This window comes from Streptomyces sp. NPDC008313, assembly GCF_042956125.1.
Lineage (GTDB): Bacteria > Actinomycetota > Actinomycetes > Streptomycetales > Streptomycetaceae > Streptomyces.
The window spans coordinates 1-98,879 of the sequence record NZ_JBIBFR010000029.1; the positions used below are offsets into that span (position 1 = coordinate 1).

The window sequence follows — 98,879 nt, forward strand, 5'->3', positions numbered from 1 at the left end:
CGCGCGACGGCGCAGCTCAAGCGGGTAACGGGACGGTCGTGCCATGACTCGATCCTTTCATGAAATCGAGTCTCCATTCGACACGGGGCGGTTCACGCTCGGCAAGCGCATCGTCGGCCTGGTCGACGACGTCATCGACAACTTCAAGGCCTGGCGCAAGTTCGAGAAGGGAGCGGACAAACTCGAGAGCATCGCGAAGAAGGCAGACCCCGACGAAGGCGTCAGCTGCCTCGCCAACAGCTTCACGCCAGACACCCGCGTCCTGATGGCCGACGGAAGCACGAAGGCCATCAAGGACGTACGGATCGGCGACAAGGTGAAGGCCACCGACCCGGAAACCGGTGAATCCACCATCAAGACGGTGACCGCCGAAATCAAGGGTCAGGGCGTCAAACACCTGGTCCAGATCACCATGAACGTCGGCGGCAAGAAGGCGGCGAAGCAGGCGGCGCCGATGAACACGTCCTCGGTCACCGCGACCGACGGCCACCCCTTCTGGGTCCCGGAACTCAACGACTGGATCGACGCCACCGACCTGCACGCCGGCCAATGGCTCCGCACCAGCACCGGCACTCACATCCAGATCACCGCGGTAAAACGCTGGACGGCCGCTCAGGCCACCGTCCACAACCTCACCATCGCTGACCTTCACACGTACTATGTGCTGGCGGGGGCCACCCCGGTCCTGGTTCACAATTGCGGAACGGGTCCCCGAGATGGTGCGGGTCTGGGCCCAGATGAGCTCATGTCGAAGGCGGAAGGGCTTCGAGATGAGTACGCCGGAGAAATGGCCCAGCTCTCCAATCGGAAGAGGCCGGCTACTGTCACAGCTGGCTACAATACGGAGACCGGGCAGTACGCCGCAGGTGCATCGTCTAAGGGTGTCTGCGCAGAGACTTGCGTTGTCAATCAGCTCGGCGGCGATCCGTCGAAAATTGTATTCACTGCTGCCGTAAGGCCTCGAACTGGGGCGCCGATCAATATCTGCGTCTCATGTGAAGGCCAGTTCGGTCGTGGTGGGTTCAAGGGGGCGGGTACAGTGTTCGATTCGGACGTATTGAGACTCTTCGATGAATAACGCTTAAGGGTGGTTGGGGCCGATATGGACCTTGAACTGAGACGGCATTCCTGGGGATCGCTCCAAGGGGTCTCTGGTGATGCTCGTGCACTCGGGGACGCCCTCCGGGACCTCGCCCATGCTGGCGGCCGGGAGGTTGCAGTGGGCGCTGCGCACCGGGTAGAGCAGGTCGTATTCGCGCAAGGACTTCTATGTGAAGCCTCAACCGCCTTGGCGTCTGGTCTCGTTCATTGCCTATGGCGCTGCTCGGACTATTCTGAAGATCTAATTCTAGGGCTCCTCTCGGATATTTCGGCCGCCGTGGTCAGCGAGGAGGATCCGGGCGTATACGGTCCAGCATCCGAAGCGGAGTGCATGAAAGAGATCAGCCTAGGGTACCCGGCCTACGTTGAGATTCTTGAAACGAGTACAACGCTTGATTCTCGTACGGCTTGTATCGACCTAATTCTCATGTGTGGGCTATTTAATAGCGAGCTTAGGTCTCGATCCGTATATTTCCTGGAGAGCGCTCAGGGGCTAGCCGGGCTAGAGGGGAATCTTGGCCTAATTTCTGCCTCGATTGAAGAATTGCGAGACGCTGGCTGATTTTCTCGGAATATCCGAGACATCTCCGATGGTGAAGACGATGTCGACGTTCAGGGATGAGCAGGCTAATCTCCGTCGGATTTGATTTCGTCGAGGATTTACCGAAGGCCCGCCGGAATGCTTCCGGCGGGCCTTCGGGCCTTCGGGGCTTTGACGGCAACGGTGACGGCAACGTCAGCGGACGACGGTTGCGGCCGGTGGGTCGTCGGGGGCGTTGCCGGTGGGGATGAGGGCGTTGCCGAGGGTGTTGATGGCCTGGCGCTGGAGGCGGAGTCGGACGTGGGCGTAGACGCCGGCGGTGACGCCGATGTGGGCGTGACCCAACAACTCCTTGATCACGACGAGGTCGACGCCCTGTTCCAGGAGCAGGGTGGCGGTCGAGTGCCGCAGGTCGTGAAACCGGATGCGTCGAAGTCCCGCGCTCTTGAGGAGTCGGCTGAAGCTGCGGGTGAGGTTGGCGGGTTCGAGAGGGCCGCCGGTGAGGGTGGTGAACACGAGGCCGTTGTCCAACCAGCCCGTCCCCGCGGCCCGGCGTGCTTCCTCCTGCTGTTCTCGTTGAGCCTTCAGGGAGTTGATGCATTCGGTGGGGAGGGCGATGCGGCGTTCGGATGCGCGGGTCTTGGTGTGCAGGGTGGTCAGGCCGCCGGTGCGGGTGCGCTGGAGGGAACGGTGGATGGCGGCGGTTCCCGTGTTGAGGTCGAGGTCGTCCCAATGCAGCCCGAGGAGATCGCCCTTGCGGAGTCCGGTGCGCAGGGCGAGTTCGTACAGGGCTTGGTGCCGGTCGCTGCTGGCCGCGTGAAGGAACTGCCGGGCCTCACTCGCGGTGAAGGGCTTGAAGCGGCGGGGGCGGGGTGCGGGATCCCGCTGGACCACCGCACCCGCGACCGTGCCCACCACCGTGACGAGATCCGTCGCCTCAAGGTCGCCGCCTTCCGGCATCTCGACTATCCCGGTGCCTGCCAGGCCGTCCAGATCGTCCGGTGGCGACGGGAGTTGAGCACGGGCAAGCTGACGATCGAGCGGGTCTACGTGATCACGAGCCTGGACGTCTTCGACGCCACCCCGGCCGAACTCGCCTCCTGGATCAGAGGTCACTGGGGCATCGAGAATCTCCTGCACCACGTCCGTGACCGGACCTTCCGCGAGGACGACTCCAAGGTCCGCACCGGACACCTGCCCCGCACCATGGCCAGCCTTCGCAACCTCGCCATCAGCATCTTCCGGCAGAACGGTGATACCAACATCGCCGCCGCCCTCCGTCACACCGGCCGCGACTACCGGCGGCCTCTGGCAGCTCTCGGTCTTACGTGATCAACCCGGACAGATCGCGATCACGCAATGGCCTTGGGAACCCGGGCGTCAGCCCCCGCCCCTACACGGGTATCCAGTACGTGGACATCCCCGAGTTCGCTGATCTCGGCGACAAGGTCTCCCAGGAGATCAGCTCGGCCATCGCCGGAAGGCAATCGGTGGACACCGCCCTGCAGAAATCCCAGGACCTCGCCCAGGCGACGGCGGCGAAGTACCGCACCAGCTGAATCCAGATGAACGGTGCGGCCTCGGCCACCGGCCCGCACCCCGTAGCCAAAACGTCTCCGGCGTCGATCGTGGCGGCCGAGCGGTGGCTGTCTCGCGCGTGGGCCCAGTGATCCCGGAACCGGAACACGACCAGCTCATGGAGTCTCCCTCCCCGCGGCTCGGGCGATCCAGGACCCTGACTCGGGGCGATTGTCCTCCGGACGGCGGACGCCGTCCCCTCCAAATCGCCTGCGGCCGGTGCAGTCCCGCCGCCCGCCCCGTCTCCGCGTCGCGGGTGGCCGACGGGATCCGGTCCCTGGCCCGGTAGCCGGCCGCCCGGACCCGGCCCGCTCTCGTACGCTGACCCGGTGACCGAGCGCGCCCAGCCTCAGATCCCCGCGACCGAGCCCTGGGACCCGGCGGCCCCCGGCGTTCTGCGCCTCCCGTCCGGCAGGCTGGTCCGGGGCCGCGCCCTGCGCCGCCCGCTGCCGCCGGGCCCGGCGCCCACGTACGCGGTGTACCTGCTCGGCCGCACGCCTCCCGAGGTCCCCTGGGAGTCCCGCTGGCTGCGCTGGCCGGACTTCCGCCTCCCCGGCGACCGCGCCCTTGCCCACCGCCTGTTCACCGACGCCCTGGCCCGCGCCGCCACCGACCGCGTCGAACTGGCCTGCGGCGGCGGTCGGGGCCGCACCGGCACGGCCCTGGCCTGCCTGGCCGTGCTCGACGGCGTCCCTCCGGACGAAGCGGTCGCCTACGTCCGCCGCCACTACGACCGCCGTGCGGTCGAGACACCTTGGCAGCGGCGGTATGTGCGGGGATTCACCGGCTGAGCAGCGGGGAGCCCCTCCTCGCGAGCCGGGTGCACCTCGGACGAGACCCGTACGGGTGAAGACGCTGTATGTGTGCACACGCCTGCGGTCTACGCGAGTTTAGTGAATACTAAACTCGCGAAGGGAACGAAGGTGGAAGAGCAATGGGACGTCTACCTGACCAACGAAGTGGATCAGTGGCTTCATGAGCTCGAGAAGGCCGACCCGACTTCGTACGGGCTGGTGAACCAGGCCATCTGGATCCTGGCCTGCCGTGGCCCCGCAGAGGGGCGGCCCCTGGTCGACCGGATCAAGGGGTCGGCCCTGCACAACCTCAAGGAGCTGCGCCCCGGCTCGGCGGGACGGAGTGAGGTGCGTGTCTTGTTCATGTTCGATCCATGGCGCTCCGCGATCCTGCTGGTAGCGGGTGACAAGGCAGCGCGCTGGGCTGATTGGTACGCAGAGGCGATTCCCCTCGCTGAGCGCAGGTACGCGCAGTATGTGGCTGATCGGGAGAAGGAGGCCAAGAAGTGACTGGATACGTCAAGTGGTCGACCAGTGGGCATCGGGAGCGAGCGGAGGAGCTGGCCGGCGGCCCGGACGGCTTCCTCGAAGGGGCCCAGCGCATGCTCGCGGAGGCGCAGGCGTGGCGGCTCGTCGACATGCGGCAGGAGCGCGGGTACACCCAGGCGCAGGTGGCGGCCCGTATGGGCGTGAGCAAGGGCCGGGTCTCACAGATCGAGAGCGGCCAGGTCTCCACGACGGAGGTCGTGGCCCGTTACGTGGAGGCGCTCGGTGGCAATCTGGTGATGGTCGCGGTCTTCGGCGACGGTGAGCTGCGGAAGGTCGGTTGACCGGCAGCCATAGCCCGTGAGCGCGACACCGGTCGGTGGAAGTCGCCGACCTCGCCGAAATGGTGGTCATGCCGCTGCCTCCCGGGCCGTGAGGCAGCGGCGCGGTTCGGGCGGTCACTTGACGGCGGGCTGCGGGCTCAACTCGGTTACGGCGCCGATGAATTCCGTCCAGGCGGACGGGCTGACGAGGAGAACCGCGCCCCGCGGAACCTTGCTGTCCCGGACGGGCACGACACCGGCGACTCCGTCGGCGACTTCGAGGCAGGACTCGCCGCCGTCGCCACCGCTGTAGGTGCTCTTGCGCCAGCGGGCGGCATCTACGAAGTCGTGCGTGACCTCGACGCAGCTGCCGCCGTTGCCGTCGCTGTAGGTGCTCTTGCGCCAGTGGGCGTGGCTCAGGTCGTACGTGCGCATCGTCTGTGGTCCTCCGCCGCCGACTCGATCAGGGCAAGGGATGCCTCCGGTGACAGGGAAGCGGCCCTCAACAGATCGTAATGCGCTTGGATGCGCTTCACTACGGCTGGTTCGTCCAGCAGATTCCCCGAAAGCACGGCCTCTGTATAGGCCGTTGGCGGGGCATCCGCGAACTCCATGAGCGTCATCATCTTGCCCATCGCCGGGTGGGCCCCGGCTGCGAACGGGAGTACTTGCACGAGTCCCCGCCGCTGACGAGCGATGGCGGCCAGGTGGTCCAGTTGTTCAGCCATCGTGCGGGGGTTGCCGACCGGCGTGCGCAGCAGGGCCTCGTGCAGAACGGCCCAGTACACCGGTCTTGCCGCATCGGCGAGGATCCCGGCGCGATCCAAGCGGGCTCTGACCATTTCCTCGATGTAGTCGTCAGTGGCGAGTGGGTTGCTCGCGAGGTAGATCGCCCGGGCGTAGTCAGCGGTCTGTAGCAGGCCAGGCACCACCATGGGCGCGTACTCGCAGATGTCCGTCGCCAGACTCTCGAGTTCCACCACGTGCGCGAAGTACTCGGTGTACGGCTGATCCTCGATCAGCTTCCGCCACGTCCGTTCGAACAAACCCCCCGTCGCCAGGATCTCGTCGATCCGTTGGGCCACGTCCAACTGAGGCTTTCTGATTGCCTGTTCGAACTGGCCGATGTATCCGCCGGAAACGAAAACTCTTGCGCCCAGTTCGACCTGGGTGAAACCGGCGTCTTCCCTGAGTCGTTTCAGTTCCGTTCCGAAGAACTCCCAGGCCGCCTGACGGGAACCCTTGGCCATGGCGAAACCCCCTTCCGCTGCCCCGCAGTTGTAGCGGACAGACTCCTGTCGAGTGTAGGCGCGGAGAGTGACCATGGAGACTCGAAGAGTGAAACGCGACTGGTCAGGGGAACAGTGTGAAGGCTGAACACGTACCACTCGGGGGACGACACTCGGCGCTGTGCGTCGAAGAGGCGGAGGAATCGGTGAAGGAATTGCGGGCAGCTCTCGCGAAGGCCGGAATCACGTTGCCGTCGTTGGGGGTCGACCCGGCAACCCTGGCGCGCGAGGCCCCCTGTCCGCTGGTCGAATTGGGCCGGTGTTCCGTCGCCGTGGCGGCCCGGCTCGCGGCGGCGCTGCGATGAAACCGGCGGCCGGCGAACACGCGGCCGGCGAGTACGCGGTCGGCGAATACGCCGTGGACACCCGCACGGGAGAGGTGGGACTGGTGATGGGACAGGAGGGACCGTATGTGCAGCTGAGGCCGTACGGGGGCGGACGGGAGTGGGACTGCGTCCCGGAGTCCGTCCGGCGGGCGACCCCCGCGGAGCGGCTCAGCGCGGCGACGGCGTACGCGAACGCGCGCAGTCGTGGCGAGGTGCCTTGAAGGGGATGTGACGGAGGTCATCGCCCCGTCGTCGTGCGCCGTGCGCCGTGCGCCGTGCGCCCCGCCCCCGTACGCCCCGCCCGGGGTGTCCGTGCCGTAGGCGAGAATGGACCGCATGAGTCTGTTCCGCGACGACGGCATCGTGCTGCGCACCCAGAAGCTGGGTGAGGCGGACCGCATCATCACCCTGCTCACGCGTGGGCACGGGCGGGTGCGGGCCGTGGCGCGCGGGGTGCGGCGGACGAAGTCGAAGTTCGGCGCCCGGCTGGAGCCGTTCTCGCACGTCGACGTGCAGTTCTTCGCGCGCGGCGGCGAACTGGTCGGGCGCGGGCTGCCGCTGTGCACGCAGAGCGAGACCATCGCTCCGTACGGTGGCGGGATCGTCACGGACTACGCCCGCTACACCGCGGGGACCGCGATGCTGGAGACGGCGGAGCGGTTCACCGACCACGAGGGGGAGCCTGCCGTGCAGCAGTACCTGCTGCTGGTCGGCGGGCTCCGCACGCTCGCCCGCGGTGAGCACGAGCCGCATCTCGTGCTCGACGCGTTTCTGCTGCGCTCCCTCGCCGTGAACGGCTACGCGCCCAGTTTCAGCGCGTGCGCGAAGTGCGGGATGCCGGGGCCGAATCGGTTCTTCTCGGTCGCGGCGGGAGGTTCCGTCTGCGCCGACTGCCGGGTCCCCGGCAGCGTCGTACCCTCGGCGCAGGCCCTGGAACTGCTCGGCGCGCTGCTGACGGGCGACTGGGAGACCGCGGACGCGTGCGAGGCGCGGCACGTGAGGGAGGGCAGCGGCCTGGTGTCGGCCTATCTGCACTGGCACCTGGAGCGCGGTCTGCGCTCACTCCGTTACGTGGAAAAGTAGGGGCGCCGGGGGACGGACGCCCGGCAGCGGAACCGAGGGAGACGAGAAGCACATGGCCGTACGCGGGATCCTGGGACGCCGGCGCCGCGAGTACAGAGCGCCTCAGCCGCACCCGTCCGGTGCGACCGCGCCCAAGCTCCCCGGTGAGCTGATCCCGAAGCACGTGGCGATCGTCATGGACGGGAACGGCCGGTGGGCCAAGGAGCGCGGGCTGCCGCGCACCGAGGGGCACAAGGTCGGCGCCGAGCGGGTGCTCGACGTGCTGCAGGGCGGGCTGGAGATAGGCGTCGGGGCGATCTCCCTGTACGCCTTCTCCACGGAGAACTGGAAGCGCTCGCCGGACGAGGTGCGCTTCCTGATGAACTTCAACCGCGACTTCATCCGCAAGACCCGTGACCAGCTCGACGAGCTCGGTATCCGGGTGCGCTGGGTGGGCCGGATGCCCAAGCTCTGGAAGTCGGTGGCCAGGGAGCTGGAGATCGCCCAGGAGCAGACCAAGGACAACGACGGTCTCACGCTCTACTTCTGCATGAACTACGGCGGCCGTGCCGAGATCGCCGACGCGGCGCAGGCCCTCGCCGAGGACGTGCGGGCCGGGCGGCTGGACCCGGCGAAGGTCACGGAGAAGACGTTCGCCAAGTACCTCTACTACCCGGACATGCCGGACGTGGACCTCTTCCTGCGGCCGAGCGGCGAGCAGCGCACCTCCAACTACCTGCTCTGGCAGAGCGCGTACGCCGAGATGGTCTTCCAGGACGTGCTGTGGCCGGACTTCGACCGCCGCGACCTGTGGCGGGCCTGCGTCGAGTACGCCCAGCGCGACCGCCGCTTCGGCGGCGCCGTGCCGAACGAGCAACTGCTCGCCATGGAGCAGGCGATGAAGGGCCGGCCCGAGGGTAACTGACAGGGGACGGGGCGGCGGGCCTGCCGGGAGATCGGGGTGCGGGATGACGGGACGGCGTGCGGGCACCGGTGACGTCGGCGACCCCGCCGGCCGTGTCGAACTCGTCTACCGGGCCACGGCCGGGGAGTTCCGTGAGGCCCTGCGCGCCTCCGAGAGTGCCTCGGCCGCCGGCCGCTGGGGGCGCGGGCTCCTGGTCGGATCGGCCCTGCTGGGCGTGCTCGGGGGCGCGCTGCCGCTGGCCCTCGGCGGCCGGGCGGATCCCAAGGTGCCGGTGATGCTGGCAGTGGCGCTGCTGGGGCTCGTCGTCCTGCCCTGGTGGCAGGCCCGGTACGTGCACCGGCGGGCGGCGGCACGGGGCGAGCACCGGGCGGTCGTGGACGACTGGGGTGTGACGGTCACCCACACGCGGGGGAGCGATCCGGCCCGCTGGCAGCGGATGGCGGGGTACGCGGAGACGCGCCGCGCCTTCGTGCTGCTGGGGCGCGCCCCGTACGCCGTGGTGCTGCTGCCGAAGCGCGGGGCGCGGGGTCCTCAGGACGTGGCCCGCCTGCGCGCCCTGCTCGACCGCAACCTGAGCCGCGCCTAGCCCGGCCTGGCCCGGCCTGGCCCGGCCTGTCGCTCAGCCCGCCGTGGCCCCGGTCTTGTCCTCGCACCGGGCGCAGTCCGCGCAGGTGCCGAAGATCTCCACGGTGTGCGCGACGTTCACGTATCCGTGCTCCGCCGCGATGGCGTCCGCCCACTTCTCGACGGCCGGGCCCTCGACCTCGACCGCCTTGCCGCAGACGCGGCAGACGAGATGGTGGTGGTGCTCGCCGGTGGAGCAGCGGCGGTAGACGGACTCGCCCTCGGAGGTGCGCAGGACGTCGACCTCGCCGGCGTCGGCGAGGGACTGGAGGGTGCGGTAGACGGTGGTCAGCCCGACCGAGTCGCCCTTGTGCTTGAGCATGTCGTGGAGGTCCTGCGCACTGCGGAACTCGTCCACCTCGTCGAGTGCCGCCGCCACAGCGGCACGCTGCCGGGTGGAACGGCCCCGTACGGGCGATCCAGCGGTTGTCACCGTTGCCTCCTCGCGTCTGCCCTTGCCCGGCCATTGTGCCAGCCCGGCCTGTGCGCGGTCAGGTTCCGACGTGCTCCGCCGGGGCCCGGGTGGCCGGAATCGCGCACTCGGCGGGGTCCCCGGACGCGCGGTCGCGTTCCCGGACGCGGGCCCTCCGGCGGGCGAGCGGGGTGGCGAGCGCGGTGAGGACCATGAAGGCCGCGATGGTCAGCAGGACGATCGTCGCGCCGGGCGGGACGTCCTGGTAGAACGACGTCACCGTGCCGCCGAGGGCGACGCTCACGCCGATGGCGACGGCGATCGCGAAGGTCGCCGCGAAACTCCGGCTGAGCTGCTGCGCGGCGGCGACCGGCACCACCATCAGCGCGGAGACCAGCAGCAGTCCGACGACCCGCATGGCGACGGTGACGGTGACGGCGGCGGTGACGGCGGTGAGCAGGTTCAGCGCGCGCACCGGGAGTCCGGTGACGCGGGCGAACTCCTCGTCCTGGCTGACCGCGAAGAGCTGGCGGCGCAGCCCGACGGAGACGAGGACGACGAAGGCGGCGAGTACGCAGATCGCCGTGACGTCGCTCTCGCTGACCGTGGAGAGGGAGCCGAAGAGGTACGAGACGAGGTTGGCGTTGGAGCCGCCCGAGATGTTGACGAGCATGACGCCGCCGGCCATGCCGCCGTAGAAGAGCATGGCGAGCGCGATGTCGCCGCGGGTCTTCCCGTACCAGCGGATCAGCTCCATGAGGACCGAGCCGAGGACGGAGACGGCCGTCGCCATCCAGACCGGGGACGCGGAGAGCAGGAAGCCGAGGCCGACGCCGGTCAGCGCGACGTGCCCGATGCCGTCGCCCATCAGGGCCTGGCGGCGCTGCACGAGGTAGATGCCGATGGCGGGCGCGGTGATGCCGACCAGGACGGCGGCGAGCAGTGCCCGCTGCATGAAGGCGTAGTCGAGGATGTCCATCAGCTCAGCAGTCCCGTCCGGATCGGTTCGGCGTCATGAGCCGCGTGCGGGTGTACGTGGTCGTGGCCGGGCAGGGCATGCTGGCCCACCGCGGCCGGGGGCGGGCCGTCGTGCAGGACGCAGCCGTCGCGCAGGACGACCGCGCGGTCGATCAGCGGCTCCAGCGGGCCGAGTTCGTGCAGGACGAGCAGGACGGTGGTGCCCTGGGCGACCTGTTCGCGCAGGGTCGCCGCCAGGATGTCCTGGCTCGCGAGGTCGACGCCCGCCATCGGCTCGTCCATGATCAGCAGCTCGGGCTCGGAGGCGAGGGCGCGGGCGATGAGGACGCGCTGGTGCTGGCCGCCGGAGAGGGCGTCGACGGAGTCCTTGGCGCGGTCGGCCATGCCGACGCGTGCGAGTGCGGCGCGTACGGCCTCGTGGTCGGCCCGGCGCAGCAGCCCGAAGCGGGTGCGGGAGAGCCGTCCGGAGGCGACGATCTCGGTGACCGTCGCGGGGACGCCGCCCGCGGCGGTGGTGCGCTGCGGGACGTAGCCGACGCGCCGCCAGTCGCGGAAGCGGCGTTTGGGGGTGCCGAACAGCTCGATCTCGCCGCCGCTGAGGGAGACTTGGCCGATGATGCTGCGGACGGCGGTCGACTTGCCCGAGCCGTTGGCGCCGAGCAGGGCGACGACCTCGCCGCGGCGCACGGTCAGGTCGATGCCGCGCAGGACGGGGCGCGAGCCGAGGTCGGCGGTCACCCGGCGCAGGGTGATGACGGGTTCGCGCACCCCGTCGCCGGGGCCGGCCCCTCCCGCGGGCTCCCCGGTGTCCAGCGGCTCCACGGGCTTGTCGGGCTCCACGGCGTCCTCCAAGGGCTTCTTCACGGTGGTCACTTGGTGCCCAGGGCCTTCTGGAGCGCCTTCAGGTTCGCGTCCATGACCTGGATGTAGTCGTCGCCGCGGGACTTCCCGGTGATGCCCTCGATCGGGTCGAGGACGTCCGTCCTCAGACCCGCGTCCCGGGCGACGGTCTTCGCGGTCTTGTCGCTCACGAGCGTCTCGTAGAAGACGGTGGAGACGCCGTCGGCCTTCGCCGTCTTCTCCAGCTCCTTCACGCGCTTGCCGCTGGGCTCGGACTCGGGGTCGAGGCCGGTGATGGCCTCCTCGGTGAGCCCGTAGCGCTCGGCGAGGTAGCCGAAGGCGGCGTGCGTGGTGATGAAGACCTTGCTGCCGGTGCGGGCGAGCCCGTCCCTGTAGCGGGTGTCGAGCGCGCCGAGCTTCTCGACGAGCGCCTTGGTGTTCTTCTCGTAGAGGTCCGCGTGCTTCGGGTCCATCTTCTCGAACGCCTTGCCGACGCCCTGGGCGACCTCGGCGTACTTCACGGGGTCGAGCCAGATGTGCGGGTCGGCCCCGGCGCCCTCCGCGTGCGCGTGGCCGTCGTGCTCGGCGGCGTGCCCGCCGACCTCGGTTCCGTGCTTCTCCAGGGTGGTCAGCGAGGCCGCGTCGATCTTCGTCTCCGTCTCGGACTGCGCCACGGCGTCGTCGACGGCGGGCTGGAGGCTCTTGAGATAGAGGACGGCGTCCGCGTCCTGGAGGCGCGCGGTCTGCCGGGCGCTGATCTCCAGGTCGTGCGGTTCCTGGCCGGGCTCGGTCAGCGTGGTGACGTGGACGTGCTTCCCGCCGATCTCCTCGGCGAGGTACTGCATGGGGTAGAACGACGCGATCACGTCCAGCTGCCCCTTGCCCACGCCGTCGGCGGCGGACGAGTCCGAGCAGGCGGAGAGGGCCGCGGCCAGGCCGAGGGCGGTGGCGGCGGCCACCGCGATGCGGGCGGTCTTTATTCGGAGGGGCGCGAGGCCGCGTCGACGTGCGTTCATGACAGTCATTTTCAATGAAAGTGGAAACGATTGTCAACAAGCGGTCCTGTGATCCCGGCTTCGCCCCGGTATGCGACCACTGTGGGCAACGCGGACCGAACCGATTTGATCCGAGGGGCGCACCCGCCGGTAATCTGAGGCATTCGCTCTGAAGCAACCGCTCCGAACCGGTCACCCGGCCTCCCGGACGCGACCGCTTCGTCGCCCGTCGTCGTAATGAAGAGAGCACCGTGGCCGCCGACAAGATCGACACCATCGTCAGCCTGAGCAAGCGCCGTGGCTTCGTATTCCCGTGCAGTGAGATCTACGGCGGCCAGCGCGCCGCCTGGGACTACGGGCCGCTGGGTGTCGAGCTCAAGGAGAACCTCAAGCGCCAGTGGTGGCGCTACATGGTCACCTCGCGCGAGGACGTCGTCGGTATCGACTCGTCCGTGATCCTGGCGACCGAGGTCTGGGTGGCCTCCGGCCACGTCGCCACGTTCACCGACCCGCTCACCGAGTGCACCTCCTGCCACAAGCGCTACCGCGCGGACCACCTGGAGGAGGCGTACGAGGCGAAGCACAACCGCCTCCCGGAGAACGGCCTCGCCGACCTCAACTGCCCCAACTGCGGCAACAAGGGCACCTTCACCGAGCCCAAGCAGTTCTCCGGCCTGCTCTCCACGCACCTCGGCCCCACGCAGGACAGCGGCTCCGTCGCCTACCTGCGCCCCGAGACCGCCCAGGGCATCTTCACCAACTTCGCCCAGGTCCAGCAGACCTCGCGCCGCAAGCCGCCGTTCGGCATCGCCCAGATGGGCAAGTCCTTCCGCAACGAGATCACGCCCGGCAACTTCATCTTCCGCACCCGCGAGTTCGAGCAGATGGAGATGGAGTTCTTCGTCAAGCCGGGCGAGGACGAGAAGTGGCAGGAGTACTGGATGCAGGAGCGGTGGAACTGGTACACCGGCCTCGGCATGCGCGAGGAGAACATGCGCTGGTACGACCACCCGGCCGAGAAGCTCTCCCACTACTCCAAGCGCACCGCCGACATCGAGTACCGCTTCCAGTTCGGCGGCAACGAGTGGGGTGAGCTGGAGGGCGTCGCCAACCGCACCGACTACGACCTCGGCGCCCACTCCAAGGCCTCCGGCCAGGACCTCTCCTACTTCGACCAGGAGGCCGGCGAGCGCTGGACGCCGTACGTCATCGAGCCCGCCGCCGGTGTCGGCCGCGCCATGCTCGCCTTCCTCCTGGACGCCTACGTCGAGGACGAGGCGCCCAACGCCAAGGGCAAGATGGAGAAGCGCACGGTGCTGCGCCTCGACCCGCGCCTGTCGCCGGTCAAGGTCGCCGTCCTCCCGCTGTCCCGCAACCCCGAGCTCTCCCCGAAGGCCAAGGGTCTCGCCACGGCGCTGCGCCAGCACTGGAACATCGAGTTCGACGACGCCGGCGCCATCGGCCGCCGCTACCGCCGCCAGGACGAGATCGGTACGCCGTACTGCGTCACCGTCGACTTCGACACCCTCGACGACAACGCCGTGACGGTCCGCGAGCGTGACTCCATGAAGCAGGAGCGCGTCTCCCTCGACCAGATCGAGGGCTACCTCGCGAGCCGCCTGATCGGCTGCTGACGCCCGCGTCACACCCGAAGGGCCCCGGGTTCCGTACGGTCGTACGGAACCCGGGGCCCTTCGGGTCACCCCCGGCCCGGTGGGACCGGGGCGGCGCCGCCTCAGCCGACCTTCCGTGGCAGCCGCAGACTCAGCACCGTCGTCAGGGCGATCACCACCAGCTGGACCAGGAGGGTGACCACCAGGGCGTCGCGCATCCCCATCGACGGGACGAGCGTCAGGAACAGGGTGCCCAGCGTCGCCACCCCGAGGGCCAGCGCCGACTGCTGGGTGGTGATCATGACACCGCTGCCGACACCGCCCCGGACCGGCGGAACCTCGGAGAGGATCACCCGGAACAGCACCGGGAGCTGGAGCGCCTGCCCCGCCCCCGCCACCGCCGCGCCCGGCAGCAGCTCGACGATGCCGACGTCCGGCCACGACCGCCACGCCGTCAGCGCCAGCAGTGCCACACCGACCGCCTGGATCACGCCGCCCGCGGTGACGACCCGCGTGCCGTACCGGGCGACCAGCCGCGGACCGCACAGCGAGACGGCGAAGAACGCCACCGCCATCGGCGCGAGCGCGAGACCCGCCGGGACCGGACCCAGGCCCGCGCCCCGCTGCAGCGCGACCGCGATCACGAACATGAACCCGCTGAAGCCGATCGAGAACGGCACGATGATGACGAGCCCCCGGCGCAGCGAGGTCAGCGCGAACAGGCTCGGCGGCACCAGCGGAGTACGGCCGCGGCGGTCCTCCCGCCGCTCGACCAGGTAGAACCCGGCGGCCGCGAACGGGAACGCCGCCAGCGCCAGCCACGTCCACAGCGGCCAGCCCGCCGCCCTGCCCTCGGTCAGCGGGGCCAGCAGCGTCAGCAGCGACACGGCGAGCAGTACCGTGCCGGGACCGTCGACCGGCTCCGGGTTGCGCGAGCGGGTCTCCGGGACGGCGCGGGCGGCCAGCACCAGGCCGACCACGACGACGGGCACGTTCACCAGGAACACCGAGCGCCAGCCGCTGCCCGCGATGTCCGCCGCCACCAGGACGCCGCCGAGGATCTGCCCGGCCACCATGGACAGCCCGGCCGTGGCGCCGTACAGACCCATGGCCTTCGCGCGGCGGGCGCCGGCCGTCGTCGACTGGATCGTGGCGAGCACCTGCGGCAGCATCACCGCGGCCGCCGCGCCCTGGGCGACGCGCGCCGCCACCAGCGTCCAGGCGCTGGGCGCGAGCCCGCAGGCCAGCGACGTCAGACCGAAGGCGGCCATGCCGCCGAGGAAGAGCCGCCTCCGGCCGAAGAGGTCACCGAGCCTTCCGCCGAGGACCAGCAGCACGGCGTACGAGACGCCGTACCCGGCGACGACGAGTTCGAGGACCGCCTCGCCCGCGTTCAGGTCCCGGCCGATCGTCGGCAGGGCGACATTGACGATGAAGAAGTCGATCAGGGGAAGTGCCGCTCCGAGCAGCACGGTGAACAGTCCGAGGCCGCCGAGTACGGGTGGCGCGGCGGGGGTGCGGACTGCACTGCGGTGGAGAGTTCCGGTTTCGGTCACGAGGACAGACTCGTCCCGCCGTGAGACTGGTACCAGAGTCTTCTTATCCTGGTACAAGAAGTACCTGGCAACAGGGTGGGCCGTCCGGCACGCTGGACCCATGACGACGCACGCGGCAACCCCGACCACGATGGCGCACCGTACGGCAGCGGTCCAGGGGGCGCCCCCGGCGGCCCCCGCCGCGGCCCCCGCAGGCCCGGACGGCTCCGCGTCGCCGCGCGACGGCTCCGCGTCCGAGGTGCGGCGGCACGAACTCGCCGCCTTCCTGCGCAGCCGCCGCGCACGCATCTCCCCGGAACAGGCCGGACTGCCGCGCGGCCCGCGCCGCCGCACCCCCGGGCTGCGCCGCGAGGAGGTCGCCCATCTCTCCGCGGTCGGCGTCACCTGGTACACCTGGCTCGAACAGGCCCGCGACATCCAGGTCTCCGTCCAGGTCCTCGACGCGCTGGCCCGTACCCTGCGGCTCGACACCAGCGAGCGCGCCCACCTCTTCAACCTGGCCGCCGCCGTCGACCCCGCACCCGGCTCGAACTGCGCCCCGGTCACCGCAGCCCAGCGCCTCCTGCTCGAACAGCTCGAGCCCCTCCCGGCCTGCATCCAGAACAGCCGGTACGACATCCTCGCCTACAACAGCACCTACGGGCTGCTGCTCTGCGACCTCGCCTCGGTGGCGCCGACGGACCTCAACTGCATGATCCTGTGCGCCACCAACCAGGAGTGGCGCGATTCCCTCGTGAACGCCGAGGAGGTCATGCGGATCATGGCGGCGAAGTTCCGCGCCTCGATGGCCGAGCACCTCGCCGAGCCCGCCTGGAAGGTCCTCCTCAACCGGCTGCACGCGGAGTCCCCGGAGTTCCGGGATGCCTGGGAGCGGCACGAGATCGTCAGCCCGCACGGCAAGCGCAAGCAGTTCCGCAACCCCCGGGTCGGACTGCTCACCGTCGACCACACCGACCTGTGGTTCGGCCCGCACAACGGCCTGCGCATGGTGACCTACGCACCGGCCGACAGCGAGTCGCGCGAGCGCCTGGAGAGGCTGCACGAGATCGCCCTGGAGCGGCGGCCGGCAGGGCGGGCGTAGGGCGCGCTTGAGGCCGGCACGGGGCGGGGGCCGGGCGCGGGAAAGCGAGGTGCGGAGGAGGCGGGGGCGGAGGCGGAGGCGCGGGGGGCGTCGCTCGCCCCCCGGCGGGCGCGTCAGCCCCGTACGTCCACCGCTTCCCGGATCTCCGCCGTCTCCAGCCGGTCGGCCGTGCGGCGCGCCGTCTCCCGGGCCCAGCGGCCGCTGGTCAGCGCCCCGAGGATCAGAACGGCCAGACCGCAGCCCGCGATGATCCACCAGCCGGGCCGGGACGCCGACACGAACGTGTCCCGGTACGCGGACGACCGCACTCCCGAGGCCAGGACAGCGCCGACCACGGCCACGCCGAGCGCCCCGCCGATCTGGCGGCTGGTCGAGGCGATCGCGGCCGCGACACCGGCCTGGGCGCGGGGCATCCCGGAGACGGCGGTGTTGGTGATGGGCGCGTTCACCAGGCCGAAGCCCAGGCCGAACAGGACGTACCCGGCGACGAGCGTGACGTTCGACGTCTCCGCCTCGAACGCGGCGAACAGCACCCCGCTCGCGGTCATCGCGACCCCGGCGATCAGCAGCGGCAGCCGGGGGCCGCGGCCGGCGACCAGCCGCCCGGACAGCGGTGAGCAGACGAAGCACATGACGGCCATCGGCAGCATCCACAGACCGGCGTGCAGGGCGTCGAGCCCGCGCACGTTCTGCAGATAGAGCGACGACAGGAAGAGGAAGCCGCTGAGCGCGGCGAACGCGCTGACCGCCACGACCGTCGCCCCGCTGAACGGCGCCGACCGGAAGAAGCGCAGGTCGATGAGGGGTTCCTCGCGCCGGCGTTCGTACCGTACGAGGCCGAGGAGCGCGGCGAGGGCGAGTGCGCCGAAGGCGAGGGTCCGGGCGGCCGGTGAACTCGGCGCCTCGATGATCGCGTACGTGAGGGAGCCGAGCAGGACGATCACCAGGAGCTGCCCGACCGGGTCCGGGCGGCGGGACTTGGCGGCGCGGGACTCGGGGACGTAGCGCATGGTGAGCAGCAGGGCGGCGAGGCCCACCGGGAGGTTGATCCAGAAGATCGACCGCCAGCCGACCGTGTCCACCAGCAGGCCGCCGACCATGGGGCCGGCGGCCATCGATATGCCGACGACGGCACCCCAGACACCGATCGCGCGGGCGCGTTCGCGCGGGTCGGTGAAGGTGTTGGTGATGATCGACATGGCGACCGGGTTGAGCATCGAGCCGCCGACCGCCTGGACCATGCGGAAGACGACGAGGAGTTCGAGGCTGGGCGCGAGGGAGCACAGCAGCGAGCCGAGGGAGAAGAGCACCAGGCCCGTCTGGAAGACCTTGCGGCGGCCGACGCGGTCGGCGGTCGAGCCGGACAGCATCAGCAGCGCGGCGAGGACGAGGGTGTACGCGTCGATCGTCCACTGCATGCCCGCCACGCTCGCGTGCAGGTCCTTCTGCAGGGAGGGCAGGGCGACGTTGAGGACGGTGGTGTCGATGCTGACGATCAGCAGGCTCATGCAGCAGATCGCGAGCACCAGAAAGCGGCGGCGGTGACTGAGCTCGGGCATCCCCTCAGCGTACGGCAATTTCGGTAGTGCGCCTAACTAATGAATGGGTCCGGTGTCCAGGGCCCACGCGGGGCACGCCGCCGAGTGCGCGACAATGGGGGAATGTCCACGCCCACCCTCGCCCCCGCCGCCCCGCTGCGCATCGGCCCCCACACGGTCCAGCCGCCCGTCGTCCTCGCGCCGATGGCCGGGATCACGAACGCGCCGTTCCGCACCCTCTGCCGGGAGTTCTCCGGTGGCAAGGGCCTGTTCGTCAGCGAGATGATCACCACGCGGGCGCTGGTCGAGCGCAACGAGAAGACCATGCAGCTCATCCACTTCGACGCGGCCGAGAAGCCGCGCTCGATCCAGCTGTACGGCGTGGACCCGGCGACCGTCGGCAAGGCCGTCCGCATGATCGTGGACGAGGACCTCGCCGACCACATCGACCTGAACTTCGGCTGCCCGGTGCCCAAGGTGACCCGCAAGGGCGGCGGCTCGGCCCTCCCGTACAAGCGGAACCTGCTGCGCGCGATCGTGCGCGAGGCCGTCTCCGGCGCCGGTGACCTGCCCGTCACCATGAAGATGCGCAAGGGCATCGACGACGACCACCTCACCTGCCTCGACGCCGGGCGGATCGCCGTCGAGGAGGGCGTCACCGCCATCGCCCTGCACGGACGGACCACCGCCCAGCACTACGGCGGCACCGCCGACTGGGACGCGATCGCCCGGCTCAAGGAGCACGTCCCGGAGATCCCCGTCCTCGGCAACGGCGACATCTGGTCCGCCGAGGACGCGCTGCGCATGGTGCGGGAGACCGGCTGCGACGGCGTGGTCGTCGGACGCGGCTGCCTGGGCCGGCCGTGGCTCTTCGCGGACCTGGTCGCGGCCTTCGAGGGACGCACGGGCGACTACGCACGGCCCACGCTGCGCGAGGTGGCTGCGGTCATGGTCCGGCACGCCACCCTGCTCGGGGAGTGGATCGGCGACGAGGCGCGCGGCGTCATCGACTTCCGCAAGCACGTCGCCTGGTACCTGAAGGGCTTCGCGGTCGGCTCCGAGATGCGCAAGCGCCTCGCCATCACCTCCTCGCTCGCCGCGCTCTCCGAGGGGCTGGAGGAGCTGGACCTCGACCAGCCGTGGCCCGCCGGTGCGGACGGGCCGCGCGGCCGCACGTCCGGCAACAACCGGGTGGTCCTGCCGGACGGCTGGCTGAAGGACCCGTACGACTGCGCGGGCGTCGGCGAGGACGCGGAGCTGGACACCTCGGGCGGCTGATCCGGGCGGGGCCTGGGCGGGGGTTGCGCGTCGGTGGGTGCTCAGTCCTTGGGTGCGCAGTTCTGGGCTGGTCGGTTCTTGGCCGGTCAGTTCTTGGGTGCCGGTGCCGGTGCCGGTGCCGGGGTCGAGGGCGTCGAGCCGTACGCGGTCAGGAAGCGGTCGCGGAAGTCGCTCATCTTCCAGACCGGTGCGTCGTGCGCGGGCCGCAGCCCGTCGGACCAGCCCCACCCGGCGATCCTGTCCAGCACCTTCGGGTCGTGGGCGACGATCGCGCACGGCACGTCACGGCTCGCGTGCTCGCCGCTGACCCGGGCCATCGGCTGGTGGTCGCCGAGGAAGACGAGCACGGTGTTCTTGTCGCCGTACTTCTCCACGTACTGGATCAGGCTGTTCAGCGAGTACTGGACGGACCTGCCGTACTCGGTGCGCACCCGCGTGGAGTCGTAGAAGACGTTCGCCGGGTTCTTGCCGGCCTTCTCGATGCCGTCGTAGACCGAGCCGTCGCCCACCCGGTCCCAGTCGATCATCTTCGGGATCGGTGCCCATGGCTGGTGGCTGGAGGTGAGGATGATCTCCGACATCAGCGGCTTGCTGTGCTTCCTGCCGTGCTCCAGCCGCTCGAACGCGGTCAGCGCGTACTGGTCGGGCATCGTCGACCAGCTGAACTTCGGCCCCTGGTAACCGAGTTCGCGGGAGTCGTAGACGTGGTCCAGCCCGTAGAACTTCGCCTCGGGCCAGCTCTTCTGCACGCCGGGCATGATGCCGACCGTCCGCCAGGCGCCCGTGCGCTTGAAGGCGCCGGTGACCGTCAGGTGATCGCCCGAGGTGACGGTCCGGTAGCGGTTCTGGTTGTCGATCCACAGTCCCGACAGGAACGTGGAGTGCCCCAGCCAACTGCTTCCCCCGTACGTCGCCGAGGTGAGCCAGCCGCTCTTCGCCGCGAACCCGGCCTCGCGCAGGCTCTCGGTCCCCGCCTTGAGCGTCGCGTCGACGCCCGGCGCCATGATCGGGTCCTCGACCGCGCTGCGGCCGTAGCTCTCGATGAACGTGAAGATGACGTCCTTGCCGCGCAGCCCGGTCAGCAGCCGGTCGCCCGGGGTGTCGCCGAACGTGTCGATCCTGGCCGTCCTCGCGAACTCCCGCTCGTCCTTGAGGGTCACCCTCACCCGTTGCACCCGGTCCTGGACGAGCCCGGCGGTGTGCTCGGAGGCGACCGGCACCCCGGCGACCCGGACGCCCGTCGCCGCGCAGAGGACCCAGACGGTCCCGAACACCAGGGTGGCGGGCGCGGTCCGGGCACCGTTGCGGCCCAGCAGACCCGCCAGCCGGACCGTCGCCAGCGCCATGACGGCGATCAGCGCGACGACGAGCACCACGACGGCGACGGCGGCGACGACCGCCCGGGAGTGGCCGAGCGAGTCCTCCAGATACGACTGGGCGTCGTCCAGCAGCACCCAGTCCAGCACCACGTCGAACCCGCGCCCGAGGAGCTCGTGGAAGCCCATGTCGAGGAGGTTCAGGACGGTGAGCGCGCCCAGGCTCACCCCGGCGAGCGACGCCATCACCAGCCTCGGCCGCCTCGGCAGCAGGGTCAGCACGGCCGCCCCGAAGACCGCCTCCACGGGGAGCCGGGCGAACTCGGCCGCCCTGAGGTTGCCGAGCCGGGTGGGCAGGAGCAGCGCGCCGAGCACGAGGACGGCGGCGAGCACGTCGACCGTCCGGCGCAGGACGCGGGCGACGGTGAGGGGGGAGGTGGAGAGGGAGGTGAGGGAGGAGCGGAGTCGGCCGGGGGGCGGGGCCGGGGCTGCGGCTGCGGGGTCCGGCGTTTCGCTCGCGGCGACCGGTTCTTCGGTCTCGGCGCTCGCTGTGCCGGTCGCCGTGCCGGTCGCAGGGGCGCCTGCCGTGTCGTCGGCCGGGGCGCCTGCCGTGTCGTCGGCTTCGGGGGCGTCGGATGTGGGGGTGTCCGGCGTGGTGTCCGCCGGCTCGTCCGGGGTGCCGTCCGCCGTCCGCTGTGTGCCGGTGTTGAGAGGCAACCCGAGGGTCCTTCCGTGCGCAGCCGCGAGTGAGTGGCAGGCCGGCTGGGGGAGTCCGGCCCGCCGTTCACTCGTACGGCCCCGCCAGGGGGCGCGTTCAGCCGCGCTGCCCGGGGACCGGCAAACTCCCGGCAAAGCCGGACCCGCTCGCGCCGGGTCCGCTCGCGCCGGGCCCGTGTGCGCCCGACTCCGGTGCGCCCGGCTCCGGTGCGTCGGTCTCGCTCGGGCCGGTCTCGCTCGGGTCGGGCTCGTGCAGCAGGTCGAGGGTGAGGGCGGCGGTCCAGCTGAAGCCGCGCGCCCCGCGTCCCTCGCCGGTGCGGGGGGTCACGTACTCGGCGAAGCCGGTGCGGGCGGCACACTTGAGGAACTCCTCCCGCAGCGCGGCCGCCCGGTCCCGCTCGCCGTGCCGCCGCAGTCCGCGCTCCACCAGCCAGGCGGTGTTGAACCAGGACGGCCCGCGCCAGTACCGGTCCGGGTCGAAGGCGTCGCCGGTGAGGTCGTAGCTCGGTACGAGGCGGGCGGCGCCCCCGACACCGAAGTGCGGCCCGCACGCCGTGCGTACGAGCGCGGCCGAGATGTCACCCGGCAGCGTGGGCAGCAGCAGCGGGATCAGCCCCGAGACGCTCCGCTGGGGGATGAGCCGACCGGGGTGTGAGCGGTGCTCCGAGGTGTGAGCGGTGCTCTCGTCGCCGGAGGCGAGAGGGCGGCGCCCTGTTACGAGAGCGGTGCTCTCGCCGTCGCCAGGGGTGGAGCAGTGCTCCAGAGCGAGAGCGCTGCTCTCATCCGTGGCGGGTGAGCGCTGCTCTGAAGCGAGAGCACTGCTCTCGGAGCGCTGCCCGGGGACGACCGCCGCCCCGAGCGACGGCCGCTGCCACCGCGACTCCGGAACAGAACCGGCGGAACCGGCGGAGCTGGCGGAACCGGCGAGGCCGCCACCCCGCACGCCCACCGCACCCCCGACGTCCCGGCACAGGAAGATCCCCTCAGCCGGTGCCCACAGCCGCTCCACCAGCGCCGTCGTCAGCCGGTCGGCGTCGGCGCGGCGGCTCGCCCCGCAGGCCCCCAGCTCCTCCTCGATCCCTGCCAGTGCCTGCTCCGACGCGATCAGCAGCGCGTTGAACGCCGGGTCCTCGACGGCGAACGCGGCCTCGCCGGGCCCGTCCGCGTATCCCCGGTCCCGGTAGTCGGCGGCCAGGCGCACGTACCGCCCGTAGTCCAGTTCCGTCGGCCGGTCCCCTGGGGCGCCGTGGTCGAGGTCGGCGCGGCGGAAGGAGTGGGGCGGCGCCGGGGTGACCCGGGCGAGGGGCGCGTCCCAGCACGGCGAGTTGTCCATGCCCTGCTCCCAGGGGTGGACCACGGAGACCAGCCCGCCGCCCCCCAGGTCACGCCGCTCCAGCAGGTACCGGTGCCAGGCCGCCAGACCCGGACGCAGCCGTTCCAGGAACCCGCACGCCCGCGAGCCCTCGGGGTCGGCCCGGTGGACCAGCCAGGCCGCCAGCGCGTGCACCGGGGGCTGCACGATGCCCGAGGTCTGCACGGACCGGGGCGCGCCCGCCGCGCTTCCCGCCGTGGAGGAGCGCCAGAAGTCGGGGCTCGGGAAGTACGCGTCGAGCGGTACGGAGGGGTTGAACACGATGTGCGGGACGCGGCCGTCCCCCCACTGGGCGTCGAACAGCGTCTCCAGCTCGGTCCGCGCCCGCGAGGGCGACAGATGGCGCAGGCCGATCGCGATGAACGCGGAGTCCCAGGACCACTGGTGCGGATACAGGCTCCGCGACGGCACCGTCGACGCCCCCGTCCAGTTCCCCTCCAGCACGGCCACCGCCGCCGCTGTCGCCGCCGCGTGCGCGTTCCCGGCCCCGGCGGTCGTGGTGGCCCCGGCGGTCGCGGTGGCCCCGGCGGTCGCGCAGGACCCGGGGCCGACGACGGGAGCTGCGGCAGACGCCGTGTCCGTGGCGGTGCATACGGATGGAACTGCGGCTGGCGCTGAGGCTCGGACTGGGGCTGGGCGGCGGTCCACGCGGGGCTCCCCGGGACGACGGTCGGCGGTTCGGGCGGCGCCGGTAGAGATCGAGGTGCTGACCGGCGCCGCTAGAGTTACGTCAATTTAACAAGCAAAACTTGAGAAGTAATACAAAACCTTGAGGCATAAGGGGGGCGTATATGAGCGGAAGAGGCGCGAAGGCGGGCGGCTACGCCGGTGCCGGGGATCTGCTGGACCTGGTGCGCAGTGGCCGGGCCACGACGCGCGGGGCGCTGCGGGAGGCCACCGGGCTGTCCCGGGCGACGATCGGCCAGCGCCTCGACCGGCTCTTCCGTGCGGGCTGGCTGCGCGAGGGCGCGGGAGGCCCGGTCGACTCCCCGCAGGGCGGGCGCCCGTCGATCATCCTGGAGTTCGACGACGGTCACGCCGTGGTGCTGGCCGCCGACCTCGACACCCGCCACGCCCGGGCGGCCGTCCTCACCCTCACCGGCGAGATTCTGGCGGAGCGGCACGGGGTGCTGCTCGTCGAGGACGGCCCGGTGGCGGTCCTCGGGGCCCTCGGCGGCTGGTTCGCCGGGTTGCTGGAGCAGGCGGGACGGCGGGCGGACACGGTCTGCGGTATCGGGCTCGGCGTGCCCGGTCCGGTCGACCGTGACACCGGCCGCGTCGTGCAGCCGCCGATCATGCCGGGCTGGGACGGCCACGACATCGCCGGAACCCTCGCCCGCGCGTTCGCCGGCGCGGCGCCCGGGGGAGCGGCGGACGTGCCCGTACTTGTCGAGAACGACGCCGATGTGATGGCGTACGGCGAGCAGCGCGCCGGCTATCCGGACTGTTCGGCGTTCGTCCTCGTCAAGGTCTCCACCGGGATCGGCGCGGGCGTGGTCGTCGACGGCGCCCTCTACCGGGGCGTCGACGGGGGCGCGGGCGACCTCGGGCACATCCGGGTGCCGGCGGGCGCCGAGGCGCGGTGCCGGTGCGGTTCGTACGGGTGTCTGGCCGCCGTGGCCGGCGGAGGCGCGGTGGCGGGGCTGCTGACGGCCGCCGGGGTGCCGGCCGCGTCCGGTTCCGACGTACGGGAGCTGCTGGCGGCCGGGCATCCGGCGGCGACGGCGCTGGCGCGGGACGCGGGGCGGCATGTCGGCGAGGTGCTGGCGACGGTCGTGAGCCTGCTCAACCCGGGAGTCCTGATGATCGCGGGCGATCTGGCCGGAACCCCCTTCCTCACGGGGGTGCGGGAACTGCTCTACCAGCGGGCGCTGCCCCGCTCCACCGCCCGTCTGGACGTGGTGGCCGCCCGCCTCGGCGACCGTTCCGCGCTCATCGGAGCGGCGGCCCTGGTCGTGGACCACCTCTACGCCCCCACCAGGGCCGAGACCCGCCTCACGGCCCTCGGTCTCTGAGACCCCCGGCGGCCGGGCGGCCGGGGAACCGGGCGGTCCCCGGAACAGGACGGGCCGGGACGGGCCGGAACCGCCCCTCGCCGGGCCGTCCGCCGGGTGTCCGGCGGGGCGTCCGCATGATGACATCGAGCCCAGCCGGACGGCGTGATTCTCGCCACCCCTGATCGGGGTAGCGCTCACATGAGCGATTATCGAGCGGTTGCACTTCCCAAAAGAGTGGCACTGAGTGCCACGCGGTGATCGTTCACACGCTGAACTCAAACGATACGGAGACCGCTCGTCTGAGCGCCCAGGCGGGTCTGCGCGGCACCTTGACTTCAAGAGATGAAAACACCGCCTCCGCACCTCTTGCCGTTCCTTGACTTTCGATGTCGTGGCGGACGGATGGTTACAGGCGCATGACGCACAAGTGGACGTACCCAGGTGCCTTCGATCTGGGTATGTTCCTCGCCGTCAGGGCAGCCACCGCGTCCTCGAGGAGTCGAGACCCGTGTCGGAAAACAAAGATCCCCACGTAGCTCAGCACGCTGAGGGCGTGAAGTTCGTTTATGACTTCACCGAGGGCAACAAGGAACTCAAGGACCTTCTCGGCGGCAAGGGCGCGAACCTGGCCGAGATGACCAACCTCGGGCTTCCCGTCCCTCCCGGCTTCACGATCACCACCGAGGCCTGCAAGACCTACCTCGACAGCGGCGAGGAGCCTGCGGCACTGCGTGACGAGGTGAGTGCGCACCTCGACGCCCTTGAGCAGACGATGGGCAAGAAGCTCGGCCAGGCCGACGACCCCCTGCTCGTCTCCGTCCGCTCGGGCGCCAAGTTCTCGATGCCCGGCATGATGGACACCGTCCTGAACATCGGGCTGTCCGACAAGTCCGTGCAGGGCCTGGCTAAGCAGGCCGGTGACGACCGCTTCGCCTGGGACTCGTACCGCAGGCTCATCCAGATGTTCGGCAAGACCGTCCTCGGCGTCGACGGCGACCTCTTCGAAGAGGCCCTCGACGCGGCCAAGACGGCCAAGAAGGTCACGGTCGACACCGACCTCGAAGCGGCCGACCTGAAGAAGCTCGTCACCAAGTTCAAGAAGATCGTCAAGACCGAGGCCGGCCGGGACTTCCCGCAGGACCCGCGCGAGCAGATGGACCTCGCCATCCACGCGGTCTTCGACTCCTGGAACACCGACCGCGCCAAGCTCTACCGCCGCCAGGAGCGCATCCCGCACGACCTCGGCACCGCCGTCAACGTCTGCTCGATGGTCTTCGGCAACCTCGGCCCCGACTCCGGCACGGGCGTCGCCTTCACCCGCGACCCGGCCTCCGGCCACCAGGGCGTCTACGGCGACTACCTGCAGAACGCCCAGGGCGAGGACGTCGTCGCCGGCATCCGCAACACCGTGGCGCTCGCCGAGCTGGAGCAGATCGACAAGAAGTCGTACGACCAGCTCATGCAGATCATGGAGACCCTGGAGAACCACTACAAGGATCTCTGCGACATCGAGTTCACCATCGAGCGCGGCACCCTGTGGATGCTCCAGACCCGCGTCGGCAAGCGGACCGCCGGTGCGGCCTTCCGTATCGCCACCCAGCTGGTGGACCAGGGCCTCATCGACGAGGCCGAGGCGCTCCAGCGCGTCAACGGCGCCCAGCTCGCGCAGCTCATGTTCCCGAAGTTCGACGAAGAGGCGAAGGTCGCGCAAGTCGGCCGGGGCATCGCGGCGTCGCCGGGCGCGGCGGTCGGCAAGGCCGTCTTCGACTCGTACACCGCGGTGAAGTGGTCGCGTTCGGGCGAGAAGGTCATCCTGGTCCGCCGGGAGACCAACCCCGACGACCTGGACGGCATGATCGCCGCCGAGGGCATCCTGACCTCCCGCGGCGGCAAGACCTCCCACGCGGCCGTCGTGGCGCGCGGCATGGGCAAGACCTGCGTCTGCGGCGCGGAGGAGCTGGAGGTCGACACCAAGCGCCGCCGGATGACGGTCCCCGGCGGGCACGTCGTCGAGGAGGGCGACGTCATCTCCATCGACGGCTCCAGCGGCAAGGTCTACCTGGGCGAGGTCCCGGTCGTCCCGTCGCCCGTCGTCGAGTACTTCGAGGGCCGGATGCACGCGGGCGCCAACGACGCCGACGAGCTGGTCGAGGCCGTCCACCGGATCATGGCGTTCGCCGACCGCAAGCGGAGCCTGCGGGTGCGCGCCAACGCGGACAACGCCGAGGACGCGCTGCGCGCCCGCCGTTTCGGCGCTCAGGGCATCGGCCTGTGCCGCACCGAGCACATGTTCCTCGGTGACCGCCGTGAGCTGGTCGAGCGCCTGATCCTGGCCGACACCGAGGCCGAGCGCGAGGAGAGCCTGAAGGCGCTGCTCCCGCTGCAGAAGAAGGACTTCGTCGAGCTGTTCTCGGCGATGGACGGCCTGCCGGTCACGGTCCGTCTGCTGGACCCGCCGCTGCACGAGTTCCTGCCCGACATCACCGAGCTGTCGGTCCGTGTCGCCCTCGCGGAGTCCCGCCAGGAGCCGCACGAGAACGAGCTGCGGCTGCTCCAGGCCGTGCACCGCCTGCACGAGCAGAACCCGATGCTGGGTCTGCGCGGCGTCCGTCTCGGCCTGGTCATCCCCGGCCTGTTCACCATGCAGGTCCGCGCCATCGCCGAGGCCGCCGCCGAGCGCAAGAACGCCAAGGGCGACCCGCGCGCCGAGATCATGATCCCGCTCGTCGGCACCGTCCAGGAGCTGGAGATCGTCCGCGAGGAGGCCGACCAGGTCATCGCGGAGGTCGAGGCGGCGACCGGGACGAAGCTGAAGCTGTCGATCGGCACGATGATCGAGCTGCCGCGCGCCGCCCTGACCGCCGGCCAGATCGCCGAGGCCGCCGAGTTCTTCTCCTTCGGCACCAACGACCTCACCCAGACCGTCTGGGGCTTCTCCCGCGACGACGTGGAGGCCAGCTTCTTCACCGCGTACCTGGAGAAGGGCATCTTCGGGGTCTCGCCGTTCGAGACCATCGACAAGGACGGCGTCGGCTCCCTGGTGAAGGCCGCCGCCAAGGCCGGCCGGGAGACCCGCCCCGACCTGAAACTCGGCGTCTGCGGTGAGCACGGCGGCGACCCGGAGTCGGTCCACTTCTTCCACGAGGCCGGACTCGACTACGTCTCCTGCTCGCCGTTCCGCATCCCGGTGGCACGCCTGGAGGCGGGCCGCGCCGCCTCGACGTCGCAGGGCAGCGACCACCGCTAGACCCCCTCTCCGGCGGACGGCTCGTGCGGAGCCGCCCGCCGGACCGGGCCCAGAGCTCCGGGGCCGTCGTCCACCACCCCGACCCTCACCGGTGGACGACGGCCCCGGCGTACGGAACAGGAGGCGGCACCTTGTGCGGGGTGCCGCCTCCTTGTGCTGTCGCGGCATCGCTCTGAGAAGCTGTACGGGGCGGCACGGGCTACTCAGCGGAGGATGTTCGAGGTGCATCACGACGATCAGCCCGTGAATCCTCCGACTGCCCTGTCTTCGGAGCGGGCCGCTGAGATCAACGAGGTCATCGACCGGATCACACGCTGGGCGAGGGGCCGCGAAGACATCGTCGGCCTGCTCCTGGTGGGCTCCTGCGCCCGCGACGCCGCGTGGCCGGACTCCGACATCGACGTCGTCCTGCTCACCGCGGAGGAGTCCCGGCATCTCCTTGCGGATGCCTGCGCCGTGGGGCTCGGGCTGGGCGGACCGATCCGCACCCAGTCGTGGGGACCGATCACGGAACGACGCTATGCCACGGCCTCCGGCCTGGAAGTCGAGCTGGCCATCGGCTCTCCGACCTGGGCGGAGACAGATCCCGTCGATGCGGGGACGCACCGGGTCGTCACCGACTGCGCCCGGGTGCTGCACGACCCGGCAGGCATCCTCGCCGGCCTACTCGCCGCCTGCTGAGCGACCGGTGGCCCGCCGGAAGGTCCGCGGGCCTCTTCGGGAACTGCCCGACGCGGTCTCGTCCGGAGACGATGAGCAGGGCACCCTCGCTGGACGGATAGGCGAGATCGCCATCGCTGGATAAAGTCGTCCCGTTACGGCTGGTTGTGGGGACAACCAGAACGCCTCGGGGAGGGCATGCGGCATATGAGTCGTCGTTCGCAGGGCTTGGTCGGCGTCTGGGCTGAGGTGCAGAGGCAGCAGCAGCGTCAGGGGGAGGCCGATGATCGGCGGCGGAGAGAAGAAGCGCAGCAAGCACGTGCCTACCAGCGGCGAGCCGCTCAGAGTCACCGCGACTACATGCAGGCAGAGGCACTACGTCGCACCGAAGAACTGGACGCGCAGGTAGCTTCCCTTCAGGCCCTTCTGGCGTCGGGCTGTCAGGCTCCGGCTTTCCGGGCTGCCTCCCTCCTGCGTCCCGAGGAGGTCGAGCCGTTCTCCCCAGGGCCGCTGGCGCAGCCCGTGCCCATGCCGGACATCGCCAACTACCAGGGGCAGAGTGGATGGACGCCCGGTCGCCGAGCGCAGGCGCAGGCCGAAGCCCGGGCTCGGTTCGACCGGGACCGGCACGCGGCCCAGGCGGCTGAGGCGCAGCGACAGCAGCAGTTAGCGGCGTACCAGCGGGAGTATCAGCAAGGGGCCGAAGCCCAGTTGGCCGAGGTGCGGTGGCATAACGCCGGCATCGCCGAGCTGACCGAGGGAGTGAGACGCCGCGAACCCGACGCTGTGGTCGAGTACTTCTCCGCGGCTCTCTACGCGTCGACCGCATGGCCGGAGGGCTTCCCACGTCAGGTGGCAGCGGCCTACGACTCGGCAGCCGGACAGTTGGTGCTGGATTGGGAGCTGCCTGCCTGCGACGTCGTCCCCGAGGCCAAGTCCGTTCGGTACATGTACGCGGCTGACCAGCACAAGGAGACCCCCCGGCCGGTGACTCAGCGCCGGGCTCTCTACCGAGAGGTCATCGCACAGTGCATGTTGCTCGTCCTGCACGAGCTTTTCGCCGCGGATGAACCGGGCGCCCTCGAGTCAGTGGCCTTGAACGGATTCGTGGACGGGCACGACCCCACGACGGGCCGACCGGGCCACATGTACCTGGCAACCGTCATGGCTCCGCGCTCGACGTTCCACGACCTGCACCTGGCACAGGTGGATGCCTGCAGTTGCCTGGCCGACGCACTGCACGGGCAACTGTCGTCTCGCCCCTGCCAGCTCACTCCGGTGCGGCCGGGCCGTCGGCCGCAGGAGGTCGGAAACCGGGTCGTCACGCATGGCAGCGACGAGGAACCCGACCTGTACGAGATGGATCCGATCGCCTTCGAGCACCTCGTGGCGGATCTCTTCAGCGCCATGGGAATGCAGGCCGTCACCACCCAGCGCTCGAACGACGGCGGGGTGGACGTCGACGCGCTGGATCCGGCTCCCATCCGAGGCGGCAAGATCGTCGTGCAGGTCAAGCGCTACCGCAACACTGTGCCGCCCACCGCGGTACGTGACCTGTACGGGACCGTGCAAGGCGTCGGTGCCAACAAGGGCGTTCTCGTGACAACGTCCCGGTTCGGTCCTGGCTCCCACACCTTCGCCAACGGCAAGCCGCTGGAACTGATCTCGGGATCTGAGCTCGTCGACCTCCTGCATCGCCACGGGCTACGTGGACGTCTGGGCGATGGTGCCCGCCGATCCGCTGTGCCCTCGACGCCAACGGTTCCGGACACTCGACTGCCTGACGACTACAACGTCCTCGGCATGTCGTGGACCGGAAACGTCGCCTTGGACGTGTGCGCTCTCGTCTGCCGTGGGAACCAGGTCCTGAACGACGATCACTTCGTCTTCTTCAACAACCCGCAAACGCCCGACGGCAGCGTGCGTGCTCTTCCCGCCAGCCCTCCCGACAAGGCCGCCATCCGCGTCTCCTTCGACGCGTTGCCGGCTGAGGCCGACCGGCTCGTACTCGTGGCTGCCGTCGACCCAGAGGTGAACCCGGACTCCGACATCTCCGGCTTCACGGATGCGTGTATCCGGCTCCTCGACGCCGGGATGACCGAGCTCGGCAGACTTGGGGTCTCCGACGGTCGGCCGCGCGAGACCGCCTTGGTACTCGGCTCATTTCGTCGCAGGTCAAGCGGGGACTGGGACTTCGTTCTCGGTGGCAAGGGCTATGCGGGCGGCCTGGAGGAACTCGTCAAGGACTACGGCATCGAGGTGGAGTAACCGATCAGTGCTCGAGTCACGACGGCGCAGTGACCGGGACGGACGCGTCCGCCGAAGTGCGGCGAGGTCGCTGGGGATGTGCCGGGGGAGGCCCCCCACGCTCCAGCCCTCTGTCGCAGCCCCATGTCGTACAGGGCTCCGGGCAGGCCTGTGAGGGAGCTGGGGCGGACGGAGCGATCGTCACGGGCCGCGATGGTGAGATGCGCGACCCCGTTGAGGGGGCCGGTTGCACATGGGCGGGCACTGCGCGATGGTTGCCATCGCCGGTGCCCCGCTGTCCCTGGCCGGAGCGGGAGTGCCCCTGACTCACTCGGTTCCGGCCTGGCTGGCCGAGGCCCACCACGCGCTCTGCGCCGCGGGCCGCACCGCGGGTCCGGCCGCGGACACCGTCCCCGGGGCCGTCGGCCGACCACGAGAGGATCGGCGGCGACTTCTACGACGTCCACGCGTCCGGCGACGGTGAGGCCTCCCTGGTCGCGCTCGGGGACGTGTGCGGCAAGGGCCTCGAAGCCGCCGTGATGACCGGCAAGATCCGCAACACGCTGCACGCCCTGCTGCCGCTGGCGGACGACCACCACCGGATGCTCCGTCTGCTGAACACCTCGCTGCTGAACTCCCACGACACCCGGTTCGCGACGCTGGTCCTGGCCTCCGCCGAACGCCGGGGCAGCACGGTCGATCTCAGGCTGACCAGCGCCGGGCACCTGAACCCGCTGATCGTCCGCGCGAACGGCACCGTGGAGGAGGCCGATACCTCCGGGACCCTGGTCGGCGCCCTGCCGGACATCCGCACCCGCACGGCGGAGCCCCCGCCGACACCGTCACGGCCGGAGTCCCCCTCGAGGACGCGGCGGTCGAGGAGGTCCGCGTGGACCTCACCCCGGTGCCCCTGGGGGACGCGCCCGTCGGGGCATGAGCGACGCTCCCCGGCGCGTCCGGCGACGAGGTCCCGCCCTGTGGGAAGACGGCGTGCCGAGGACGCCCGCCGACACCGTGCGGCGGCCGACCCGTTCGGCCGCGTCCGCGGGGCCGGTGGCCGCCGGATCCCCGTGCACCGCCCGCGTCCCTCGTACGCTGACCCCTCGCAGGCAGGACACACACGACACCCGAACACGGAGGGACCCGGCGATGAGCGGCTGGAGCGCGAGTGACATCCCCGACCAGCGGGGACGCTGGGCCGTCGTCACCGGGGCCAACAGCGGCATCGGCTACGTCACGGCCCGCGAGCTGGCCCGCAAGGGCGCGCATGTCGTCCTCGCCTGCCGCAGCGAGGCCCGCGGTACCGAGGCCGGGGACCGGCTCGTCGCCGAGGTGCCCGGCGCCGACATCGAGTTCGCGCAGCTGGACCTCGGGGACCTCGGCTCGGTACGCCGGTTCGCCGACGCCTACCGGCACGAACGGCTGGACCTGCTCGTCAACAACGCCGGCGTGATGGCCCTGCCGTTCGGACGGACGGCGGACGGCTTCGAGCGGCAGTTCGGGGTCAACCACCTCGGCCACTTCGCCCTCACGGGGCTGCTGCTGCCCGTCCTGCTGCGCACGCCCGGCGCGCGGGTCGTGACCGTCTCCAGCTTCATGCACGCCCTCGCCAACATCGACATCCGGGACCTCGACAGCGAGCGCGGCTACCGGCGCTGGATCGCCTACGGCCGCTCCAAGACGGCCAACCTCCTCTTCACCCACGAACTCGCCCGGAGACTGGAAGTCACCGGCTCCGGCGTCGTCGCGGCCGCCGCGCACCCCGGATACGCCTCCACCAACCTCCAGACCGCCGGGCCCAGGATGGCGGGCCGCAAGGCCGCCGAGCGCTTCGCGGAGATCGGCAACCGGGTCTTCGCCCAGCCCGCCGAGGCCGGCGCCCTGCCCAGCCTGTACGCGGCCACCGCACCCGGGGTGCGTCCCGACTCCTTCACCGGGCCGTCGTTCGCGATGTGGCGGGGCGCGCCGGGGAAGTCCTGGCGCGCCCCGTGGACCCGCGACGACACGGCCGCCGCCCTGCTCTGGGCCGCCTCCGAGCGCCGCACCGGCGTGACGTACGGCGCCCTGGGCTGACCGGCCGCCCCGGGGGCGCTCAGCGCGCCCGGACCTCGTAGACCGCCACCCGCACCGCGTCGTCGTCCAGGCACTGCCCGGTCTCCAGGTCGAAGCGCTGCTTCAGCAGGGGCGAGGCGACGAAGGGGCGGCCCTGGTGGGTGCCGGTCAGGCCGCGGGAGAGGACGGCCGCCCCGGTGAACGGGTCGCGGTTGTCGATCGCGTACGCGCGGCCCGCCCGGTCGAGGAACAGCGCGGCCTGGCGGCCGTCGGGCAGCAGCGCGGCCACGCCGCGCCCCGGGGTCAGCACGGACAGGTCGCAGACGGTGAACCAGTCGTCCGTCAGCTGGAGCTGAACCTTCAGGTCGGTGGTCTCGAGTGCCAGGGTCATCGCGTGGCGCTTCCTTCCAGGGCTCGGTTTCCGATGGTCAGCAGGGGGAGGTCGGGCTTGATCTGGTCGCGCTCCGGTACGAAGCCGACGACCGGGTCGGGGGTGTCGGGGGCGTTGACGAAGGACACGAACCGGGCGAGCTTCTCGGGGTCGTTGATGGTCTCGGCCCACTCGTCGCGGTAGCCCGCGACGTGCGCCGCCATCAGGGACTCCAGCTCGTCGCAGATGCCGAGCGAGTCGTGCACCACGACGTCGCGCACGTGGTCCAGGCCGCCCTCGATCCGCTCCAGCCAGGTCGACGTCCGCTCCAGCCGGTCGGCGGTGCGGATGTAGAACATCAGGAACCGGTCGATGAGACGTACCAGTTCGGCGTCCGACAGATCCTGGGCGAGCAGGTCCGCGTGGCGCGGGGTGGCGCCGCCGTTGCCGCCGACGTACAGGTTCCAGCCGTTGGACGTGGCGATGATCCCGAAGTCCTTCGACTGGGCCTCGGCGCACTCGCGGGCGCACCCGGAGACCGCCGACTTCAGCTTGTGCGGGGACCTGAGCCCCCGGTAGCGCAGTTCGAGGTCGATGGCCATCCGCACCGAGTCCTGCACGCCGTACCGGCACCAGGTCTGTCCCACGCACGACTTCACGGTCCGCAGCGACTTCCCGTACGCGTGCCCCGACTCGAAGCCGGCGTCGACCAGCCGCGCCCAGATCAGCGGCAGCTGCTCGACCCGGGCGCCGAAGAGGTCGATCCGCTGACCGCCGGTGATCTTCGTGTAGAGACCGAAGTCCCGGGCCACCTCGCCGATCACGATGAGCTTCTCCGGGGTGATCTCACCGCCGGGGACGCGCGGCACGACCGAGTACGAGCCGTTCTTCTGGAGGTTGGCGAGGAAGTGGTCGTTGGTGTCCTGCAGCGCCGCCTGCTCGCCGCCCAGGACGTAGCCGTCCGCGCCGATCGCCGGGGCCAGCGAGGCGATGATCGAGCCGATGGCCGGCTTGCAGACCTCGCAGCCGTCACCGCCGCGCGCGCCCTCGCGCCCGTAGCGGTCGAGGAGCTGCCGGTACGACGTGAGGCGCAGGGCGAGGACGATCTCGTACAGCTCCTCGCGGGTCTGCCCGAAGCAGCCGCACAGGCCGTGGTCGACCTCGACGCCGCTCGCCTCCAGCTCGTCGTTGACGAGCTGGCCGAGCACCTTGACGCAACTGCCGCAGCCGGTACCGGCCTTGGTGCACTTCTTCACCTCGGGGACGGTGGTGCACCGGTGCTCGGTGACCGCACCCCGGATGGTGCCCTTGGTGACGTTGTGGCAGGAGCAGATGACCGCGTCGTCCGGCAGCGCGGACGGGCCGAGCTGCGCCGGTCCGTCCGCCCCGGCCGGCAGCACCAGCTGCTCGGGGGCGATCGGCGGCACCGAACCGGTCAGCGCCCGCAGCGTCCCGTACGCCTCCGCGTCGCCGACCAAGATGCCGCCGAGCAGCTCACCGTCCCGGCCGATGACCAGCTTCTTGTACGTGCCCGAGCGGGAGTCCGAGTAGACGACGTCGAGGCAGTCGGCGGTGGCGCCGTGCGCGTCGCCGAAGGAGGCCACGTCGACGCCGAGCAGCTTGAGCTTGGTGGACAGGTCGGCGCCGGTGAACGTCGTCCCCGTGCCCTCGGCGTTCTCGTCCCCGGCCCGCCCGATCGCGGCCGCCGCCGTCTCGGCCATCTCGTAGCCGGGCGCGACCAGGCCGTACACGCGGCCGTCCACGGCCAGCGCGCACTCGCCGATCGCGTACACGTGCGGGTCCTCGGTGCGGCAGCGCTCGTCCACAGCGATGCCGCCGCGCTCGCCGACCGGCAGACCGCAGTCGCGGGCCAGCTGGTCGCGGGGCCGGACACCGGCGGAGAACACCACCAGGTCCGTGGCGAGTTCGGAGCCGTCGGACAGCTTCATGCCGGTCACGGCGCCGTCGGCACCGGTGACGATCTCCTGTGTGCCCGTGCCCGTGTGGACGCTCAGGCCCATCTCCTCGATGGTGCGCAGCAGCGCCGCGCCACCGCCCTCGTCGACCTGCACCGGCATCAGACGCGGAGCGAACTCCACGATGTGCGCGGCCAGCCCGAGGCCCTTCAGCGCGCCCGCCGCCTCCAGGCCGAGCAGCCCGCCGCCGACCACCGCGCCGGTCGTGGCGCGCGCCTTCGCGTACTCCTCGATGGCGAGCAGGTCCTCGATCGTCCGGTAGACGAAACAGCCCTCGGCGTCCTTGCCGGGCACCGGCGGGACGAACGGGTACGAGCCGGTCGCGAGCACCAGCGTGTCGTACGCCACGGTCAGCCCGGAGCGCGCCGTCACCGTCCGCGCCGCCCGGTCGACCGTCTCGGCCGGGTCGCCGAGGTGCAGTTCGATGCCGTGCTTCTCGATGAACCCCGGGTCGGTCATGGAGAGTTCGTCGGGGGTGCGGCCGGAGAAGTACGAGGTGAGCTGGACGCGGTCGTAGGCGGGACGCGGCTCCTCGCACAGCACGACCACCCGGTGCGTGGTGGTCAGGCCGCGCTCGGCGAGCGCTTCGAGGAAGCGCTGGCCGACCATGCCGTGGCCGACGAGCACGATCGTGGGGCGGGGCCGGTCACGAAGAGCCGTCGTGGACATCAGGAGCCTCCATCGTTGGTGAGCAGGTGGAGCAGGGGGGCGCCGTCGGAGGGGAGCGGCTCTGCTCCCTCCCAGGCGCGGGCGAGCGCGCCGACGGTGCCGAGTTCTCCGACGAGCACGCCGCCGACCAGCCGGTCGTCGCGCACGACGACCTTCCGGTACGTGCCGCGGGTGGCGTCGGTCAGCTGGATGACGTCGTCGCCGGGACGCGCGTCGGTCTCGCCGAAGGCGGCGAGGTCGAACGGGGTGGGAGCGGAGGAGGCGGGGCCGGGCGGGGCCGGGGCGAGGGCGTTTGCCGCGAGTGCGTCCGCGGGTCCCGACAGGGTGAGCCGGGTCAGCGCGCGGGTGCCGGTGTAGCGGGCGTCGGTGCCACCGGCCAGCAGCTCCGCGAGTACGTCCGCCTGTTCGAGCGCGGGTGCCGCCAGCCCGTACACCGTGCCGGCGTGCTGCGCGCAGTCGCCGATCGCCCGGATGTGCGGGTCGGAGGTGCGCAGCTCGTCGTCGACGACCACGCCCTTGTGCACCGTGAGGCCCGCGTCGCGTGCGAGGCCCACCCGGGGGTGGACACCGCAGGCCAGGACCACGAGGTCGGCGTCGAGGGCGTACCCGTCGGCCATCTCGACCGAGCGGACCGCGTCACCGAGGCAGCGCATCCCGCGCACCCGGCTCTCCGTGTGCACCTCGACACCGAGGCCGGTGAGGTGCCGGTGGACCAGCGCGGACGCCGACGGGTCGAGCTGCCGCTCCATCAGGCGCTCCGACTGCTGGGCGAGCACCACCTGCGCGCCGCGCAGGGCGAGCGCGCGGGCGGCGGACACGCCGAGCAGCCCGCCGCCGATGACGACGGCGCGCGCGCCCTCCCGGACCGCCTTGGACAGCCCCAGGCAGTCGTCCATGGTGCGGAACGCGTGCACACCCTCGGGCAGTTCGTGCCGCCCGGGGGAGAACAGCCCCCGCAGCGGCGGCAGCACCGGGTTCGAGCCGGTCGCCAGCACGAGCGTGTCGTACGCGATCATCGAGCCGTCCGCGCAGTGCAGCGTCCGCGCGGCGCGGTCGACGCGGGCCACCCGGGCGCGGGTCAGCCGCGCGGGCGACGGGAGGGCGATCACCTCCGGCGCGTACCGCCCGGCCAGCACCTCGGCGAGCAGGACGCGGTTGTACGGGGTGTGCTCCTCCTCGCCGACGAGCACGACGTCCGTGCCCAGTTCGCCGAGCCGCCGGGCGAGCCGGGCGCCCGCGAGTCCGGCGCCGATCACCACCACACGCGTATTCGAGGTCATGCACGCAGCGTGCGGTGCCGACGTTACCCGGTGACATCCCCACTGTTTCCCGGGGGGAACGCTGCCCTCAGCGGGGATGGGGGGAGGATGTGAGGGTTCACGAGGGCGGCGGGGCGCGGATGTGAGGAGCGGGGGCACGCTCGCTGTGGGGCGCGGGTGGGGTTTACCGAACCCCGGACTCTCGTGCCGGCACGATCGATCATGGGACGCGGAACCGGGAGTCTTGGGGTCTCCACTCGTATCCGGCTCACTCCTGGGGGCAACGATGACCACCGTTCACGAGCAGACATGCGCACTGCCGCAGACCTCGACGCCCGCACCGGGGCCCGCAGCGGCGCCGCCACCGGCGCCCGCACCGGCGTCGACCCCGCGGGCGCGTGCCGTCCGTGCCGTCCCCGCCTCCGTGGCGTCGCACGCCCGGCGGCTCCTGCGGGAACCGTTCACCGCGCGGACCTGGCGCGCGGTCGCGTACGCGCTGATCGCCCTGCCCGTCAGTGTGCTCTGCGTCCCCCTGGGTCTCCTGGGCGCCCCGGTCGGCCGGTGGCAGCGGGCACTGGTCGGGCGGTTCCTCGCGGTGGAGCGTGCGCCCGGCGACGTACGGGACGGAGCGCCCGCCCGGTCGCCCGGCGATGCACGGCACGGGGCGCACTCCGGTTCGCCCCGCCGCGCACGGGGAGTCGCGCACGCGGCGCTGGCCGCCCCGCTCGACCTCGCCGTGGCCGCCGTCACCCTCTACGGCTGGTCGATCGTCCCCATGAACCTCGCCTGGCCCCTGCGCGCCGGCTCCGACTACGCCGACGCCTGGGGAGGGCCCACCTTCGCCGGGGCGTGGGCCTTCCACGCGGTCGTCGGCGGGATCGGTTTCCTGCTGCTCATGCCGTGGCTCGGCCGGGCCATGGCCGCCGTACAACTCCGCCTCGCCGCGGCGCTCCTTCCGTAACGTCCCCGACGGCCCGCCCACGGGCCCGTACCGGCAGGTTGACCTCAGATGCACCGCCTCAGCGCACTCACGGCCTTCCCCTTCGGGCGGCGCCCCCTCGCCCTGCTCCTGTACGGGGTGATCGCCTTCCCGCTGGCCCTGGCCGGCTTCGTCCTGACCCTCGCCGGTCTGCTGGTCGGCGGCGCTCTGTCGGTGACCACCCTCGGCCTGTGGCTGGTCGCCGCCACCGTGCGCTTGGCGCTCGCACTCGGCTCACTCCAACGCGGGCTCGCGCGCCGCCTGCTGGGCGTGCGGATCGACGCACCGGAACGCAGGCCCGGCACCGGCCTCCTCGGCCGACGGCGCGCCCTGCTGGCCGACCGCACCGGGCGGCGCGCCGTCGCCTGCGCGCTCACCGCCCCCTTCACCGCGGTCCTCGGCCTCGTCGCTGTCCTCGTCGGCTACGCCTGCGGTGTACTCCTCACCCTCCACCCCCTGGTCGCGCGCTGGAACTACGAGAACCGCGACGGCCGCCACGTCTCCCTCGAGGTCGCCGGTGTCCAGCTCGACTCCTGGCCGCGCTGGCTCATCCCGGTGGCCGTCGGCCTGATCCTTCTGGCCACCGCCTCCTGGCTGCTGGGCCGGGCGCTCGCCCCGCACCGGATGCTGCTCGTCGCGCTGCTCGGCCCGAGCGCCGCCGACCGCCGCATCCACATCCTGGAGGAGACCCGGGCCCAGGCCGTCGACGACGCCGCGGCCACCCTGCGCCGCATCGAACGCGACCTGCACGACGGGGCGCAGGCCCGGCTGGTCGGCATCGCCATGCACCTCACGATGATCCGGGAGCTGATCCGCTCCGGCGCCGACCCCGAGCGCCTGCTCGCCGTCGTCGACACCGCGCAGGGCAACGCCACCCAGGCCGTCGCCGACCTGCGCGGCCTCGTCAAGGGCATCCACCCTCCCGCCCTGGACCAGGGCCTGGACACCGCGCTGGCCACCCTCGCCGCCGACAGCGCACTGCCCGCCGGGGTCACCGCCGTGCTCGACGACCGGCCGGCCCCCGCCGTCGAGTCCATCGCCTATTTCTGCGCCGCCGAACTCCTCGCCAACGCCACCAAACACAGCGGCGCCGGCTCCGTCACCATCGAGGTGACGGCACGGGACGGACTGCTGCGACTGCGCGTGCGCGACGACGGACGCGGCGGGGCGGTCGTCGGCGCCGGCACGGGACTGACCGGGCTGCTCACCCGCGTACGCACCGTCGACGGCACGCTCGACTGCGACAGCCCGCCGGGGGGCCCTACGGTGGTCACCGTCGAACTGCCGTACTGAGAACACCCAGGTGCCGTACCAGGAGCACCGCAACGCGGGGGAAGCCATGCGTGTCGTCATCGCCGAGGACTCCGCCCTGCTGAGGGACGGCCTCGTCCAGCTGCTCGGGATGCGGGGCGTGGAGGTCGCGGCGGCCGTCGGGGACGCCGAGACGCTCGTGGCGGCCGTGGCCGAGCACCGGCCGGACGTCGCCGTCGTCGACATCCGGCTGCCGCCCACCCGGACCGACGAGGGCGTACGGGCCGCGGTCCGGCTGCGGGCCGACCACCCCGGCACGGGCGTCCTGCTCCTCTCCCAGTACGTCGAGACCACGTACGCGGCGCAGCTCCTCGCCGACGGCCCCGCCGGGGTCGGCTACCTCCTCAAGGAGCGGGTCGTCGACATCGGCGAGTTCGTGGGCGCGCTGGAGCGGGTCGCGGCGGGCGGCACCGCCCTCGACCCCGAGGTCGTCTCGCAGCTCCTCGGCGCGAGCCGCCGCCGCTCGGGTCTGGACACGCTCACGCCGCGCGAACGCGAGGTGCTCGCGCTGATGGCCGAGGGCCGCACGAACCACGCGATCGCCGAGGCCTTCACCGTCTCCCAGCGAGCCGTGGAGAAACACGTGGCCAACATCTTCACGAAGCTCGACCTGACGTACTCGGACACCGGGAACCGCCGCGTGCTCGCGGTCCTGCGGTACCTGAGGTCGACGGCGTGACGCCCAGAACCCGCCACGGGGCCCGCGGCCGGTGCGCCGAAGCTCAGAAGACCCTCAGATCCATGGACGGTGCACCCGCCCGTACATAGGGTCGCGTTCATGCCCGACATATCGCTGACCACCGTCATCGTGCTGTGCCTCGCCTCCCTCGCGGCCGGCTGGATCGACGCCGTGGTCGGCGGCGGCGGGCTCCTGCTGCTCCCCGCGCTGCTGCTGGGGCTGCCGGGCTCGACCCCGGCGGCGTACGCGCTCGGCACCAACAAGGCGGTGGCGATCGTCGGCACCACGGGCGCGGCGGTGACGTACGCGCGCAAGGCGCCCGTGGACGTGCGGCTCGCCGTACGGATCGGTCTCGCCGCGCTCGCCGGTTCGATGGGCGGGGCGTTCTTCGCGGCCGGGATGAGCACGGAGGTGCTGAAGCCGGTCATCATGGTCGTCCTGCTCGGCGTCGCGGCGTTCGTGATCTTCCGGCCCGCGTTCGGCACGGCGCCCGCGACCGGCCCCGCCTCGCCCCGCCGTGTTCTCGCCGCGATCGGTCTCGCCGGGCTCGGCATCGGCTTCTACGACGGGTTCATCGGCCCCGGCACCGGCACGTTCCTGGTGCTGGCGCTGACCGCCGTCCTCCACCTCGACCTGGTGACCGCCTCCGCCACGGCCAAGATCGTGAACTGCTGCACCAACGCGGGCGCCCTCGGGATGTTCGCCTGGCAGGGCACGGTGCTGTGGCAACTGGCCGGATTGATGGCCGTCTTCAACCTGGCGGGCGGGATGGCCGGCGCGCACACCGCGCTGAAGAAGGGCAGCGGCTTCGTCCGCGTCGTGCTGCTGACGGTCGTCTTCGCGCTGGTGGCGAACCTGGCCTACGAGCAGTGGATCGCGTAGCGGCCGGTGCCGCCGCCGGGGCTCAGCGGGTGCTGCCCGTGAGGTGGGCGAAGACGACGACGTTGCCCTGGTAGCCGGTGCTCTTCGAGTAGCCGCCGCCGCAGGTGATGACGCGGATCTCCGGGCGGTGCGCGGGGCCGTACACCTTCTCGTCGGGGAAGGCGCGGGCGTCATAGACCTCGACCGCGTCGACGGTGAATCGGGCGGTGGTGCCGTCGCGGCGCGGCACCTCGATGGCGGCGCCCTTGCGGACGGCGCCGAGCCGGTAGAAGACGGCGGGTCCTTCGGCGTTGTCGACGTGTCCCGCGACGACGGCGGTGCCGGTCTCACCGGGGGTGGTGCCGGCCTCGTACCAGCCGGCCAGGTTCTTCTTCTCGGCCGGGGGGACGTCCAGGCTGCCCTGCGGGGTGAGCGCGAGGCCCATGAGGGGCGCGTCCACGCCGATGGAGGGGATGCGGATCCGCTCGGGCGGGGAGTGGGGCAGGGCGGGGGCGGCGGGGGGAGCGGCGTCCGCGGTGGCCGACCGGTGCGTACCGGACTGGGCCGCCGACGGCTGGGGCGGTGCGTGGGTCTCGGCTCCGCTGCGGACCAGCCACGCGCCGCAGCAGAGGGCGATCGCGGTGACGGTGGCTATGCCGAGGTTGCCGGGTCCGCGTGACCGCGTACCTCGTGGCGACATCCGCGTACCCCCTTTCCGTTCTTCTCGTGCGTCCGTGTCCCGTACCCCTCCGGGCCGCGAGGGGCGTCGGACCCGGAGGGGAGGGATGGCGGTACCGGTGGACAGCGGAGGTGTCCAGTCAGATCCCGTCGCCTCTCGCCCGGCGATGCAGGAGCCAGGTACCGCCCGCGGCGGCGACGGCCAGTGCCGCCACGCCTGCCGCGGTCTGTGTGGGGTCGGTGCCGAGTGCGCCGCCGACGCCCGTCTTGACGCTCCCCCGGGGATACACGTGCTGCTGGGCGGGGGCGGAGGTGGAGGTCAGGGTCACCACCAGGTCTCCGGTGACACGGTCACCCCCGCGCGAGCACTTCGCGACGATCTCGTACGTGCCCGGCTGGGCGCTCGCGGGCACCTTGAACCGGCCGGTCGCGTCCTTCTTGTGCGAACCCGGCGCCAGCGGGAAGACCCCGGAGCCGACCGCCGACGCGTCCCCCGTCGCCACGCCGGTACCGTCGCAGGCCGCCGTCCTCACCGTGACCTCGGCACCCGGGGCGACGGTGGCGGGGGACAGCTCGAGAGTGCCGCCGCCTCCGCCGTACGCGGGCGCGGTGGCGAGACCCGCGGCGGTGACGGCGAGTGCGGTACCGGTCAGCAGACGGGTCGTACGTCGCATCGTGCTCGCTCCTCCGAGAGGCCCGGCCCGCGGCACCCCCAATGTGCCACTGCGTCGGCCGTGCCCTGCCCTTCCGAGGTAAGTGGCACAAGCCGCCGGCCGCTTGCTGATGGCATGTCAGAAACGCCGTACACCACTGCCGGACGGGGGACACGGAGAAACGAAACCCCTCGCATTCCAGCAGGTCAGCGCCACCCCCTCGGCGTGTCGGGCAAAAGAACCCGAGCCGCGCGGACGGGGGGTGTGAACGGGTGACCAGGGCGGGGGAGCGGCCGCGTGGGGCTTGACGAAGGACGACCTGCACCGTGTGAGCGAGCTGATCCTCCAGTACGCCGACTTCCCGCTCGGCTCGGTCGACGCCTCGGTCATCGCCGTCGCCGAACGGATGGGACTGGACGGCGTCGCCACCCACGACCACCGGCACTTCACCGTCGTCAGGCCTGTGCACGTTCCCACGCTCAGTCACCAGTGGCGCCGACGAACTGGCTGCCTGGATCTATGACGACCCCGCCGTCACCAACGGCAAGGGGCAGATCACCTCCGCCGTCAGCCGCGACACCGACGGCACCACTTACACCACCAAGACCGGTGCGTTCGACGCCCGAGGCCGCGCGTTGAACAGCACCGTCACGCTGCCCGCGAGCGTCGACGGCCTGGCCGGCAGCTACACCACGTCCGTCACCTACGACGCCGCCGACCACGTCACCTCCACCGCCTACCCGAAGGCCGGCGGGCTCGACGCGGAGACAGTCACCACTGCCTACGACGACTACGGCCGTCCTTACCGGCTGACCAGCAGCCTGGGCGGCACGGTGTACATCGACGACACCGCCTACGACGCCTACAGCCGCCTGGTCGAACGCGACTACGGAGCCGAACTCGACACCAGCGGAGTGCGCGCCCAGCGCCAGTACACCTACGACGACAGCAATGGCACCCGCCAGCTGAAGTCGATCGGCACCACGACCACCATCAACGAACTGGTCAGCGAGGCGCAGGAAGACACCTACGCCTACGACCTCAACGGCAAGCTCACCGAACTGCGCGAACAGGCAAACGGCCAGACCGCCCAGTCCCAGTGCTTCCAGTACGACGACCAGAACCGACTGACGCTCGCCTACACCCACGCCACCGCCGGTATCTGCGCTGACACCACCAAGTCCACGTCCGACTTCACGGGCACCGCCCCCTACCAGACCGCATACACCTACGACCGCCTCGGTAACCTCCAGTCCCTCACCGACACCGACTCCACCGGCAAGGCCACCACCCGCGACTACCTTTACCCCGGCTACGACGACAGCGGCACCTGGACCACCGCCAACACCGACCCGCCACACGGCGTCCGCCAGGTCAACCAAGTCACCTCCGGCACCACCACGAAGGCCGGTTCGTACACGTACTACGCCGATGGCTCCATGAAGCAGCGCGTAGAGGGCGACACCACCACCGACTACACCTGGACGCAGCTGGCACGGCTGGCCTCGGTCAAGACCACCAAGTCCACCGGCAGCGAACTGACCCGCTACACCTACGACGCCGACGGCAACCTCCTCCTCCGCATCACCCCACAGGAAACCGTCGCCTCCCTGGGCGGCACCGAGCTCCGCACCACCGACGGCGACTCTGCCACCGCCACGCGCTACTACTCCCTCGGCGCCACCACAGTCGCGATGCGGACCAGCGAAGCTTCCACCGGGACCAATGGCAAGGTCACGTACCTGATGGGGGACACCCAGGCCTCCACCCAGATCGCCGTCGACGCCACCACCGGTGCTGCAACGCGCCGCCGCTCCTCACCTTCGACCGCACCGGACATAATAGGGATGCCGTATTCAAGGGATCAAATGACCGGAATCCGTTTCAGTCAACCAAGGACTCGGCCCGAGATGGCACCTACGGACTGGACATCGGTGCAAACGGAGAACTGATGGGACTTAAATGGCTGAAGAAGTAAGCAAGGAGCTGATCATCAGCCCTCGCAGCGAGCGTGTGCGAGAGGAGCTGGCGGACGCAGAAGAATGGAGTTCGTACGCGGCCGAGCTTCGCCACGTCATCTGGGCGGCAATTGGGAAGAGCGGCGCTAAGTTCATGACGGTTGGTGACCTGTTGGTGGGTGAACCCCTATCTAGTTGTCTTCTTGGCCTTCGTAACGGCGTGGAGGTCCGCAGTCCGCAAGCGATGGAGCTTGTCGAGGGAATGGCAGCCGGGCGCGGGCCCTATTGTCATCTCTCCGCCCCGGGCCGAATTCTGATCGAGTCGGGATGGGACGGGGCTGTGCACCTCTATATGACACAAGCGATCGCTGCCGAGCTGGCGGGGTTCCGTGGCCAGAGCGTGGTTCTCCGGTGGCGCGACGCACTTCCTGAACCCACAGAGATCTCGAGGCCAGTCGATAGTGTGGCGGACGAGGGCTTCTGGGTGAGGGTGGCGGAGGCTTCCGAGCGCTTTAGCTTGCTGTGCGAGCGATGGGCGTACGGCGCATACGGATGCAGATGGTTCCGTGTGACTCGGGAGAACGCAACCGAACTGGCCCGGCTCGTGCGGCCACGCTCCCTGGTCTGCGCGGCTACTGAGCCGGAGTTGCAGCCCAGGTCTGAGCTACTGGAGGACGACTTCACTGCCTTCATGGCCCCACTGTTGCCCGGCGAGTTGACCTACCGGGCCTACCCCGGTGGTGCCGATACGCTCGCAGAGGTCACGGGTGAGGGCTTCTCGCTCATGCTGGCGGACAGGGTGATGGGTGATTGGTGCGCCGTAGTGCCTGACTCGGACGGAGTGAACAGAGTCCAGTGGGAGAGCCCGGGGGAGCCGTAGTCCGACGGCGGTACTCAGCTGATACCACCCCAGCGTAAGGGCTCCTTTCGGAGGCGATTGCTACCCTCCGACTGGCTTCATCCGCCCTTCCGTGGGCACGACAGCTTGCTGGTTGTTTCCAAGAATTGAAGATGGCGATGAGCGTTTGGGCTATGGAGGTGTGAAGTGCCGCACGGTCGGGTGCAGGCGTACTACCGGCGTGAGCATGGGGACCGTCCGGTTCTGCTGCGTAGCTCAAGTGACGTCGATGCTTTGATCGACGCGCTCCTTGTGAGCCCGCCATCGGAGAATATGGCCGCACTGCACAGCTTGGAACGTTCCCTCATGCCCGCAGGGGTTCCGGACCACGAGTTGCTGGTCGGGGCTGACGGGGACCTTCAGGTCGGCGTTCTCGCCTTCATGGATGACGGCAACTTCGTCTCGCTTGATCCCTCCTCGAAGAGGCGGGACGAAGTTTCCTACTCCATCATGGGGAACGCGACAGAGTTCCTGGGCAATTCGGAGATCGACATCGCCCTCGTGCGTCGGGCTGTGAAGGAATTTCTGTCCGCCGGAGGGCGGCGTCCGGAGGTCGTCCAGTGGCAGGAGCCCGAGTACTGGTAGTCGGCCAGTCCGGTGTCCCTACGACGGCGTCGCGAACGCCCGGCTGTTCGTGAGGGCGGTGCGGAAGGCCGTCCACGTGGTGGGGCTGACGCGGAGGCTTGGGCCGGTGGGGTGCTTGGAGTCGCGTATGGCCACGGTGGTGGGGATGTTGGTGGCTATTTCGACGCACTCGTGCTCAGAATTGCTGTGGCTGGACTTGCGGTAGTGAAAGGTGGGCACGGCTCACAGTTCCTTACGCAGGCTGTGGAGGAGCAGGGCGGACTGTCGCTCATCGAGTGATCGTTCGGCAATGTACTGGAACAGTTCGACGTGAGCGGCGGTGCCCTCGCCGCCCTCGATCCAGAGCTGGGTGAAGGGGACCTCCGAGTAGACGACGTCCATGGCCCCGGGCTCCGCGAACGAGATGATGTTGAGCGAGCTGTTCAGCCCGAGGTGGGGACCTGAGCTGAACGGATAGACCTGGAGGGAGACGTTCGGCAGTTCGGTCATCGTCGACAGGTGATCGAGCTGTCCTCGGGCCGTCTCGGCTCCCCCTGGGAAGTTCCGCAGTGCCGCCTCGTAGATCACGGCATGCAAGTGAAGCGGGCGGTCGTCATGCAGGCGTTGTTGGCGTGCCAGGCGTGCGGTCACGAACTCTTCGTCAGGGCCTTGCCGCCTTGCCATGGTGGGCGTGGGGTCACCCTGTCTCAGACGCCGTACGTAGTCCGGAGTCTGGAGAAGCCCGGGGATGAAGGCGGGCTGCCACGTCCTGATGGTCCTGGCCGCGTGTTCCAGGGTGACGTATTCGTGCATGACGCCGAGTGCTGAGCGGTAGTCGTCCCACCAGCCCTTGGCCTTGCGCCGCTCGCGGTCGATCCGCGCCAGCTCCAGGAGTCCGCCGACGGCGCCGGGGTCATGGACGCCGTACAGGTCGCAGAGGGCTCGGATGTCCGGATCCCGCACAGGCACCCAGCCGCCCTCCATCTTGGCGATCTTCGCCGTCGAAGCGGAAAGTACCTTTGCGGCCTGTGGCTGGGTGAGGCCGGCCGCAGTGCGGATCCTGAGGAGTTCAGATCCCAGCCTGCGCCCCAGAACGCTGGATGTGCTGTTCCCCTGCTGTGGCTGACGTGGCGTCACTTCGCTGCTCCTTCAGGGCCGTGCGGGGTCAGTCTGCTCTGCGTGGAGTCGCGCTGGCAAACACGGTCGGTGGATATCTACTGGGTAGAGGTTGAACGCACCGAGGCCACGGCGCTACCTTCCGTGAGGAACTGCTCGCAGAGCGGCACCAGTTCGTGTCTGGTGCCACTCGTCCCTGCCCGGAGGTGAGCGACATGGTCGCCCCCACCTGTCGGTGGAGCCGGACGCGCCGCTTCGGTACGACCGGCTCGACTACACCCCGTTCCCGAGGAGCGTCACCCTGGCCCGTCGCCGCGCTCATCGCCTGATCGGGGAGTGGGGCCATCCGGAACTCGCGGACGACGCCGCTCTGTTGGTCTCCGAGCTGGGCGGGAACGCCGTGCTGCACGGGTGCCTCCGTGACCGGCTCTTCCGGGTGGAGCTGGCGCTCGGCGAGCGGTGTGTGCGGATCGCCGTGTCCGACCCGAAGGGGGAGTTACGGCCGAGGCTCCGAGAGGCGGGCAGTGACGAGATGTTCGGGCGGGGGCTGCTGATCGTCGCCGGGGTCGCGGACCGCTGGGGCGTGGACGAGCTGGGGGTCGGCAAGGCTGTGTGGTGCGAGCTGGGCGTCGCTAGTGCTGTGACCGCATAGGTTCGCCGGGTCGGCGGTTGTAGCGGTTGGATGTGCGGTGACGTCCGATCCGACCGCTGGAGGCGCGGTGGCCGAGCCCGTCCGTGTGCGCAGACTGACCGACCAGGAGGGGCAGAAGCTGCAGCAGATCGTGCGCCGGGGCAGCACCAGCTCGGTGCGTTACCGGCGGGCGATGATGCTGCTGGCCTCGGCCGGTGGGAACCGAGTGCCGGTGATCGCCCAACTCGTGGCAGCCGACGAGGACACTGTCCGGGATGTGATCCACGCGTTCAATGAGAAGGGCCTGGCCTGCCTGGACCCTCAGTGGGCGGGAGGCCGTCCCCGCCAACTCAGCCGTGACGACGAGGACTTCGTCATCGCGACGGCCACCACCCGCCCGGTCAAGCTCGGCCAGCCGTTCACCCGCTGGTCGCTGCGCAAGCTGGTCGCCTACCTGCGCAAAGTGCACGGCCGGGTGATCCGCATCGGCCGCGAGGCATTACGGTCCCTGCTCGCCCGCCGCGGCGTCACCTTCCAGCGCACCAAGACCTGGAAGGAGTCCCCGGACCCGACCGTGAGGCGAAGTTGGACCGTATCGAGCACGTCATGGACCGCTTCCCGGACCGGGTCTTCGCCTTTGACGAATTCGGCCCGCTGGGGATCCGGCCCACCGCTGGCTCGGGCTGGGCGAAACGGAAGCATCCCGACCGGGTGCCGGCCACCTACCACCGCACCCACGGAGTCCGGTACTTCCACGGCTGCTACTCGGTCGGCGACGACCGCCTGTGGGGCGTGAACCGGCGCAAGAAGGGAGCCGTGAACACGCTGGCCGCGCTGAAATCAAGCCGCGCCGCCCGGCCCGACGGCGCCCCGATCTACGTGATCATGGACAATCTGTCCGCCCACAAAGGCGCCGACATCCGCCGCTGGGCGAAGAAACACAAGGTCGAGCTGTGCTTCACCCCGACCTACGCCTCGTGGGCGAACCCGGTCGAAGCGCACTTCGGACCGCTGAGGCAGTTCACCATCGCCAACTCCCACCACCCCAACCACACCGTCCAGACCCGGGCCCTGCACGCCTACCTCCGCTGGCGCAACGCCAACGCCCGCCACCGCGACGTCCTGGCCGCCGAACGCAAGGAACGCGCCCGCATCCGCAGCGAGAAAGGCATCCGCTGGAGCGGCCGCCCCGCTCTCGCCGCATGATCAGGCAACATGGCGAACGTTCCAGGGCACAGCACGACCTCCGTCGCGGATCTGTCTGGGCTACTTGACCAGCCGGAAGGCGGGACGCCCGACCCAGGCCCGCAGGAACTCCGCCGTTCCCAGCGCCATCCAGTCGTCGTCCGCGATCCCCGACACTCCCGGAAGGCCAGCAACGACCGACGCCTGTCCGTCCAGCAGCTCGGCTTTGGCCACGCCTCCGATGACGTCCATGACAGCAGCGGTCAGCAGGGCCGTGGTCACGTGGTCGATCTCGCGGTTGCAGCAGGCGCTGACATTGACGGCATGGGTCGGCCTGAAGCCGAGAATGGCCTCCACCTCGGGCTCGTCCGCGTGCTCAGCCTCGAAGGTACTCTCGTCGCCGACACCTGGTCCCATCAAGTAGACCAGGAAGGGCCGACGCCAGTCCTCGCGCTGCGGATTGAACCCCACCAGGGCTGTGAGCTCCGCGTCCGCGATGGTGTTGCCGAGGAGTGGCAGCGGGAACGGCTTTCGCCAGTCCTTCTCTCGCCTGTCCTCGACGCCCAGTCGCTCTGCGGGCACGTTGACGTCAAAGAACCCGGGCCGCTTCTCGTCGAAGTGGGAGGAGAGCCCCACCATCAACGCGCGGAACTCCCGCAGCGCAGCCGGGGAGAGCGGCTTCGCCAACTCGATCACCAACGTCGGACCAGACATGCTGGGAGCCTAGTTTGATGGGCTCCACGACGCTCAAATTCTTCCCACACCGAGTCCAGCCGGTCCGAGCACCGACGCCGCCACCCCGGCGAACCTATGCGGTCAGAGCACTAGCTGACGTCGTGCGGCAAGTCGCATCGACTCGTCGCTGTGACTGTGCTCCCAGGTGTGCCGAGGGGCCTTTGCGCCGAGTGTGGTACACGCATCGTGATATCATTTTCCGAAAGTGTATATACGAGCTCGGGAGGCGCTATGTCTCGCACGGTGATCGACCTCGACGACGAAGCCTTGAGCGAGGCGGCCCGGCATCTGGGTACGACCACGAAGAGGGAGACGGTGAACGCCGCGCTTCGTGAAGTGGCAGATCGGCGGCGGCGTGCGGCTGCGGTGGAGCGGATGCGGCAGATGGTTGCCGACGGGGAGATCGACTTTTCGGTGATCGAGGAGCCGGACGATCTGCCTTCCGGTGAGTCGGCGCCCAGTGCGCCCGACCCGGCTGACACCCTCGACGTGGAGCGGCACGTCGCGTGAGTGAGACGTTTCTGATCGACACCAGCGCGCTGATCCGTTTCTATCGCGGTCAGACCGGCGAGCAATGGGAACAGCTGGTGTGCTCGGGTCTTGTCGGACTGTGCGAGCCCGTGCGGCAGGAGTACCTGCGGGCCGTCGGAGGGCGCCCGGCGTATTACGAGGCGGACGGGCTGCTGCGGGAAACCTTCCCCTACTATCCCGTGCTCGATACGGCATGGGACGACTCGGCCGCGCTCCAGCAGCGTCTGGCCGACCGCGGGTGGCACCAGTGCGCGAGCCCGGTGGACCTCCTGGTGGCGGTCACCGCTCAGCACCACAAGCTGACCGTGCTCCACCAGGATGCCGACTTCGAGGCCATCGCCCGCCTCACGGGGCAGCCGGTGCGCCGCGTCATCGACTGACCACCGGGCCCGCTCGAAGCTGTCTCCCGCCGTGTGTGTCTCCGCCCCGGCCGTGACCGGGGCGGAGAGTGTTGTGCGTTAGGTCAGTCCACCGCGACCGCCGACCACGCCGACGCCACCGCGGCGTACTCCGTGCTGCCGGAGCCGTACAGGTCCTTCGCCGCGTTCAGGGTGGCCGTGCGGGCGCCCGCGTAGTCCGTCGAGGACGTCATGTAGACCGTCAGGGCCCGGTACCAGATCGCGCCCAGCTTGGCCTTGCCGATGCCGGTGACGGAGGAGCCGTCGCAGGTGGGGCTGTTGTGCTGGACGCCGCCGATGACCTTGGCGCCGCTGCCCTCGGCGAGGAGGTACGCGAAGTGGTTCGCGACGCCCGAGGAGTAGTGGACGTCGAGGTCGGCGACCGAACCGCTCCAGCAGTCGGCCGAGCTGCCGTCCTTCGAGGGCTTGTCCATGTACCGCAGGGCCGACTCACCGAAGTCCGGCTTCACGATCTTCTCGCCGATGAGCCAGTCGCCGGGGTCGGAGGCGTTGTCCGCGTGGAACTCGACCAGCGTGCCGAAGATGTCGGACGTGGCCTCGTTCAAGCCGCCCGACTCGCCCGAGTAGGTCAGCGCCGCCGTCTTCGACGTGACCCCGTGCGACATCTCGTGGCCGGCGACGTCGAGGGCGACCAGCGGGCCGAACGTCGTGCCGTCGCCGTCCCCGTACGTCATGCAGAAGCAGTCGTCGTCCCAGAAGGCGTTGTTGTAGTCGTTGCCGTAGTGCACGCGGTTGTACGAGCCCTTGCCGTCACCCGCGATGCCGTTCCGGCCGTGCACGTCCTTGTAGTAGTCCCAGGTGGCGTCCGTGCCGTACTGGGCGTCCACGGCCGCCGACGCGCGGTCCGACGTCGTGCCGGTGCCCCAGTGGTTGTTTGAGTCCGTGAAGACGGTCGCGGGGGCGCGGCTGATGCAGATCGTGAGGACGCACAGGTCCGTCTTGTTCTGCGCGTCGCCCGTGTACGTGCCGCCGCGCGTGGCGTCCTTCAGCTGGTACGCCGATCCGGACGCGGTCGTCTCCAGCGGGACCGTGCCGCTGTAGAGGGACTTGCCGTCGCCGGTCGCCGTCTCGATGCTGTCCCACGCGTCGATCTGCCGACCGGTGCGCGCGTCGGTGAGGACGACGCGGCCCACCGGGTTGCCCAGCGAGTCCTTGCCGGCCGTCTCGGTGCGCCACGCCAGCCGGGGCTTGCCGTGCAGGGCGTCGACGACCAGCTGCGGCCTGGCGGTCACCTTGCGCAGGGTCTCGCCGAGGTGAGCCGTACGCAGCGCCGCGGCGGCCAGGTCGGCGGCCTTCGTCGCGGCGACGGCGGGCTTGACGGTCGGTACGGCCACGTCGGCGGAGGTCGCCCGGTCGGCGCCCCGGTAATCGCCGTTCGGGGCCAGGTGGAGCACGAAGTCCCCGCCGAGGACGGGGAGTCGGCGGTACGTACGGTCGTAGCGCACGTGCTGGGTGCCGTCCGCGTCCACCGTGACGTCACGGACGCTGGTGTCCTCGGCGGTGGTGAGGCCGAGCCGTGCGGCCTCCTCCACCAGCGCCGCCGCCGCGTTGGCGACGGCGGTGTCCCGGCTCGGGCGGTCGGCCGCGCTCGCGGTGGGGGTCAGCGCGGCGGCGAGCAGGGCGGCGACGGCGGTGGCGACGCCGGCGGAGGCGAGGCGTGAGCCCCGGATGTGCCGTATTCGACTCATCGGTCTCCTAGGGAGGGGGAAAAGGCGCTGGTGAAGCGCGTGGGGGGACGGAAGTTGACTGCGATTCAAGGGGGCGCGGCATGGCATGTCCATAGAGGAGGGCTGGGGGATGTGTGTGGGGTGAGAATCGTTTCTGCGAAGGCCCGGGAGGGCCCCGCCAGAACCCGAAGGGAGACCCGGACCATGGCGACTTCCGCCTGGCTGACCGTCCTGACCACGACCGACAGCGCCGAGAAGGCGGAGGCGCTCGCGCGGGGCGCCGTCGAGTCCCGTACGGCCGCCTGCGCCCAGATCTCCGGGCCGGTCACGTCCGTCTACCGCTGGGAGGGCACCGTCGAGACCGCTGCCGAGTGGCAGGTGCTGTTCAAGACCACGGGCGCGCGGTACGAGGCGCTGGAGGCGTATCTGCGCGGCGCGCACGACTACGACACGCCGGAGATCATCGCGACCCCCGTCGTGCGGGGGAGCGCGGACTACCTGCGGTGGGTGGAGGAGGAGACCGCCACGGAGGCCACGGCGGTCAGCGAGGCCACGGAACGGGGGTGACGTCCGGCCGCGGCTACTCCACCCTCTCCACCCGCACCGCGCACGCCTTGAACTCCGGCATCCGGGACGTCGGGTCCAGGGCGGGGTTGGTCAGGGTGTTGGCGCGGCCCTCGCCCGGCCAGTGGAAGGGCATGAAGACGGTGTCCGGGCGGATCGAGGCCGTCACCCGGGCCGGGGCCACCGCCCGGCCGCGCCGCGACACCACCGCCACCGCGTCGCCGTCCGCCGCGCCCAGCCGCTCGGCCAGCCGAGGGTGCATCTCGACGAAGGGGCCGGGCGCCGCCGCGTTCAGCTCGGCCACCCGCCGTGTCTGCGCCCCCGACTGGTACTGGGTTACGACCCGGCCGGTCGTCAGCAGCACCGGGTACTCGGCGTCGGGCTCCTCGGCGATCGGCCGATGCGAGACGGGGACGAAGCGGGCCCGGCCGTCCTGGGTGGCGAAGCGGTCGAGGAAGAGGCGGGGGGTGCCGGGGTGTGGCTCGACGGGGGACACCGGCAGCACACCGGGCGACCCCGTCGCGGGCTCCCCGGAGGCCACCGGCGCGGACATCCCGGAGGCCACCGGCGCGGGCGCCCCGGGAGCCACCGGCACCGGCGTCGGCTCGCCGGGCGACACCGTCGCGGGCCCCCCGCTGACGACCGGCACCGGCACCGGCGCCGCCTCCCCCGCCGGACACGGCCAGAACACCCCGTTCTCCTCCGCCAGCCGCCGGTAGGTGATCCCCGAGTAGTCCGCGTGGCCGCCCGCGCTCGCCCGGCGCAGCTCCTCGAAGACCTCCTCCGGGTCGGTCGGGAAGCCCTTCTCCACGCCCAGTCGGGCGGCGAGTTCGTGCAGGACGTACAGGTCGCTGCGTACCTCCTCCGGAGGCGTGACCGCCCGGCGGCGAAGCAGGACGCGGCCCTCCAGACTGGTCGTCGTGCCGCTCTCCTCCGCCCACTGGGTGACCGGCAGGACCACGTCGGCGAGCTGTGCCGTCTCGGAGAGGACGACGTCCGCGACCACCAGGAGGTCCAGGGACCGCAGCCGTTCCTCGATGTGCGCGGCCCTGGGCGCGGAGACCACCGGGTTGGAACCCATGACCAGCAGCGCCCGGACGTCCGTACCGAGCGCGTCGAGGAGTTCGTAGGCGCTGCGCCCGGGGCCCGGCAGCGAGTCCGGGTCGACGCCCCACACCTCGGCGACGTGGCGCCGCGCGGCCGGGTCGGTCAGCTTGCGGTAGCCGGGCAACTGGTCGGCCTTCTGGCCGTGTTCGCGCCCGCCCTGCCCGTTGCCCTGCCCGGTCAGGCAGCCGTATCCGGAGTACGGCCGCCCGGGCCGCCCCGTCGCGAGGCACAGGTTGATCCACGCGCCCACCGTGTCCGTCCCCTTGGCCTGCTGCTCGGGTCCGCGCGCGGTGAGCACCATCGCCGACTCCGGCTCGCAGAACATCCGCACCGCCTCGCGGAGTCGCGGCACGGACACCCCGGTGATCCGCTCCACGTACTCCGGCCAGTGCGCCATCGCCGCCGCGCGCGCGTCCTCCCAGCCGGCCGTACGGTCCTGGATGTACGCCTCGTCCGTGCGGCCCTCGGCCACGACGAGGTGGAGCAGGCCCAGCGCGAGCGCCAGGTCGGTGCCCGGCCTGGGGGCCAGGTGCAGATCCGCCTGCTCGGCCGTCCGGGTGCGGCGCGGGTCGATGACGATCAGTGTGCCGCCGTTCTCCTTCAGCTCGGTGACGAACCGCAGCGCGGGCGGCATCGTCTCCGCGAGGTTGGAGCCGACGAGGATCACGCAGCCGGTCCGGGGGATGTCCTCCAGCGGGAACGGGAGCCCCCGGTCCAGGCCGAACGCCCTGACTCCGGCGGCCGCCGCGGACGACATGCAGAACCGCCCGTTGTAGTCGATCTGCGAGGTGCCGAGCACGACCCGGGCGAACTTCCCCAGCGCGTACGCCTTCTCGTTCGTCAGGCCGCCCCCGCCGAACACCCCGCAGGCGTCCGGGCCGTGGTCCTCGCGGGCGCGGGTGAGGCCGTCGGCGATCCGGTCCAGCGCCTCCGGCCAGCCTGCCGGCTCCAGCACCCCGTCCGCCGACCTGACCAGCGGCGACGTCAGCCGGACGGCGGACGAGAGCAGGGCCGGAGCGGTGCGGCCCTTCCCGCACAGGGCACCCCGGTTCACCGGGAAGTCCGTGCGCTCCGTCAGCTCCACGCCTCCGCCGGGGGCGGGCGTGAGGTTCATCCCGCACTGAAGGGCGCAGTACGGGCAGTGCGTGGGCGTCGCGGCGGTCGCGGAGGTCGCGGGGAGCGCGGAGTTCTGCATGGCGTTCAGCGTGCGGCGGGCGTGTTTCGCGGTGGGGCGCACCTGGTTACGCGGCCGGGACGGGGACCTCCCGGCGGGGCGGGGGCGGCTGTGAGGGGCACGCGAGCACCGTCGCGCCTGCTCACCGGCGTGGGCGCCGTACGCGCCTGTCACCGGCGTGGGCACCGCACGGGCGCCTGCTCACCCACGCGGGCATCGCACGGATGCCGCGCACCGGCGTGCGCTACCGCTTCGTCGCCAGCGCCCGCGCCACCCCCGGCTCCTTCGGGCCGAGGAAGTGCGGGTCCGGTTCGAAGAGCGCGTCCAGCGCCGCCTTGCCCGCCGCGAAGATCTCGCGTGTGCCCCCGTAGTACCAGGTGACGTCGTGCTTGTCGTCGACGCCGATCCCGTACGACGCGACGCCCGCCGCCCGGCAGAGCGCGACGGCCCGGCGGATGTGGAAGCCCTGGCTGATCAGCACCGCCTCGTGGACGCCGAAGACCTTCCGGGCCCGGACGCAGGAGTCCCAGGTGTCGAAGCCCGCGTAGTCGCTGACGATCCGCCGGTCCGGCACCCCGTGCCTGACGAGGTACGCACGCATCGCGTCCGGCTCGTCGTACTCCTCGCGGCTGTTGTCCCCGGTGACCAGGACGACCTCGATGCGCCCGGCCCGGTACAGCCGGGCCGCCGCGTCCAGCCGGTGCGCGAGGTACGGCGACGGCTCGCCGTCCCAGAGGCCGGCGCCGAAGACGACGGCGACGTCCGTGTGGGGGAGGTCGTCGGTCGTACGGAGGTGGTCGCCGGTGGTGAGCCGCATCCAGGTCGCGGGGGCGAGCGCGAGGACGCAGGCCAGCATCAGGGCCTGGACGGTGCGGCGCCGGGCCTGGCGGGTGCGGGGGAGGTGGAGGCGCGGGGCGTGGAGGCGTGGGATGCGCGGCGGGCGCATGGGGGGTGGGTCCTCCGATCGGGTGGGGTGGCTGGGGTGGTGTTGACGGAGAGGTGGACGTGGGGGGTCGCGGGTTTGGTTCTCGCCCCCTCCGCCCCTTCCCGTCCCGTTGCCAGGGGCGGTGCCCCTGCGACCCACCCCCATGTGCGGGTGCGTGGGGGCTGGTCGCGCAGTTCCCCGCGCCCCTTTCGGGGCGCCCCTCCCTCACGCCCCTCCATGCCGGGATGTGAGGTGTGCGCAAACACCCGTGACAGGTGCGCAACGGGGTGGCAATCTCCTGGCGGCACGCTGGCGGGGTGAATGGGAACAGAGCCTCCGCCCCGCCCGGCCTCGTCCTCGTGGCGCACGGCAGCCGGGACCCCCGCGCGCTCGGCACCGTACGGGCCCTGAGGGACCGGGTGCGTGAGCTGCGCCCCGGGCTGCCCGTGCACCTCGGGCACATCGAGCTGAACGCGCCGCTGCTGCCCGACACGCTCGCCGGGCTCCGGGAGGGTCCGGAGGCGGGCGCCGTGCTGGTGCCGCTGCTGCTGAGCCGGGGGCACCATGTGAAGCGGGACATCCCCGACGCCGCGGCCGCCGCCGGGGTCCGTACCCGTGTCGCCGCCCCGCTCGGCCCGCACCCGCTGCTCGTCGAGACGCTGTACGCGCGGCTCGCCGAGGCGGGGTGGCGGGCGCCCGTGAGCGACGCGGAGCGCCGGGTGAGCGGGGTCGTCCTCGCCGCCGCCGGTTCCCGCGACCCCGAATCCGCCGTCGACACGCGGCACACCGCGCGGCTGCTCGCCGAACGCCTCGGCGTCCCCGTCGTCCCCGCGTACGCGTCCGCCGCCGCGCCCACGGTGCCCGGCGCCGTGCGCGCCCTCGCCGCCCGGGGCCGCCACCGGGTCGCCGTCGCCTCGTACTTCACCGCGCCGGGGCGCTTCGCCACCGAGTGCGCGGCGGCCGCCCCCTGGATCGCCGCCGCCCCGCTCGGCGCCCACCCCGCGATGGCCCGCCTCGTCCTGCACCGCTACGACCAGGCCGCCGCGCACCCCGGACACGCCCCGCGGCACGCCAGCGAACACGCCCCCGGACCGGTGCTCGCGGCGGCCTGAACGGAACCCTGTGCCCCGTTTGTCACCGCCTGCGTCTACTGTCGGGGGATGGAAGGCACCCCGTCCGCGCACACCGGATCCGCGTCCACGGCACCCGAGGCACCCAGGGCACCCGAGGGCCCGGTCAACGGCGCCCACGCGTCGCATGCCTCGCACGCCCCGTACGCGTCGTACGACGAGGCGGCCGTCGAGCGGTGGGCGCCCGAGCCGGACAAACGGCCGGGGCGGACCGCCTTCCAGCGGGACCGGGCGCGCGTGCTGCACTCCTCGGCGCTGCGCCGTCTCGCCGGCAAGACCCAGGTCGTCACCCCGGGCACCAGGAGCGTGGCCTGGGACGCCAGCCCCCGCACGCGGCTGACCCACTCCCTGGAGTGCGCCCAGGTCGGCCGGGAGCTGGGCGCCGCGCTCGGCTGCGACCCCGACCTCGTCGAGGCGGCCTGTCTCTCGCACGACCTCGGACACCCGCCCTTCGGGCACAACGGCGAACAGGCGCTGAACGAGTTCGCGGACGACTGCGGCGGCTTCGAGGGCAACGCGCAGTCCCTGCGGCTGCTGACCCGGATCGAGCCCAAGCGTTTCGTGCGGAGTGAGGAGAGCGGCGACCTGGTCAGCGTCGGCCTCAACCTCACCCGCGCCGCCCTCGACGCCGCCACCAAGTACCCCTGGCCGCGCGGCGCCCACCCCACCGATCCCGCGTCCCGCAAGTTCGGGGTGTACGAGGACGACCGGCCGGTGTTCGACTGGATCCGCGAGGGCGCCCCCGCCGGGCGTACGTGCTTCGAGGCGCAGGTCATGGACTGGGCGGACGACGTGGCCTACTCGGTGCACGACGTCGAGGACGGACTGCACGCCGGCCACATCGACCCGAACCTGCTGCACGCCGAACCCGAACGGCAGGCGGTCTTCGCGGTCGCCGTCGGCCGGTACGTGCCCGCGGACACCGACCCCGCCGAGCTGGCCGAGGCCCTCGACCGCCTGCTGGAGCAGGAGTGGTGGCCGCACGGCTACGACGGCTCGGCCGTCGCACAGGCCCGGCTGAAGGACGCCACGAGCCAGCTCATCGGCCGCTTCTGCCTGGCCGCCGAGGGAGCGACGCGCGCCGCGTACGGACACCGCGCGAAGAAGCCGGGCCCGGCGGGCGGCGGCCCCGCACGGCTCACCCGGTACGCGGCCGAGCTGGTCGTGCCGAGGCAGGCCCGACTGGAGTGCGCGGTCCTCAAAGCCGTCGCCGACCGGTACGTGATGCAGCGCGACGAGCAGGAGCGGCTCCGCGCCGACCAGCGGATCGTCGTCGCCGAGCTGGCCGAGGCCCTCACCGCCCGCGCCCCGCACGGGCTGGACCCGCAGTTCCGTGCCCTGTTCGACGAGGCGACCGACGACCGCGCCCGCAAGCGCGTGATCGTCGACCAGATCGCCTCGCTCACCGACGCCTCGGCCCGCTCCCTGCACGCGACCCTCACGGAGCGTCCGTGACAACCGCACGCACGGGGCCGCCCCAGCACGGACACTCACGGGGCGGACCGGGACGACGGGAGGGGCTCCCGGCACGGCCGACCGGTACGGCACGGGGACCCGGGGCGCACGCGTGCGGCGCATGTGCACGGGGAATGTGCCCCGGGGTGGCCTGATCGGGTCACCCCCTCTTCCCGCAGCACGCCACGTGCGGGACGCTCGCATGTGGCGACATCCTTACGAGGAGGCATCAAGTGGTCGACGCGGATCAGACGTTCGTCATCGTCGGAGGAGGTCTGGCCGGGGCGAAAGCGGCCGAGACGCTCCGCGCGGAGGGGTTCACCGGGCGGGTGATACTGATCTGTGACGAGCGCGACCACCCCTACGAGCGCCCGCCGCTCTCCAAGGGCTACCTGCTCGGCAAGGAGGAACGCGACAGCGTCTTCGTGCACGAGCCCGCCTGGTACGCGCAGAACGACGTCGAGCTGCACCTCGGCCAGACCGTCGACGCCATCGACAAGGACGCCAGGACGGTCCGCTTCGGCGACGACGGCACCGTCGTCCACTACGACAAGCTGCTGCTCGCGACCGGCTCCGAGCCGCGCAGGCTGGACATCCCGGGCACCGGCCTGGCCGGCGTCCACCACCTGCGCCGCCTCGCCCACTCCGAGCGGCTCAAGGGCGTCCTCGCCGCCCTCGGCCGGGACAACGGTCACCTCGTCATCGCGGGCGCCGGCTGGATCGGCCTGGAGGTCGCGGCGGCGGCCCGCGAGTACGGCGCCGAGGTCACCGTCGTCGAGCACGGGCCGAGCCCGCTGCACCGGGTCCTCGGCCCCGAGCTGGGGAACGTCTTCGCCGAACTGCACCGCGAGCACGGCGTCCGCTTCCGCTTCGGCGTCCGCCTCACCGAGATCGTCGGCCAGGACGGCATGGTCCTCGCCGCCCGCACCGACGACGGCGAGGAGCACCCCGCCCACGACGTGCTCGCCGCGATCGGCGCCGCCCCGCGCACCGCTCTCGCCGAGGCCGCGGGTCTCACCCTCACCGGCCGGGAGCACGGCGGCGGCATCGCGGTCGACCACCGGCTGCGCACCTCCGACCCGCACATCTACGCGGCCGGTGACGTCGCCTCCCTCCACCACCCGCTCGTCGGCACCCCGCTGCGCGTCGAGCACTGGGCCAACGCGCTCAACGGCGGCCCCGCCGCCGCCCGAGCCATGCTGGGACACGACGTCACCTACGACCGTGTGCCGTACTTCTTCTCCGACCAGTACGACGTCGGCATGGAGTACTCGGGCTGGGCACCGGCGGGCTCGTACGACGAGGTGGTGATCCGCGGCGACGCGGGCAAGCGCGAGTTCATCGCCTTCTGGCTGAAGGACGGCCGGGTGCTCGCCGGGATGAACGTGAACGTGTGGGACGTCACAGAGCCGATCCAGGCCCTCATCCGGTCCCGGAACCGGGTGGACGCCGAGAAACTGGCCGACCCGCGCGTCCCGCTGGAGAGCCTCACGGAGTGACGACGGCATCCGCTGTCACACCGCCCACGTAGAATCCATGCGTGGCCGGAAGGATCAACGACGACGACGTGAAGGCGGTTCGGGACGCGGTTCCGATCGACGCCGTCGTCTCGGAGTACCTCCAGCTGCGCAACGCGGGCGGCGGCAACCTGAAGGGGCTCTGCCCGTTCCACGACGAGAAGTCGCCGTCCTTCCAGGTCAGCCCGAGCAAGGGGCTCTTCCACTGCTTCGGCTGCCAGGAGGGCGGCGACACCATCACGTTCGTGATGAAGGTCGACCACCTCACCTTCTCGGAGGCCGTCGAGCGCCTGGCCGGCCAGGCGGGCATCACCCTGCGCTACGAGGAGGGCGGCTACAACCCCTCCCACCAGCGCGGCGAGCGGATCCGTCTGGTCGAGGCGCACAAGATCGCCGCCCAGTTCTACACGGAGCAGCTCGGCAGCAGCCCCGAGGCCGACACCGGGCGCGCCTTCCTCGCGGAGCGCGGCTTCGACCAGGCCGCCGCGGCGCACTTCGGCGTCGGCTACAGCCCGCAGGGCTGGGACCACCTCACCCGGCACCTGCGCGGCAAGGGGTTCAGCGACAAGGAGCTGGTCCTCTCGGGTCTCGCCCAGGAGGGCCGCCGCGGGCCCATCGACCGGTTCCGGGGCCGGCTGATGTGGCCGATCCGCGACATCGGCGGGGACGTCGTCGGCTTCGGCGCACGCAGACTGTACGAAGCGGACAACGGCCCGAAGTACCTCAACACCCCCGACACGGCGATCTACCGCAAGTCCCAGGTGCTCTACGGCATCGATCTCGCCAAGAAGGACATCGCCAAGGCCAGCCGGGCCGTCGTCGTCGAGGGGTACACCGACGTCATGGCCTGCCACCTGGCCGGCGTCACCACCGCCATCGCCACCTGCGGCACGGCCTTCGGCGGCGACCACATCAAGATCCTCCGCCGGCTGCTGATGGACAACGGCTCCGCGCGCGTCATCTTCACCTTCGACGGCGACGCGGCCGGCCAGAAGGCCGCGCTGCGCGCCTTCGAGGACGACCAGAAGTTCGCCGCCGAGACGTACATCGCCATCGCCCCAGACGGCATGGACCCCTGCGAGCTGCGCATCGCCAAGGGCGACGACGCCGTCGCCGACCTCGTCCAGCCCCGCACGCCCCTCTTCGAGTTCGCGCTGCGCCAGATCGTCCTGCGCTACGACCTGGAGACCCCCGCGGGCCGCGCCGCCGCGCTCGACGAGGCCGCCCCGGTCGTCGCCCGCATCAAGAACAGCGGGGCCCAGCACGAGGTCGCCGTGCAGCTCGCCGGGATGCTCGGCATCCTCGACACCCAGTTCGTGGTCAAGCGGGTCGCCCAGCTCGCCCGCTGGGCCCGCGACCGCGGCGGCAAGGGCCCCGCGCCCGAGGGCCGCCGCCCCCAGCCGTCGTACGAAGGGCACGCCGCGCGTCCCCAGGCAGGCGGCCCGGCGCTGACCCTGCGCAACCCGGTGTTCGCCACCGAGCGCGAGCTGCTCAAGCTCGCCCTCCAGCGCCCGGAGCTGGTCTCCCCGGCCTTCGACGCCTACGGGGCCGACGAGTTCACCGCCCCGCCGTACGCGGCCGTACGCCAGGCGATCATGGAGGCGGGCGGCGCCGAATCGGGCGTCAAGGAGCCTCAGGAGTATCTGATCCGGGTCCGCGAGGCCGCCCCCGACGACGCGGTCCGCGCCATGGTCACCGAGCTGGCCGTCGAGGCGATCCTGCGCAGGACCGTCGACGAGAACTACGCGGGCGACCAGCTCGTCATGGTCCGCCGCCGCGCCGTCGACCGCCGCATCCGCGACGTCCAGGGTTCCCTCGCCCGGCTCGGCGCGCACGGGGACCCGGCCGAACTGGCCGCCGTGCAGAACGAGTTGTGGGTGCTCCAGCAGTACGGCCAGTCCCTGCGCGAGCGGGGCGCCGAGGCGCTCTGAGGGCGCGCGCACGGCGCGGGATTCCCGGTTTCGCGGGTTTCGGAGCCCCAGGAGCGCACACTCGTCCCCGCAGTGACCGCGCGGTCACGGACCGGACGCAAAAAGTCACCGCACGACCCTCGTGGCGGTGATGAGTCGTACTCCACACTGGGTGGCGGTGCCTGAGTCCTCGGAGCGCGGCCGACCCGCACGCGACGGGTCCCCTTCCCCGCGATTCCGCTCAACGTGTACGGACGGACAGCGGCAAGGCCGCCGGCTCCGCCCCCGAAGTACCGCTGCCGCACGCCCCAGCAGCGATCATCCTGGAGGTCGCCCCCGTGCAGACCCAGACCCTCACCCCCACCGACACCGGCACGGACACGGAGACGGACACGGAGACCGGCGCAGGACCGGCGGTCCCCCCGCGAAGCCGTGCCGCGCACCACCCCGAGAGCGACACCGCGCCGGATCCGCGGGGCGCGCCCCGGCCGGACCCGGACCTCACGCCCGGCCCGGAGGAGCCGCCCGCAGCCCCCGGTCTCACCGAGCCGCCCGCCGCCGTCGAGCTCACCGAGACGCCCGAGCACGTCGAGCCGCCGCCCAGCGGCCGCGCCGCCGACACCGGCGGGCCCTCCTCCGACCTCTTCCGCCAGTACCTGCGGGAGATCGGCCGCATCCCGCTGCTCACCGCCGCCGAGGAGGTCGAGCTCGCCCGCCGGGTGGAGGCGGGCCTCTTCGCCGAGGAGAAGCTGAGCGGCGCCCGCGACCTGGACAGCCGGCTCGCCCTCGACCTCGACACGCTGGTCGTCCGGGGCCGGATGGCGAAGCGCCGGCTCATCGAGGCGAACCTGCGGCTGGTCGTGTCCGTCGCCAAGCGGTACGTGGGACGCGGGCTGACCATGCTCGACCTGGTCCAGGAGGGCAACCTCGGTCTCATCCGTGCCGTGGAGAAGTTCGACTACGCCCGCGGGTACAAGTTCTCGACGTACGCCACCTGGTGGATCCGCCAGGCCATGTCCCGTGCCCTCGCCGACCAGGCCCGCACCATCCGGGTCCCCGTCCACGTGGTCGAGCTCATCAACCGGGTCGTCCGCGTGCAGCGCCGCATGCTGCAGGAGCGCGGGTACGAGCCGACGCCCGAGGAGGTCGCCCGGCACCTCGATCTGACCGGCGAGCGGGTCAGCGAGGTGCTGCGGCTGGCCCAGGAACCGGTGTCGCTGCACGCGCCCGTCGGTGAGGAGGACGACGTGGCCCTCGGCGACCTCATCGAGGACGGGGACGCGGCGTCGCCGGTGGAGTCGGCGGCGTTCCTGCTGCTGCGGGAGCACCTGGAGGCGGTGCTGTCGACGCTGGGGGAGCGGGAGCGGAAGGTGGTGCAGCTGCGGTACGGGCTGATGGACGGGCGGCCGCGGACGCTGGAGGAGATCGGGCGGATCTTCGGGGTCACGCGGGAGCGGATACGGCAGATCGAGTCGAAGACGCTGAACAAGCTGCGGGACCATGCGTTCGCGGATCAGCTGCGGGGCTATCTGGACTAGGTGTTCGCCCCCTCCGCCCCTTCCCGTCCCGTTCCAGGGGCGCTGCCCCGGACCCCGCTCCTCAATCGCCGGAGGGGCTGAATGTGCCCCTCCGGCGTTCGTGGTGTGCTGCTCAGTCGACCTCCGCCACCGCCTGGGCGAACTGGGCCTGGTAGAGGCGGGCGTACGCGCCCTCCGCCGCGAGCAGGTCGGAGTGGGTGCCCTGTTCGACGATGGAGCCGTTCTCCATCACCAGGATGGTGTCCGCGTCGCGGATGGTGGAGAGCCGGTGCGCGATCACGAACGACGTCCGCCCGTGCGCGAGCTTCGCCATCGCCTTCTGGATCAGCACCTCGGTGCGGGTGTCCACGGAGCTCGTCGCCTCGTCGAGCACGAGGATCACCGGGTCGGACAGGAACGCCCGCGCGATGGTGATCAGCTGCTTCTCACCCGCGCTGACCCCCGTCCCCTCGTCGTCGATGACCGTGTCGTACCCGTCGGGCAGCGTCCGTACGAACCGGTCCGCGTGGGCCGCCCGCGCCGCCTCCTCGATCTCCGCCCGGGTGACGTCCCGCGACGCCCCGTACGCGATGTTCTCCGCGATCGTGCCGCCGAACAGCCAGGTGTCCTGGAGCACCATCCCGATGTGGGAGCGCAGGTCGTCCCGGGACATCTTGGCGACGTCGAGCCCGTCGAGGGTGATCCGGCCGCCGGTGACCTCGTAGAACCGCATGAGGAGATTGACCAGCGTCGTCTTGCCGGCGCCCGTCGGTCCGACGATCGCGACCGTGTGACCGGGCTCGACCTTCAGCGACAGGCCCTCGATCAGCGGCTTCTCCGGGTCGTAGCGGAAGGACACGTTCTCCAGGGCGACCCGCCCGCGCGGCTCCTCGGGCTTCTGTGCCGCCACCGGGTCGGCGTCCTGCTCGTCCGCGTCGAGGAGCTCGAAGATCCGCTCGGCGGAGGCCACCCCGGACTGCACGAGGTTCGCCATCGACGCGATCTGCGTCAGCGGCATCGAGAACTGCCGGGAGTACTGGATGAACGCCTGCACGTCACCGATGGACAGCGAGCCCGACGCGACCCGCAGACCGCCGACCACGGCGACCAGCACGTAGTTCAGGTTGGACACGAACATCATCAGCGGCTGCATGATCCCGCTGTTGAACTGCGCCTTGAACCCGGCCTCGTACAGCGCGTCGTTCTCCTCGGCGAACTGCTTCGCCGACTCGTCCTGCCGCCCGAACACCTTCACCAGGTTGTGCCCGGTGTACATCTCCTCGATGTGGGCGTTGAGCTTGCCGGTGGTGCGCCACTGCTGCACGAAGTGCGGCTGCGACCGCTTGCCCACGCGCTTGGCGACGACGAACGACAGCGGCACCGTGACCAGCGCGACGAGCGCCAGCAGCGGCGAGACCCACACCATCATCGCCAGGACGCCGATGACGGTCAGCAGGGAGTTGACGAGCTGGCCCATCGACTGCTGGAGCGTCTGACCGATGTTGTCGATGTCGTTGGTCGCCCGGCTGAGGACTTCGCCGCGCTGGCGCTTGTCGAAGTACGACAGGGGCAGCCGCGACAGCTTCGCCTGGACGTCCTCACGCATCCGGTAGACCGTCATGTTGATCGCCCGGTTCGACAGCCGGGTGGACACGGCCATCAGCAGGCCGGCCACCAGGAACGTGCCGAGCGCGAGCAGCAGGACGTTCCCCACGGCGCCGAAGTCGATGCCCTTGCCCGGAGTGAAGTCCGTGCCGGAGAGCATGTCGGCGACGCCGCCGTCACCGCGCTCGCGCATCGAGTGGAGGACCTGCTCCTTGGTCGCCCCGGCGGGCATCTCCCGTCCGACGATCCCGGCGAAGACGAGGTCCGTCGCCCGGCCGAGGATCTTCGGTCCGAGCACGGACAGCGCCACGCTCAGCACACCGCAGGACAGCATCGCGATCATGGTGCCGCGTTCCGGCCTGAACTGTGCCAGGAGCCGCTTTCCGGACCCCTTGAAGTCCATCGAGTGCTGGTCGGGGCCGCCCCCGGCCATCATCCGACCCATGGGCCCGGCCATCAGGCGGCCTCCGCTTCCGTCAGCTGGGAGAGCACGATCTCCCGGTAGGTCTCGTTGTCCGCCATGAGTTCGTGGTGGCGGCCCGTTCCCACCACCCGGCCCTCGTCGAGGACGATGATCCGGTCGGCGTCGCGGATGGTCGACACGCGCTGCGCGACGATCACCACCGTGGCGTCGGCCGTCTCCCGGGCGAGCGCCGCGCGCAGCGCCGCGTCCGTGGCGTAGTCGAGCGCCGAGAACGAGTCGTCGAAGAGGTAGATCTCCGGGCGCTGCACCAGGGTCCGGGCGATGGAGATCCGCTGGCGCTGGCCGCCGGAGACGTTGGTGCCGCCCTGCGCGATGGGCGAGTCGAGCCCGTTCTCCAGCGCCTCGACGAACTCCTTGGCCTGCGCCACCTCCAGCGCGTGCCACAGTTCCTCGTCGGTGGCGTCCGGGTTGCCGTACCGGAGGTTGGTGGCCACCGTGCCCGAGAACAGGTACGGCTTCTGCGGGACCAGGCTCACCGTCTTCGCCAGCAGCCGGGGCTCCAGCGTGCGGACGTCCACGCCGTCGACGAGCACCTCTCCCTCGGTGGCGTCGAACAGGCGGGGGACCAGCCCGAGCAGCGTCGACTTGCCGCTGCCGGTCGACCCGATCACGGCCGTCACCTCGCCCGGCCTGGCCACCACGTCGATGGACCGCAGCACCGGTTCCTCGGCGCCGGGGTAGTGGAATCCGGCTCCGCGGATCTCCAGGTGTCCGTGCCGTCGCAGTTCGAGGACCGGGGCGGTCGGCGGGACGACGCTGGAGGAGGTGCCCAGCACCTCCTCGATGCGCTCGGCGCACACCTCGGCGCGCGGCACCATGATGAACATGAACGTGGCCATCATCACGGACATCACGATCTGCATCAGATAGGCGAGGAACGCGGTGAGGTCACCGATCTGCATCCCGCCGCTGTCGATGCGGTGCGCGCCGAACCAGACGACGGCGATCGACGACAGGTTCACGACGGTCATGACCATCGGGAACATCAGGGCCATCAGCCGCCCGGTGCCGAGCGACACCTCGGTCAGCTCGGTGTTCGCCCCCCGGAAGCGGTCCTTCTCGTAGTCGTCGCGGACGAAGGCGCGGATCACCCGGTTGCCGGTGATCTGCTCGCGCAGCACCCGGTTCACCTTGTCGAGCCGCACCTGCATCTTCCTGAACAGCGGCCGCATCCGCCGCACGATCAGGGTCACGCAGATGCCGAGCACCGGGACGACGGCGAGCAGCACCCCGGAGAGCGGCACGTCCAGGCCGAGCGCCATGACGATGCCGCCGACGCACATGATCGGCGCCGACACCATCAGGGTGAACGACATCAGCGTGAGCATCTGCACCTGCTGCACGTCGTTCGTGGTGCGGGTGATCAGCGAGGGTGCTCCGAAGTGGCCGACCTCACGCGCGGAGAACGACTGGACGCGGTCGAAGACGCCGGCCCGGATGTCCCGGCCGACGGCGGACGCGGTGCGCGCGCCGAAGTAGACCGCCCCGATGTTGCAGACGACCTGGGTCAGCGAGATCCCGATCATCAGGGCGCCGAAGGACAGGATGTAGCCCGTGTCCCCCTTCACGACACCGTTGTCGATGATGTCGGCGTTCAGCGTGGGCAGATAGAGGCTGGCGCAGGTCTGCAGGAACTGCAGCAGCACCAGCAGCGCGATGGGTTTCTTGTACGGACTGAGGTAGGTCCGCAGGAGTCGTATGAGCACACTGGGTCTTTCGGCGTCGGCGGCGGAGGCGATTCGTTGCCCGTGGCCCCTATCGTCGGACACTTCCCCCGTGTTACTTCAACCGATTAACCCAAGAGCGGTCCAAGGCAGGACCATCTTTCGGCCGCGGGACGTAGGCCGTTCGGATGAGGCCCGCAGCGCCGGCCCGCCCGGCCGCCCGCTATGACCGGAACGCCCCGGGGTGGGTCTGCTCGCGCACCGACACGTACTGCTGCCGCACCGCCTGGCCGACGGCCAGCTCCTCGCCCGGCTCCAGCACCTGCCCCGCCGGCCCGCCCCACACCGGGGGAAGCCGCGGATCGAGGGTGCCCTGCGACGCCCCGAGCGCCCACGCGGCCTGCCGTGCCGCGCCGAGCGCCGCGTAGTCCGCCGGCTGCGGCACCACGACCTGCGCACCGAACAGCGCGGGTGCCGCGGCCTGCACGGCGGGCAGCTCGGCGGCGGCCCCGAGCAGGAAGACCCGCCGTACGTCGACACCCCGCCCGCGCAGCACGTCCAGCGCGTCGGCCAGCCCGCACAGCATCCCCTCGAACGCGGCCCGCGCCAGATGCTCCGGCCGCATCGACTCCCGCCGCAGCCCCGCCAGCGTCCCCGCCGTGTGCGGCAGGTTCGGCGTCCGCTCGCCCTCCAGATACGGCAGCAGGACCAGCCCGTGGGCGCCGGGCGTCGACTTCATCGCCAGCTCCGACAGCGACTCCAGGTCGGGCACGCCGAGCAGCTCGGCGGCGCCGCGCAGCGCCCGTACGGCGTTGAGGGTGCTCACCACCGGCAGATGCATGCCGGTCGCGTCGGCCAGTGAGGTGATCATCCCCGTCGAGTCGACGAGCGCCTCGGGGTGGACGGCCATCACGGACCCGGACGCCCCCAGCGACACCACGGCGTCGCCGAGCCCGATGCCGAGCCCGAAGGCCGCCGCCATCGTCTCGCCGGTGCCCGCCGAGATCAGCAGCCCCTCGGGCGTGGTGCCCGCCGCCTCCGACGGACCGAGCACCTCGGGCAGCAGCACCTGGTGGCCGAGCGCCAGCTCGACCAGATCCGGCCGGTACGCGCCCGTCGCCGGCGACCAGTACCCCGTACCGGACGCCCCGCCGCGGTCGGTGGTCCTGCGCGCCGGCCTTCCCAGCAGCTGCCAGACGAGCCAGTCGTGCGCCTGGAGCAGTACCGCGGTCCGCGCGGCGGCCTCCGGCTCCGTCCTGCTCAGCCAGCGCAGCTTGGTCACCGGCTGCGCGGCCTGCGGCACACAGCCCACCGCCTGCGCCCACGCCTCGCGTCCGCCGAGCGCGTCGATCAGATCGGCGGCCGCGACCTGCGCCCGCCGGTCGCCGCCCACCAGCGCGGGCCGTACGGTGCCGCCCTGCGCGTCGAGCGGGACCAGCCCGTTCTGCTGCGCGGAGACGCCGATGGCCTGCACCCCCTCGAGCAGCCCGCCGCCGGCCGCCTCGCCGAGGGAGAGCAGCCACGCCTGCGGATCCACGTCGGAGGGGCGGCCACCGCCTTCGGCACCCTCCACGGGGTGTGGCGCGTAACCCTGCCTCAGCACGGTGCCCGTATCGGTGTCACAGACCACGATGCGAGTGAAATCCGGCGAACTGTCCAACCCGGCGACTATCCCCATGTGGTGATTCTGCCGTACCGGAGGAGGTGTCCGTACCGGTCGGCACGTCACGCCGAGACACGCCCGGACCGGCGGGGCCGCCGGGACACGCCGACGCCCGGGGACCGCTGTCGGCGGTCCCCGGGCGCGGGTGTGTTCCGGGTTGTCCGGGCCTGGGCCGGGGGCTAGGTGTTGGTGGTGCCCCAGTCGTCCGCCGCCGCGCCGTCGCGCTCCCGCAGGGAACGCACCCGGCCCGCGACCGACGCGGGAACACGGTCGCCCATCTTGTCACTCACGGCGTGGTACGCCTTGCCCGCGTACTCCCGGCCCTGGTGGGCCGCGGTCTCCGCGGTGTTGCGCACCGCCGGGTTCTCGGTGACCTGGTGGTAGTAACTCTTGATCTGCTCGTAGCGTTCGCGCCCGGCGCGAGTGCCGAGCACGTAACCCAGAGCCAGTCCGGCGACGAATGTGAGCCGGTAGCGCATGACGGCCACCTTTCCTTGCGGTAGGTCCTGGTCTCGCATCGGCACGGGGAGTACCGATTGGCGGAGCACCCCCCTGCTTGCGCTAATGTATGTGTCGCAGCGAGCGCGCGCCTTCTGGCAAGTACCCAGGCAGGTGCGTTCGATGCAACGAGGCATTCCTCCGTAGCTCAATTGGCAGAGCAGCCGGCTGTTAACCGGCAGGTTACTGGTTCGAGTCCAGTCGGGGGAGCTCGGTCCTCCGTAGCTCAATTGGCAGAGCAGCCGGCTGTTAACCGGCAGGTTACTGGTTCGAGTCCAGTCGGGGGAGCACACAGAAGAGGACCCCTTCAGGGGTCCTTTTTCATGTCCGGTGGAACCGCTCCGGGCGCCCCGCTGTCCTCATGGTCATGCGGTGCCGATCATCCGGAGCAGGAGATCGTATGAGCGGCTATGCTGCGGCAGACGGCGCGCACACGTGTACGCGACGCGCCGTAACGGGGCGGTAGCTCAGCCGGTTAGAGCAGCGGACTCATAATCCGTCGGCCGTGGGTTCGAGTCCCACCCGCCCCACCACGCGCTACGCGTGAAGAGTCGATCCGACCGATCACGGCCCCGGACCGGCTGCGCCTCGGCCGGTCCACGGCAGCCGGTTCCGGGTCCCCCGCCCAGGTGTCCCGAAGAGGACCCGCGAGGCGGTGCTCCGCCCCCTCCGCGCCCCTCCTCTGCTCGTGGCGATGTTGATTGCCCCTTTCCGGGGGCGTGAGGCGCTCTGGCGTGGGCATGACTGAGGCAAGGGCGGGTGCCAGGGCGTGGCGGCACGGACGCTGCTCGTACCGGTCATCGAGGAGGGCGCCATGAACCGCCAGATCCGCATCCGGCCCAGCCGTCGGCCCAGCATCCCGCGCGACACGACGATCGACCGGCGCACTCCGTCCGGGCGGATCCTGCCCTACTGAGCCGCGCGGCCCCCGCCGCCGTATGCCACAGCCCCGCCCCGCCGACTCCACGGCGGGACGGGGCCGGTCGTGCCGGGTCCGTTCAGCCCGCCAGCGGGTCCAGGACCAGCGGCTCGATCGTGCCCTCGATCATCGCGCCCAGGCCCAGCACCGCGCAGACGTCGGGCCGTTCGGCGATGTGCACCGGCATCCCCGTCGCCTCCCGCAGCATCTGGTCGAGGCCGGGCAGCAGGGCGCTGCCGCCGACCATCATGATCCCCCGGTCGGCGAGGTCGGCCACCAGATCCGGCGGGCATGACCTCAGCACCTTGCCGATGCCGTCGAGCACGGAGGTCAGCGGGGTCTGGATGGCGTTCCGTACGGCGGCGGTGTCGACCCGCACGGAACGCGCGCGGCCCGTGGCGACGTCGCGCCCGTGGATCTCGGTGGAGACGGGGCCGTACGGGGTGAGGCCGTTGCCGTAGAGGGCGATCTGCAGGGGGCGCACGGACTGGCCGGGCAGCATCAGCTCGTGCTGGTGGCGCAGGTGCTGCACGATCGCGTGGTCCACGGCCTCGCCGCCGACCGGGATGCGCTCGGCGGTGACGATGGAGCCGAGGGAGAGGACGGCGACCTGGGTGGCGGCGGCCCCGCACACCATGATCATGGTGGCCTCGGGGCGTTCCACCGGCAGTCCGCAGCCGACGGCGGCGGCGATCAGGGTGTCGACCAGCTCCACCCTCCGGGACCCGAGGCCCAGCATCGTCTCGATCGCCGCGCGCCGCGCCAGCGGGTCCGCGTCGTGCGGCACGCAGACGGCGGCCCGCAGCCGCGGCTTGCGGCGCAGGGTGCGGCGCAGCTTCTCGCCGATCAGATGACGCAGCATGCGCTGGGCGATCTCGATGTCGACGACCGTGCCGCCGGAGACCGGACGCACCACGCGGATGTAGTCGGGAGTACGGCCCGTCATCTTCTCGGCGAACTCGCCGACGGCGATGAGCGAGCCGGTCCTGGTGTTGACGGCGGCGGCGCTCGGCTGGTCGACCACCAGCCCGGACCCCCGTACGTAGACCCGGGTTCGCGCGGCCCCCAGGTCGACGGCGAAATGGCAGCGGCGCAACTGCTCCAGCCGGACGGTCATCGGGACTCTCCTTTGTGGATACCCCCGGCTTCAGCCGGGGGAGGGAACGAAGCTCCTGTGGAGCAGGGCAGGGAAGGCCGGTTCGCCGCCGGGGCGGACCGGCGTGAACCCCCAACTGCCTCCCCTCCGTCACAAGTTGATGCCGTAGTATGTGAACCGTGACCTTCCATGTGAAGCGGGCTTTCAAGTACCGCTTCTGTCCGACCGATGCGCAGGCAGCCGAGCTGTCGCGCACGTTCGGGTGTGTGCGGAAGGTCTACAACCTGGCTCTCGCGGCGCGCACGGAAGCGTGGACGCGGCAGGAGCGGGTGAACTACAACCAGACGTCGGCGATGCTGACCGTCTGGAAGAAGACCGATGACCTCGCCTACCTGAACGACGTCTCTTCCGTTCCGCTGCAGCAGGCCCTGCGGCACCTCCAGGCGGCGTTCACCCACTTCTTCGGCAAGCGGGCCCAATACCCGCGCTTCAAGTCGCGGAAGAAGTCGCGGAAGTCGGCGGAGTACACCTCCAGCGCGTTCCGGTTCCGGGACGGGAAGCTGACCCTGGCGAAGATGGCGGAGCCACTGGACATCGTGTGGTCCCGTCCGCTGCCGGAGGGCGCGGTACCGTCCACGGTGACTGTGTCCCAGGACGCGGCCGGACGCTGGTACGTGTCCATGCTGGTCGAGGACGCGACGGTTCAGCCGCTGCCCGCCGTCGGTACGGCCGTCGGTGTGGACGTCGGCCTCGACCACCTCCTGACGCTGTCGACCGGAGAGAAGATCTCCAACCCCCGGCATGAGCGCCGTGACCGGGCACGCCTGGCCAAGGCGCAGCGGGAGCTGTCCCGCAAGGCGAAAGGCTCGGCGAACCGGGCCAAGGCCCGCCGGAAGGTTGCCAGGGTGTACGCCCGGATCGCTGACCGGCGCCGGGACAACCTGCACAAGCTGACCACTCGGCTCGTTCGTGAGAACCAAACGATCGTGATCGAGGACCTCACCGTCCGGAACATGGTGAGGAACGGCAAGCTGGCCCGCGCCATCAGTGACGCGGCGTGGGCCGATTTCCGGAGCATGCTGGAGTACAAGGCCCAGTGGTACGGGCGCGAAGTGATCGCGGTCGACCGCTGGTTCCCCTCCTCCAAGTTGTGCTCCGTCTGCGGCGCCTTGCGGGACAGGATGCCGCTGAACGTCCGCATCTGGACGTGCGGCTGCGGGACGACCCACGACCGGGACGTGAACGCGGCGAAGAACCTTTTGGCCGCCGGGCTGGCGGTGTCTGTCTGTGGAGCTGGTGTAAGACCTCAACGGAGTTCTCCGGGCGGGCAGCCGGTGATGAAGCAGAAACCCCCACGGCGCGAGCCGTAGGAATCCCCTCCCTTCAGGGAGGGGAGGATGTCAAGGCAGTTCCTCCCGAGAGCGCGCGCGGACCGTACGGACCGGCCTGGCGGCGGTCCTCCTAGGCATCGTGCGGCCCCGCGCGCGAGGCCGCCTGCTGAGGGGGACCGACCGGGGCGCCGCCGCACGGGTGAACTTTCCGGGCCCGTCCGACGGGCGGCGGCACCGGGGAGGCGCCGTCCCGGCCGCGCGTACCGGACGCCGGCCGCGCGTGCCCGTGGCACGGACGGATCACCCCGGCTTGCGCTCCCGCCGGCCCTCGGCCCCGGCCGGCGGGCCGGGGCACGGGCGGCTCCCTGGCGGGTTGCCGCCGGGGCGGCAATCCGCCACGTCCCGTCAACTCCCCTGCCACACAAGGCGCCTGACACTCTTCGCAGTACTCGGGCACCACCCTGCCCGCTGCCTGTGCCGTCGACCACGAGGAGAGGCATTGATGACGCCGAGCAGACGATCAGCGAGACGCCGGACGGTGGTGGGAGCGGCGGCGGCCGGGCTCGTCCTCGCGTCGCTGCCGGCCGGCGCGGCCGCGGCGACCGCCGCCGGGGAGGGGGCCGCGGACGCCTCCCGGGTTGCGGCCGGCGCCGGTGCCGTGCACACGGTCACCCTCGTCACCGGCGACAAGGTCACCGTCACCCCTCTCCCCGGCGGCAGGAAGACGGTCACCGTCGAGCGGCCCGCCGGGGCGACGGGCGCCGTCCGCACCAGCACGGCGAACGGCGAGATCACCGTCGTACCGGACGAGGCCCTGCCGTATCTGCGGTCCGGCACCCTCGACCGGCGGCTGTTCGACGTGAGCGGGCTGATACGGCAGGGGCTCGGCGACCGGGCGACGGACGAGCTGCCGCTGATCGTCACCTACGACCAGGGCGCCCGGGCGGTCGCCCCGCGCGGCACCGAGCGGACGCGGAGCCTGCCCAGCATCCGCGGGGCCGCCGTCGACGCCGGCAAGGGGCGGACGTTCTGGCGGACGCTGACACGGCGGGACGACGGCATCCGGAAGGTGTGGCTCGACGGGCGGGTCCGCGCCGACCTGGCCGAGAGCAACGCCCAGATCGGCACGGAGGCGGCCTGGGACGCGGGGCTCACCGGGAAGGGCGTCACCGTCGCCGTCCTCGACACCGGCGTCGACGCCGGCCACCCCGACCTCGCGGGACGCGTCGCGCGGAGCAAGAGCTTCATCGAGGGCCAGGAGGTCGCCGACCGCGACGGCCACGGCACGCACGTCACCTCCACCGTCGGCGGCAGCGGCGCCGCCTCCTACGGCAAGGAGCGGGGCGTCGCCCCCGGCGCCACCCTCGCCGTCGGCAAGGTGCTCGACGACCAGGGCACGGGAAGCGACTCCCAGATCATCGCGGGCATGGAGTGGGCCGCCCGCGACGTGCACGCCGACGTCGTGTCCATGAGCCTCGGCTCGACCGAGCCCAGCGACGGCACCGACCCCATGGCCGAAGCCGTGAACACCCTGTCGAAGGAGACGGGCGCCCTCTTCGTCGTCGCCGCGGGCAACACCGGCGCCCCGTCCTCCATCGGCTCGCCCGGTGCCGCCGACGCCGCGCTGACCGTCGGCGCCGTCGACTCCACCGACACCGCCGCCTACTTCACCAGCGCGGGCCCCCGCCTCGGCGACAACGCGCTCAAACCCGATCTCGCCGCGCCCGGCGTCGACATCCTCGCCGCCCGCTCCCGGCTCACCGGGGGCAGCGGCGACTACACGACCATGAGCGGCACGTCGATGGCGACCCCGCACGTCGCAGGCGTCGCCGCGCTGCTCGCCGAGCAGCACCCCGACTGGACCGGCGCACAGCTCAAGGACGCGCTGATGTCCACCTCGAAGCGGCTCGACGCCTCCCCCTACGTCCTGGGCGCCGGACGGGTGAGCGTGCCGGACGCCGTACGGGCGCGGATCACCGCCACCGGCAGCGCCGATCTCGGCTTCTACCGCTGGCCCTACGACGCGAACGAACCCGTCACCCGGACCGTCACCTACCGCAACTCCTCCGACGAACCGGTCGAGCTGAGCCTCGCCGTCGAGGGGGACCCCGACGGCGTCGCCACGCTCGCCGGCACCGCGCTCACCGTGCCCGCGCACGGCACCGCGTCCACCACCGTGACCGGCGACGGGGCGAAGGCGCCCGTCGGCGAGACCTCCGGGCGGATCGTCGCCTCCGCCGCCGGCACCCCCGTCGCGCGCACCGCGTTCGGGCTGGTCAAGGAGGAGGAGCGGTACACGCTCACCGTGCACGTCAAGGACCGCGCGGGCGCCGCGACCGCCGCCGACCTGACCGTGCAGCGGCTCGCCGAGGGCGTCGACCCGCTGCCGGCCGCCGTCGGCGACTCCGGCACCGTGAAGCTCCGGCTGGCACCGGGGACGTACAGCGTGACGTCGTTCCTCGACGTGCGCGGCAGCCACGGAGCCGACTCGCTCGGCCTCGGCTTCCTCGCCGCACCCGAGATCACCCTCGACCGGGACCGCGACGTCACCCTCGACGGACGCGAACTGCGCGAGCTCGGCGCCGACGTCGGACGGCGGACCGAGACCCGGCAGCTGCTCATGGAGTACGACCGCGCCGCCGGCGGGTCCGACCTGTTCGGCGCCGTCCAGGTGCCCGTCCTGTACGACAGCGTCTTCGCCGCGCCCACCGGGAAGGTCACGGAGGGCGACTTCGAGTACCGGACCGTGTGGCGGCTCGGCAAGCCGCTGCTGCAGGTCAAGGGCGTCGACGACGCGGTCGTGCAGAGCGGCGGCACCCTGATCGAGGGCCGGGCGAAGCTCCCGCTCGCCGACGCCGGAACCTGGACCGGCGGCCCGCTCACCGGCGTACGGGACAAGGCCGTCCTCGCCCGGATCGACGGCGACACCACACCCGCCGCTCTCGCGCAGGCCGCGCAGGACGCGGGCGCCAAGGCCCTGTTCGTGACGGACGACGCCCCCGGCCGGCTCAGCGCCTGGTTCGGGAACGACGACAACACGGACCGGCCGCTGCAGATCGCCACCGTCGACGCGGCCGGCGCGGCACACCTGCGCGCGAGCGGGCGGGCCGACATGACGGGGACGCGCGACACCCCGTACGTGTACGACCTCTCCGAGGGCCACCGGGGCGGCGTCCCGGACCGCGACCTCACGTTCCGGCCCTCGCACCGGCAACTGGCCACACTGCACACCCGGTTCCACGCCGCGAAGCCCGTCTCCGGCGGCGAGTTCCGGTACTCGGTCACCGGCACCTTCCCGATCGGCATCGGCTTCCAGGAGCGCATCGACTACCCGGCCGAGCGCACCGACCACGTCTCCACCGGCGCGGGACAGCTCTGGCACGAGTCCGTCACCCTCGACGGGGGCGCTCTGGAGGAGCGGGGCGGGCTGAACGCCTACCGGGGCGGCGGCCACCGCACCCTCGACTGGTTCAAGCCCGTCTGGCACCCGTGGCTCGGCACCGGACTCGGCTGGGGCCAGCAGCGCTCCGGCGGCCAGATCCGCTTCAACACCCCCGGCTGGGGCGACTCCGGACCCGACCACACCGGCTTCGGCGACGTGTGGAGCGAGGGCACCGGGATGACCCAGCGCACCCGGGCGTACCAGGACGGCGAACCGGTCGACGAGGAGACCGGCTCCACCGCGTACGTGTGGGACGCGCCCGCCGGCGAGCACACCTACGGGGTCGTCACGGACACCACCCTCGACCCGGACCGGTGGAGGCTCGCCACGAAGGGCCACTCCGAGTGGACCTTCCGCTCGTCCGCCACCCCCGACGACCGCTGGACGACACTGCCGCTGCTCAACCTCGGCTACGACGTCGGGACGGACCTCGCGGGCGACGTGCGCGGCGGCCGGGTGCCGGTCGGCCTCCACGCCGAGTACGTCGAGGGCGCCACCGGCACCGGCACGGTCGGCGGCGGCACGCTCGCGGTGTCGTACGACGACGGCGCGTCCTGGCAGCCGGTGAAACTGACGCGGTCCCGGTCCGGCGGCGACGACGGCCGGGTCGCCTGGCGCGGCACGCTCACCGTGCCGCGCGACGCCGCCCACGTCTCGCTGCGGGCCTTCGCCCACGACGACCGGGGCGGCTCGGTCCGTCAGGAGGTCATCCGGGCGGTGGGGGTGAGGTGATTCCCCGTACGACCCCCAGGGCCACCAGGTCCTGGGGGCGTACGCGGAGCTGCCCGGCCGTGGCCCGCACCTGGTCCGGGGGCCGCTTGAGGATGGCGGCGGCGAGCTCCGGGGCGATCACCGAGAAGTAACTGTCCGGCGTCACCCAGGTGTTGCCCGGCGCGGCTAGGGCCAGAGCGCCGCCCGAACCGCCCTCGCCGATCACCAGCGTGGTGACGGGCGTCGCGGCGGTCGCCACCGCGTCGAAGACGTCGGCGATCGCCCCGCCCGCGCCCTGCCGCTCCGCGTCCGCGTCGTTGGCGGCGCCCGGCGTGTCCACCAGCGTCAGCACGGGGACACCGAGCCGGCCGGCGAGGCGGATCAGCCGGGCGGCGGTGCGGTAGCCGGCGGGGCGGGTCGCGGTGCCGGTCTGCGCCGCGTAGGCGACCGTACGGCCCTCGTGCTCGCCGAAACCGCAGAGCATGCCGTCGTCCGTGCCGCCGCAGCGGTCGCCGCTGATCGCGGCACGCCGGCTGAAGTAGGCGTCCAGATAGGCGTCGGCGCGCGGACGCCTGGGGTGGCGGGCGCGCTCGACGGCGTCCCAGCCGGTGGCGGGCAGGGCGTCGGCGGGCAGGGCGTCGGCGGGCGGGTCCTCGGCCAGGACCGGCTGCGCGAAGGGCGGATCGGCGGGGGCGGTGGACGGGCGGGTGAGGAGGGCCAGCCACAGGGCCAGCGTCCCACGCAGCCGGTCAGGGGCCACGACGGCGTCGATCGCGCCCGCCGCCAGCTGCGCCTCGGCCGTGTACGCCGCCGGGTCGGCGCCGGGCGGCCGCACCCGGGAGCCCGCGAAGCCGATCTGGGCGCCGGGCAGCGCGAGGGTCACGTCGGCGCCCGCGCCCAGCGTCGCCCAGCCGCCGCCCGTCGTCGGGTCGCACGCCACCGCGATCTGCGCCAGGCCCGCCGCCCGGGTGAGCGCGGACGCGCGCGCCACCCGCTGGAGCTGGGTCAGCGCGAGCATCCCCTCCTGCATCCGGCTGCCACCGGTCGCGACGAGCGAGACGACGGGCAGCCCGTGCTCGCGGGCGTACCGGTGGGCCGCGGTGAGCCGGTCGCCGGTCCGTTCGCCCAGCGAGCCGCCGAGGAAGCCGAACTCGAAGGCGATCAGCACGGCGGCCGTCCCGCCGATCACCGCGTGCCCGCAGACGACGGACTCCTCCTCGCCGGTGCGGGCCGCGGCGCGGGCCCGCGAGGCGCCGTAGCCGTCCCAGCCCAGCGGGCCGTCACCCGCGTCCGGGCCGCCCGCCGGGCGGGTGAGCTCGGTGAACTCGTCGGTCACCAGGGCGACCGCGGCGCGGGCAGGGGCCCGGCCGTTCCCCGCCTCAGCCATCCTTCAGGGCCCGCTTCATGAGCTTGCCCATGTCGTTGCGGGGCAGCGACGGGCGGAAGCGGACGTCACGGGGGCGCTTGTGCGGGGCGAGCCGGCGGGCCACGTGCTCGGCGAGTTCCACGCCGAGGGCGAAGTCGCCCTCGGCGTCCGTCACCACCCAGGCGACGATCCGCTCCCCGAGGTCCGGGTCCGGTTCCCCGGTGACGGCCGCCTCGCGCACGGCCGGGTGTTCGAGCAGTGCGTTCTCGATCTCACCGGCACCGATCTTGAACCCGCCGCTCTTGATCAGGTCGGTCGCCCTGCGGCCCACGATGCGCACGGCCCCGTCGGCGTCCCGCACCGCCATGTCCCCGGTACGGAACCAGCCGTCCGCGGTGAACGCCGCCGCCGTGGCGTCGGGCCGGTTCAGGTACTCGGTGAACAGGTTCGGGCCGTGCACCTGGATCTCGGCGACGGTCTCCCCGTCGCACGTGCCCGTCGGGGCACCGGCCGCGTCGTACCCGCCGATGACGGTGCCGTCCTCCTCGACGAGCCGCAGTCCGACGCCCGGCAGCGGCACGCCGACGGTCCCGGCGCGCGAGGGCCCGTCCACCCGCATCGCCGTGTTCATCAGCGTCTCCGTCATCCCGTACCGCTCCAGGACGCGGCGTCCGGTCGCCTCCGTGATCCGCTCGTGGTCGTGCACCGGCAGCGCGGCCGATCCGGAGACCAGCAGCCGCGCCCGGCCGAGCGCCTTCGCCAGCTCCGGGTCACCGGGGAGCGCCTCGGCGATCCGGTGGTACATCGTCGGCACCCCGAACAGCATCGTGGCGCCGTCGTTCAGCTCCCGTGCCACGCCCTCGACGGTGAACCGGCCGAGGTGGCGCACCGATCCGCCGCGCCGCAGCGGGCCGAGGACGCCGAGGACGAGGCCGTGCACATGGAAGAGCGGCAGCCCGTGCACGAGGACGTCGTCGCCGGTCCACTGCCAGGCGTCGGCCAGGGCGTCCAGGGTCGCGGCGACGGCACGGCGGGGGACGACGGCGCCCTTGGGCGGGCCGGTGGTGCCGGAGGTGTAGACGACGAGGGCGGGGGCGGAGGGGTCGGGGTCCGCGTCCGGGCCCGCGGCGGACGGGGTCCCGGTCCCGGCGGCGGATCCGGGGGCGGGGGCCGCCCCACCCGTCGCGTCGGTCAGGACGTCGACCCGCTCCAACTCCCGTACGGCGGCGGGGAGTACGTCACCGGGGGCGGCCAGCACCAGCGACGGCGCGCTGTCGGCCAGGATGTGCCCGAGCTCGCCCGCGCCCGACTTCGGGTTCAGCGGCACGGCGGGCAGCCCGGCGAGCAGCGCGGCGACGACCCCGACGGCCGTCTCCAGGCTCGGCGTCGCCCAGACGGCCACCCGCCCCGCCCCGCCGATCCGCGGCACCAGCGCCCCGGCCGCGGCGGCGAGTTGCGCGTAGGTCAGGGCACGGTCACCGAAGCGCAGCGCGGGCCGGTGCGCGGCCGGGTCACCGGCCGGCGGGGAGAAGAGGAAGGACACGCGGCGTACTCCTTGCCTGGGCGACGGGAACGACGGGGCGAACACGAACGAGCGGGAACGGCAGGATCGTTCCTACACCACCGGCTCGCTTGCTTGCGCCGGTCCCGCCCCGTACCACGGCTACTTCGCGTCGTCCTCCGCCCGGGTGTGGGCCACGAGGGCGTTGGCGTGGCCGTGGCCCATGCCGTGCTCCGTCTTGAGCCACGCCACCAGCTCCATGTGCTGGGTGAGGGGGGAGGAGCGGATGAGTTCCTTCCACTCGGCTATCGGGCGGCCGTACTTGGCCTCGATCGAGGGGAAGTAGCTGGCGGGGCCCTTGGCGCTCGCGGTCATGTCGGTGCTTCCCATCCGTGGGTGAGTACGCGTGACCATCCGGCGGCGCGTACGGGTGGACGTGCTTGGCACCGATCATGACCGCCGGACGCCCGAGAAGTGATCGGTTCAGGAGGGATCGGTTCGCGGATCCGTCTCCACCACGTCCGCCACCACGCAGCTCACGTTGTCCGGGGCCCCCGCTGCGTGCACCGCGTCGACCAGGGCCCGGGCCGCCTCGTCGGGCGTCGGGGCCGAGGACAGCAGGCGCCGGATCTCCCCGTCCGGTACGACGAGGGGCAGGCCGTCGGAGCACAGGAGGTACCGGTCGCCCGGCTGGGCGTCGTGGAGGCGGAGGTCGGGGTCCGCCGTCGTCAGGGCCTTGAGGAGCAGGGTGCGCTGGGGGTGCGCGGTCGCCTCCTCCGGGGTGAGCCGGCCCTCGTCGATCAGGGACTGGACCAGCGTGTGGTCGTGGGTGATCCGGAAGAGGGCGCCGTCACGCAGGACGTACGCGCGGGTGTCGCCGATGTGGACCAGGGCCAGCTGGGAGCCGGTCCAGAGCATCGCGGTGAGCGTGGTCCCCGTCTCGACGGCCTCGGCGCCGGACCCGGCCCGCGTCGTCGAGGCGGCGGCCTCCTGGACGGCCCGCGCGGCGCTCTGCACCGCGTCCTCCAGGAGGTTGAGGACGCCCCCGGCCGGCAGCGGCCCCTCGTCCAGGTGCTTGAGGGCCTCGACGGCGGCGGTGCTCGCCGGGGCCCCGCCCGCGCCGAAACCGTCGGCGACGGCGAGGACACGGGCCCCCGCGTGGGCGGTGTCCTGGTTGGCGGTGCGGACCAGACCGGTGTCGGAGAGGGCGGAGTAGCGCAGTTCCAGCATGGTGGTGGTGTCCTTCCTCGGGGCGTGCGCCGCCGAAGCGGCTGCCGTCGGTATGTGCGTGAGGTGGTCCACGAGGAACGCCGCCAGGTCCCGGCGGGTGGCCGTCTCGGTCTCGACCCGCGCCCAGTAGGCGTGGATCTCCCGCGCCGCCGCGCCCGGTTCCAGCGCGCACACCTGCCGGATGCGGGCCAGTGGCATCCCGAGCCGGCGCAGCCACGCCACCAGGCGGGCCCGTTCCAGCTGTTCGGGCGCGTAGTACCGGTAGCCGGTGTCCGGGTCGACCCGGGCGGGGCGCAGCAGTTCCAGCTCGTCGTAGAGCCGCAGCGCCTTGGGCGACAGTCGGCTCGCCTTCGCGAAGGCGCCGATGGTCAGCATGGTCATGAGCTGGTTCCCGTTCCCCGTTCCCGGTGTGTTCCTCGTCCGCCACCGATGCTGCGGCTTCACCGAAGGTGAAGGTCAAGCGGCCTGTCGTCGTGGTCGCGTCGCGGGTTGTTAGCCTGCGCCTGGACCGACCCGTACACCTGTACGCCCGCACGCACGGAAGGGGGCCGCTGTGGCCCGTATCGCGCTCGTCACCTGCCGGCCGGGGCCGGACGTCGCCGTGGACCGGGACCTCCCGGTGCTGGCGGAGGCCGTGCGGGAGGCCGGGGCAGAGGCGGTCGTGGTGTGCTGGGACGATCCGGACGCCGACTGGTCCGGCTTCGACCTGGCCGTGATCCGCTCGACCTGGGACTACAGCTGGCGTTCCGCCGAGTTCGTGGCCTGGGCCGAGCGGTGCGGGGCGGACACGCGGCTGGCGAATCCGGCGTCGGTCGTGCGGTGGAGCACCGACAAGCGGTACCTCGGTGATCTGGCGGCGGCGGGGGTCCCGGTGGTGCCCACCCGGTACGTGGGCGCCGGTGACCCCCTCGACCTGCCCGGCGACCACGAGTACGTCGTGAAGCCCACCTCGGGCGCGGGCTCGCGGTACGTAGCCCGGTACACCCCCGGCCGGCGGGAGGAGGCGCTGCGGCACCTCGCGCGGATGCACGAGGAGGGGCTGACGGCGATGGTCCAGCCGTATCTCTCCAGCGTGGACACCGCCGGGGAGCGGGCCCTGCAGTTCTTCGGCGGGCGTTTCCTGCACGCGATCCGCAAGGGCGCCGTGCTCGAACCGGGCACGCGCTACGACGAGCGGAAGGTGGCCCATCCCGGGCTGACGGCCTGGGAGCCGTCCCCGGCGGAGCTCGCCGTCGCCGAGCGCGCCCTGGCGGCCGTACCGGGAGCGCCGGAGCTGCTCTACGCCCGCGTCGATCTGGTCGACGCTGACGACGGGTCGCCGTGCGTGATGGAGCTGGAGCTGGTCGAGCCGAACCTCTTCCTGTCGCTGCACCCGGATTCCGTACCGGTCGTCGCGGAGGAGATCGTCAAGGCCGCGGGATAGCCGGGGAGTCCGGGACACGGGGCGGCCGCCGGGAACGGACCCCGCAACGGCGCGAACCCCGCGCTGCGGCCCGAACCCCGCACTACGGCCGCCGCCCCGCGACCGCCACCCGCTGGAGCAGCCCCCAGGTGAACTCCGCCGCGCAGTCGTGCCGTACGCCCGACGCGTCCGGGGCCGAGAAGGCGAGCCCCCACCGGGTCGGCGCCGTGCCCTCCAAGGGGCGGGCCGGGGCGAAGGCGCGGGCGACCTCGTCGACCGTGCAGGACCAGGGGGTGAGGTCCTCCACCGTTCGCAGGACGGGACCCGTCGCTCCCGGCGCCCGCACCAGCCACTCGTTCCACACCGCCCCGTTCGGGGCCACCATCACCTCGAAGCGCAGGCTGGGCCAGAGGGGGACGGGCCAGAGCAGGGCTTCGCATTCCAGGTCCCCGATCCGGCGCGCGGACACGGACTCCGGGGCGCCGAGGACGGACCGGTACCTGGAGGCGGCCGCTCGGGAGCGCGGGGAGTGGAGCATCGCCTGCCAGCGCCGGTTGGCCTCCCGCATTCCAGCGATCGTGACCCCCAGCTCGTGCCGGGCGTCCTCCACCAGGTCCGGGTTGTGGTCGGCCATCCGGCGCAGCAGGACCAGCTGGAAGTCGAGGGGGGTGAAGGGCGAGGGCGAGGCGGAGGCGGGGCGTCGGGCCGGCATGGGGCCATGATGGCGCAGGCGGCAGGCGGCAGGCGGCAGGCGGCAGGCGGCAGGCGGCAGGCGGCAGGCGGCAGGCGGCAAGGGGCAAGCAAGCCGCAGGCGAGGGTGGTTGACGTGCGCCCATTGCCCGGTCAAGAGCAGTATGAGTAGCCTGTGTTCGTCATGCCGATCGTCAGTTGAAATTTCGAACATACGGAAGGGGTCGGCCGTGGGGCGTCTCGTACCTGCCGTGACCCGGGCTCTGGACATACTCGAGCTCTTCCTCGACGGGGACGGTTCGCTCTCCGCCCCCGACATCGTGCGCAAGCTGCAGCTGCCGCGCACCACCGTGCACGAGCTGGTGACCACTCTCGCCGCCCGCTCGTACATCGTCCAGGTGCCGGGTCAGCCGGGACGCTACCGCCTCGGCGTCCGCCCCTACCAGCTCGGCAGCCGGTACGCCGAGCAGCTGGACCTCGCCGCCGAGGGGCAGCAGGTGGCCCGCTCCGTCGCCGAGACCTGCGACGAGACCGTGCACGTGGCCATCCTGGAGGGCACGGACGTCATCTACATCGCCAAGGTCGACTCCACGCACGCCGTGCGCATGGTGTCGGCGGCCGGGCGCCGGCTGCCCGCGCACTGCACCTCCGTGGGCAAGATGCTGCTCGCCTCGCTCCCGGACCACGAGCTGGCCGCGCGCTTCCCGGACGGCGCTGAGCTGACCGCGATGACGGCGAACAGCATCACCGACCCGGCCGCCCTGCGCGAGACGCTCGCCGAGATCCGTCGCCAGGGCGTCGCCGTGGAGAACCGCGAGTCGAACCCGGACGTCAGCTGCGTCGCCGCCCCGGTGCGCGACCGTACGGGGCAGGTGGTCGCGGCCCTCTCGATCTCCGTCCCGATGATCCGCTGGAGCGACGACCGGCGCGGCGAGCTGGAGCAGCTCGCGATGAAGGGCGCCGCAGAACTCTCCGAGCGCCTCGGGCACAGGAGCGTGGCGTGACGGCACACACGGCGGCGTACGAGGTGGCGGTGCGGGCGGAGGCCACCCTCGGCGAGGGGCCCACGTGGGACGCGGCGGCCGGGCGGCTGCTCTGGATCGACATCCTCGGCTCCCGCGTCCACACCTACGACCCGGTCTCCGGGCGGCGCACCGTCATGGTCACCGAGCAGCACGTCGGCGCCGTGAAGCCCCGCGCGGGCGGCGGCCTGGTGGTCAACCTCCGGGACGGGATCGGGCTGTACGGCCCGGAGGGCTCGGAGGAGCCCTTCCGGTGGCTGCACCGCGAGGCGGTCCCCGGCCGCCGCGGCAACGACGCCGCCGTCGCCCCCGACGGCGCGCTGTGGGCGGGCACCATGCGCTACGACGAGGCGACCGGCGGCGGCACCCTCTCCCGGGTGGCCCCCGACGGCACCGTACGGACGGTCCTCGACGACGTGACCGTCAGCAACGGCACGGGCTGGAGCCCCGACGGGCGGCTGATGTATTACATCGACACGCCGACCCGGCGGATCGACGTCTTCGACCTCGACGACGATCAAGTGCCGTTCAACCGCCGGTCGTTGGCAGTCGTCGATGCCGACGCGGGCTACCCGGACGGGCTGACCGTCGACGCCGAGGGCTGCGTGTGGGTCGCCCTGTGGGACGGCGGCGCGGTCCGCCGCTACACCCCGGACGGAAAACTCGACCGGGTCGTGGAACTCCCGGTGCCCCGGACGACGGCCTGCGCCTTCGGCGGCGCGGACCTGACCGACCTGTACGTCACCACGGCCCGCGTCGGCCTCGACGCCCCGCATCCCCTCGCCGGCTCCGTACTGGTGATCCCCGGCGCCGGAAAGGGACAACCGCAGCCCGCGTTCGCGGGATAGCGCCGCCCCGCGGACGGGATCACCTCGCCCCCCGCTGTGCCTCAGCCCCGGACGAGCTGGAACCACACGCCCTTGCCGGTCCGGGTCCGCGTCACCCCGAACCCGTCCGCGAGCCCGGCCACGAGCACCAGCCCCCGCCCGCCCTCGGCCTCCGCGCCCACCGTCCCCCGGGGGCGGGGCGGCTCCGGGCTCTCGTCGTACACGGCCACCCGGACCGCGGCCGGCTCGACGACGGTCCGGAGGTGGACCTCTCCCCGGACGTGAAGATGGACGTTGGTCACCAGCTCCGAGGTGCACAGCGCGGCGGTGTCGGCGAGTTCACCGATGCCCAGGGTCTCCAGAGTGGACCGCACGAAGTCCCGGCAGACCTTGGGCGAGGTCACGGTGGCCGGGGTGAACAGGGTGTAGGTCAGCGGACGTTCCATGGCTGACGCCTCCAAGCTGCTGAGCGGGACGCTGGTACGTGGACAGGGAAGCCGTGTCGGCGCGCGCGCAGGCCGACGGCGAGGCTTCCGACATCTCTGCGTGAGCGTCGCCGCACTCACCGTAGCGTTATTGGTTTTACTTGTTCAACCTTCCTCGGTGCTTCGGTGGACCTCTGCACCGCCTCGGGGGCAGACTGGCCCCCATCTGTGAAGGGGGAGGCTGTTGGCGCTACGAACCGCACCCACGGAGAGGCAGCTCCGTCTCGGCCTGGAGTTGAGGAAGTCGCGTGAGCGCGCTGGGTTGACCGGGCAGGAGGCCGGTGCGGTCATCGGTATGGGACGCGTGCACTTGACCCACGTGGAGAACGGTCGGACCGCCATCTCGGCGGAACGCATCCGCGCCCTCTGTGAAGCGTACGGTGACACTAGTTCAACCTATGTTGAGGCCCTGGTCGGCCTGGCGGAGTCATCAGGCAAGGGCTGGTGGACCGAGTTCCGAACCCAAGTGCCCGCCACAGCCCTGGATCTGGCCGAGCTGGAAGCTGCGGCCACGCACCTGCGCTCCTACGAGTCGCTGTTCCTGCCGGGCCTGTTCCAGGTGGAGGGCTACACACGCGCCATCTTCGAGGCCAGCGACGCCGTGAGCACCGGTGAAGAGATCGAGGCCGCTGTCCGCTTTCGCCGGGCACGGCAGGGTGTCCTCCTCGGCGAACAGCCGCCCCGGGTGCACGCCGTCATCCATGAGGCGGCTCTCCACATGCTCTTCGGCGGGGCCGACGTCATGCGCGAGCAACTCCTGCGACTGGTCGAGCTCGCCGAACTGCCGCACGTCACCATCCAGATCGTGCCGTTCACGGCTGTCGCGGTGTCCGCGCTCACCACACCGTTCTGCCATATCACCTCGCACGACAGTGCTTTGGGGACCGTGCTGATGGAGCACCCGGCACGGTCGGCCTACCTGCACGGTGACGGTGACGTGGCCAAGTACCGGCGACAGTTCGCCCGCCTCAGCGAGGCCGCCCACCCCGCCATCGACACGACCGTCATTCCCGTCAAGCACGCGACCCGGGATTCCCTGGGCCTCGTCCAGCACATCCTGTACACACTCCAGGGAGCTTCCACATGACCGCCCTTGCCTGGCAGAAGTCCACGTTCAGCGGCGACCAGGCCAACTGCGTCCACCTCGCCGCCCGGACCCCCACCGGCCCCGTCCACCTGCGCGAGAGCGACGACCCGGACATCATCCTCACCACCACGCCTGGCGCCCTGGCCGCCCTGATACGAGCGCTCACCTGGAACTCTCCCGCTCGAAGAATGTGATGGGCAGATGTCGGCCAGCAGCGAGGGCCGGGGTCGGCTCAACGCCGGGCTCGTCGCGCACCGGAGCTGGCCCAGATCTGCCAATCGCTCCCGGAGGGGCGCCTGGGCAGCGCGACCTCTTCGGCTTGTCGGCCGGGCTGCCCAACCGAAGAACGCGTCAATCGTGAGTGAGATCACTCGGTCCCTGTGAAACCGATTCCCCCGCCTCCCTTTTCACAGGGCATTCACAATGATTACTGTCTCGGCTTACTGATCGACTTCTGGGTGCGGTCACGTGCGACCGTGCCGAGGAGTGTGGCGCTGTCCTGCCTGGATTTTGACCGGTTTGTCAGGTTGAGTTGCTGCTCACGTTCTATGTGGGCGGCATGGGGCGGGAGTTCGAGTGGCTGCTCGGCGTGCGCGTTTTGTGTCGGTCGGTGTCGCGAGTGCGGTGCTGGCGGGTTTGCTGTCGACGATGTCGGTGGTGTCGCCGCAGCAGGCGGTCGCGGCCGCGGATGATCCGACGCCCGTTGTGCCGTCGCAGTCGTTGGGCTCGGTTCCGGCGCAGCGGGCGGAAGAGGTGGGCAGGCCGTTGCCTGCTCCGAAGTGGCCGAGTGCCGCCGAGGCGACTGTGGACCTGTCGCAGGCGGCGCCGGGAGATCCGGGGACGGTGTCGCCGTCACCGTCGGCATCGCCGTCGGGAGACGGCGGTACCACCCAGGTCGGTGACGTCGTCGAGGTCGCTCCCGCACCGGCCGAAGCCGGAGCCGAGGCGCAGTTGACGGCGAAGCGGCGCGCGGACGATGACGTGTCGCCGAGCCCGAGCGCGTCCGGCAGCAGCGACGCGGGCGGGACACCGAGTCCCGGTGCGAGTGCCTCTCCCACTCCGGAGCCTTCCGGTTCTGCCACTGCTGAGCCTGTTCCTGACCCGGTGTCTCCGGATCAGGTTGCCGTGGAGGTGCTGGACCGTGAGGCGGTGGAGCCTGCGGGCGGGATCGGTCTGGGTCTGCAGGTCACGCGCACGGACGGTGTGGACGTGCCGGGTGAGGTGCAGGTCGACATCGACTATTCGGGCTTCAAGTACGCCTACGGTGCTGACTTCGCTTCCCGGCTTCGTTTGGTGAAGCTGCCCGCGTGCGCGTTGGACACGCCGGACGCGGAGGGCTGTACGGAGCGTGAGTTCGTTCCGGTGGCCAATGACATGGCTGCTGGCACGCTGACCGCCACGGTCACGGCTGCCGCCGACACGGAGCCTGCGGGTGCTTCGCCGCAGTTGATGCGTGAGGCGGGGTCGAGTGGGGCGAGTGTGTACGCGCTCACGTCCGGTTCGTCCTCGGATGCCGGTGACTACCGGGCGTCGACGCTGTCGCCGACGGGTTCGTGGGAGGTGTCCACGGGATCGGGTGCGTTCAGTTACAGCGTGCCGGTCCAGGTGCCGGCTCCGCCGATGGGGTCGGCGCCGTCGCTGGCTTTGTCGTACAACTCGCAGTCGGTGGACGGCCGTACCTCGGCGTCGAACAACCAGGCGTCCTGGGCGGGGATGGGCTGGGATCTGAACGTCGGCTACATCGAGCGCCGTTACCGCAACTGCGCGCAGGACGGTCTGCCGACGATCGGTGACGTGTGCTGGGACTCGCCGAACTCGGCGAAGGAGCCGTCCGGCGCGGAGTACGTGATCAGTCTGAACGGGACGACGTCGGAGCTGATCCAGGACAACAACGGTTCGGGTGCCTATCACCTCAAGGACGATCCGGGCTGGCGGGTGCAGCGGCTGTTCAACGGGCACGGGGCGGGCCGGGACGGTGAGTACTGGGTGATCTCCACTCAGGACGGGCACCGCTACTACTTCGGGTGGGGCCGCTCCGAGCGCACCGGTACGGCGACGGCGTCGGTGTTCACCGAGCCGGTCGTCGGCAACGACGCGGGTGAGCCGTGTCATGACCAGTTCCCCGAGCCGTGCACGCAGGCCTGGCGCTGGGGTCTGGACCGGGCGGTGGACGCCAACGAGGTCGAGACCATGTACTTCTACGACAAGGAGTACAACCACTACCGGTCGGTCGCCAACACCGACAAGCCCCGCTCCTACGTCTCCTCCGGCTATGTGAAGGAGATCCAGTACGGCTGGTCCTCCCAGATCACCGACGGCAAGCTCCCCGCGAAGGTGGAGCTCAGTCACGTCAACCGGTGCATCGAGCGCGTTCAGGAGAACGACCCGCTGCGTGACGAGCCCGCCGCGTGTCCCACGTTCGACGACAAGCCGACGTCCTACCCGGACGTGCCGGTCGACCTGATGTGCGACGGGACGTCGGCGGACTACAACTGCGCGGGCAAGACGTACTATCCGACGTTCTTCTCCACCGACATGCTGTGGGACATCAAGACGTACGTCAGCGACCAGGACGGCAGCGGCTGGGACCTGGTCGAGCAGTACCAGAACAAGTACGGGATGCCCAACCCCGACGGCACCATCGGCAAGACGCTGTGGCTCGACTACATCCAGCGCAAGACCTACGGCAGCGCGGGTGACGGTGATGACATCGTGCTGCCGGTCATCAACTTCAACCGCGTCGACCTGGACAACAAGGTCGGCTCGACGGAGCTGAACTTCCCCCGCATCCAGGAGATCCACGGCGATCTGGGCGCCACCACCACGGTCACCTACGGCTTCGCCAACGCCTGCGACGCGGCCGACCTGCCGTCCCAGGCGTCGAACACGCAGGACTGCTACTGGCAGAAGTGGACCCCGGAGGGCGAGACCGACTCCAAGACGGGCTGGTTCAAGAAGTTCCTGGTCACCAAGGTGCAGGTCGACCCCACGGTGACGACCAACCAGGACGGCGCCCCGGTGATGACCACCTCGTACACCTACGAGGACGGTGCCGGCTGGCGGTTCACCAACGACCCGCTGACCAAGGACGAGGACGAATCCTGGTCCGACTGGCGCGGCTACCAGGAAGTCCAGGTCACCACCGGCGCCGGCACCGGACAGAAGACCAGCAAGTACTGGCTCTACCGGGGCCTGGACGGCGACCGCACCTCCAAGACCGACGCCTCCGCCACCAAGACCGTCACCGTCAACGACGGCGACGGCAACAACTACACCGACCACGCCTGGCTCGCCGGCCGCACCCTCTCCACCTCACTGCGCGACGACACCGGCACCTCCCACGAGCGCACCTACCACGCGTACTGGTCCCACAACACCGCCCAGTACGACGGCCTGCCCGACGCCCGCTTCGTCCGCGAATCCAGGACCACCACCAAAACACTGATCAAGGGCGGCAGTTGGCGCGAGCACGTCGTTGAGAACGAATTCGACGACACCGAAGCCGCCTCCACGACCTTCGGCCTGCCCATGCGCACCGACGACTGGGGCCAGAGCAGCGTCTCCGACAACCGCTGCACCACCTACGGCCGCGCCTACAACACCGACACCTACGACTCCACCGGCGCCCAACGCTGGACAGTCCTGCAGGACCAGGTCAAGCACTACTCCGTCGGCTGCTCCAGCACCGCCGACAGCAACCAGGACAGCTACGCCACGACCCTCTACGACGGCTCCACCGCAGTCGCCGACAACAAGCCCGTCGACGGCAACGCCACTGAGGTGCGTACTTACACCAAGGCTGACAGCTACCGCACCGAAAAGGCCGGATACGACGCAGCAGGCCGCCCAATCTGGGCCGAGGACGGCTACGGCAACCGCACCACCACGAAATTCGAACCGGCCAACACTTGGCCCGTGAACGGGATCATCACCACGACGCCTGACCCCGATGGGGCTGCCTCCTCCAGAGGACCGCTCACCTCCACCATCTGGCGTTCTCGCTACTGGGCAGTGCCGACCACGATCAAGAGTGCCAACGGCGATGACACGAAGGTGACGCTCGACGCCGCAGGCCGTGTGACGGAGGTCTGGAAGCCGACCGAGACCGGCAGTTCGCCGTCCTCGAGGTTCTCCTACAGCGTGCCCACGTCCACCAACGGCTCCGGCGTCCCGGACGCGGTCGACGGCTACCCGCACGTCACTACCCGTCTTTTGCAGTCAGGCACCCTCTACCTGTCTTCACACTCGTACACCGATGGCCTCGGGCGCGCCCGAGAGACGCAGCGACCCATCCGGGACGGCATCGACCCGGCCACGGGTGACGACGTCCCCAACCGACAGGTAGCGGTCACCCGTTACGACTCCGCGGGGCGTGTTACCGGTGCATCAGCGGCATTTCGCAGCCAGGGCACCGCAGGCTCAGGCGGTCCCACCAGCCCCGACATCGAGGACCTCCCGTCCTACACCGACCTGGTCCTGGACTGGGCCGGCCGGACTGTGACCTCAAAAATCAAGGCAAACGGTGTCGACCAGCTCGCAGGACGCGTCGACACCGCCTACGACGGTGACGTCACCACGGTCCGGAACGCCGCCGACGGCGTCGACGGCGCAGTCGACACCTACACCGATGTCTACGGTCAGGTGTCCAAAGTCGTCGAACATAATGGCAGCGCCACCTACACAACCAGCTACGGCTATACGGGCAACGGCGAGTTGGAGAAGATCACCGACCCTCGCGGTAACGACACCGTCAACAGCTACGACTGGGCCGGGCAGCGGATCACCACCGACGACCCGGATGCCGGATTCTCCGCGACGGAGTACGACAAGAACGGTCAGGTCAGCAAGACGACCAGCAATGGCGGCGCAACTGTCCTTGACTACGCCTACGACTACATCGGCCGCGCCACCTCCATCCGCAGCGGATCAGACGAACTCGCCGCATGGACGTGGGACGGTTTGAACGTTCCCGGAGGCAAGGGCCGGATCACCTCGGCCACCAGCCGCGACACGCCGGCAACACGTACACCACCAGCGTGGGCAAGTACGACGCCCGAGGCCGAGCGATGGAGACCACCGTCACTCTGCCCGCGGCCGTCACGGACCTCGCAGGCAGCTACACCAACAAGGTCACCTACGACGCCGCCGACCATGTCACCTCCACCACCTACCCGGCGGCAGGTGGTCTCCCGGCAGAAACGGTGAACACCACCTACGACTCCTACGGCCACCCCCGTGGCCTGGAATCCACCCTGCAGAACTACATCCGCAGCACTACCTACGACGCCTACGACCGACTGACGGAGCGGAATTACGGCCTCGAGTCGCTGACCCCCGGAGCGGGTGCGGCAGCCCAGCGCACCTACAGCTACAACGACAGTGACGGAACGGGCTCCTTGCAGAGCGTGGCCACGACCACCACGCTCGATGGGACTGCCACTCAAAGGCAGAAGGACACCTACACCTACGACGCCGCCGGCAGGCTGATCGAACTCCGCGAGCAGGCTACCGGCCAGACAGCCCAGTCCCAGTGCTTCCACTACGACAACCAGAGCCGCCTCACCCACGCCTACACCCACACCGCCTCGGGACTCTGCGCCGACGACAGCAAGATCACCTCAGACTTCAAGGGAACAGACCCCTACCAGACCGCATACACCTACGACCGGCTCGGCAACCTCCAGTCGATCGCCGACACCAACACCGGCGGCACCACAACAACGAGGGACTACCTCTACCCCGGCTACGACGACACCGGCACCTGGACGACCGCCAACGCCAACCAGCCCCACGGCATCCGCAAAACCATCCACAGAACCGGCGCCGCCACCACCCAGACCGACACCCTCACGTACTTCGACAACGGCGCTATGAAGCAGCGCATCGAGGGAGACACGACCACCGACTACACCTGGACCAAGCAAGGACAGCCCGCAAGCGTCAAGACAACCAACGAAACCACGGGCAGCCAGCTCACCCGCTACACCTACGACGCCGACGGAAACTTGCTCGTCCGCACCACCCCTCACGAGACAATCGCCAACGTCGGCGGTATGGAGCTACGCACCGACGGCACGGCCGTCACCGCGACCCGCTACTACGCGAGCGGCTCCACAACGGTGGCCATGCGCACCACGAAGGGCACCAACGCCACCAACGGCAAGCTCACCTTCCTGATGAGCGACACCCAAGCCTCCACCCAGCTCACCATCGACGCCACCACCGGGACCTCAACCCGACGCCGCTACACCCCCTTCGGAGAGGAACGCAGCGGCTCGCTGCCCACCGGTACCGACCGGGGCTTCCTCGGCAAAACCGAAGACAGCAGCACCGGCCTCTCCCTGCTCGGCGCCCGCGCCTACGACCCCAGCCTCGGCCGCTTCCTGAGCCCGGACCCCCTCGTCTCGCCGTACACACCGCAGAACCTCTCCGCCTACAGCTACAGCGACAACGACCCCATCAACTACTCCGATCCCAGCGGTCTCAAGCCAGAGAGCCTCTGCGGAAAAGAGGGGCACTGCGCCGACGGTTCCAGGGAAACGTTCACACAGAATGACGCCGGATCATGGACTCAGAACACCTCCAACGAGCAGCGCCGTACTCGTGCTGACGGCTCTACCGTTTTCACCTACACCGAAACTCAGGGTGACAAATCGGTCATCTACCATATCACTGTAGGTAGCTATGGAAAGGTCGTCGGCATCCCTCCTGAGGGTGAGGATCACAGGCTCACGCTTGTGAAAAACACCTTCAAGTTCTTCATCTTCGACTACGAGTTGGCGGGTAAGTGCACCCATGACCTGACATGGGGCTGTGCCTGGCTTGCTGGTGACGTACCGTTCCTGAAAATCTTCAAGCTCGGCAAGGCTGCCAAGGCGGGCAAGGGCGAAGCACGAGTAATCGACGATGTCTTCTCTGCATGTAAGTGCTTCCTCGCCGGCACGGACGTCCTCATGGCGGACGGCAAGACCAAGGACATCGAAGAAGTAGAGGTCGGAGACGAGGTAGTCGCCACCGATCCAAAAACCGGTAAAACCGTTCTCGAAAAGGTCACCCGGCTCATTCGGACGGACGGAGACAAGTACTTCAACAAGCTGGCCATCGCCACAAAGGAAGGCATCGAGCACCTCACCGCGACGCGCGAGCACCCCTTCTGGTCACCGTCCGAGAAGGATTGGGTAGAGGCCGGCGCCCTCAAATCGGGCATGACACTCCGCAGCGACGACGGCAGCACGGTAATCGTCGTAGGCAACAAGGGCTTCACCAAGCAGGCGCGCACTTACAACCTGACGGTCGAGGACCTGCACACGTACTATGTGCTGGCGGGATCGACGCCGGTCCTGGTCCATAATTCGAATGGCCTCTGCAACGTCAACTGGAAGTCGAACAGCGTCAAGACCTTCGGTCACACCTTTAGCGATCACGGTAAAAGTGTGGCACAGCTTGCAGATCGCGCTCGGAAGAAGGGTGAGCCGCAGGGCCGTTGGATCGACAACGATGCGGCGGCAGATTTCCTGAGAAACGTTCATGTTGAAGGGGCCGGACCTCGTTCGGTGCGAATACCCGAGGGCCTCGGTCAGGTGGTCTTTGAGGACGGAACAACTGCGGTTGCTAGAGCTGCATTGCTGGTTCCCAGCAAGAATGGTCTCTATAAGACCGCTTACCCGGTTTTCGGCCCGACGCCTTAGCGTCACCATTATCGGACCTCGTGGTACTGGAAGGATCAATCGTCATGCCGTTTGAATTCAGCATTTCTTGCCCCTCCGGTTCGATCGCTTCATCGGTGGCGTCCGAGCCGCTGGAGGACACAGTCGACTACGACTACCTGGTAATGCAGGGATGTCGAATTCTGTCCGACGTGGGCTGCGGATTTCACATCGGGGGGTTCGGTGATGCGGATTGGGGTTTCGACGTGTCATACGACATGTCGACCTTCGTTGAGCAGCTGCCAAGCCTTATCGGAAGCTTGAGATTGAACGGCACCGGTGAGGTTGATTTCTATTCGCAAGGTGTGGAGCGAAGTCTTGCCTTCAAGAGAGTGGGCGACTCATACGAAATTCGTTGCTATTCCAGAACTTCCTGGAAACCATCTCCGAGTGTCGAATTTGTCGAATGTGTCAGCATGGAAGCTATGCTGGATGAATTGACCTTCGACTTCTCAATGGCCTTGAAGCGTACGTCCTCTGAGATTTGCAGATTGGAGCCATTCCGCTCTTGGTGTAGGGAGGGTGGAAATGCTGATGTACATGCGACTCGATAGTCAAGTCCGGGCGACAAACAATGTTTGACGGCAACGGTGACGGCAACGTCAGCGGACGGCTGCCGCGGAGGGTGGTTCGTTGGGTCGTCCGTGGCGCGGGAGTGTCAAGCATCTACTGGGATCGGACAACTCGGACACGGGGTGAGGTGTTCAGAGTTTCTTTACTTGATCAAGGGCGTCCCGCTGGCGCGGGCCGCCGCGCGCCGGCGGTCGGTGACCGCCGCCCGCTCCTGTCTGCCGCCCCGCTGGCGACGGCCGCCGACCACTCGGCGCGCAGAGCCCGGGAGCGTAGCCGGACCACCAATCGGAAGCCCCGGTCCGACTCCTCAGCAGCAGACTGGCCGGGCACCTGAGAGGTTGCCCGGCGAGCTCGCGCCGTCCCGGACGCTCATGCTTGCTGCCTGGCTGGGGGCCGTGACGATGGAGACAACGGGGCTGATGCCGGTGCGAGGTTGAGCGAGACACACGTGGCGGGTGGTCGGTCGGCGCGCCCGTCGTCGTGGCTGACTTTCTGCGGCAGAGGCCAGAACCCCCACAGTCATGGGCACGGCACGCGCGTGAGGGCCCGTCCCTGCCGGGGCTGACGAGTGCGGGGGAACCTCGATCGGCTGCGCCCGGTAGGGACGGGAGTCGGGTGGGTCAGCGCGGTGCGGCGCCTGGGCGAGCGAGGTGGGTCACGTCTGGCGCCAGGTCCGCCAGGGACGGGTGATGATCTCCCGGTAGGTGTGGTGCGACGGGTTCTGGCCGCAGTGCCGCAGCACCCAGTCCTGCGGTTCGGCGAAGTCCTCGCTTGTCGGCGACGTCTCTCCGTCCACGGCGCACTGCATCGCATACAGGACCGGCTCCGCGTCCGGCTCGCGGTCGGGCTGGAGAGTCCAGGCCTCGTAGCGCAGGACCGAGCGCGGCGTCACCGTCCCCACCTCCGGTTGGCCACCGCCACCTTCGCGCTCAACTCCTCCGTCGGAGTCGGCGAACGTACGTCCTCGGGCGGCACGTCCCACCCCCGACCACCGCGCGGCGGCCGAAGCTGCACGTACGTCCCCACATGCCCCATCACCACGCCCACCTTGCCGCTCCGCCGGTCGACCACCAAGGCGCCGGCGCCGGGCGAGACGGTGTGCCCGTCGGCATCAGGGGTGGGGGCCGTCATCGTGACCACCCCGGCGAGGCGGCGCGCGACCGGGCGTCCAGTCGCAGGGCAGGAACACATGGGGTGGTGCTCTTTCGCACGGTGACGCTCCTCAGCGGCGTGGATGCGTGCCCCTGGGCCCGTTGGTGCCACAGGGTCGGCACCGATCCTCACGCCGGTCACCGGGACGAAGGAACCTCCACCAAACCCCACTTCGGGACGTCCTGCACCATGTAGAACGTCCCTAGTGCCGTCCTGAGACGAAGGGGCAGACTCGTGCCGAACGAGAGACTACGAGCCGTCATGGCGGCGGGAGGCTGGACGTACGCCGCACTCGCTCAGCAGGTCGAGGTCGACCCCAAGTCGGTCGAGCGCTGGGTGAACCTCGGGCGTATCCCACGCCGTGCCACCGCCCTCCAGGCGGCCAAGGCCCTGGGAGAAGACGTGCACGCACTCTGGCCGGCGCTCCGCCAGGCCCGCCCCGCCCGCGCCATCAGCCCCGAACTGGTGGCGCTCTACGAGCAGCGGGCCGACATCCCCGTCTCGACGTTCACCGACCTGATGGCCCAGGCCCGGGAACAGATCGACATCCTCGTCTACGCGGCCGTCTTCCTCCACGAGGCGTACCCGCGACTGAACGAACTCCTCACCGAACGCGCCGCCGAAGGCTGCACCGTCCGCATCGCGATCGGGGACCCCGACAGCGACACCGTCCAAGCCCGCGGCCAGGAAGAACGCTTCGGCCACGGCATCGAATCCCGCTGCCGCCTCGCACTCATGCACTACAAGCCGCTCGCCGACACCCCCGGCATCGAAGTCCGCACCCACGGCACCACGCTCTACAACTCCCTCTACCGGGCCGACGACCAGCAACTCGTCAACGCACACGTCTGGGGCGTCAACGCCTATGCAGCCCCCGTGTGGCACCTTCGCCAACACCAGGAGAGCGGCATGTTCGACACCTACGCCGAGAGCTTCGACGCCGTGTGGACGACGGCAACCCCCGTACGAGAGGAAGGCTGATCGTGGCCCGCACCGAGTACTACGACGACCCGAACGCGCCCAAGCCGAACAGCATGGTCGTCGCCGCCTCTGCCGTCGTCACCGACGACCACGGGCGGATCCTCCTCCAGCGCCGCCGCGACAACGACCTATGGGCCCTGCCCGGAGGCGGCATGGACCTCACAGACTCCCTGCCCGGCACAGCCGTCCGCGAGGTCAAAGAGGAGACCGGCCTCGACGTCGAGATCACCGGCCTGGTCGGCACCTACACCGACCCGAAACACATCATCGCCTACACCGACGGCGAGGTCCGCCGCCAGTTCAACGTCTGCTTCACCGCCCGCATCACCGGCGGCCAACTGACAATCTCCGACGAGTCCACCGAACTCCGGTATGTACCGCCGGAAGAGATCGAGCAGTTGCCGATGCACCACACCCAACGGCTCCGGCTCCAGCACTTCCTGGAACAGCGCGAGAAGCCGTACCTGAGCTGAACCACCTGACGGCAGTAGCGACGGCAACACCCACGGATCTCCCCGCACAATCACGGACGCCAGCGGAACGCAAAACCCACGCTGACCAGCGAAGAAGCAGGTAGAGGGGTACCGCGTAGCACACGTACTATGTGCTGGCGGGTGCCACTCCGGTACTGGTTCACAATTCGACACCGTGCGAAACCGAAGCGGTGAATATCGCCAACCATGCGGAGCAGCGGGCGGCGGCCGGTGACGGATCACATTACGTGCGAGGGGTCGACCCCAAGGCTATGGCCGAGTACGTGGACGGGGTGATAACGGGCGAGGTCCCCAATATGGAGATCAGGTACCTCAAGCGAGGGCGCGTGGGGTACTGGGACCCGGACAAGGGAGCTGTGGTTATCGAGGACCCGGGCACGACGGGAGGTACGGTGTTCACACCCAAGAACGGAAAGCAGTACTTCGACCATGAACTCGAGTAATTCTATGAACCCCAGTACCAGCGATTCCAGTGTGCTTTTGGAGATGAGTCCGGAGTGGTTCGGAGTGGTCTTCCAAGTGGCTAAGGAGTTGCCTAACGTTTCGGACCATGTCATCGAGTCGCAGGAGTGCACCCGCACGGAAGCGAGTGATTTGCTCCGTATCTTTCGCCGGGTCCGTGGCGAAATCGAGGAGACGACTGTTAGTGTCCGGTTCTGCCTGGCGTCCGGAAGCGGTGAGGAGTCGGTTGCCACGTCGCCAGTGATCGAAATTGTGACCGATTCTGAGGAAATGGCGAAGTGGCGACGCGTGTTGGAGGCGGTGTGTGTGTCACTGGGTGCTGAGGAACTGTTCCTGCGGAGCGGCTATAGAGAGGAGGAAGTGAGAGAGGCTCTCAACTCCCTGAGCTACTGACGTTGAACTCGTGGAGTCGTAGGGGCTGACACTCCGTCATCCGTGCGTTCCACCGGGGGATGCGGTATCCACAAGGGGGCGGACTGACCGTCGAACGGCAGCAGTTCCGCGAGGAGTTACGGATCAAGGCAGCCGAGAGGTTCGCTCAGGGTGACGCGGGTTCGGTGATCGCCAGGGACTTGCGGGTCAGCGTCCGCTCGGTGCAGCGATGGCGGCGGAGGTGGGGCAAGGCCGGTCCACGGGCTCTGCGGTCATAGGAGCCGGCGTCGCTGCCGAGGCTGAGCGGAAAGCAGTTCGCCCAGCTGGAGGCGGAGCTGGCCAAGGGGCCGGCCGCGCATGGCTGGGAGGACGTCCGGGCCGCTCCCGGCCGGCTCCTTCCGCTACTTTGTGCAGCTCGCGGTCCAGGACTTCCAGCTCGCGAGTCCTGCCTACGAAGTCACCCATGTCGCCACCCTCCGTGCCCGGATCGCTGCGATATGCAGACTAACTCCAATGTTAGCCTCGATCTTGCGTGACGGTCCGCCGACGGAGTCGGTGGACCGTTTTCGTGTTCTGGGCTGGGAGCGGGCAGGGCGAGTGCCCGAGTGTCGTCTCGGGGTGGCGCCGGGTTCCACTGAGCTTCTTCAGCGTTGCCGCTCCAGGGTGAGGACGGCTTTGGCGATTGACGTCATGCGGTTCGGACTGCAGCGGGCTCTGCGGAAGATCCGCC

Annotated in this window: 83 protein-coding genes, 3 tRNA genes and 7 pseudogenes; 57 read left to right on the forward strand and 36 right to left on the reverse strand. The window is 70.7% G+C overall.

Going from position 1 to position 98,879, the window contains the following annotated elements:
* The first annotated feature begins 43 nt into the window (after positions 1-43).
* Positions 44-1,078 (forward strand): polymorphic toxin-type HINT domain-containing protein, encoded by a 1,035-nt coding sequence (locus ACFY93_RS29935; protein WP_391364779.1) that lies wholly within the window; start codon positions 44-46, stop codon positions 1,076-1,078.
* Between the two features lie 759 nt (positions 1,079-1,837).
* Here the strand turns inward: ACFY93_RS29935 and ACFY93_RS29940 are convergent.
* Positions 1,838-2,518, reverse strand: a pseudogene (locus ACFY93_RS29940) (site-specific integrase); the annotation flags it as partial.
* Between the two features lie 138 nt (positions 2,519-2,656).
* Between ACFY93_RS29940 and ACFY93_RS29945 the strand changes: the two are divergent.
* The 5 genes and pseudogenes from ACFY93_RS29945 to ACFY93_RS29965 all read left to right on the forward strand — a co-directional run bounded on the left by ACFY93_RS29945 (position 2,657) and on the right by ACFY93_RS29965 (position 4,844).
* The gene (locus ACFY93_RS29945; protein WP_391364781.1) at positions 2,657-2,974 is read left to right on the forward strand and encodes a transposase; all 318 of its coding nucleotides are present in this window, start codon (positions 2,657-2,659) and stop codon (positions 2,972-2,974) included.
* A 38-nt stretch (positions 2,975-3,012) separates the two neighbouring features.
* Positions 3,013-3,201, forward strand: a pseudogene (locus tag ACFY93_RS29950) (sugar ABC transporter substrate-binding protein); the annotation flags it as partial.
* 348 nt (positions 3,202-3,549) lie between these two features.
* Positions 3,550-4,011, forward strand: a complete 462-nt coding sequence (locus tag ACFY93_RS29955) for a protein phosphatase (RefSeq protein WP_391364784.1) — start codon at positions 3,550-3,552, stop codon at positions 4,009-4,011.
* A 132-nt stretch (positions 4,012-4,143) separates the two neighbouring features.
* Positions 4,144-4,524: a type II toxin-antitoxin system RelE/ParE family toxin gene (locus ACFY93_RS29960; protein ID WP_391364786.1), complete on the forward strand. Its 381-nt coding sequence runs from the start codon at positions 4,144-4,146 to the stop codon at positions 4,522-4,524.
* Positions 4,521-4,844 (forward strand): helix-turn-helix domain-containing protein, encoded by a 324-nt coding sequence (locus tag ACFY93_RS29965; protein WP_391364788.1) that lies wholly within the window; start codon positions 4,521-4,523, stop codon positions 4,842-4,844. Before ACFY93_RS29960 ends, ACFY93_RS29965 begins: the two co-directional genes overlap by 4 nt.
* 114 nt (positions 4,845-4,958) lie before the next feature.
* On the opposite strand, the gene ACFY93_RS29970 is transcribed toward ACFY93_RS29965, so the two are convergent.
* Together ACFY93_RS29970 and ACFY93_RS29975 are read right to left on the reverse strand one after the other, a co-directional pair.
* Positions 4,959-5,258: a DUF397 domain-containing protein gene (locus ACFY93_RS29970; RefSeq protein WP_391364790.1), complete on the reverse strand. Its 300-nt coding sequence runs from the start codon at positions 5,256-5,258 to the stop codon at positions 4,959-4,961.
* Positions 5,240-6,073, reverse strand: coding sequence for a Scr1 family TA system antitoxin-like transcriptional regulator (locus tag ACFY93_RS29975; protein ID WP_391364792.1), 834 nt, complete (start codon positions 6,071-6,073; stop codon positions 5,240-5,242). The genes ACFY93_RS29970 and ACFY93_RS29975 overlap by 19 nt, the downstream gene beginning before the upstream one ends.
* Positions 6,074-6,413: 340 nt before the next feature.
* On the opposite strand from ACFY93_RS29975, the gene ACFY93_RS29980 reads away from it, so the two are divergent.
* The 4 genes from ACFY93_RS29980 to ACFY93_RS29995 all read left to right on the forward strand — a co-directional run bounded on the left by ACFY93_RS29980 (position 6,414) and on the right by ACFY93_RS29995 (position 9,011).
* Entirely contained in the window at positions 6,414-6,659 is a 246-nt protein-coding gene (locus ACFY93_RS29980) for a hypothetical protein (protein WP_391364794.1), read from the forward strand.
* Positions 6,660-6,774: 115 nt separating this feature from the next.
* Positions 6,775-7,521: a DNA repair protein RecO gene (gene recO / locus ACFY93_RS29985; RefSeq protein WP_391364796.1), complete on the forward strand. Its 747-nt coding sequence runs from the start codon at positions 6,775-6,777 to the stop codon at positions 7,519-7,521.
* A gap of 52 nt (positions 7,522-7,573) precedes the next feature.
* Entirely contained in the window at positions 7,574-8,425 is an 852-nt protein-coding gene (locus ACFY93_RS29990) for an isoprenyl transferase (RefSeq protein ID WP_391364798.1), read from the forward strand.
* A 43-nt stretch (positions 8,426-8,468) separates the two neighbouring features.
* Positions 8,469-9,011, forward strand: a complete 543-nt coding sequence (locus ACFY93_RS29995; protein ID WP_391364800.1) for a YcxB family protein — start codon at positions 8,469-8,471, stop codon at positions 9,009-9,011.
* Between the two features lie 33 nt (positions 9,012-9,044).
* Here ACFY93_RS29995 and ACFY93_RS30000 read toward each other — a convergent pair whose 3' ends face one another.
* The 4 genes from ACFY93_RS30000 to ACFY93_RS30015 form a co-directional block, all read right to left on the reverse strand.
* Positions 9,045-9,482: a transcriptional repressor gene (locus ACFY93_RS30000; protein WP_391364802.1), complete on the reverse strand. Its 438-nt coding sequence runs from the start codon at positions 9,480-9,482 to the stop codon at positions 9,045-9,047.
* A gap of 58 nt (positions 9,483-9,540) precedes the next feature.
* Complete coding sequence (locus ACFY93_RS30005; protein WP_391364804.1) at positions 9,541-10,440, reverse strand: metal ABC transporter permease; 900 nt, start codon at positions 10,438-10,440, stop codon at positions 9,541-9,543.
* Positions 10,440-11,207: an ATP-binding cassette domain-containing protein gene (locus tag ACFY93_RS30010; protein ID WP_391364935.1), complete on the reverse strand. Its 768-nt coding sequence runs from the start codon at positions 11,205-11,207 to the stop codon at positions 10,440-10,442. Before ACFY93_RS30010 ends, ACFY93_RS30005 begins: the two co-directional genes overlap by 1 nt.
* A gap of 101 nt (positions 11,208-11,308) precedes the next feature.
* Complete coding sequence (locus ACFY93_RS30015; RefSeq protein ID WP_391364806.1) at positions 11,309-12,295, reverse strand: metal ABC transporter solute-binding protein, Zn/Mn family; 987 nt, start codon at positions 12,293-12,295, stop codon at positions 11,309-11,311.
* 230 nt (positions 12,296-12,525) lie between these two features.
* On the opposite strand from ACFY93_RS30015, the gene ACFY93_RS30020 reads away from it, so the two are divergent.
* A complete protein-coding gene (locus ACFY93_RS30020) occupies positions 12,526-13,908 on the forward strand; it encodes a glycine--tRNA ligase (RefSeq protein ID WP_391364808.1) in 1,383 nt (460 codons plus the stop codon).
* Positions 13,909-14,009: 101 nt separating this feature from the next.
* On the opposite strand, the gene ACFY93_RS30025 is transcribed toward ACFY93_RS30020, so the two are convergent.
* Positions 14,010-15,443 carry an MFS transporter gene (locus ACFY93_RS30025; protein WP_391364810.1) on the reverse strand — a complete coding sequence of 478 codons (1,434 nt, stop codon included), beginning with the start codon at positions 15,441-15,443 and terminating at the stop codon, positions 14,010-14,012.
* A gap of 100 nt (positions 15,444-15,543) precedes the next feature.
* Between ACFY93_RS30025 and ACFY93_RS30030 the strand changes: the two genes are divergently transcribed.
* Positions 15,544-16,524, forward strand: a complete 981-nt coding sequence (locus tag ACFY93_RS30030; RefSeq protein WP_391364812.1) for a helix-turn-helix domain-containing protein — start codon at positions 15,544-15,546, stop codon at positions 16,522-16,524.
* A gap of 113 nt (positions 16,525-16,637) precedes the next feature.
* Here the strand turns inward: ACFY93_RS30030 and ACFY93_RS30035 are convergent, their stop codons facing one another.
* A complete protein-coding gene (locus tag ACFY93_RS30035; protein WP_391364814.1) occupies positions 16,638-18,083 on the reverse strand; it encodes a DHA2 family efflux MFS transporter permease subunit in 1,446 nt (481 codons plus the stop codon).
* A gap of 102 nt (positions 18,084-18,185) precedes the next feature.
* On the opposite strand from ACFY93_RS30035, the gene dusB reads away from it, so the two are divergent.
* Complete coding sequence (gene dusB, locus ACFY93_RS30040; protein ID WP_391364816.1) at positions 18,186-19,340, forward strand: tRNA dihydrouridine synthase DusB; 1,155 nt, start codon at positions 18,186-18,188, stop codon at positions 19,338-19,340.
* Between the two features lie 86 nt (positions 19,341-19,426).
* Here the strand turns inward: dusB and ACFY93_RS30045 are convergent, their stop codons facing one another.
* Positions 19,427-21,373, reverse strand: coding sequence for a sulfatase (locus ACFY93_RS30045; protein ID WP_391364818.1), 1,947 nt, complete (start codon positions 21,371-21,373; stop codon positions 19,427-19,429).
* A gap of 97 nt (positions 21,374-21,470) precedes the next feature.
* Positions 21,471-23,195: a hypothetical protein gene (locus tag ACFY93_RS30050; RefSeq protein ID WP_391364820.1), complete on the reverse strand. Its 1,725-nt coding sequence runs from the start codon at positions 23,193-23,195 to the stop codon at positions 21,471-21,473.
* A gap of 341 nt (positions 23,196-23,536) precedes the next feature.
* Between ACFY93_RS30050 and ACFY93_RS30055 the strand changes: the two genes are divergently transcribed.
* From ACFY93_RS30055 to ACFY93_RS30080, 6 genes and pseudogenes are all read left to right on the forward strand, one after another.
* Positions 23,537-24,760 (forward strand): ROK family protein, encoded by a 1,224-nt coding sequence (locus ACFY93_RS30055; protein WP_391364822.1) that lies wholly within the window; start codon positions 23,537-23,539, stop codon positions 24,758-24,760.
* A gap of 490 nt (positions 24,761-25,250) precedes the next feature.
* Positions 25,251-27,989, forward strand: coding sequence for a pyruvate, phosphate dikinase (gene ppdK / locus ACFY93_RS30060; protein ID WP_391364824.1), 2,739 nt, complete (start codon positions 25,251-25,253; stop codon positions 27,987-27,989).
* Between the two features lie 243 nt (positions 27,990-28,232).
* A complete protein-coding gene (locus tag ACFY93_RS30065; RefSeq protein WP_391364826.1) occupies positions 28,233-28,670 on the forward strand; it encodes a nucleotidyltransferase domain-containing protein in 438 nt (145 codons plus the stop codon).
* A gap of 186 nt (positions 28,671-28,856) precedes the next feature.
* Complete coding sequence (locus ACFY93_RS30070) at positions 28,857-30,917, forward strand: restriction endonuclease (RefSeq protein ID WP_391364828.1); 2,061 nt, start codon at positions 28,857-28,859, stop codon at positions 30,915-30,917.
* Positions 30,918-31,315: 398 nt separating this feature from the next.
* A pseudogene (locus tag ACFY93_RS30075) lies at positions 31,316-31,738 on the forward strand (PP2C family protein-serine/threonine phosphatase); the annotation flags it as partial.
* A gap of 307 nt (positions 31,739-32,045) precedes the next feature.
* Complete coding sequence (locus ACFY93_RS30080; RefSeq protein WP_391364830.1) at positions 32,046-32,969, forward strand: oxidoreductase; 924 nt, start codon at positions 32,046-32,048, stop codon at positions 32,967-32,969.
* Positions 32,970-32,988: 19 nt separating this feature from the next.
* On the opposite strand, the gene nirD is transcribed toward ACFY93_RS30080, so the two are convergent.
* The 3 genes from nirD to ACFY93_RS30095 are packed head-to-tail and all read right to left on the reverse strand — an operon-like array spanning position 32,989 to position 37,243.
* The gene (gene nirD, locus ACFY93_RS30085; protein WP_391364832.1) at positions 32,989-33,339 is read right to left on the reverse strand and encodes a nitrite reductase small subunit NirD; all 351 of its coding nucleotides are present in this window, start codon (positions 33,337-33,339) and stop codon (positions 32,989-32,991) included.
* The gene (gene nirB / locus ACFY93_RS30090; RefSeq protein WP_391364834.1) at positions 33,336-35,963 is read right to left on the reverse strand and encodes a nitrite reductase large subunit NirB; all 2,628 of its coding nucleotides are present in this window, start codon (positions 35,961-35,963) and stop codon (positions 33,336-33,338) included. Before nirB ends, nirD begins: the two co-directional genes overlap by 4 nt.
* Positions 35,963-37,243: an FAD-dependent oxidoreductase gene (locus ACFY93_RS30095; protein ID WP_391364836.1), complete on the reverse strand. Its 1,281-nt coding sequence runs from the start codon at positions 37,241-37,243 to the stop codon at positions 35,963-35,965. The genes nirB and ACFY93_RS30095 overlap by 1 nt, the downstream gene beginning before the upstream one ends.
* A 265-nt stretch (positions 37,244-37,508) precedes the next feature.
* Between ACFY93_RS30095 and ACFY93_RS30100 the strand changes: the two genes are divergently transcribed.
* The 4 genes from ACFY93_RS30100 to ACFY93_RS30115 all read left to right on the forward strand — a co-directional run bounded on the left by ACFY93_RS30100 (position 37,509) and on the right by ACFY93_RS30115 (position 41,073).
* Positions 37,509-38,183: a sensor domain-containing protein gene (locus ACFY93_RS30100; RefSeq protein ID WP_391364838.1), complete on the forward strand. Its 675-nt coding sequence runs from the start codon at positions 37,509-37,511 to the stop codon at positions 38,181-38,183.
* A gap of 48 nt (positions 38,184-38,231) precedes the next feature.
* Positions 38,232-39,494 (forward strand): sensor domain-containing protein, encoded by a 1,263-nt coding sequence (locus ACFY93_RS30105; RefSeq protein ID WP_391364840.1) that lies wholly within the window; start codon positions 38,232-38,234, stop codon positions 39,492-39,494.
* A gap of 46 nt (positions 39,495-39,540) precedes the next feature.
* Positions 39,541-40,191: a LuxR C-terminal-related transcriptional regulator gene (locus ACFY93_RS30110; RefSeq protein ID WP_391364937.1), complete on the forward strand. Its 651-nt coding sequence runs from the start codon at positions 39,541-39,543 to the stop codon at positions 40,189-40,191.
* A gap of 99 nt (positions 40,192-40,290) precedes the next feature.
* On the forward strand, positions 40,291-41,073 hold the full coding sequence (locus ACFY93_RS30115) for a TSUP family transporter (protein WP_391364844.1): 783 nt from the start codon (positions 40,291-40,293) through the stop codon (positions 41,071-41,073).
* A 22-nt stretch (positions 41,074-41,095) separates the two neighbouring features.
* Here ACFY93_RS30115 and ACFY93_RS30120 read toward each other — a convergent pair whose 3' ends face one another.
* Together ACFY93_RS30120 and ACFY93_RS30125 are read right to left on the reverse strand one after the other, a co-directional pair.
* Entirely contained in the window at positions 41,096-41,752 is a 657-nt protein-coding gene (locus ACFY93_RS30120; RefSeq protein WP_391364846.1) for a class F sortase, read from the reverse strand.
* A 118-nt stretch (positions 41,753-41,870) separates the two neighbouring features.
* Positions 41,871-42,404, reverse strand: a complete 534-nt coding sequence (locus tag ACFY93_RS30125) for a hypothetical protein (RefSeq protein ID WP_391364848.1) — start codon at positions 42,402-42,404, stop codon at positions 41,871-41,873.
* Between the two features lie 283 nt (positions 42,405-42,687).
* Here ACFY93_RS30125 and ACFY93_RS30130 point away from each other — a divergent pair, with 283 nt between their 5' ends.
* The 4 genes from ACFY93_RS30130 (at position 42,688) to ACFY93_RS30145 (ending at position 45,824) form a co-directional block, all read left to right on the forward strand.
* On the forward strand, positions 42,688-42,906 hold the full coding sequence (locus tag ACFY93_RS30130) for a hypothetical protein (protein ID WP_391364850.1): 219 nt from the start codon (positions 42,688-42,690) through the stop codon (positions 42,904-42,906).
* Between the two features lie 112 nt (positions 42,907-43,018).
* Positions 43,019-44,335, forward strand: a complete 1,317-nt coding sequence (locus tag ACFY93_RS30135; protein ID WP_391364852.1) for a hypothetical protein — start codon at positions 43,019-43,021, stop codon at positions 44,333-44,335.
* A 10-nt stretch (positions 44,336-44,345) separates the two neighbouring features.
* Positions 44,346-45,221 carry a hypothetical protein gene (locus ACFY93_RS30140; protein WP_391364854.1) on the forward strand — a complete coding sequence of 292 codons (876 nt, stop codon included), beginning with the start codon at positions 44,346-44,348 and terminating at the stop codon, positions 45,219-45,221.
* Positions 45,222-45,386: 165 nt separating this feature from the next.
* On the forward strand, positions 45,387-45,824 hold the full coding sequence (locus tag ACFY93_RS30145) for an Imm1 family immunity protein (protein WP_391364856.1): 438 nt from the start codon (positions 45,387-45,389) through the stop codon (positions 45,822-45,824).
* A gap of 18 nt (positions 45,825-45,842) precedes the next feature.
* Here ACFY93_RS30145 and ACFY93_RS30150 read toward each other — a convergent pair whose 3' ends face one another.
* Both ACFY93_RS30150 and ACFY93_RS30155 read right to left on the reverse strand, forming a co-directional pair.
* Entirely contained in the window at positions 45,843-46,043 is a 201-nt protein-coding gene (locus ACFY93_RS30150; RefSeq protein ID WP_391364858.1) for a DUF397 domain-containing protein, read from the reverse strand.
* Positions 46,044-46,046: 3 nt separating this feature from the next.
* Positions 46,047-46,940, reverse strand: a complete 894-nt coding sequence (locus tag ACFY93_RS30155; RefSeq protein WP_391364860.1) for a Scr1 family TA system antitoxin-like transcriptional regulator — start codon at positions 46,938-46,940, stop codon at positions 46,047-46,049.
* 214 nt (positions 46,941-47,154) lie between these two features.
* Here ACFY93_RS30155 and ACFY93_RS30160 point away from each other — a divergent pair, with 214 nt between their 5' ends.
* The gene (locus ACFY93_RS30160; protein WP_391364863.1) at positions 47,155-47,571 is read left to right on the forward strand and encodes an ATP-binding protein; all 417 of its coding nucleotides are present in this window, start codon (positions 47,155-47,157) and stop codon (positions 47,569-47,571) included.
* Positions 47,572-47,638: 67 nt separating this feature from the next.
* A pseudogene (locus ACFY93_RS30165) lies at positions 47,639-48,756 on the forward strand (IS630 family transposase).
* 60 nt (positions 48,757-48,816) lie between these two features.
* Here ACFY93_RS30165 and ACFY93_RS30170 read toward each other — a convergent pair.
* On the reverse strand, positions 48,817-49,449 hold the full coding sequence (locus ACFY93_RS30170) for a DUF6368 family protein (RefSeq protein ID WP_391364866.1): 633 nt from the start codon (positions 49,447-49,449) through the stop codon (positions 48,817-48,819).
* A gap of 252 nt (positions 49,450-49,701) precedes the next feature.
* Here ACFY93_RS30170 and ACFY93_RS30175 point away from each other — a divergent pair, with 252 nt between their 5' ends.
* Positions 49,702-49,980, forward strand: coding sequence for a type II toxin-antitoxin system VapB family antitoxin (locus ACFY93_RS30175; protein ID WP_391364868.1), 279 nt, complete (start codon positions 49,702-49,704; stop codon positions 49,978-49,980).
* Positions 49,977-50,381, forward strand: a complete 405-nt coding sequence (locus ACFY93_RS30180) for a PIN domain-containing protein (protein WP_391364870.1) — start codon at positions 49,977-49,979, stop codon at positions 50,379-50,381. The genes ACFY93_RS30175 and ACFY93_RS30180 overlap by 4 nt, the downstream gene beginning before the upstream one ends.
* A gap of 83 nt (positions 50,382-50,464) precedes the next feature.
* On the opposite strand, the gene ACFY93_RS30185 is transcribed toward ACFY93_RS30180, so the two are convergent.
* Positions 50,465-52,108: a M4 family metallopeptidase gene (locus ACFY93_RS30185; protein WP_391364872.1), complete on the reverse strand. Its 1,644-nt coding sequence runs from the start codon at positions 52,106-52,108 to the stop codon at positions 50,465-50,467.
* Between the two features lie 183 nt (positions 52,109-52,291).
* Here ACFY93_RS30185 and cutA point away from each other — a divergent pair, with 183 nt between their 5' ends.
* Positions 52,292-52,654: a divalent cation tolerance protein CutA gene (cutA, locus tag ACFY93_RS30190; RefSeq protein ID WP_391364874.1), complete on the forward strand. Its 363-nt coding sequence runs from the start codon at positions 52,292-52,294 to the stop codon at positions 52,652-52,654.
* Positions 52,655-52,667: 13 nt separating this feature from the next.
* Here the strand turns inward: cutA and ACFY93_RS30195 are convergent, their stop codons facing one another.
* Complete coding sequence (locus ACFY93_RS30195; RefSeq protein WP_391364876.1) at positions 52,668-54,953, reverse strand: molybdopterin-dependent oxidoreductase; 2,286 nt, start codon at positions 54,951-54,953, stop codon at positions 52,668-52,670.
* 223 nt (positions 54,954-55,176) lie between these two features.
* Positions 55,177-55,878, reverse strand: coding sequence for an ElyC/SanA/YdcF family protein (locus ACFY93_RS30200; protein ID WP_391364878.1), 702 nt, complete (start codon positions 55,876-55,878; stop codon positions 55,177-55,179).
* A 266-nt stretch (positions 55,879-56,144) separates the two neighbouring features.
* On the opposite strand from ACFY93_RS30200, the gene ACFY93_RS30205 reads away from it, so the two are divergent.
* From ACFY93_RS30205 to ACFY93_RS30225, 5 genes and pseudogenes are all read left to right on the forward strand, one after another.
* The gene (locus ACFY93_RS30205; RefSeq protein ID WP_391364879.1) at positions 56,145-56,969 is read left to right on the forward strand and encodes a CbiX/SirB N-terminal domain-containing protein; all 825 of its coding nucleotides are present in this window, start codon (positions 56,145-56,147) and stop codon (positions 56,967-56,969) included.
* A 48-nt stretch (positions 56,970-57,017) separates the two neighbouring features.
* Positions 57,018-58,442 carry a deoxyguanosinetriphosphate triphosphohydrolase gene (locus ACFY93_RS30210; RefSeq protein WP_391364881.1) on the forward strand — a complete coding sequence of 475 codons (1,425 nt, stop codon included), beginning with the start codon at positions 57,018-57,020 and terminating at the stop codon, positions 58,440-58,442.
* A gap of 233 nt (positions 58,443-58,675) precedes the next feature.
* A complete protein-coding gene (locus tag ACFY93_RS30215) occupies positions 58,676-59,941 on the forward strand; it encodes an FAD-dependent oxidoreductase (protein WP_391364883.1) in 1,266 nt (421 codons plus the stop codon).
* Positions 59,942-59,982: 41 nt separating this feature from the next.
* Complete coding sequence (gene dnaG, locus ACFY93_RS30220; RefSeq protein WP_391364885.1) at positions 59,983-61,890, forward strand: DNA primase; 1,908 nt, start codon at positions 59,983-59,985, stop codon at positions 61,888-61,890.
* 157 nt (positions 61,891-62,047) lie between these two features.
* Positions 62,048-63,407 (forward strand): annotated as a pseudogene (locus ACFY93_RS30225) (RNA polymerase sigma factor).
* 112 nt (positions 63,408-63,519) lie between these two features.
* On the opposite strand, the gene ACFY93_RS30230 reads toward ACFY93_RS30225, so the two are convergent.
* The 4 genes from ACFY93_RS30230 to ACFY93_RS30245 form a co-directional block, all read right to left on the reverse strand.
* Positions 63,520-65,448 carry an ABC transporter transmembrane domain-containing protein gene (locus tag ACFY93_RS30230; protein ID WP_391364887.1) on the reverse strand — a complete coding sequence of 643 codons (1,929 nt, stop codon included), beginning with the start codon at positions 65,446-65,448 and terminating at the stop codon, positions 63,520-63,522.
* Positions 65,448-67,181, reverse strand: coding sequence for an ABC transporter transmembrane domain-containing protein (locus ACFY93_RS30235; protein WP_391364889.1), 1,734 nt, complete (start codon positions 67,179-67,181; stop codon positions 65,448-65,450). The genes ACFY93_RS30230 and ACFY93_RS30235 overlap by 1 nt, the downstream gene beginning before the upstream one ends.
* Before the next feature lie 181 nt (positions 67,182-67,362).
* Positions 67,363-68,817, reverse strand: coding sequence for an FGGY family carbohydrate kinase (locus ACFY93_RS30240; protein ID WP_391364890.1), 1,455 nt, complete (start codon positions 68,815-68,817; stop codon positions 67,363-67,365).
* A 164-nt stretch (positions 68,818-68,981) separates the two neighbouring features.
* The gene (locus ACFY93_RS30245) at positions 68,982-69,281 is read right to left on the reverse strand and encodes a YtxH domain-containing protein (protein WP_391364892.1); all 300 of its coding nucleotides are present in this window, start codon (positions 69,279-69,281) and stop codon (positions 68,982-68,984) included.
* 156 nt (positions 69,282-69,437) lie between these two features.
* Here ACFY93_RS30245 and ACFY93_RS30250 point away from each other — a divergent pair.
* From ACFY93_RS30250 to ACFY93_RS30265, 4 genes are all read left to right on the forward strand, one after another.
* Positions 69,438-69,510, forward strand: a tRNA-Asn gene (locus ACFY93_RS30250).
* A gap of 5 nt (positions 69,511-69,515) precedes the next feature.
* Positions 69,516-69,588: transfer RNA gene (locus tag ACFY93_RS30255), tRNA-Asn, on the forward strand.
* A gap of 168 nt (positions 69,589-69,756) precedes the next feature.
* A tRNA-Ile gene (locus ACFY93_RS30260) sits at positions 69,757-69,833 on the forward strand.
* 236 nt (positions 69,834-70,069) lie between these two features.
* Positions 70,070-70,216, forward strand: a complete 147-nt coding sequence (locus tag ACFY93_RS30265) for a hypothetical protein (protein WP_391364894.1) — start codon at positions 70,070-70,072, stop codon at positions 70,214-70,216.
* Between the two features lie 82 nt (positions 70,217-70,298).
* Here the strand turns inward: ACFY93_RS30265 and ACFY93_RS30270 are convergent, their stop codons facing one another.
* Complete coding sequence (locus tag ACFY93_RS30270; RefSeq protein ID WP_391364896.1) at positions 70,299-71,336, reverse strand: rod shape-determining protein; 1,038 nt, start codon at positions 71,334-71,336, stop codon at positions 70,299-70,301.
* A 158-nt stretch (positions 71,337-71,494) separates the two neighbouring features.
* Here ACFY93_RS30270 and ACFY93_RS30275 point away from each other — a divergent pair, with 158 nt between their 5' ends.
* Positions 71,495-72,685 carry an RNA-guided endonuclease TnpB family protein gene (locus ACFY93_RS30275; RefSeq protein WP_391364898.1) on the forward strand — a complete coding sequence of 397 codons (1,191 nt, stop codon included), beginning with the start codon at positions 71,495-71,497 and terminating at the stop codon, positions 72,683-72,685.
* 463 nt (positions 72,686-73,148) lie between these two features.
* A complete protein-coding gene (locus ACFY93_RS30280; protein WP_391364900.1) occupies positions 73,149-76,820 on the forward strand; it encodes a S8 family serine peptidase in 3,672 nt (1,223 codons plus the stop codon).
* Here ACFY93_RS30280 and ACFY93_RS30285 read toward each other — a convergent pair.
* The 4 genes from ACFY93_RS30285 to ACFY93_RS30300 form a co-directional block, all read right to left on the reverse strand.
* Positions 76,795-78,186 carry a carboxyl transferase domain-containing protein gene (locus ACFY93_RS30285; protein ID WP_391364902.1) on the reverse strand — a complete coding sequence of 464 codons (1,392 nt, stop codon included), beginning with the start codon at positions 78,184-78,186 and terminating at the stop codon, positions 76,795-76,797. The genes ACFY93_RS30280 and ACFY93_RS30285 overlap by 26 nt on opposite strands.
* Positions 78,179-79,708 carry an AMP-binding protein gene (locus tag ACFY93_RS30290; RefSeq protein WP_391364904.1) on the reverse strand — a complete coding sequence of 510 codons (1,530 nt, stop codon included), beginning with the start codon at positions 79,706-79,708 and terminating at the stop codon, positions 78,179-78,181. The genes ACFY93_RS30285 and ACFY93_RS30290 overlap by 8 nt, the downstream gene beginning before the upstream one ends.
* A 120-nt stretch (positions 79,709-79,828) precedes the next feature.
* Complete coding sequence (locus ACFY93_RS30295) at positions 79,829-80,041, reverse strand: DUF4287 domain-containing protein (RefSeq protein ID WP_391364939.1); 213 nt, start codon at positions 80,039-80,041, stop codon at positions 79,829-79,831.
* A gap of 108 nt (positions 80,042-80,149) precedes the next feature.
* Positions 80,150-81,277, reverse strand: coding sequence for a MerR family transcriptional regulator (locus ACFY93_RS30300; protein WP_391364906.1), 1,128 nt, complete (start codon positions 81,275-81,277; stop codon positions 80,150-80,152).
* 172 nt (positions 81,278-81,449) lie between these two features.
* Between ACFY93_RS30300 and ACFY93_RS30305 the strand changes: the two genes are divergently transcribed.
* A complete protein-coding gene (locus tag ACFY93_RS30305; RefSeq protein ID WP_391364908.1) occupies positions 81,450-82,319 on the forward strand; it encodes a RimK family alpha-L-glutamate ligase in 870 nt (289 codons plus the stop codon).
* Between the two features lie 82 nt (positions 82,320-82,401).
* Here ACFY93_RS30305 and ACFY93_RS30310 read toward each other — a convergent pair whose 3' ends face one another.
* Positions 82,402-83,010, reverse strand: a complete 609-nt coding sequence (locus tag ACFY93_RS30310; protein ID WP_391364910.1) for a hypothetical protein — start codon at positions 83,008-83,010, stop codon at positions 82,402-82,404.
* Between the two features lie 208 nt (positions 83,011-83,218).
* On the opposite strand from ACFY93_RS30310, the gene ACFY93_RS30315 reads away from it, so the two are divergent.
* Both ACFY93_RS30315 and ACFY93_RS30320 read left to right on the forward strand, forming a co-directional pair.
* Entirely contained in the window at positions 83,219-83,992 is a 774-nt protein-coding gene (locus ACFY93_RS30315; protein ID WP_391364912.1) for an IclR family transcriptional regulator C-terminal domain-containing protein, read from the forward strand.
* Positions 83,989-84,858, forward strand: coding sequence for an SMP-30/gluconolactonase/LRE family protein (locus tag ACFY93_RS30320; RefSeq protein ID WP_391364914.1), 870 nt, complete (start codon positions 83,989-83,991; stop codon positions 84,856-84,858). Before ACFY93_RS30315 ends, ACFY93_RS30320 begins: the two co-directional genes overlap by 4 nt.
* A 41-nt stretch (positions 84,859-84,899) precedes the next feature.
* On the opposite strand, the gene ACFY93_RS30325 is transcribed toward ACFY93_RS30320, so the two are convergent.
* On the reverse strand, positions 84,900-85,283 hold the full coding sequence (locus tag ACFY93_RS30325) for an ATP-binding protein (protein WP_391364916.1): 384 nt from the start codon (positions 85,281-85,283) through the stop codon (positions 84,900-84,902).
* 223 nt (positions 85,284-85,506) lie between these two features.
* On the opposite strand from ACFY93_RS30325, the pseudogene ACFY93_RS30330 reads away from it, so the two are divergent.
* The 6 genes and pseudogenes from ACFY93_RS30330 to ACFY93_RS30355 all read left to right on the forward strand — a co-directional run.
* Positions 85,507-85,707, forward strand: a pseudogene (locus ACFY93_RS30330) (helix-turn-helix domain-containing protein); the annotation flags it as partial.
* Between the two features lie 81 nt (positions 85,708-85,788).
* A complete protein-coding gene (locus ACFY93_RS30335; protein WP_391364941.1) occupies positions 85,789-86,409 on the forward strand; it encodes a Scr1 family TA system antitoxin-like transcriptional regulator in 621 nt (206 codons plus the stop codon).
* Positions 86,406-86,603 carry a DUF397 domain-containing protein gene (locus tag ACFY93_RS30340; protein ID WP_391364918.1) on the forward strand — a complete coding sequence of 66 codons (198 nt, stop codon included), beginning with the start codon at positions 86,406-86,408 and terminating at the stop codon, positions 86,601-86,603. Before ACFY93_RS30335 ends, ACFY93_RS30340 begins: the two co-directional genes overlap by 4 nt.
* 931 nt (positions 86,604-87,534) lie before the next feature.
* The gene (locus ACFY93_RS30345; RefSeq protein WP_391364920.1) at positions 87,535-91,614 is read left to right on the forward strand and encodes a hypothetical protein; all 4,080 of its coding nucleotides are present in this window, start codon (positions 87,535-87,537) and stop codon (positions 91,612-91,614) included.
* A 971-nt stretch (positions 91,615-92,585) separates the two neighbouring features.
* Entirely contained in the window at positions 92,586-94,097 is a 1,512-nt protein-coding gene (locus ACFY93_RS30350) for a polymorphic toxin-type HINT domain-containing protein (protein WP_391364943.1), read from the forward strand.
* 44 nt (positions 94,098-94,141) lie between these two features.
* On the forward strand, positions 94,142-94,669 hold the full coding sequence (locus ACFY93_RS30355) for a hypothetical protein (protein ID WP_391364922.1): 528 nt from the start codon (positions 94,142-94,144) through the stop codon (positions 94,667-94,669).
* A gap of 674 nt (positions 94,670-95,343) precedes the next feature.
* Here ACFY93_RS30355 and ACFY93_RS30360 read toward each other — a convergent pair.
* Positions 95,344-95,589, reverse strand: a complete 246-nt coding sequence (locus ACFY93_RS30360) for a hypothetical protein (protein WP_391364924.1) — start codon at positions 95,587-95,589, stop codon at positions 95,344-95,346.
* Positions 95,577-95,828 carry a hypothetical protein gene (locus ACFY93_RS30365; protein ID WP_391364945.1) on the reverse strand — a complete coding sequence of 84 codons (252 nt, stop codon included), beginning with the start codon at positions 95,826-95,828 and terminating at the stop codon, positions 95,577-95,579. Before ACFY93_RS30365 ends, ACFY93_RS30360 begins: the two co-directional genes overlap by 13 nt.
* 273 nt (positions 95,829-96,101) lie before the next feature.
* On the opposite strand from ACFY93_RS30365, the gene ACFY93_RS30370 reads away from it, so the two are divergent.
* The 5 genes from ACFY93_RS30370 to ACFY93_RS30390 all read left to right on the forward strand — a co-directional run bounded on the left by ACFY93_RS30370 (position 96,102) and on the right by ACFY93_RS30390 (position 98,427).
* Positions 96,102-96,821, forward strand: coding sequence for an XRE family transcriptional regulator (locus ACFY93_RS30370; RefSeq protein ID WP_391364947.1), 720 nt, complete (start codon positions 96,102-96,104; stop codon positions 96,819-96,821).
* 2 nt (positions 96,822-96,823) lie between these two features.
* Positions 96,824-97,294 carry an NUDIX domain-containing protein gene (locus tag ACFY93_RS30375; protein WP_391364926.1) on the forward strand — a complete coding sequence of 157 codons (471 nt, stop codon included), beginning with the start codon at positions 96,824-96,826 and terminating at the stop codon, positions 97,292-97,294.
* 191 nt (positions 97,295-97,485) lie between these two features.
* Entirely contained in the window at positions 97,486-97,758 is a 273-nt protein-coding gene (locus ACFY93_RS30380) for a hypothetical protein (RefSeq protein ID WP_391364928.1), read from the forward strand.
* Positions 97,759-97,762: 4 nt separating this feature from the next.
* Positions 97,763-98,170, forward strand: coding sequence for a hypothetical protein (locus ACFY93_RS30385; protein ID WP_391364931.1), 408 nt, complete (start codon positions 97,763-97,765; stop codon positions 98,168-98,170).
* Between the two features lie 59 nt (positions 98,171-98,229).
* A complete protein-coding gene (locus tag ACFY93_RS30390; protein WP_391364933.1) occupies positions 98,230-98,427 on the forward strand; it encodes a helix-turn-helix domain-containing protein in 198 nt (65 codons plus the stop codon).
* A gap of 366 nt (positions 98,428-98,793) precedes the next feature.
* Here the strand turns inward: ACFY93_RS30390 and ACFY93_RS30395 are convergent.
* Positions 98,794-98,879: pseudogene (locus ACFY93_RS30395) on the reverse strand (IS5/IS1182 family transposase); the annotation flags it as partial.

Coding starts and splice junctions, on each gene's coding strand:
- ACFY93_RS30125 (WP_391364848.1), bottom strand. CDS start 42,404: ATGCGACGTACGACCCGTCTGCTGACCGGTACCGCACTCGCCGTCACC.
- ACFY93_RS30385 (WP_391364931.1), top strand. CDS start 97,763: ATGAACCCCAGTACCAGCGATTCCAGTGTGCTTTTGGAGATGAGTCCG.
- ACFY93_RS30350 (WP_391364943.1), top strand. CDS start 92,586: ATGAGCGACACCCAAGCCTCCACCCAGCTCACCATCGACGCCACCACC.
- nirD (WP_391364832.1), bottom strand. CDS start 33,339: ATGACCCTGGCACTCGAGACCACCGACCTGAAGGTTCAGCTCCAGCTG.
- ACFY93_RS30355 (WP_391364922.1), top strand. CDS start 94,142: ATGCCGTTTGAATTCAGCATTTCTTGCCCCTCCGGTTCGATCGCTTCA.
- ACFY93_RS30280 (WP_391364900.1), top strand. CDS start 73,149: ATGACGCCGAGCAGACGATCAGCGAGACGCCGGACGGTGGTGGGAGCG.
- ACFY93_RS30300 (WP_391364906.1), bottom strand. CDS start 81,277: ATGACCATGCTGACCATCGGCGCCTTCGCGAAGGCGAGCCGACTGTCG.
- ACFY93_RS30035 (WP_391364814.1), bottom strand. CDS start 18,083: ATGCCCGAGCTCAGTCACCGCCGCCGCTTTCTGGTGCTCGCGATCTGC.
- ACFY93_RS30100 (WP_391364838.1), top strand. CDS start 37,509: ATGACCACCGTTCACGAGCAGACATGCGCACTGCCGCAGACCTCGACG.
- ACFY93_RS30115 (WP_391364844.1), top strand. CDS start 40,291: ATGCCCGACATATCGCTGACCACCGTCATCGTGCTGTGCCTCGCCTCC.
- ACFY93_RS30195 (WP_391364876.1), bottom strand. CDS start 54,953: ATGCAGAACTCCGCGCTCCCCGCGACCTCCGCGACCGCCGCGACGCCC.
- ACFY93_RS30270 (WP_391364896.1), bottom strand. CDS start 71,336: ATGACCGTCCGGCTGGAGCAGTTGCGCCGCTGCCATTTCGCCGTCGAC.
- ACFY93_RS30245 (WP_391364892.1), bottom strand. CDS start 69,281: ATGCGCTACCGGCTCACATTCGTCGCCGGACTGGCTCTGGGTTACGTG.
- cutA (WP_391364874.1), top strand. CDS start 52,292: ATGGCGACTTCCGCCTGGCTGACCGTCCTGACCACGACCGACAGCGCC.
- ACFY93_RS29980 (WP_391364794.1), top strand. CDS start 6,414: ATGAAACCGGCGGCCGGCGAACACGCGGCCGGCGAGTACGCGGTCGGC.
- ACFY93_RS30110 (WP_391364937.1), top strand. CDS start 39,541: ATGCGTGTCGTCATCGCCGAGGACTCCGCCCTGCTGAGGGACGGCCTC.
- ACFY93_RS30005 (WP_391364804.1), bottom strand. CDS start 10,440: ATGGACATCCTCGACTACGCCTTCATGCAGCGGGCACTGCTCGCCGCC.
- ACFY93_RS30070 (WP_391364828.1), top strand. CDS start 28,857: ATGAGTCGTCGTTCGCAGGGCTTGGTCGGCGTCTGGGCTGAGGTGCAG.
- ACFY93_RS30325 (WP_391364916.1), bottom strand. CDS start 85,283: ATGGAACGTCCGCTGACCTACACCCTGTTCACCCCGGCCACCGTGACC.
- ACFY93_RS30295 (WP_391364939.1), bottom strand. CDS start 80,041: ATGACCGCGAGCGCCAAGGGCCCCGCCAGCTACTTCCCCTCGATCGAG.
- ACFY93_RS30390 (WP_391364933.1), top strand. CDS start 98,230: ATGCGGTATCCACAAGGGGGCGGACTGACCGTCGAACGGCAGCAGTTC.
- ACFY93_RS30185 (WP_391364872.1), bottom strand. CDS start 52,108: ATGAGTCGAATACGGCACATCCGGGGCTCACGCCTCGCCTCCGCCGGC.
- ACFY93_RS30310 (WP_391364910.1), bottom strand. CDS start 83,010: ATGCCGGCCCGACGCCCCGCCTCCGCCTCGCCCTCGCCCTTCACCCCC.
- ACFY93_RS30140 (WP_391364854.1), top strand. CDS start 44,346: ATGGCTGAAGAAGTAAGCAAGGAGCTGATCATCAGCCCTCGCAGCGAG.
- ACFY93_RS30095 (WP_391364836.1), bottom strand. CDS start 37,243: ATGACCTCGAATACGCGTGTGGTGGTGATCGGCGCCGGACTCGCGGGC.
- ACFY93_RS30080 (WP_391364830.1), top strand. CDS start 32,046: ATGAGCGGCTGGAGCGCGAGTGACATCCCCGACCAGCGGGGACGCTGG.
- nirB (WP_391364834.1), bottom strand. CDS start 35,963: ATGTCCACGACGGCTCTTCGTGACCGGCCCCGCCCCACGATCGTGCTC.
- ACFY93_RS29990 (WP_391364798.1), top strand. CDS start 7,574: ATGGCCGTACGCGGGATCCTGGGACGCCGGCGCCGCGAGTACAGAGCG.
- ACFY93_RS30340 (WP_391364918.1), top strand. CDS start 86,406: ATGACCGCCCTTGCCTGGCAGAAGTCCACGTTCAGCGGCGACCAGGCC.
- ACFY93_RS30055 (WP_391364822.1), top strand. CDS start 23,537: ATGAGCGGAAGAGGCGCGAAGGCGGGCGGCTACGCCGGTGCCGGGGAT.
- ACFY93_RS29995 (WP_391364800.1), top strand. CDS start 8,469: ATGACGGGACGGCGTGCGGGCACCGGTGACGTCGGCGACCCCGCCGGC.
- ACFY93_RS30200 (WP_391364878.1), bottom strand. CDS start 55,878: ATGCGCCCGCCGCGCATCCCACGCCTCCACGCCCCGCGCCTCCACCTC.
- ACFY93_RS30370 (WP_391364947.1), top strand. CDS start 96,102: ATGGCGGCGGGAGGCTGGACGTACGCCGCACTCGCTCAGCAGGTCGAG.
- ACFY93_RS29935 (WP_391364779.1), top strand. CDS start 44: ATGACTCGATCCTTTCATGAAATCGAGTCTCCATTCGACACGGGGCGG.
- ACFY93_RS30230 (WP_391364887.1), bottom strand. CDS start 65,448: ATGGCCGGGCCCATGGGTCGGATGATGGCCGGGGGCGGCCCCGACCAG.
- ACFY93_RS29970 (WP_391364790.1), bottom strand. CDS start 5,258: ATGCGCACGTACGACCTGAGCCACGCCCACTGGCGCAAGAGCACCTAC.
- ACFY93_RS30030 (WP_391364812.1), top strand. CDS start 15,544: ATGACGACGCACGCGGCAACCCCGACCACGATGGCGCACCGTACGGCA.
- ACFY93_RS29975 (WP_391364792.1), bottom strand. CDS start 6,073: ATGGCCAAGGGTTCCCGTCAGGCGGCCTGGGAGTTCTTCGGAACGGAA.
- ACFY93_RS30015 (WP_391364806.1), bottom strand. CDS start 12,295: ATGAACGCACGTCGACGCGGCCTCGCGCCCCTCCGAATAAAGACCGCC.
- ACFY93_RS30285 (WP_391364902.1), bottom strand. CDS start 78,186: ATGGCTGAGGCGGGGAACGGCCGGGCCCCTGCCCGCGCCGCGGTCGCC.
- ACFY93_RS30175 (WP_391364868.1), top strand. CDS start 49,702: ATGTCTCGCACGGTGATCGACCTCGACGACGAAGCCTTGAGCGAGGCG.
- ACFY93_RS30105 (WP_391364840.1), top strand. CDS start 38,232: ATGCACCGCCTCAGCGCACTCACGGCCTTCCCCTTCGGGCGGCGCCCC.
- ACFY93_RS30170 (WP_391364866.1), bottom strand. CDS start 49,449: ATGTCTGGTCCGACGTTGGTGATCGAGTTGGCGAAGCCGCTCTCCCCG.
- ACFY93_RS30240 (WP_391364890.1), bottom strand. CDS start 68,817: ATGGGGATAGTCGCCGGGTTGGACAGTTCGCCGGATTTCACTCGCATC.
- recO (WP_391364796.1), top strand. CDS start 6,775: ATGAGTCTGTTCCGCGACGACGGCATCGTGCTGCGCACCCAGAAGCTG.
- ACFY93_RS30210 (WP_391364881.1), top strand. CDS start 57,018: ATGGAAGGCACCCCGTCCGCGCACACCGGATCCGCGTCCACGGCACCC.
- dusB (WP_391364816.1), top strand. CDS start 18,186: ATGTCCACGCCCACCCTCGCCCCCGCCGCCCCGCTGCGCATCGGCCCC.
- ACFY93_RS30120 (WP_391364846.1), bottom strand. CDS start 41,752: ATGTCGCCACGAGGTACGCGGTCACGCGGACCCGGCAACCTCGGCATA.